Below are 115,343 nucleotides of genomic sequence, written 5' to 3'. Positions count from 1 at the left end.
TTTTTTTGGGAAATTGGGTTTGTATTAGATACCACTAAGGTATTGGCATCTGTCTCCAACAAACCCGGTTTCTTGTAACACCAGAGTGATTATTTCATAGTTTGATTCACCAACACCACAACATTTACCTTTGGAAAACGTAAAACTTATTGGATTGATCAACCCCTAGAGACTTAAACCCGACTTCAGTAAATGAATTAATCATTTCTATTTCATCGAAAACGACCAATTTTACAGATTGACGTGAAAGTATTTTTTCCTCATTGGAAAATGTATACCACTTTGTCATATAGTCACCTGAATAGTTGATTTCTTGAGAGTAAGTAATATCTTCTGATATTGCTTTTGAATAGTTCTTGTGTTCTCCCTGAATTGAAATAATTAGTAATCCATCGTCTTCTAAGAGATTGTAGAGTTTACGCAGTAGGCTAAGATGATCTAACTTATCATCGCAGTAACTATATAATCGATACTCTTGATTATCTTGGTGTGAAATACAGATAGTACCACCACTAGAAATGATAGATTGGAAGGACTCATTTTCTGGATAGTCTCTAATGTCTAAATTTAATAACTTGACATTGTAATCTGACAACCTACGCCGAGCTTTGACAAGCATTTCTTCAGAAAAGTCTACTCCTGTGATCTCGTAATTCTGAACTTGCAGCATTTGTTCAGTAAGTAAACCAGTTCCGATACCCACATCTAAGATTTTTGTTCTGCTTCCTAAGATAAGTGCCAATGAGTTAACAAAAGCTTGATGATCGTAATAACCTGCTTGCATCAATAAATCATAAAATTGAGCAAGTTCTATGTATTCATTCTGCTTTCTAATAGTAGCTGAAGAAGCTTGATCTATATTCGACATATTTTTGTTAGTTCCTATTCAGTAAATTGTACGTTGTGGTAGCGATAGTCTGGAAGTTCCAGATTCGAGGGGAGTAGTGGAATCGATAGGATAAGGGGTTCGTCACCCAGATATACAACTGCCTGAGAATACATGGTGTCGTTGTTAGGTGCGCCACCAAGCAAGTTGGTGGGATGAATCCTTCAGTTTCCGGAGGTAGATAAATTGGTTGACCGTACCCTCATTCAATATTAGGTGATGCTTGTAAGCTCTTGGCATATAGCTCTTGATTGATTGCATTTGAACTGGTAAGTCATGACAAAAAGTTTTTGATAATTTAGAATCAAAATTAACCCAAGATAGCAGACAATCAGGATATTTTCAATATTTATTAATATTTGTCTAACTTTGTTCAATTATTCGGCTTCAGTAGTTAGCCCCAAGAAAAGGCATAGATAAATGCCTGCACTCCGAGGGTATATGCGTATTCTTCTTCCTAATCAAAATCGGATTTTCTATTTACAAAAGGCATGGGGATAACCTCATAACAAAAGACGATCTATTGAAAAACATCAGTAATACCAATTTAATAAATGTTTGCTACAAATAGCTAGGGTACTTTTTAGGAGTCAGGAGTCAGGAGTCAGAATGAATTGCTTCAATACCATTTTTTAAGCCGTAAATCATCTTTTTTCTCAAAAGGACATCTCCTGTAAAATATTTTTATCGCCCTTACTATTCGTAACATTCTTTTTTCAAATTGGTATAAAACCTTGTGAAAAAGGCCAATACAAATTCAAGCTATGTCCCAAACCACAATCTAAAGTAGCCTTGGGATGAGCTTGTGTTATTGGGTAATTCAAAGACCTTAAGGTTAGTTTAGCGGTAAGCTATCTCTGTGAATAATCAAAAATTATAACTTTCTCAGCTATAGAAATTAAATAATTTATTTTCAAAACATATTAGTTTTAATTATTAAGTCACTTATTGCCAAAGATATTATCAGTAAATGTTCCTTGATTCTAAACTTTTGATAGATGGATTAATGACCAAAAAATAAGGTCTCAAGGCTTCCCTTTTAAGGGGATCAAAAAATAAACTTCAGTATTTCAAGGTTCTGATTTCAGCCGGAAGTACTGATAACTGATAACTGAAATGACTATTACTTATACATTTTGGGGAAAAGGTGGTACGGGTCGAACTACTATCGCATTTGCCACTGCTAAACGATACGCTAGCCAAGGTAAATGAGTCTTATATCATGTCCGGTTAAACAGTGATAAATAAATAACTACGGAGTCCTCAGGAGTCAGTCCTCAGGAGTCAGGAGGAAAGAGGTAATAAAGAAGAACAACAGGAGAAGAAGGAGAAAGTTTTTTTATAACTAATTATCCGGACATGATATTATTTGTAGGACAAGAACCTGCTTCGACATTATGAATTTTCCTGATGGTTATAACTCTATTATTGGCGAGCAAGGAGTGAAACTATCAGGAGGACAAAGACAAAGAATAGCGATCGCCCGAGTTTTGCTAAAAAATCCAAATTGTCATTTTAGATGAAGCAACTTCAGCTTTAGATTCTGAGTCAGAAAAATTAATTCAAGAGTCTGTAAAGAATCTTTTTCAAGGACGTACTAGCTTGGTTATTGCTCATCGACTTTCAACTATTTGTCATGTAGATTTAATTGGCAAACTTACTTTTAAACTACCGTATGTAGGAGCAAATGGCCATTCGCCCTGACTACTAGAAACAACCGTGCGTATTTGTAGCAAACATTTATCAAATTGGTATAAGAGGATAAAGTGAAAGATAAAAAAATTGAAAATACAAGAGAAATATTATCAGAAACAGAGCAAGATTTTATTAAAAAATCTCAATATATAAAGCCTAAAGTTAGCAAAAATAATAACTTCCGCTCTGTATCAAATATGTTGAGTAAAAAATTTCAATCTCCCTTACAAGCACCAAAAGTTGACAATCCAAACAAACAGGAAAAAATAGATAATATCTCTCAAGGTAGTAGCGGAAAAAACAACAGAAAAAGCACAAAGTTGGTTGTAGAAAAAATTGCCAGAACAGTTAATATAAAAAATATCAAAGAAATTTTAGGTCGTCGTAAATTTTGGTTAGGATTAGGTGGTGTCGGAATAGGTAGTATGATCATTTATGGTGGAATAACTTGGCTGAAATTAAAGCAAAGTTTACCAGATATTGCCGATATTTCTTCCTATAGTAGAGACGGCACTTTAACAATAAAAGCCGCCGATGGTAAAATTATCCAACAAACAGGACCTGCTACCAGAGAAAAAATTAAATTAGAAGATATTCCTGCTCCCTTAGTTCAAGCTTTTATTGCTATTGAAGATAGACGCTTTTATCAACATACAGGAGTTGATTATCAGGGAGTTATTCGAGCACTTGTTTCCAACTTAATTGCCAGAGATGTTGTGCAGGGAGGTAGTAGTATCACACAACAGTTAGCACGGATGGTTTTCCTAGATATGGAACAAACTATCTGGCGTAAACTCCGAGAAGCAATGCTAGCTTGGAAAATGGAGCGGGAGTTATCCAAAGAAGAAATTCTAGAATTATATCTGAATATAGTCTATCTCGGTTCTGGTGCTTATGGAGTGACTGATGCTGCCTGGGTCTACTTTAGTAAACCAGTTTCGGGACTAAGTTTAGCAGAAATGGCAACTTTAGCAGGTTTGCCACCAGCACCCAGTGAATATTCACCCTTAGTAAGTCCAGAAGCAGCTAAAAATCGTCGAAATATCGTGTTGGGGGTAATGCAAGAAGCAGGTTTGATTTCTCAACAGAGAGCTGAGATAGCGATCGCTAAACCAATAGAAGTACAACCCAGTGCGCCAAAACGTCTGATAGTTGAAGCTCCCTATTTTGCTAACTATATTCAGAAGGAGTTACCGAAATATGTTTCTCAAGAAGTCATAGAAGCAGGTGGTTTGACAATAGAAACTACATTGGATCGCAATTGGCAAGAAATAGGGGAACAGGTAATTCAAGATGCTGTTGATATTGATGGTGCTCGCCAAAGATTCGATCAAGCAGCATTAGTCGCTATTGATGCTACCACTGGAGAAGTTAAAGCGTTGGTAGGAGGTAGAGATTTTGCCGAGAGTGAATTTAACCGCGCTATTCAAGCACAACGTCAACCAGGTTCGACTTTTAAAAGTTTCGTTTACGCCGCTGCAGTTGCTGCTGGTTTTCCTCCCACTGATGGTTATCGAGATGTACCATTTACAGTAGATGGTTATAAGCCAAAAAATTATGGTAAAAAGTATGGTGGATGGCGATCGATGATTGATTCTTTGGCTTATTCTGTGAATGTGGTAGCGGTACAGGTATTGATGGATGTGGGATTTGAACCTGTGATGAAGTTAGCTGAGGATATGGGAATTAAATCTGAGGTCAAGGCTACATATTCTATGGCGTTGGGTACTTGGGAAGTAAATTTATTAGAGTTAACAAATGCTTATGCTACTTTGGCGGCAGAGGGTAAGTTTATTGGTGCTCACGGAATTAAAAGAATAATTAATCAAAATGGTCAAGTTGTTTATGAAGCTTATGCTCAACCAAAGCAGGTTTTAGACCGCGGCAGTGCTGCAATAGTTACCTGGATGTTAGAAAATGTAGTTAAATATGGTAGTGGTACGAATGCTTATTTGTACGACCGACCTGTAGCAGGCAAAACGGGTACAACTGAGGATGCACGAGACTTATGGTTTATTGGTTATATTCCCCAAGTGGCAACTGGAATATGGTTAGGGAATGATGATAATAAACCAACCTGGGGTGTCAGTAGTACAGCAGCTTTTAATTGGCGACAGTTTATGAAACAGGTAGTTGAGGATATACCTGTTAAAGATTTTCCTGACAAACCCAGTTTTTACGACCGCGAACCTACTATTGAAGCTAGACCTGTGGAACCAAAATGGATGAGGTACGGGAAGATTGGGCCTGATGGTAGGGATGTGAATGAGAAGAATGATTAGGCGTTGGTGAATGCGTAATGCTTTTGTCTCAAATATCTATGAAAAGACTATAATTGTACCGTTCATCAATATTTAAGGGCATTACCTAATCACCAACCCCAATGATTACGATAGAAATTATTAGATATCTTCAATAAAAGCGTAAGAGTTTTTTCTTCTGTAGTAGCGATCGTGAAGCGTTGGGTCAACAATATCGCCTTTCCGCAACTCTGTCGTTCAAAATTTCCCAAGCTTATCAATTGCCCTGACTTTATTTTTAAGTCTTCAGGATTACTGAGGGTTAAGTTTATTTTCAAACTCCTGGGAATGTCTCTACTTTATTTACAAAAATTAACTATATAAAGATTCAGTAAAGATTCTGATTTGCTATTGCTTTATGGGGGTGATTAGTACTACTTATTATTGTAAGTAAACAAAAGTTAGGGGTCACCCCATTTTTTAGGAAACAATGAGAATATCTAGATTAAAATTAAACCAATTAATAAAGATAAAAAGCTAGGAAAAATCTCCTAAAAACAACCAATAAAATACAACAATACCCCTTCATAAATTGCAGGGGTTTATTCTATTAGTTATCCCTAAATAATTAACCTTCATAACTATTAATTACTCCGTTCCGTATCGATTTTAGACTTCTAATTTCTCTAACATGGCCACATAAAATATCAACCTTTCCCCCTCTACCAATATCGCCCATAAATAATTATTTAAAACGGGAAAACTGAGATTATTAATATCAGAAGCATTCTCTAAATTCCCAAATACATATACTTCATATCTTCATCACAATAAAAATTATCTTTCTTCACCTTGATTATTAAAATCAACTCTTTCATAAAGGTCGCTAAATGTTATTTCAAAATCTAGAGCAGTTAACTTTAAACTTGACCCTTCAGATTCATAATATGTAACTTCCCATTTATCCTCAGAAGTTTTAACATACTGTTCGATATAAAACTGATATTGGTCAATCAAAATATACTCTTTAAACTCAGGAATTGACCGATAAAATTTAAACTTATCCCCTCGGTCATAATTTGCTGTTGATTTTGATAATACTTCAACAACTATTAAAGGGTTAGTAACTGTATCTGTACGACTTTGATGATAGATTGGTTGATCTTCAATTATCATAATATCGGGGTAAGTATATAAATTATAATCGGGTATCCATAAACGAACATCACCGATAAATACACGATAATTTTTGCCTTTTAAAGCAAACTTTAAGTAAGCACAAAAATTACTGGCAATTTCGTTATGATTAGTAGTTCCACCTGTCATTGATATTATTTCTCCATCTAGATATTCATGTTTATCTTCAGCATTTTCTTCTAATAATAGATATTCTTCTGGAGTATATACTTTCTTGCGTGTCTGAATTTGCATATTTTTTTCAAGAGTATTGTTATTTGGCATTGGTGAATTAGTGTATAATATTAATCTTAATTATTTAGGAGTCAACCCACCCCTCGCCCCTCCCCCTCCCAGGAGGGGGATGACCCAGTCAGAAGGAAAGAAAGAATAAGAAAGAGTAGTAGAGGGAGAAAGTTTTTTGTTTGTGCTCTTATCCGGACAAGATATCATACCTCTTTTTACCGAAAAATTGTGGGTATGCGCCTCCCCTTTTAAGGGGATAATAAGCGGTCGTTAGCGCAGCTTACCGTAGGGTGGGATGGCGATCTTCGGAGCGGGTCTGCAAGAACGGGTCTCCTCGCCATATCCAATCGACCAAGAGAAGAAAAATTTTCATTATTAGTCAATCCTCTTCTTTTCAAGGAGAGGTAATAATTAATAATTAATAATTAATAATTAATTATTAATTGTTGAACCACGCCTGTTATTTAATAAATATTAGGATTGAAGCAAAATAAAATGACTAAAAACACTAGAACTACTAAATTATACAGCAGTTTCCGAAGCTATGAGGTATAGTTGTTTTTATTCTTTTCTGTTCCCTGTTCCCTCTCTTGGTGCGCATTCCCTCTCTTGGTCAGCATTCCGCAAGCGAGCTGGCGTCGTCGCGGGGTCTGACCGCTTGCGTCTGACGCCGACGCGGGGTCGCACCGCTGTTCCCTGTTCCCTCAAACCTAAAATTTTGTACCTCATAACAACGGAAAACAGTGTATGTTTGATTGTATCATAGTTGGCTCCGGACCAGCAGGAGCAAGTGCCGCATATCATCTAGCAAAAAACGGACGTTCTGTATTAGTCTTAGAAAAAGAATCTTTACCTCGATATAAACCCTGTGGAGGTGGAGTTTCTCCCATTGTTCAACAGTGGTTTGATTTTGATTTTACACCAGCTATTTCTCTGAAAATAAATTCCATTCGTTATACTTGGAAAAAAGGCGATTTAGTAGAAGTTAACCTTAAAAATCAAGAACCAATTTGGATGGTACGTCGAGAAGTTTTTGATTATTTTATCGTTCAGCAAGCGAAAAAACAGGGAGCAGAAATTAGAGATAAAACTAAAGTTATAGGCATAGAATTTAAGAACAACAACTGGCAAGTTAATACCAATAATCAATCATTTATTGGTCGTTATTTAATTGCTGCGGATGGAGCTAAAGGTTCCATGGCAAAATGGTTGGGTTTTAACAATCGTAAACGCTTTTCAGGTGGTGCGATGGAAATAGAAGTACCAGTTGAAAATCAGCAAATTGATAGTGCTTATTTTGAGTTTGGAATGTTAAATAATGGCTATGTTTGGAATTTTCCTAAAGCTGATGGATACTCAATAGGAGTCGGTACATTTTGGCGAAAACATGGTCAAAATTTTGCAGCTTTATTAACAGAATATGCCACAATGTTTGAGGTAGATATTCAAAATATTCAGAAGTTTGGTCATCCTTTATGTTTATGGAATGGGAATCAAAAATTACATACACAAAATGCAGTTTTAGCAGGAGAAGCAGCTTGTATTGTTGACCCCTTTACTGCTGAAGGAATTCGCCCTTCTATATTTACAGGTATTAAAGCAGCAACAGCAATTCATAATTCTCTAAATGGGGATTTATTTGCTTTAGAAAAATACACTCAAATAATTAATGAAGAATGGGGTAAAGATATGGTCTGGGCACAACGTTTAGCCCAAGGATTTTCTCATTTTTCACATATTGGTTATCAAGTAGGGGTGAAGCGACCTCGTGCTACTACTATTATGACAAAAATTTTGTCTGGAGAATTACGTTATTCGGATGTAGTGGGTTCTGCTTTGCGACGACTTTGGCAAAGATAAAAATTTATTCTAAATGAAGGCAGAAGGCAAGAGGCAGAGGGCAGAAGGAAAAAAAGGAGAAAACTCAAGATAATTTTAGCATTTCTTCGGTACTGTCAGTTCTTAAATGTTATTTATAACTGACCCGTCCGTTAGCGTAGCTCCCCCGGAGGGGGAACATGATATTAAGATGTCGTAAAACTTTGGAGATTTAGTATTATACCAAGGGTGAAAAAAGAATGTTACAAATAATAAGCAGTATTAAAATAATTTGTAGGAAATATCTATAGCAGTCCTATTTTATTTGTGTATAAAAATCTTACCGCTTTTAGGGAACAGGGAACAGGGAACAGGGAACAGGGAACAGGTAGAAGTTTCAGTTTTTTTATCTACTTTTTGATTTGTCACAACTTATTTAGGATTGCTATATTGGACGAAAAAGATAAATTACTACATAAAAAATGGTATCAAACCTATTCCCATACGACTTTATCCTCCTGTATTTCCCTCCTGGGAGGGGGAGGGGCGAGGGGTGGGTTGACTCAATAGCAGTAACCTAAATATTTGTAGCAAAGATTTATCAAACTGGTATTATACCCCTCAATTTTAGCTGATAGCTGAATGGTAATAGCTAATTAGGGTTTGCTGATTAAATCTAAAAGCATTCACATATCAAGACAAGTGTCTTTTTGGGGTCGAAAAAAGTGCCTGGTTTTCAGCTCTTCACGCTCAAAAAGTTAGTATTTTAGGCTCATAGTTGGGCAGAAAAATCATTCTTACAATTCTTACTCCTACCTCCTCGCTCATTCCCATTTCTCCCCTCCTGGGAGGGGGAGGGGCGAGGGGTGGGTTGTCTCCTGATCTCCTGTCTCCTACCCTTACTAAAAGACTTTTTCAGCAAACCCTAATTAATCAATTAAATCATCTTTAATTAAAGCTTTAAAGTTAGGATTTGAGCTAATGTTAAAAAAATCAGCATCAGCTTCTGCCATTTCTCGATATGGTTGACCAGCACCTAAATTAATTGCTTGTTCTAAATTTTCAATAGCTAAATATAGCTTATCCTGTAAAGCATAACAACGAGCTTTATTATAGTAAGCCAAAGAATAATCTGACTGAATTTTTATGGCTTGGTCAAAACAAGCCATCGCCTCAACCCAATTTCCTAAATTAGATAAAGCTTGACCTAAATTATTCCAAGCTTCCTGATAGTCTACTTTTATATCTATTGCCTTCTCATAACTAATAATTTCTCTTTTAGTATTCCCCAAATAAAATAAAGTTTTTCCTTGAAAATTCCAAGCTATATAATGATTAGGCTTAAGCTTAATGACTTGTTCAAAAGAATTCAAGGCTTCCTGATACCTTCCTAATTCAAATAATGCCTTGCCTTGATTATGCCAAGCTTGGTATAAACTAGGTTTAAACTTTATTGCTTGTTTGTAATTTTCAATTGCTTCTCGATAATGTCCTAAACTACTCCAAGTATTTCCAACATTGTACCAAGCTTGATATAGATCTGGTTTGATTTTTATTGCTCTCTCAAAAGAAGTTATCGCTTCTCGATATTGTTCTAAATTATTGAGTAAATTACCTCGATTATACCAAACTAAATGAGAATTTGGTTGAATCTCTATTGCACGATTAAAGTTATTTAAAGCTGACTGGAATCTACCTATTAATTTCAAGGAATTACCTCGATTATTCCAGGCTTCATAGTAATCTGGTTTAATTTTTATTGCCTGATCGAAAGCAGTAATAGCCTGTTTATGCTTCCCCAATTTACTAAAATTTACTCCCATATTGTACCAGCTCTGATAATCATCTGGGGAAATTTTTATTCGTCCATCCATTTCATTTTTCAAGGAAGAAGAAATAAATAGCTTTAATCATTATGGTCTTGAGATTCAAAGATTTTTACTTATGTTTTAGGGAACAGGGAACAGGGAATAGGGAATAGAATAGAAATAATAAGATAAGTGTACCTCATTAGTTTGAGAAACGCTATATAAATTTGTATCAATTATTTCAAATCTAATAATCCGCTGGTTTTTAGCTTGGGGTTAAAACGAATATTTTCTTCTAAACCTCTAGTTTTTAATATTTCTAAAATATTAGCTTCAACTCGCCTAGATATATTTTTTAAGAGTTTTTCTTTAGCAACTTCATCAGTTAATGGGTCGTGATATTGTGTTGCTTCTGCTTCTGTCATTTCTTGTTTAGCATCTATTGGCTGATTCCACTTTGCTTCTGCGCCATCATTACCTATAGGTAAAGACCCATTTTCATTAATCCAAGCAGTTTTTATACCTTCTAATATAGTACGATTCGGACGTTCAATAGTTTGTACTTTTAGCCAATAGCAACTATGAGGTTGACGGACTAAGTGTTGTTTAATACTCTGATATATATCACGAGAATAACCTACAAATAGTAATTTTTTATCCCGATCAAAAATTCCATAAACACCAATTTTTCCTTGTAAAGAAATTGGTAATTTTCCTTGAGAATCAATATAAGGTAAATATTCTAATTCTGACAGTTCTGGTATTTGAATTTCGGTATTAGTCATTATTTGAGATTTTCCTGTTCAAGGGTAATGTTAATTAATTCGGAATTGATAAAAGTTGATTAATCTCTGGTGATTTTATAGATGGCGCAGAGACGGCTTGGTTGAAATATTTTAGCTTTAAACATGAAGTTGGGCGGAACGTTAATGATAATATAGTCACTGGATTCGTGATACTGCTCAAATTCTTTTGCCATTCCTTTAGGTGTTTCTTTACTATAGGGAATTGGTTGAAATATTAATTCAGTAAATTCTAATTTTTCATATGGTAATTGTGAAGTAATTTGTTGAATAAAATTTTCACTTGTTAATAATTTGAATAACATTTGTTGAGCATTTTGTTCTAACGTGAAACTACTTTCAAAGCTTTCAATAATTTTTATACCCACTTTTTTTTCCTTTTCCATCTTCATCAAATTGGGCTATGGCTGTTGAGATAGTATTGCTTCTTCCTATCAAACAGAAAATAGCCTTTACTTATATTACTATTTGTTTGATTCAACTCAACTACCTTAAAATAAATATAAAGATTTGTTAAAATAAAATTTTATCTAATAATTTATGATAAAATTTTTACCTAAATATTGTATTGTCTACTATTAGACTATAAAACCTAACATATTCAATGGGGATCTTGATTTATGGAAGACACAGAAACATCATCAATAGTTTCAAATAATTCCCAAAGTCAGCCTCATTGGCTACAAATAGCAGAATATACTGCTTTAGGGGCTTCAATTGTTGGTTCAGGTTTTGCATTAGTATGGGAAAAAATTTCGTTTGTTGCACCTCCAATAACATTGGCATTAATATTAAATTCAATTAATAGAAAAAGATTTGAAGAAAAAATACAAACACATATTAACAATGAGGTAGAAGAACTAAGAATAGATATTGATTCCGTCGATCGGTATTCAGAGAAAACACAAGAAAAAATTACTGAATTAACTCCAGAATATCCCATAAATTTTTCTCAAAATCAATCAGATTTTGAATTTAATACAATTACCAAAGAAGACTGGGACACAATAAATACTAAATTTTCAGATATTGATGAGGAATTACAATCATTAAAAGATTTAACTACAGATTTACACCAGGATTTAGGAGATAATTTACAATCAACAAATTATGCTTCTATGTCTAATAAAATTGAGGAACTACAAGGACAAGTAAATAAATTACAAGACTTAAACAGAGATATAGTTAGGCCATATTTTATTCGTCTAATTCGTGCAGTTAAACAACTACAGAAAATAATCAAGTCTTAGTTATTAGACTGTGCAGAAAGTAGACAGTTAAAAATCAGTTTTGATTTTCCTGGCTCTATAACTTTTCCCCCGTTATCTGGGCAGCAATCAAATTTATGTTTATGGCAAAATTATAATATCGAAAATTTGGGGTGGATCTAGATAAATTCCACTTCTAGAATTCTAGAAAAATTATTTTATTAATAGCTGATACTATTGTAAATCAGAAATTCACTTTTAACTAATGACTATTTTTGAAACTTTCTTGAAATTTCTATTAATAAGTTTAGCAACTATTTACACTGGTGCTTTTATGTTGCTAAGATTGCTGCAAAACCGATTGATATTTGAACCGGCACCATCGGTATTAGCAACTCCTGCTACTGTTAATCTTCCATATCAAGAAGTTTGGTTGTCAATTCCAAATTCTCACAAACAGACAGAAAAAATATCTGGTTGGTGGATTCCTCAAACTAATAGCAATTCTAGAGTTATTCTCTTTCTACACGGTGCTAAAGGTAACATGGCAGCTCGGAAAAATAGTTACAATCTCGAGCGGGTTGCTAAACTATATCAGTTGGGATTTTCGGTATTTATGATTGACTATCGGGGGTACGGTAAGAGTAAAGGACGGTTTCCCACAGAAGCTACTGTTTATGAAGATGCATTGGTAGCTTGGAATTATTTAACTCAAGAAAAAAATTTTTCACCAGAAGAAATTTTTATTTATGGATATTCTCTTGGAGGAGCGGTCGCTGCTAATCTTTGCCTTCAACAACCACAAGCAGCAGGATTAATTGCTGAAGGTTGTTTTACTTCCATTAAAGACATGGCTAAATACAGACGTCGAATCCAAATATTTCCCCTCAACTTACTGGTCACCCAAAAATTTGACTTCATTAACAAAGTAAAATTATTGGAAATGCCTGTTTTATTTATTCATGGAACAAAAGATGAAATCGTACCTGTAGATATGAGTCAAAAATTATTTGCAGCAGCAGCAGAACCGAAAAAATTACTCTTAATACCAAATGCGGCACATGACAATCTTGCTCAAGTAGATAGCGATAGCTACATAGCAACTCTACATGAATTCTTTGAGCGGGCAGTAAATCAGTATTCTAGTATTAGCCAAGAATTTATTCATTAGACATCTCTAGTAATAAAAAACAAAATCAATTATCGTACAGAAATTATCAATTATTTCTCCCTACTCCCTACTCCCTCTTTTCTGGAGATGTCTATTAGTTATTTATAGCAGAAGGAAGAAGGAAGAAGGAGAGAAGAAAAAATCTTACTTTTGGGTGGTCTCAGATTAAACCATAAAATATTCAACAAAAGGTAAAGATAAATGCTATTAATTGACCCACCTTATTTTTCTGGTTTTGAAGCTATACCATTAGAATATAAAAACAAATTATGGTCAGACGGTTTACCTTGGTATTATAAAAATGAACAAAATAAAGCAAATGCAGTAGTAATTTGTTTACATGGTTTTACTGCGACTCCTTATGAAGTTCGTCCTGTAGGAAGAGCGTGTTTAAAACTTGGTATTGATGTCGTAGCACCTCTTTTGCCCGGTCATGGTTATTCTCAGATGGCAGAACAAAAAAATGAGTTTCCTAAGATTACTAAAGACATGATGTTTGAGGCAGTACGTCAAGAAATTATTCAAGCTAGAAAACACTATGATTTTGTCGGAATTTTCGGACATTCTATGGGTGGAGCGATCGCTTTGACAATGGCAAGCGAAGGTTTAGTGGATGCTTGCACTGTGACAGCACCAGCAATTCAATTACCACTTAGAGCTGAAATTTTAATAGGTTTACTCAGTTGGGTAAATATTTCAATACCTAAAAATCCTGACAACTTTTATAATCCTAATTATCTATTTGAAAACTCTAAAGCAGCTCTGGTACTTCAGAGAATAGCTTTACATTCTCGCCAATATCTTGCTAAGATTACTTGCCCTACTTTAGTAGTTCATTCCCATAACGATCCTTTAGTTAATTCTATAGTCGTAAAATTGATTGAAGAACAAGTTAAGGGGAGTTTTGAAGCCATTTGGTTTGATGAATCTGGCCACGTTATGACACTTGATGTTAAAAGTAAAGAAGTTTCAGAAGCGATCGCTCAATTCTTAGCTAATAGGTGTTAACTAGCTATCAGCTATCAGCACTTTCCGTACCGGAATGCTCTGCAAACAGCACTTCAGCTTTTTGAGCTTGGGTTAACCCCGGCAACTATAGCGTCTCCTAGTTTAGCTATCCGTTATAAGTAACTCCTGAAAACCTTGTGGATAGGGTGGGAAGTGTGGGGAGTGTGGGGAGTGTGGGGGGCAAAAATCTTGTCTACAGTTCTCAAAAACAATGTATTTTTCAATATATTTTTCTCCTAAAAAAGATGCTCCAAGACCTACACAGAACTTGTCTATAAATGTCTACGTTTTATGTTAAGAAAGATGTTTATAAAGCATAGCTAGTTTAGGAGGGGTTGCTTACCTCCTGCTAAACGTAAAAAAAGTCCTAATGCTGAGTGCTGAGTGCTATTTAAATAAACTTTTCTTATATACAACCTACAACCTTCAGAACCTATGAATCAACAAAGTTTCACTCCAAATATTCCCCCCTATACCTGGAATCGTCCCATTGGTCTTGATTGGAACAACCCTTACACAGTGCGCTATAGCAGTAACCTCGATGACGGTCCTTGGCACGGAATGCCTCTCGGTGGTTTCGGTGCAGGTGCAATTGGTCGCTCTCCACGAGGGGATTTTAATCTCTGGCATCTCGACGGCGGCGAACACATTTATCAAAATTTACCTGCCTGTCAATTTAGCATATTTGAAGAAACAAAAGGCCACAAACAAGCTTATGCTCTATGTACCGAACCACCATCTGATGGCAGTCTCTCAACTTGGCAGTGGTATCCGAAACAAAAAGCAGGATTACATACTGGTACTTATCATGCTCTTTATCCCCGCAGTTGGTTTGTCTATGAAAATGTATTTACCGCACAATTAAGCTGCGAACAATTTTCCCCAATTTGGGCAGGTAATTATCAAGAAACCAGTTACCCTGTTGCCATCTTTGAATGGGTCGCTCACAACCCCACCGATGAACCCATCACTCTGAGTATTATGTTCACTTGGCAAAATACCATTGGTTGGTTTACCAATTCTGTGAAAATACCACAAGTGCAAGTTAGAGATGATGGTAGTCCAGTTTATGAATACAAACCACGGTGGGGAGAAAGTACGGACAACTTTAATCTATTAGTGGAAGACTTCCATCGTATCGGTTGCATAATGACTAAGTTGAGCATTGCTGATGACCCCGCAGAAGGGGAAGGTCAAATGGCGATCGGAACTTTTACTAATGCTGCTGTGGAAGTTAACTATCATACACGCTGGAATCCTGCGAGCAATGGGGAAGAAGTCTGGCGCTACTTTGCCATGGATGGCACACTCATAGATGAGTACAATGAACTACCCGCAACAGAGGGAGAACAAATTGCGGTAGCTATGTCTGTTCGTTTTACTCTCAGACCGGGGAAAACTCGGAAAATCCCTTTTTTCTTAGCTTGGGATTTACCTTTAACTGAGTTTAGCGCTGGAGTTTCATATTATCGCCGTTATACAGATTTTTATGGTCGCAATGGAAAAAATGCCTGGTCAATAATTCGCACTGCGATGAAACACTATCAGATTTGGCGCGAGAATATTGAGACTTGGCAAAACCCGATTTTGCAACGGGAAGATTTGCCTGGTTGGTTTAAGATGGCTTTGTTTAACGAACTTTACGACCTCACCAGTGGGGGGACTCTCTGGAGTGCTGCGGATGATCGCGATCCTAAAGGTCAGTTTGCTGTCCTGGAATGTTTGGATTATCGTTGGTATGAGAGTTTGGATGTGAGATTATATGGTTCTTTTGCTCTGTTGATGTTGTGGCCGGATTTGGAAAAATCCGTGTTGCTAGCTTTTGCACGGGCGATTTCAACTGCGGATGATACACCGAGAATTATTGGTTACAATCAAGCATCGGCAGTCAGAAAAAAAGCTGGAGCAACTCCCCACGATTTGGGGGCACCTAATGAGCATCCTTGGGAAAAGACTAATTATACCAGTTATCAGGACTGCAATCAATGGAAGGATTTGTCTAGTGATTTTGTGTTGCAGGTTTATCGGGATTTTCTGTTGACTGGTGCAGATGATTACGAGTTTCTCTGGGAATGTTGGTCTGCGGTGGTGGAGACAATAGCATATCTTAAGGATTTTGACAAGGATAATGATGGTATTCCTGAAAATGAGGGAGCGCCGGACCAAACCTTTGATGATTGGCAGTTGCGGGGGGTGAGTGCTTATTGTGGTGGGTTATGGTTAGCTGCTTTGGAGGCAGCGATCGCTATTGGGAAAGTTTTAATTGAGCATCCGAGAGAAATTCCTTATTATCCACCTCAAGGTTTTCAGTCTGAGGTCGATAAAAATTCTGTGGATGTTATTAATAATCAAATTTCTGTTTATCAAAGTTGGTTAGAAAAAGGATTAGTTGTTTATCAAGAAAAGTTATGGAATGGGGAATATTATCGTTTGGATAGTGATAGTAATTCGGAAGTAGTAATGGCGGATCAATTATGCGGTCAATTTTATGCTAGATTATTAAGTCTGCCGGATATTGTACCTAATGAATGTGCTTTATCTGCTTTGAATACTGTCTATAATTCTTGTTTTAAAAAGTTTCATAATGGCAAGTTTGGAGCAGTTAATGGAGTATTGTCTGATGGTTCTCCAGAAAATCCTAATGCTACCCATCCATTAGAAGTTTGGACTGGAATTAATTTTGGTTTAGCTGCTTTTATGGTGCAAATGGGAATGAAGGATAAAGCTTTGGAAATAACTGAAGCGGTGGTGCGACAAATTTATGAAAATGGTTTACAATTTCGCACCCCAGAAGCTATTACTGCTGACGGAACTTTTCGAGCTAGTCATTATCTCAGAGCAATGGCAATTTGGGCGATAGGTTTTTAAATCAGGAGTCAGGAGTCAGGAGTCAGGAGTCAGAATTTTCAATTCAAAAGTCAAAAGTTTGAATTTATAATTTAGGAGGTTTTGAAATTCAAAATTCAAAAGTTAAAAGTTAGAATTTATAATTTAGGAGGTTTTGAAATTCAAAATTCAAAAGTTAAAAGTTTGAATTTTCAATTCAAAAGTCAAAAGTTTGAATTTATAATTGAGGGGGTTTTGAAATTCAAAAGTCAAAAGTTAAAAGTTTGAATTTTAAAGTCAAAAGTCAAAAGTCATAATTTAGGAGTCAAAAGTTTAAATTTTAAAGTCAAAAGTTTGAATTTAGAATTTTAAAGTCAAAAGTTTGAATTTAGAATTTATAATTTAGGAGTCAGGAGGTATTTGAACTATTACATTTTTAAATTCATAATCCCTGTTCCCTGTTCTCTCTTTTCTGGATATTTCTAATAATTATAATTATGAAAAAGAATAGCATCCCTTAATATTTCTAACTTCCTTCTTCCTTCCCTCTTTCTTCCTTAATATTTCTAACTTCCTTCTTCTTGATTCTTCCCTCTTCCTTAATATTTCCAACTTCCTTCTTCTCTCTTCCTTCTTCTTTCTTCTCTCTTCCTTCTTCCTTCTTCCCTCTTCCTTCTTCCTTCTTCCTTCTGAAAATTATGAAAATAGTTACTTGGAACGTAAATTCAATTAGAACTCGTCAACAGCAAGTTATAGAATGGTTACAAACAAATCCTGTGGATGTTCTCTGCTTACAAGAAACCAAAGTTATTGACCAAGATTTTCCGCGATCGCCCTTTGAAGAATTAGGCTATCATACTTATATTTCTGGTCAAAAATCTTATAATGGTGTCGCAATTTTTAGTCTTTCCCCAATGCAAGATGTTAGTAGTGGGTTTGCACCTATTTTAGGTGAGGATAAAGTGGGAGATTTTGACATACAAAAACGGTTAATTACTGGGATAGTAAATGATGTCCGTATTCTAAATCTTTATGTTCCTAATGGTGCTAGTGTCGGCAGTGAAAAATATGATTATAAACTTCATTGGTTGAAACTTTTGCAAGAATATATCAAAATTGTTATTGACAAATCACCCAACTTGTGTATGTGTGGAGATTTTAATATTGTCCCAGAAGACCGAGATATTCACGATCCAGAAGGTTGTAAAAATTCTGTGGGATTATCGGATGCGGAACGCCAAACTTTACAAGAAATTCTCAAATTGGGATTAGTAGATGCTTTTCGCCAGTTTACCAGGGAAGGAGGTCACTACAGTTGGTGGGACTATAGAGCAGCAGGTTTTCGCCGTAACCGTGGTTGGCGTATTGACCATCATTATCTGAGTTTGCCCCTTTCTCAAAAAGCCACAAGTTGTATAATTGACAAGTCTCCAAGACAATTACCAAAACCTAGCGACCATACACCAGTTATTGTGGAATTTTAAAGGAAGGAAGAAGGAAGGAGGAAGAAGGAAGAAGGGAAGATTGAAGCAATAATTAGGTAATTATAGAAACCATTTCCTTTATAGCAATTTCCATAGTTATGAGGTACATTTACGATCCCCCTAAATCCGCCTTAGAAAGGGGGACTTTTTCCTTTATAGCAATTTCCACAATTATGAGGTACATTTACAATCCCCCTAAATGCCCCTTAGAAAGGGGGACTTTGAAAGTTCCCCCCTGATTAAGGGGGGTTAGGGGGGATCTAAAACTATACCTCAATTATTTATAGCTAATACTAAGTTTTTTATTTGGTAAATTTTTCAATTGAACTATTAATAACTAACAAAAAATAATTATGTTTTTAGTAACAGGAGCAACCGGAGACTTAGGGCGAAGAATAATCAGAATATTGAGAGAAAGAGAAATATTAGTCCGTGCTTTTGCCAGACTAAATTCTGCTTATTCTGAATTAGAAAATCGTGGAGCTGAAGTCTTCATAGGCGACTTAAAAATAGACAAGGATATTTACAAAGCTTGTCAAGGAATTGAATATATTATTAGCGCTCATGGTGGGGCGAGTGATGTTCAAGCAATTGACTACCGAGCTAATATTGAACTGATAGATTGTGCGGTGAAAGTTGGTGTTAAACATTTTGTATTTATCTCTGTCTTAGGAGCAGAAAGAGGATATGAAGATTCACCTACTTTTAAGGCAAAAAGAGAGGTAGAAAAATATCTCAAAACGAGTGGATTAAATTATACTATTTTGCAACCTTCTGGTTTTGCTTCTAATTTATTACCACTGGCAGAAAGATTTAAAGATACAGGAATTTATCTACTTATTGGAGATGACAAAAATCGCACTTCAATAGTTAGTACAGATGATTTGGCAAAAATTGCTGTGGATTCTGTTTCTGTACAAGCTGCTTGTAATCAAATTTTGCCTGTAGGTGGACCAGAAATTATTTCTAGAGGAGAAATTTCTCAGATATTTAGTAAAGTTTTTAACCGGGAACCGATAGTTATTAATCCACCTTTATTTGTATTTGATGGATTACGAAATACTGTAGGATTGTTTAATTCTGAGTTACAAAAAAGTCTAGGTACTTTAAGAGTATTATTGGCAAATGAATTTTTCTGCACTCCAGAAGAAATTGAGAATTTAGAGACAATATTTGAGATGAAAATGGAATCTGTAGAGAGTTTTATTCGCCGAAAAATGGGAGTGTGAATAAAGTAGGGACGTTACGAAGTATGTGCAAGCAAACGGCCGTTCGCCCTAGATATATTGGTTTTGCGTAAATTCTGAAAATCTTAAACAATAAAAAATAGGGATAGTGCTGCATTGTAATTATTTTTGTTAGGAAGCACGACAGTGGGAGCATCTTGCTCCCGTACTCGTGGACAGGATGTCCGTACTTTACAGCACTTTTCAGATTGATGACCTCACGTCACTACCAAAATCTTGTAAGGGCGTTAGCGGCAGCTTTGCGCTAGCAAATGGCCATTTGCTGGCGCATAACTATCGTTAACGCCCCTACTGTGGTCTACCGAAATGAAAACCGCTGCAAGCATTGGTTGTTCCTATCTAACATTACTATGCAGAACTATCAATAAAATGATTCAAGCGATCGCTAAAAACTGAAAACCATGCAAATTCAACAACAAAAAAACTATACCCCCACAGAATATTTAAACTTTGAAATTAACTCACAACAACGACACGAATATATCAATGCTGAAATTATTCCCATAACTGACGGTACTCCAAATCATAATCAGATATCTCTCAACTTCAGCACAGCTTTAAACTTTTCTCTCAAAAGTCAACCATATCGAGTTTTTGTCGCAAACCAAAGAAAATAACCAGGAATTGAAATTTTTAAACTTATTTCTAGCTCTCCAAGTAAAATCATTAATCCTAAAGGAAGAACAGACAAAAGTTCTTTGACTCGCAAAACTGCCAAATCAAAACCCTGAGTATCTCCTATTGCCACAACTTCTGCGGAAATATTATTTACCAATACATTTTCCTCTTCACCCACATCCTCAACAACATGAGCGCAAGTCAGCAAATAAGTGTAATTTTCTTCTTGATAAAAAGCAAATCTAGTACCAATAATATCTGCTTTGAGAGATTTATCACTAGCACTGTTAATTAAAACAATATATTTTTCTAACTGTCCGTTCATTCTTTTATTCTTTAGTAATATAAAGATTAGCTTTTCCCTGAAAATTAAAACCAAATTTTACCTCATTCTACTAGCTCGCCTAGCTTGAAAATGTGGTTAAATTTTAGAAAATATAGACCTCTCCCCCCTTGGAAAGGGGGGTTGGGGGGGATTTTAGCGTTGGGTTTTACTCACAATTTTAGTTTAGACGAGCTACTACCTTTAAATCTTACTACTAGACCGAAACAGTTAATTTGCTCAGTTATTATTGGTGCGGGGGCGAATTTATCTCATCATTTGTCACCCCCATTAATTTAACCTGGAACCAGACCCTAATACTAGACTGAAACAGTTAATTTGCTCAGTTATTATTGGTCGGGGGCTGGTTTATCTAATCATTTCTAACCCCATTAATTTAACGCGGAACCAGACCCTAATACTAGACCGAAACAGTTAATTTGCTCAGTTATTATTGGTCGGGGGCTGGTTTATCTAATCATTTCTAACCCCATTAATTTAACGCGGAACCAGACCCTAATACTAGACCGAAACAGTTAATTTGCTCAGTTATTATTGGTGCGGGGGCTGGTTTATCTAAATCATTTCTAACCCCATTAATTTAACGTGGAACCCGCCCCTACTTTTGTAACATTTTAGGTGGTCATGCCACTACTTTACTTCTGCTCTCTTCCTTCCTTCCTCTAAAGTGTGATATTCAACTAAAGATGATATAAGCAGCAACAAATTTTGATATTATTTAGATACCTCAAGTAGTTATTAAAAATTCAAAAAATGGAAAAACCTGCAAAAAATCAATATCCAATTAATGAGTTATTAAAACAACGTTGGAGTTCTTTAGCTTTTGCTGACAAAATGGTTTCCTCAGAAGTATTACTTTCACTTCTAGAAGCAGCAAGATGGTCTCCTTCTTGTTTCAATGAACAACCTTGGAGTTTCATAATTGCTACTAAGGAAAACCCCACTGAATATGACCATCTTTTTAGTTGTATTGTAGAAGGAAATCAACCTTGGGCAGGTCTTGCTCCTGTATTAATGTTATCCGTTGCGAAACTTTCTTTTGACAGAAATAATCAACCAAATAGACACGCTTTTCACGATGTAGGTTTAGCAGTTGCCAGCTTAACTTTTCAAGCAACAGAAATGGGTTTGAGAGTTCATCAAATGGGAGGTTTTGATGTTGATAAAGCACGGGAATTATATAAAATTTCAGCAGAATATGAACCAGTAGCAGCTATAGCTATTGGTTATCCAGGAGAACCCGATATTTTGCCTGAGTCTTTACGAGAGAGGGAACTTTCTCCCCGCAGTCGTAAACCGATAAATTCTTTTGTATTTACTGGAGAGTGGGGTCAAACTGCTTCATTTATCTAATTTTTAAAGAAGCGAATTGAATATTCGTCATTCCTGTAAGTTGGGTTGACGTAGGAAACCCAACAATAATAACGCCCGTGTTGGGTTTCTTTCCTCAACCCAACCTACTAACTAATAACTGACTATAGGGTAGGGCGATCGCCCTACCCAAAATTATATTTGAGTCGGGTACAATTTTCATAGCTCCCCTGTAATTATCCTCTAAAAAAATCAAGCAACGCCTGAGTTACTTCATCTGGCACTTCCTCCGCCATAAAATGACCGCATTTCAAACCTTGACCTTGCAACAAACCTTCTATCACTCTTTCTCGCCAGGTTTCCAAAACATCATAAAGTTTTCCCATGATATCAAATCCGTTTAATTCGGTATAAAAAAATGTTTCATCTTCAACCATTACCAAATATTTCTCGATCTCCCCATCTCCCCACATTCCCCTCCTGGGAGGGGTTAGGGGTGGGCAAAATCTCCCCATCCCCCAATCTAATTACACCGATGCTACCGGATTTGATATGACTCCCTTCTCTGCTCTATAAAACTGATACAAAGCGTCATATAACGTGACAACTTGAAGTTTACTTCTTGCTTTCCTGCGGAATGCTACGCAAACAACTGAGGCCGTCGGCGGTTACTCATCCACAGGCATTCACGACCGAGCCGACCGCATCTGTTAAATTTATACTTGCGTTTAAATCCCTATCTATTGACAAGCCACATTCTGGGCAATCATAAGTCCTCAGATGCAAGGGCATATCCTGAACATGACCACAGTTAGAACAAGTCTTTGATGATGGAAAGAATCTATCTACTACTACTACCTCAGAACCGTACCATTGGCACTTGTACTCAAGCTGTCTCCGAAATTCATAAAAACCTTGGTCGGCTATTGATTTAGCTAGCTTATGGTTAGCTAGCATACCGCGAACATTCAAATCTTCTATAACAACACTGCCGTGGTTTTTGGCTAGGTAAGTTGTCAATTTATGAAGTGCGTTTCTACGGATGTTAGCTACCTTTGTGTGTAGCTTGGCTATCTTTAACTGTGCCTTTTTGTAATTAGCAGAACCAATAATTTTATTCCGGTTTCGGTATTGACATCTAGAGAGTTTAGCTTCAAATGTCTGATAAGATCTCACACTGTCAAATACTTTTCCATCACTTAATGTAGCTAAGGTTTTTACACCTAAATCTACACCGATAACATCAGTTTTTTTAGCCGTGGTTATGTCATTAAATTCATAGCTACAACTGAGATACCAATCACCTGCCTGTCTACTAATGGTTATTCTTTTAGTTGTTGCTTCAATTGGTTCGTATGTTTTTACAACACCAATCAAAGGTAATTTATGATTCCATCCATTTAATTCTATTGGTTTTCCACAATTATCTATTGTGTTTGCGTAGCATTCCGAAGGAAAGGAATCATGTTTACCTTTCTTCTTAAATCTTGGATATTTACCCAACCCTTGGAAGAACCTCTTAAATGCTTCACCTAAGTTAATAAAAGCATACTGATAAACTTTAGATGACAAATTTTTCATCCAGGGATAAAGAGGTTTTGTGTGGTTGGTAAAAACCTCTCTAAGCTTACCATAATTGGGCTTATAACCATCTGTGTAAGCAGCATTCCATAAACTTAAACCCCAGTCATAACACCATCTGCTATAACCCGCGTGTTGAGCCATCAGGGTTTTCTGCTTGTTATTCAGTTTGAGCTTGGTTCTGATGGATTTCATGTATGCGTATTGGCAGTATCATGGTATGCTTTTTAACGTATTATATCGTTATTCTTTGATTAAGTCAATGCTCCCCACAATACCAATAACGGACACTGTATTTTCGTGTCAATATCTGCTTCATCATGCTCTAAGTCAATAGAGGCAGCAGCACGGTAGTCTTCACAAGAGGCATGAATACTGGTACAGATCAATTCCCTTGCTGATCTATGATTTGAAACATCGGCAAATTCCTCAATTCTCGTAATAATTCGTCACTGTGCAACGCCGAATCAATAGTTAAAAACACCATAGATTTATCCCTACTAAGTTAGTGCTAAAAGCAACATTAAGAGTTTCCATGGACTTCACTAACCACCAAACTTTACCAGTGGTAGCTCCTTGATAATGATTAAAAAGAATAGAAAATTTTTGTTCTAAATAAGGTTTAGCTTGGTGACAAAATAGTACAATCTTCAAGAACATACCAATCACCATTGTCGCTCCAAGATTATTAATCAGGTCATAAAAAACAAAATGTTTTGGTTGCTCAAGACTCTCAACAACTAGAAAATCTAACATTTTTTTGCAAGTACCTAAAATTAGAGAATCATTGGGTTTTTGAGTATTATTATCAGACCAAGTATTTTGTAATTTATCATATAATTTGCGATTAAATTGACATTTACTATAACCAGGATCGATTGTATCAGTTAAGTATTCATATAGCCCATCTTTAAAAGTACCATAAGAACAAGTAAAATCACAATAAGTTTGAAACTGTTGAGCTTGGTCTCGTAATGTTTGGCGACCATGAACTTTTTTGGTAAAATACTTAACTACTTCATTTAATTCTTCGTCTTTCATTAAAGTAGGATTTTCAATAGAATTGCTTTTCCTGGGCAACCTTTGATAAGTGATATATTTAGACAAATCTATTTCATATTTTTGCTGTTGTCTTCTTCTAATTATTTTAATTTCTTGTTGCTCTTCATCAGTACTCTTATCATTGAAAAAACAATGTTCATATAGATATGGATATCGATCAATTAATTTTTCTAACTTCCGATCTGCAATTTTTGTATTTTCTTGAGTTTCCCTGATAAACATCTTAGCTAAACGTTGTAAGGCAACATATTTTTCAGTCTCAGTAAAACTGCTAATTAAAGTGCGTACACGTTTAGAAGTCCAACAAGAGGGCAGGTTATTTGGTTTTACCTGGAATATACTTACTAATTCTGGAATTGATTTTTGCAGTTGTGGGTTTTGTAACCAACAGTTAATTAATATATAGCAACTTCTATTGAGAATATTATGAAATTCTTCTTCATCAGGATCGGCATGAATAATTGTTTCCATTACCTGCCATATTTCAGGGATAAAATATCCAGAAGCATCAATAAATAGAGCCCTAAAATTACCAATTAACTCTTCGGGGTCTTGTTGACGAGCTAAATCTTGTAAATGCTGATAAAGTCGCTGTTCTTGTTTGGCCGATTTATGATTATTATTAGTTGATAAAGAGTTTAAATTATAATTTAACATTCTTGAAAATCCCCTCTGATAATTAATTATAAGCTAATTTAACTTGCCCTTCAATAAAGTATATTTTTGTAAGAATTGATGATTATATCTGTCTTAGTAGAATAGATATTTCAATAAGAATTAAATTGCAATTTTGAACAGATTTGTTAGACCAATATTTTTGAGATTATGATAGTAAATTTAACTCATATAAAAATATGCTCAATGTCCGTATTTACCTAAAAATATGCGTTATGAATTAGGTTAAATCTGAAATACAGATTAAAGTTTGTAATACTCACTCTAGTTTATAACTTTTGCTTATTACAATCTTAGTCCTATCCATAACTAACCTTTATAAGCTAAATTAAGTATAAAAATTAGATTATACTCTAACTATTAATTTTACTCTGGAATTATTTGAATTTATGTAAAGATTTGATGAAGAATCTAAGAGTTCAGTAGATTTTTTGATGATAAGTTTACTGAAACCCTGTAAATGCAGAAGCTTTTAGTTAAGTGTGAATACGGATAATTCGTAATCAAATAATTACAACCAACACCATTTTTAAGAATAAGTAGTCTGGCAAAAGTACTAATATTGGTCGGTACAGAATTTTCATTTTTAGGAAGTAAATTATAGTTATCTAGTGCTCCCTACTGCCTCAAACAAACGAATTTTGTATCTCACTGTTTATGGGAATTGCTATATAGTATTCAGATTGATACTCCCCAGTCTAAAAATGCGGGGATTCTTGGTTCGCTGACGCAACGCTGCGCGAACACTGACTCAACATCACCTAGCAGGATTTCTCCAACTCAGCCAAAAGGCCAATCTCCCGGTAGGTTCCGGTGTGCCCCACCGTACATAGTGCTTTCTTGAGAATATTTTTGGCAGCGTTCACTTTCTTGCTCACTTGACACTGTAGGTGTTTTAAACACTTACTCATGGGTCTATAAGTTTTTGGATTTTTAAACACCTTACCGTTAGAGCAAACGGCTAATTCCTTAATTCCAATATCGACACCAATTGTAGGTCTTTGTGCTTCAATACTTGGTTTCTCAACTTCATATTTACAGCGCTTTTCATTTAAGTAGACTACAAAATTCTGTTGGTGCGCGGGAGTAGGGAGTATGGAGTAGGGAGTAGGAGAATGCTTTGGCCACTGTAGTCTATCTATTTGAAAACCGCTATAATAGCTATAAACCATTGATCGGCAGTACGAGAAATCACACAATTATGTATTGCTGTTACAGGTAATGGTTTGGCAAGACGCACCCAACCTATTGAAGGTAATGTAAGACGAAGGTTTTTCAATCAACAAAATTGGGATGGTTCAAACTGATAAATATACACCATCCGATACTATTTTGCTAACAATTGTTAACAATGCACAGCAAGATTAACCTGCTGAGGGGGTATCTCCCAATGCGGTTGAAAATTTCTCTACCACGCTTTTGATCAAGATTCCACGCGCTCCGTTTAAGTCGCGATCAAGGCGAAAACCATCGTTACCAGTCACAACTTTTTTGCCACCTAAATTGTTGAGGATTTCACCAGTCCAGCTAACGGTTTTGCTAGTGTAGGCTTCACTTACATCTACAACGACTTTGTTGTATTCAACAGCTTTATGCTTTAAGAAAAGCTCAAACCTATAGTGTGCCCAGTTCAACATTTGTCTCACTGATTTACTTCTGAGTTTTCTGCTTGATTTGGTTGTCATCTGAGAAACTTCAAAAGTTGGCAGCAGAATTACATCAAAGTTTTGAACCAAAAATAAAGCTGTTTTGTGGTGCAACTCATCTATCAAGTTTCTAATTTTTGACCTCATTCGATTAGCTGCTTTTTTCATACGCTGCTTGGTTTTAGATTTAGCTTGAGTCAGCCTAGAAATCAAATCATCTAAGTGATAACAAAGTCTCTGAATTTTGCCAATATCGCCAGAACCTATCCAACCAAAACTATTTTCTGAAAATAGCGTTAAGAAGTTTCTCACTCCAGGGTCTAATGCTACAACCCGGCCTTGATTTTCAGCCGGATGTTTTGGTGCATCAACTGGCAAGCAAAGGTAATATTGTCCTCGAGCAACAACTATTCTGCAATCTCCAAAAGTCTCAGGTAATAGCTCAGAAAATTTGAGTAACCCAAGCTTAGTGTGGTAAATACCTTTTGTTGATACTGCCGATTTAGGTATGTAGCAAGACTGAATAGGATTTTTACGAGATTTGAATTTTACCTGCTGTACCTGTCCTGTTTGAGAATACTTAACTTTTGCTTCTCTGACTGCTATACAAGCATCACGAACAGCAATAGATTTTATCTGGTAAGGAACAGGTTTAGACCACTCAGGTAAATTCTTCAAAATCCCACCCTTGATTGCTTTCCAATTAGCCTTGGTATCAGGTTGCTGAAGGTATTCAACGGTTCGGTTATAGGTAAACCTAGCCACACCTATCCATTGTCTGAGTAGTTGCTTTTGTTCACAATTTAGGTAAATCCGAATCTTCTTTGATTTTTTGTTTGTACTTTCTAAGTCCGTGGACTCTACAGGAGAATATGTGAATGATCGAGAGAACATCGGCGACCATTTCTGATTCTGGACAATATATAGTTTGCCCTTGAACCAGGATTTCCCCACCGTTTTGTTCGACCAAATACTGTATAAGCTCGAATCCAAATCTGGTAAGTCTGTCCCGACAGGTAACAATAATTGTGAGCTGATCGCCTCGCAATAGTCTGTCCAGTATGGCTCTAAGCCCTTTTCGCTTGAAGTTGAGTCCACTGCCAATGTCTTTGATGATTTTGGCCTTTGGGTACTGGCCTTGCAACTCAACAAGTCTATTGAGGTCATCTTTTTGTTTTGCTGATGAGACTCGGCAGTAGCAAATAAGGGAAGCTCTAGTTGCACCCCTGATGTAAGATTGTGCGTTATACAATCTTTGCCCTGCCTCGTTTTTGATGATTTCGATTTTGCCTTCATCTGCATATTTGCGTAATGTATTAGGATGCAAGCCAAGTATTTCTACAGCTTTCTGGGGTGGAACATAACCCATAATCCTATCTTGGCATACATATAGAAGCTTATGTGAATATATGTGAGCAAATAGATAATAGTTAGTCAACCCTTAAATTTAACTTTAGCGTGGCCTTGGTTGACCCCTTTCCATCATTTGCAAAGCATCTGGACTAGGATTAAATCGATAACCCCAAGAAGAGCGATCGCCATCATCCAATATTTGAGGTGTTAGTAGGACAATTGTCTCTGCTCGTTGATTGTCATTTTGGCTGCTGCGGAAGAGGGAACCAATGATGGGTAAATCTCCCAAAATAGGCACTTTATCTATGATTGTTCTTTCTTGCTCTTGAATAATGCCAGAAATAATCAGAGTTTGTCCATCCCGCAGGCGAATTCTACCGGATTCTACCCGACGCCTGGCAATTTCTGTACCAAATTCACTTTGATTATCAGCGTCTGTTGGCACCCTGTTTGAAATAAAGCTTACTTCTGGATTTACTGTTACAGTCACAAAACCATTATCGTCTATTCTCTCTACCTGTATAGCTAGGGTTAAACCTACATCTTCAAACCTAACAGTTCTAGTTTCTCGACTCGTACCTCCATCATCTGTAAAATTACTGTCAATACTTCTGACAATATTTTCTACAAGTCTGACACTAGCTATTTCTCCTTCTTGAACCACTAAAGTTGGATCGGTGAGAATCTTGGCATTACCAGTCCTCACAGTAGCCCTTAATTGACCGAGAAATCGCCTTGGATACAAAATTTGAGGGAATAAGCCAAATTCTGCCTCTCCTAATTCCACATCTATTACCCCATTATCATCAACATCTATTTCTGATGGTTCATAATCTGTAATCCCAACTCTTGTCGGTTCACCTGTGGTGGGAGCTATAGGTCTGAGGAAAGTTCCTCTACCCTGATTAAGGTTAGGGATACCAGTTCCTGGAACTTCAAATGTACGTTGGCTATCAAAGAATGGGTCTCCCAAAATTGGGTTACCAGTGACAGGGCGGGAAAGAGGGTTAGTAGCATTCTGTTGTGTAATACTAGCAGGTTGAAGACTACCAAAGTTTAGAGATGCTGCCCCATTATCGTTAATAAAGAAACTGTCATTAACCCCAAAGGAGAAACTACTATTAAGGTTTTCCTCTGCTGATAAGTTAATATCTATAACCTTTACGTTTACAGCTACTTGCCTTTGTCGCAAATCTAGCTGTACCAATTGGGCTGCAGCAATCTCTACTTGTTGTGGTGGACCTACTAAAGTAACACTATTAAGTCGGCTATCAGTTACTACCTGTAAACCTTTTAACAACGGAGGAGCATCTTGGGGGTCGTAGCGTAGAGGCTGAATAACTGTTCTTTCAATTGTTTCTGTATTTGTAATTGCCTGATTAGTTCCAGGAATATTAACTGTATTTACCTGAGTTACTGGCTGACTTGTCACAACTGCACTTTCAGCTCCCATACTAACTAAAAAACCCGCAGCAGCTTGGGCTGTAACTTGGTTTAAGCGGAAAGAACGGACTACAACATTTCTGGCTTCTGCTGGTAATTCTTGCCCCACAAATACTGTATTCCCTACTCGGTTGGCCTGCAACCCACTTAGACGTAGAACATAGTTAAAAACATCTTGAACAGACTCATTTTCAATATCTAGGGAAATACTAGGTCCAGTTTCTTCTTCCCCACCTGAACTGAAGGCTACATTCAACCCGGCAGCTCTAGCTAGTAAAGCTAAAACATCTCTGACTGGAGCATCTCGCAAAACTAAACGAGGTATTCTTTCTTGTGTGCCTAAATCTATAACTTCTACTGAGGGGTTAATATTGGATATTGCTATGTCACCTACTGGTGGTGCTATTGCTCGTGGTTGAAAAGGAGGAACTTCACTGGGGGATGGTTGTCCTGGTAAGGTGGGGAAACCGTCTCCTGTGAGTTCAGAATCAGGTAATAATACCTTTGATTCTTGGGAGCTGGTGGTTTCTCTTGGAGGTACTACAGTAGGTTCTGGTTGTACAGGTGGGGGGGCAGGTTCAGATGCTTCTGAGGGTGGGGGAAAGCTATTAGGTTTAGGTGTGGATGCCTGAGCTACTTCTCCTGACCCTGCAGCAGCGCTCAGAATAATTCCTCGCCCCCCCCCTTGAATTATTCTTCCTCTGGGAGGGCCTTTTGTTCCTTGGATGACTACCCGCACACTGTTGGCATCTACCTGCATTACTTCTACATATTTTATGCCAGGTGCTGGACTATCTTTCCGAAATTTGTTGCCTTCGGGAATCCTAAGTTGAGCATTAATTATGTCTGCAACGAAAGAGTTATCTCTATTAACTGAGAAAACTTCGGGGCGATCGCCATTGTTTGTCACTAGGACAATGTTCATGCCCCCTTCTGCTGAATTTAACTGGACTTGGGTAATTTGTGTAACTGCAAAAGCTGGTGTCTGGGCGATGATTACCGCAGCTACCCCTCCTAACAGTCCACTACTAAATTGAATTTGCTGTTTCACTGTCCTCACTCCACGCTAGGCCATGATTAGGAAAATGTTGGTTTGACATCTCCAGGGGTTGAAACACCCTGGATTCTGTGTAAAAAAACACCGCAAAAGGGACAAATCCACTTTTACTTCCAGCCTGTCAACAGACTTCTAGACTCCTCGGGGTAGACAAAAATCCACCTGTGAGCTTACTTTCAGAGCAGATTTTTACTTCGGGTTAAAACCCCCGTGTTGTTATTCAACCAGGGGATAAATCCGCCTAGCTAACTCTCTACAGTCGTTTTTTATGTATTTGGCTAGAGTATAGGGCTTTATCCACAGCTTTGGAACTGTCACCTTTCAAATTTTTCTTTTTTCTACTTTTCCCACCCTTCCAAGCACTAACTGTCAAATTTACATAAATATAACTAGATAGGATACCATAGTATTTGGCAAGTTATGTTAGCTTTTCTTTTTTTGCTTTTCTGGTTTGGCAGGTTCTGGTTTAGCCAATGATTCTTGTTTGCTTAAGGCCAACAGAGCGTGCATATCAAAGGATGTTCTGAGTCTACTTTCTGGTTGCCTGACTGGTATAAATCTATTTTGTCTCCATTCAACTTCGATAATCTGATTTCCTTGCTGTAGTTTAGTGTTTAAGTTTTTTACTACCAGTAATGTTTGCATTCTCTCCAAAGCAATCATAAAGGCTCTTGTTTGGGCATAAGTTCCTTCAAATTCTACTTTGAATTCTCGTCGCTTTAATTTACCATTTACCAGTGGTCCTAATGAATTATCGTTAACTATATAGTTGCCATCTTTTGACTCCACTGGTTCAAATTTAATCATTTTGGCTTGTCGGTCTTCATTACTAATTCCTGTATTAATTTGATCGATCAGTTTATTCATATCGTACAGCAGAGTTTTCATGGTTTTTTCACTGGCAAATAAGCTGGTTACGTCTTCTCTTTGTTTCTCAGCTTCTGCCCTTTCTGCTTCTGCTTTTGGTCGTTCTTTTATTTGTTTTTTCTGTTCTTTTATAGTGTTTTTTGCTGTCTCTATTTCTGTTCTTAATGTCGCACTTTTTTCAATTGCTGGTTTGAAATGACTATATCCTAAAAACCCTGCTGCTCCTAATCCGACAACGCCAATAACTGCTCCGATAAATCTGGGGTCTTTGAGTGAGATACCGAATATTTTCGGACTCCCTACTTCTTGTTCTTCTAATTCTGGATTCCATTCATTTGCTACTACCATTTTTAAAATACTCCTTTTTGTGTTAATATTTCTATCCTATCTACTAATCCAATTGCTCCTTGACTTTTTAATTGAGGCAATAATTCTGATGCGCCTAAGGGGCTGAGATTTGTTTCGATTTTATATTCAACTACTTGTGGTAATTCTGGTATATCCGGGGCTAAAGTTGACCTAGATTCTTGTAATTCTAGTCTGGTTGGATTAGGTTTTTTCGCAGCACTAATTAGTTTGGTTTTTTCTCCTTGGAAAAATGGGGAGTTTTGCAGTAGCAATAAAAAGTCATTAATTTGACCATAAGAATCTGCTGTCCCAGAAAATGATATAGTTGCTGTTGGTTTTGGGGGTGCTGCTGCCTGTTCTTTTTTATCCCCTTTTGGAGCTTTTTTACTTGCTGGAGGTGCTGCTGGAGCAACTATTTTTGGTTCTTTTTGTTCTATACTAGCTATTTTGACCCCGTTAGGTATGAGGGTGCCAAATTCTCCCAATAAAGCTGACCATGGTTTAATTTGGTCGAAAACTGTTGCTAAGGCTTTTGCCTCTGCTTTAAATGTCTTAGTTTTTTCTTTGATTGCTTCTATATCTTTAATTTGAGTGTTTAGTTTGCTCAATTCGGCATTTAATTTGTCTAGGTCTGCCTGTAATTTGGTGTTTACTCGATTGAGATAGAACCATCCACCTGCAACTAGACCATTAACTGCTACTGCTACTGCTGCCCCAATCAGAATTGGTCTGGGGTCTTCTAGTGATAGTCCACCACCACTTACTGGTTTGGGAATATCTTTTTTATATTCTGGGCGATCGTTAAGAAAATTTATATCTAAGCCATACATAATTAATTTAAACCTCTCTTAATCCTAAACCTAATACGACTCCTAGACTTGAACGTTGTTCTGGTGGAATTTCTTGTTCTATTTCTAGGGCTAAAGTTTCTATTGGATCGACTTTAGATGCGGGTAAACTTAAACGTTGCATAAAAAAGTCATCTATTTGTCCTATTGCTGCACCCGATCCTGTTAATAATAATTGTGCCACCTCCAAATCTTCAAATTGATTGAGATAGAAATCTATTGAGCGTCGCAGTTCATCCCCTAATTCTGCTAATACTTTTAGTAAGGCATTGGTTCCAGGGTTGGGTTCGTTGCCTGTGACTCCCATTGTATCTAATACTGGAACGGTCATTCCCAGTAGTTCGGTAGTATCTCTGGTCGGAGGTAAGTTCATTGCTTCGTTTAAGGAAGATTGCATTTGATAAGTACCAATGGGAATTGTCCGGTTAAATTGAGGTATTCCATCTACTACGATAGCAAGTTCAGTACTGTCAAATTCTAAATCTGCTATTACTGTTGCTTCTTGGGGTCCATATTGTTGAAGTATATCTTTTACTGTTCGGATTAAGGCAAAGTTACTTACTTCTAAAACGTCTATTGCTAATCCTGCTTGGGTGAATACTTCTATGTAGCTATCTGTTACTTCTTTTCTAGTTGCTACTAAGGCTACTTGTACTTTTTCTAAATCATCATTTGGGTCTACTATTATTCCTAATTTTTGGTAGTCTACATCTGCTTCTTCTCTGGGAAATGGTAAGTATAAACCTGCTTCTTGATTCATATAATCTTGCAATTCTTGGTCGTTTAATTCTGCTGGTACAGGTATTACACGAGTTACTGCTTCTCTGCCTGGAATTGCTGTTGCTACTCTTCTGGTTTTTATATTGTTTTCTTCTATAGCTGACTCTATTAGCTCTGATACTGTAGGGGGATCAACTATTTGACCTTCTAAAAATACATCTTCTGGTACTTCTGCTGTGGCAAGGGTTACTAACTTTAATTGCTCTCCTTGTTTACGGATTTCAGCAATATTAATTCTTTCTGGACCTATCTCTACTCCTATTCCTGGTTGCTTTTTTTTTAACAATTTTTTTAAGTAATTAACCATAGTTCTCCTGATTTTAATTTAATACAAATATGTTTTTCTAAATTTGCCATGACTAGACCTAGAAATTATGGCAGTTTTGAATCAGTTCGCCTCTTGCAGAGGAACTGCGAAATTCTGGTGTATGATGGGGATTTTGATTTACCAAAAATGTACACACTAATTTTTCAAATAAACGTGAGGGTTGGAAATACAATGTTAAAAACTATTGATAAATTGATGATGATAATCTTGGCAATACTATCTATAAGTTAATTAAGTATTAAGGTATAGTTAGTTGTGTTTATTATCAGATTTCTATTAAAATACTCATACTAACTACCAAAAGTCTTAACTATGATTTTTTGTTTTCCAAGAGTTAGTGTTTAGTATTTAATAACTTTTGTTATGCTGATTTTTTCCATTTTCCAAGAATAGCATTAATTTCTGAAAAATGCTTTGAATCAGTTATCAGTAATCGGTAAAAGTGTTTCGGCATTTCAACTGTATCTCCCAATTATGGCCAAGGGAAAACCAAATATAGTTAAAAAAAGTGAGCAGTTATCAGCGATTGGTAAAAGTGGTTCAGTATTGAAACTGTATTTGCCAATTCTGTGCTCAAAGAAGTCCGCGATACTCTTGATTCTAATCTACTCCAAACAATTAATATTAAATCCGTTTAATTAGCAAAAAAATTGTCTATTGGAGTGAGAAACAGTGAACTTATAACTCAATAGTGAAGAGTCAATGATGGACTTGTTAATAGACAATCAATATTTGTCTAATACCAATTTTATCTGAGGCGACACAGGATTAGGATTAGGTGTTCATTTTTGGGCGTTAGGTATAATACCAATTTTACGTGAGGCGACACAGAATTATGAAATTTATTAACTTTTCTGTCTCGCTCTACAGTCAGTTCTGATTAAAATATTATTCTATGCAACTTCAGTTTAATTTTGTATAAGCTATTTAGTCTACCATAAAATTATATAATTAATTTTGCTTATATTTTTCCGAATTAAAACTAGATTGCTTATATTTTATAGAGAGTTAAGTGATTTTAAAAAGTATCATTTTACAGCTTAAATTTAATGTAAAACAATGTTTTTTTACGAGCAAATTATTTAGATTCAGTTACTAAAAACTAATCTTATAATTTTTTACTATTCTCAATTTATAGCGGTGTTCACAAAGGTAGACTTGCATTGCTTCTGCCTTCTGCCCTCTGCCTTCTGCCTTTAAGCCAAAATCTCTGTATTCTATGTTAATGAAAACTGCTATAAGCTATTAACTGTTTTCCCCCAAAATTAATTCCTGAATCACCTTTCAAAGTTAAATTTTATATATTGATAAAACCTCTACTATAAATAGACAAAAATATAGTAATTTAGAATTATTATATAATTTTATTTTTCCTTGATAATGGAAGGTGCAAAAATTATCATAACTTCAATCAAATAACTATATTTCAGATACTTTTATAGATTTCATCAAATGTTTTACATTGTTAAATGGCAACGTTTTAGACTATTTGCTATCTTCGGACTAATCTTAACATTTTTGATTAGTTGCACCACTCTCTCTCCTAACTTAAATACTCAAGAAATTAAGTTTTGGACGATACAGCTTCAACCTCAATTTACAAATTATTTTAATCAGTTGATTGCTGATTTTGAAGCAGATAATCCAGGTTTATCGGTGCGATGGGTTGATGTACCTTGGTCGGAGATGGAAAGCAAAATTGAGAGTGCTATTTTGACAGAAACTCTTCCAGATGTTGTTAATCTTAATTCAAGTTTTGCACATTTATTGACTGAACCTAATACTTGGTTAAATTTGGATACTATTTTATCAGATTCGGTTAAGAATGAATATTTATCTAATCTTTGGCAAGCTAGTCAGATTAATGATAAAAGTTTTGGTATCCCCTGGTATGCCACAACAAATATAACTATTTATAATTCTCAGCTATTTCAACAAGCAGGACTAGAGCAACCTCCCAAAAATTATTCAGAGTTAGCAGAGGTGGCTAAACAGATTAAAGAAAAAACTGATAAGTACGCATTTTTTATTTCTTTTCTACCAGAAGAATTTTCAGAGGTATTAGAGTCTTTTGGCAAGATGGGAGTGACACTGATAGATGTTGATGGAAAGGCTGCTTTTAATACTCCAACTGGTCAGACAGTATTCAAGTATTGGGTTGATTTATATCAAGATGGGCTATTACCAAAGGAAGTATTGACAAAAGGGATTCAAGCTGGTATAGATTTATATCAAGCTGGAGAAATAGCTATGTTGTTTTCTGGTTCAGAAGCGATCGAGGCAATATCTGAAAATACACCGGATATTGGACAAGCATCAGAACCTGTATCTCAAATTACGGGTGAAACTGGTAAAAAGAGTATGATGTTAATGAATTTAGCTATTTCTAGTAATACTAAACTACCAGACCAAGCGCTGAAATTTGCTTTGTTTATCACTAATAATCAAAATCAAACTGCTTTTACTCAAGAAACTAATGTTCTACCTTCTATAACTCAGACTTTAGAGAATAATTATTTTCAAAATCTTCCTTCTAATGCTTCTACTCAAGATAAAGCTCGAATTATTAGTGCTAATCAAATGCTGAAAGCAGAAGTTTTACTTCCACAAGTTAAAAATTTGAATGAGTTGAAACAGATTATTTCTCAAAATTTACAGGCGGCTATGTTGGCAGAGAAAACTGTTGATCAGGCCATAGCTGATGCGGCGTCTGAGTGGGATAATTTATAGTTTTTCAGGTTTAAAATTGGGAATTCTTAAAGTAGTAATATTATGTCCGGTTAAACATTTATAAATAATTAGGGAGGAGTCAGGAGACAGGAGTCAGGAGACAGGAAAAAAGGGCATTGGTAATTAGCAAGATGATTTTCTACTAGGGGTAATACCCATCACTGACTCTGGTAAAATATTTAGGACTTGCTGATTAATTATCAAAGTATTTATATATAAAGGTTTTAGCCTTTTGAGGGTCGAAAAAAGTGCGCTTGTTTCAGTTGAAAACGCTCAAAAAGCTAGTATTTTGGGCTGACTATGGCAGAAAAATTAAGGGACAATTCTTACTCCTACCTCCTCGCTCATTCCCATTTCTCCTGACTCCTGACTCCTGACTCCTGACTCCTGACTCCTGACTCCTACCCTCGCTCACAGGACTTTTTCAGCAAACCCTATTTAAAGGTATCAGAAACAGATTACTCTTAAAGTTTCATCTCTTGATTTACCAACGCCCTTTTGTGAGACTACCGTTAGAACCAGCCATATTCCTTGAGAAAATCACGTACAGTGTCTGGGTCATCTTGAGTTAATAGACGATGCTTAACGGGGTAAACCCGATAATCTGCTCCTGACCTTTTTTTTCTCAAGACAGAAATTGTTTTTTTAACAGCATCAGAACCAATCTGAAGACCGGACTGATCGATAATCAACTCTAAAGGACTATTGGCATCTAGTAACATTTCTGCTTTCTCTTTCGACAGGTCTAAAACCCCAAAAACCTTAACTTTGTTATTCAAACCAGATTCTGTCACTGCTGTAAGTGCAGTCTCCGTTGCTAGATTTGACCCTCCCCAAAGTATCTGAACATTAGGATTATTTTTAAGTAGTTTTTTAACCTTTATAATATCCCTGGTAGAAGTAACGCTAACGGAGTCAACAATTTCAAACGAGACATTCGATTCATTTATCGCTTTTGATACCCCTTGAAGATAGGGGTAGTAGCGATCGTAGACAGCACCATCAACCAAGGCAATTTGAACCGATTGTCTTGAGGAGGAATTGGGCAGTAAATTCTTTTGAGTCCATTGTGCTATGTATTGGCCTGAATCATAGCCCATTTGGAAACTATTTGTATTAAAGCAAGCAATGGCTAAATCTTCTGCTTTGATAAAATCGAAGCAGAAATCTACAGTGATAATAGCCACTCCAGCATCGCTAGCCTTTTTCAGCGCAGGAAGTGAGTCAACGGGATCTTCAGGTGTTAAGATAATCCCATCCATACCATCATCGATCAACTGCTTAATTATTTTGGCTTCGTTCTCCACACCACTGGAATGAGGAATACCCCAAATTTCCACACGACGGTTAGCTGCACGACGCATCCCCAATTCATAGGCATCGGAAAGACTTTGAGAAGTTTCTGGTTTGAGCAAAGCTATCCGTAAACGAGGTAATCGTTCTTGTTCCATCTGCTCCCAATTAGGCATCTTAGTAGTTTCCTGCCAATTTTTAGCCCGTTTAATTTGAAATTTTGACCAAATTTTTGCTCCCCACAAATCGGCCCCTTTTAATTCGGTTTCTCGCAGATTAGTGGGTTTTAATTGCGCTCGTGTGGCGTTAGTCATGCTACTTAAATCGGCAAAACGCAAGGTGGCATTCTCTAGATTAGCTTTATAAAAATCAGCCCCCCTTAAATCTGCTCGATTAAAATTCGCTGATTGTAAGTTGGCTCGATGAAAAATAGCATCACGGGAATTAGCCCATAAGGCTCTAATCTTGACTAGACTAGCTTCGGAGAAATTGGCTGCCTGAAGGTTAGCTCCATACAAATTACTATTATCTAAATTACTATCTTGGAGTATGGCTTTCTTTAAGTTGGCTCGTGCTAAATTCGCACCCTGTAATTGGGCACCCGTTAGATCCGCACCTTTTAAATTAGCCTTGGCCAAATTTGCACCCTGGAGATTACTCCCTCGTAAATTAACTCCGACAAGACTTGCACCTGAGAGATCAGCTTCTTCTAAATTTGAATGGGAGAGATCCATTGAATATTTATTAACTTTCTGTGAACCCTGACTGAAAGATAAAGATTGGCAAGGATTAAGGGTAAGATTAGGCATTTTTGCTTTAGGTGCTTTTAGTCCTGGATTACCTTGGCAACTTTTATTATTTAAAACTTTCAGGGCAGCAATCCGTCCATCACTATATTCATGGCCAGATTCTTCACGCAGAACCTTTCGAGCTTCTTGTATCTCCTGTGTTTTTCGATTAGGTATGGTAATTACATAAGACACCACGGCAAACAACAGTGCGCTCTCACTTAAAATAACCGTTAACTTAAATAAAGACACATCTTGCAGCCATTCAACAAAATCAGAAATTTTTGTGTCTACAATAGAAATGGGCTTCAATAGTTTAGGTTCTTTTAATCTAGCCTTTTCAGGACTGCTTTTAGATTTTTCAGAATTGAGAGACTCAGGATTACTCATTTCTGCTAGTAAATTTTTTTCTTTTTTATCCATTAGTTATTTTTCCGATAAATAAACCAATAAGAATCAATAATTATTGAAATATATCCCTTAATTTATCTGGCTTTAAATGTTTAAATCCTTGAGGAGTCAAAACATTTATTAAAACTAGGTCAGAGGACTGAGTTCTGCCTTGAGTAAAATCAATTGAAACACCACCTAGATCAAATTGGGAAATAGTAACCTGCTTTAAAAAACTATCACGATTGATTTCTCCTGGTATTGTTTGGAGAATTTTTAAAGTCATTTTTCCTACAATATATCCTTCTAAAGATACACGATCAAACTCGTTTTTTAGCTGATATTTTGCTTCTTGAACAATAGGTAGATCGGAGTTTAATGAGGGAACAACTTCTGTGAGAATCACTTTGTCTTTGATACCGTATTCTTCTAAGTCGAACTGTAATTCTTCTGCATGAGCAAATGATAGGGAGGAAATAACCCAATCCTCTCTTTTCTCTTGAGCTAACTTAATAAATCGTGCGATATTAGTAGAAGTTCCTGCTGTAACGACTAATCTACAGTTTCTTCCTGTGTTTTTTTCCCACTTTTTTAATGAGTTATAACCTTCTTTTACATAGGGAGTATTACGGGGATAAAATCCTACGGGGCTAAGGAAAGGATTGTCTTCATTTCCCTTTTCTTTATACTCTAAAACTTGGTCATAGGGACGTAATATATTCTCTTCAACCTGTGCTTTTACTAAAGCGTGTCTGACTCCTTTTAATCCCGATATACCATAGCTGTCATCTTGAACATAAGCACAGATTTCATAGGGTTTTACCCCAGCATTTAAAGCCATTTTAACTACAGCTTCTATTTCCTGTGCATAACTCGCACGATAATTAATAATTAGTTGAGATGGCGATCGCAAAAGTTCAGAACCAGTATAAAAACCAATGGCAGGAATATTATTTTTCTTTAAAATTGGCAATGTTTGTTTTGCGGTCGGTGTACCAACATTTCCAATCATTAAAAAAATACCAGATTGAATTAACTGTTGTGTTTTTTTGTGAGCAACTGAAGGTTCATAATAATCATTTTCAAAGATTAACTTAATTTTTTTTGCCTGTACTAATTGGTTATCAAGTGCAGCTTTTAAACCAGATTTCATCCTATTGCCTAAAATCTCTTCTTGTCCTTCTAAAGCGAGGATAGAACCTAGTCTAATTGTTTGGTGAGTAATTCCTTCTTTGGGATCTGATAATGTTTGGCAAGCAGTAAGTCCTACTAAGCTAAGACTAAAGCCAACATGAAAAAAAAACTTAAAGGTCAAATAAATCTTAAAATTCATAAGAAGTTGTCAATTAAAACAATCTTAATTGAACAGTTGATGTCACTTTTTCTGAATATTAATGTCGTATTAAATCGAAGCATAGTCTACACAACTTCACTCTTCTGAGACGATTGGTACTTGATGTTCTCCATCAAGAGAAAATATAGCAATGTGCGCTCAGGTATTTACAATGTCCAGCTCAAAGTGCAGTCTAGAACAGGTCTACAAAAATAATGTGTAAATATGCCAGCGCACATTGCTATATTTAAACGCAGTCTTCGTCAAAAAATGAAGCAAGCTGCTATAAACAACAATTACATGATGACTATTATCAATACTTTATGTCAACCCTCTTTTAGATGAGCTTACCCTGGTTCTGCACAGGGGAAAAGATTAGCAACGGCTCAAGTTTCTCTTCTGAAGAAAACCATCATCAAAAACGATTATCTTCTGGTCAACAATTAATTTTTTCCTAAATTTCCTTAGTACCATAGCGATAATCTGAATAAAATTTTAATTAAGATTCAGTAAAATGACGGATGTTAATCTTTTTAGAAGTATAATCTTAAGAATATCGCCAATCAGGACTGCATTGATGGAGCATTAAAATGATTACTAAAACAAAACAAACTACAGCGATATTTTTTAAACATTTAATCCGTCTGATACCTAAACAATTTAGTGGTAAGTTAGAACTTCAGAATACAGAAGAACAACAGTGGCAATTATATTTTCATCGAGGATGTCTAACTTGGGCAACAGGTGGTAATAGCGCTTGACGAAGATAGCGTAGAAATTTAACTCAATTTTGCCCTTCTATTTCTCTGGAAACTCTAAGTTTCTATACCCATGATGTTTGTGAAAGCAGGCAATATTACATAGTTAATAATCTACTTAAACAAGAAAAAATATCACTTTCACAAGCTATAAATATAATTAACAACACTCTGATAGAAGTATTGTTTGATTTAATTCAGCAAGATAATTTAGATAATTTACAAATTACTTCTCTCACTTGTCATCTACAAGCGGAAATGAAACAACCAATTTTTCGTTTGAGTATCTATGAAGCTTTTGAAAAAGTTAAACCAATATGGCAAGGTTGGTGTGAGGCAAATTTACACAACTACTCTCCCAATTTATCACCTCTATTGAACAAACCTGAAACTCTAAAACAACACACATCTACTCTAATTTACCAAAAATTTCAGGCATTAATTAGTAAACAACTGACATTGCGAGATTTGGCTTTTTACTTAAAGCAGAATTTATTAAGTCTGACTAAAATCTTGATGAATTATGTGAGTCAAGAAATAATTCAATTGACTGATGTGCCTGATATACCTGCATTATATGTAGTGAAAATTGATGTAGTAAAGAGTCAAGCAAAAGAGATTCAAACACAAAATTCATTATTACCAGAAACTATTATAAAGAGCCAGAAAAAATTAGTAGTTTGTATTGATGATTGCCCCATAATTAGTCAAATTATGGGGAAAATTATTACAAAAAGAGGCTATAAATTTATAGGAATTCAAAAGTCTACATTAGCTGTGTCTAGTCTCATAGAAATACAACCAGATTTAGTATTTTTAGACATAGAAATGCCTATTGCTAATGGCTATGAAATTTGTAGCCAACTTCGTAGAGTGCCTCATTTAAAAAATACTCCTATAGTAATTTTCACTGGGAGAGATAGTATAATCGACCGGGTTCGTGCTCAGTTTGTAGGGTGTTCTGAATTTATGAATAAACCAATAAACCCAGAAAAAATTGAGGCAATTTTTCATAAATATCTGTCTTTAACAAACACAAAAACAGAAATTTCAGTAGTAGGGTCTTTAGTTCCGGCTAGTTGCTAGAAAGTGTCCTAATAAATACAGAGAACCACATAAAACAATCAGATTTTCACTTTCAGCCACAGCCTTTCCCATGGCAGTTGTTAAATTGGGGTAAGCTTGACAGAATGCTAATTTTGTGCAAATATTCTTAGCTATAGTAGTAAGCTGACCCGTATCAGCCGAACTATGGTCTGGCACAGGGACTAGGTACAAGCGATCGCCCGGTCTAATCAAAGCGCGAAAAATTTCTGAATGTTCTTTAGTTGAGAGCATACCCATAACCCAACTGATAGATTGGTAATTAAGTGTCCTGACATATCTACCCAATACTTGGGCAGCAGCAGTATTATGAGCACCATCAATCAATAATTTACTGTCTTGCCATTTTGTCCATTGCAAACGCCCAGGCCATTTAGTATTAGCTATTCCTTCTTTAATTGCTGCTGGAAAAATCTGCCAACCCTGTTTTTCCAGGATATGAATTGTCGCAATAGCGATCGCTGAATTTATTAACTGTACATCTCCAAGTAATGGGAGTGGATATTCAATACCTTGATAATTAGCTATTGGTAGAGAATCATTTTCCCTACTCCCCTCTAATAATTCAGCAGGTGTTACCCAAACTGCGGGACATTCCAAATCATTAATTCGCTTTTGTACTACTTTTTCTGCCTCTGGTGGTAATTTCCCAATTACAGCAGGACATCCTGGTTTGAGAATACCTGCTTTTTCACCAGCAATATCAGCCAAAGTTGGACCTAACCTTTGCCAATGTTCCCAACTAATTGAAGTAATCACAGTTACCATTGGTTGCTGACAAACATTTGTGGCATCTAGTCTTCCTCCCAACCCTACTTCTACAACTGCTACATCTACTTCTTGTTGAGCAAAATATAACCAAGCTGCTGCAGTAATAACTTCAAACAGAGTGGGTGAAGCTTCTTCTGGATTAATAGCTGCTTCTACTTCTTCCAATAACTCTTCTAGTTTAGTCGGAGAAATTTGTTGTTCGTTAAGGCAAATACGTTCTGTCCAGTCTACTAAATGGGGTGAAGTGTAACGTCCAACTTTATATCCCGCTGCTGTGAGGATCGAAGATAAGTAAGCACAGACAGAACCTTTACCATTTGTCCCCGCAACGTGAATAATGGGTACTTGTTGATGAGGGTTTCCTAAGTTATCCAAGAGTTGGTAGATGCGTTCCAGACCAAGCTCAACGCCAAAGTGTTCAAAGCGTTTCAGGAAAGAGTCTATTGAGTTCACAGTTTTTTATACCAAAAAGCGATCGCGTTCCTCATATAATGTAGATGTAATCTGATAATATTACAGTAAATTTCTAACTATGTCCATTTTTTTCTTCTGTAGTTTGCCCCTATCCTATCAAGGTCTCAATCATCGCCTCACATAGAGACCCCTTGACCACTTGATCGAACCTAACAAACATCGGTGAACTATTCAGTTCTAAAAATACAAGTTTCTTCGTTTTTGGATCTGTTTTGAAGTCAGCGGCTCCAAAATCCATCCTTAAATTTGCCATGAACTTTCGTAATAACTCCACTTCATCTGGCAGTGTTGCAAGAGGAATGATTTCCGCATCTGGTTGAACCCGATAATCTAGATGCTGACTACGAATTTCAAAAGCAAAGGCAAAATTTCCTACTATATATATCCGAATTTCTGGCGCGACTAATTTATTTTGTACAATAGCTGGCATTGCTGCACAACCATTCCGAAATTGGATAGAGGAATGCAATTGTTCTAGGGAATAACAAAAATCACCCCCTGCAACTGGCTTCGCAATTGCACTCCCCACAGGGTATTGGCCTAATTCCTCGGCTTCGTTTGTAATCAAAGTATCAGGGATGAGTAACCCTAACTCTTCGGCTAAAATTAGCATTGCTGGCTTATTGCCAACCGCAGGTAAATGGTTACGATTAAACAAACGGATCTTAGGTTGTGAGAGTAACCAACCATAGAGAGTTTGATACCAACCGGACGCCCGTTGTGATGCTCCAGATTTGGGAGTGCTCAAATTACCAAAAACGTCATACCGAATAAACGCTCCAGTTGCCGATACAACTAGGTCTTTTATTGTAGGTTGTCCCTGGGTAAGATGCCATGAAAACTCTGGACTATCTTCTTGCCCATGACATACCTCGCAAACAGGAACCTCTTGACTTTTAGCAATTTCAATTAGTCGAGTTAGATTCGGATCTAGCCTCCCACCTGCAACTAGCAAACACCCATCATCTCCTGATTTAATCATTAGTACCGACCAAAAGGACCACTCTCTTCACCAACTGCCATTGTCGTTGGTCCCTCTTCCCCTACAGCCTTTGTTGTTGGTTGAGAACCTTCTTCTCCATATGCCAATGTCGTTGCTTGAGGAGGTTGTTCTTCTCCTACTGCCAATGTAGTTGCTTGAGATTCTTCTTCTCCATATGCATATGTTGTTGGTTGAGGAGGTTGTTCCTCTCCTACTGCTAATGTCGTGGCTTGAGATTCTTCTTCTCCATATGCATATGTTGTTGGTTGAGGAGGTTGTTCCTCTCCTACTGCTAATGTCGTGGCTTGAGATTCTTCTTCTCCATATGCATATGTTGTTGGTTGAGAACCTTCTTCTCCATATGCATATGTTGTTGGTTGAGGGCCTTCCTCTCCGTATGCTCGTGTACTTGGTTGTTCCTCTCCTACTGCCAATGTGGTGGCTTGAGGCTCTTCTTCTCCATACGCCAATGTTGTAGGTTGAGAGCTTATCTGGCCAGGTGTGATAAACTCACCAGCATGAACAGTAATGGAATTAATACGGGCTGAAACAATTACTGCATCTGCACCATTAGTCGGTGTAAAATCCACAGTAGCCATAATTGGCGTTAAGCGTGGAAGACTAACATCTGATGGTTTATCAGCGTCAAAACTAAATTCTAGGACAGAATCATCTGGATTAGGATCGGCTGAGTTATCTAAACGAGGATTTGTCCATCCGGAAGTTGCACTCAGTCCCTCTGCTTGAATACAGAGCTTCAGCGGAGACTCGGTAATCTTAATTACAGAAACCTGCAGTACCTTGAAAACTTTCATGTTTGAGTGTATTTTTTTTTGGTAAACTTGAGGTTGAACTCAAGTTATACAATCTTACCTTGTTTTCGATATTGACTTCCTATTTTTTTTTGATCTTCTTAATATTTAATGCTGATAACTAGGGCTTGCTGATTAAATCTAAAAGCATTGACATATAAAAAACAAGTGCCTTTTTGGGGTCGAATTGCAGTGCCTGGTATCACGTCTAAAACGCTCAAAAAGTTAGTATTTTAGGCAAGGTTGGGCATAAAAATAATTCTTACAATTCTTACTCCTGCCTCCTGTCTCCTGCCTCCTGCCTCCTGTCTCCTGCCTCTACTAAAAGACTTTTAGTGCAAACCCTAACTATATTTTTAGAGCTATTTGATAAATTTGGCGACGGGATAGGTTTGTTTTTTGGGCCAGTTGACGACTAGCTTGCGATCGCGAAATTCCTTGTTCTAAAAGTTTTTGTAATTCTACTTTAATAGTATCTTCTGATATTACTGGTGTATCTGGTTCAGCTCCTGCAATAATCAGGGTAAATTCTCCCCTTGGTTTATTAGTTTGATAATGAATAATTGCTTGTCCAATTGTACCACGCCAAAATTCTTCATAGAGTTTTGTTAATTCTCTAGCTAAGACTATTTTTCTCTGTTTACCTAATACTTTAGCTAAATCTTCCAAGGTTTGTTTTAGCTTATGAGGAGATTCATATAAAATTATGGTTTCTTGTAAATTTGGTAAAATTTCTAAGTCTTGTTGACGTTGTTTACTTTTGCTTGGTAAAAAACCGATAAATATAAATTTATTGGTAGGTAGTCCAGAAGCACTTAATGCTGTAATACTTGCACTTACTCCTGGTATTGGTACTACGGATATATTTGCTCCAACACAAGCTTTTACTATTTCATATCCAGGGTCAGATATTCCTGGCATTCCTGCATCAGTTACTAGAGCAATTGTTTTTCCTTGATGTAATTTTTCGATTAATTCAGGTATACGACTTTGTTGGTTATGTTGATGGTAACTTAATTGTGGAGTTTGGATATCAAAATGTTGTAATAATTTGTTGGTGTGGCGAGTGTCTTCTGCTGCTATTAAGTCTACTGTTTGTAGGGTTTTAATTGCTCGAAATGTTATATCTTCTAGATTGCCTATTGGTGTGCCAACAATGTAAAGAGTCCCTGAATTTACTTCACTCATAACTTGACTATCCTACTTCCTCGATCTTTCATTTAGGAGTAAAGTCTCTTTAGTTTTTCAATGCTTAGAAAGTAACTCTGAATGGTCAAAATAATCTGATTTCTAAATAGTTCCAATTTACAACTAAATTAATCGTAAAATTTTGATTCTAATAAATTTATTACTTCGGTTTAGTTCAAATTACTATTATCTGATTCCCAGTCTGGACAAGTTTCTCCCTCTACACCATAAGGGTGCATACCACAAACTAATAAATTTCCGCCATAAACTTGACCATGATAATTCTTACATCCCCTACAAGCTGGATGTTCTTCTACTGTTGGTTCTACACGATCAACAAAATAGTCTATATCTTCCCCTCCCACATCAAAATCTAAGTCCAGGTATACTTCGATAATAGGATCTATTAAATCATTTAGATACTCATCTATCTCTACAATAAAGTTAGTACGTATTTCTTCAGTAATCTCTTCCGAGAACTTTCCCCACTCATCAAATACTTCAGAAATTTCTTCTGACATTTCATTGAAGAAATTTTCTACCTCTAATGCAGCAGTTTCAATTACTTCAAACAAGTTTTTTGACCAGTCTTCCATGATTATCTGTTTGAGCTTTTCTCTTTAAACCTAGGGTGTCTAAACTCTTGGAGCAGAGCTTAATTTTGGCCTAAGATTTAATCTTTTTGTAGCCGATGCAATTCATCCTGTAGCTTATGCACTTCTTGGCGCATTTTATCTACTTCTTGGTTTGACTCTGATGAACTGTCATCCTCAGAAAGAATTTCTATACGACGTGGTTCCCTTGGTCCTGTTTCTGGAGATGATTCTACCGTTGGCTTTTGCATAGCTTTATTCATCATATCTTCGACAAATTTACGACCCTCTTCCGTAGTCATTTCACCACGCTTAACCATCTCATCTGCCAGTTTTTGGGTCTCTGTTCTTAATTCATTCAATTTCTGGTTAGCTTTCTCTCCTGCATAAGAGGCTAATCCCACTCCTAGATAAACCGCCCTTTGAATAATTCCTCCGAAATTATCCATAATATATCCTGGCTCCTGTTAAGTGACGTTATCTCCCGCTAAATCTCGCTATTATAGCGGAAGTTTCTCCTCCTCACGGATGGATATTCCTGCTTCCCTGGCTGACTAATGTCTAAGCCTCCACAGGCAGCAACGATGAGACCCACCGCTGTCTTGTACTAAAAGTTCTGTACTCACCTGGTTTCCGATACGATTTTGCTAACAAATGTTAACAATGCACAGCAAGATAGCCTGCTGAGGGGGTATCTCCCAAAGTCTACAAGAAAACCTGTAGACGCTTTTTAAACACTTACATCGTCTTGGTTATCGACGTTCGCAGAAGTTTTAATTACTTGACCATGCTAGGGGTAACTTATCAGGATAGCGGTTACATAGTGGCCTGGTGCGTGCACCATAAACTACTCTGTCTGCACATGATTATAGCACAATCTATGCAACTATATCGGTATAACTATATCAACGTATATGAATTTATGTGAATAAATATTAGCAAATCAACAATAGTTAATCAACCTTCAGGGAATTTTACCTCAAATACGGAATTACCAGGACTTCACCAGTTGAACCCCATATTTTTGGTCGTCTAGATTCAGCAGTCAGGTGCGTATTGCCGCTACTCCTAACTTGTCTGAACTTAGAATGCTTAAGCTACCTTGTCAACTAAAGAACGCTACTCGTTTTTTTGCGGGTTGTTATTCCCCTCTCGTTATGGTTAACGGGTATAACGGGAGACCCCTCGTGACATTTAGTTGGGTGACCCGGAGTCAACGCCTACTACAAGCATCCCGTGTTGCTGCTACCTTCCGGTCCTGACAAGGTTTAGGCGTTCTAGTCGCGCTGGTCCGAATCGTTTTCTACTATAACACAAATTTTTATTCTGCAACTATACACCACTGATAAATTTCATAAGTGACACAATTATTTTTGATGAGGGGGTCTTCGGCCACTATTTTTTGGTCTTCTGCCATAGATTTGGCCTCGAATAGTAACATTCCTCCTTGATGGTTTTTCCAGTAACCAGTCTTAGCTTTATGTCCTTTAGCAATTAATTCTTGGACATAAGCTTTATGAGCTGGTACATACTGGTCAAATATGGTTTTTTCGACTATACCTTTTTCTATTTTGGCAAACCAAGGCATTTTATTTTTTAAATTTTGAATTTTATGGGCCTATCAAAACGTTTATTATTTGTGGCTCTTGTGCCACCGGAAAATATTCAAAACCAAGTAACTGAAATTAAGGAATATTTTGCTAGAGAATATAATAGCAGTCATGCTTTAAAGTCTGTGCCTCATATTACTTTACAGCCTCCTTTTAAATGGCCGACTGAAAATTTAGCTCTTTTGCAGGAGTCTTTAGAGACTTTTGTTCAAAATTGCTCTGCTTTTCCCATTACTTTATCTGGATTTGCTGCTTTTCCACCTCGTGTTATCTATATTAATGTTGTCAAAACTCCAGAACTTTTAAAAATACAAAAAGACTTAATTGGATTTACAGAAACTACTTTAGGAATTGTGCATCCCGCTTCTAAAACTCGACCTTTTTCTCCTCATGTTACTGTAGCTTTTCGAGACTTAACTAAACAGAATTTTAGAGCAGCTTGGTTAGAATTTCGGGAGCGATCGCTTGACTTTGAATTTACAGCTTCTCAGTTAACTTTATTAATTCATAATGGTAAGCGGTGGGATATTTGTAATGAGTTTCCTTTTTTCAGCAAAAATTGAGATAATCCGTAAGTATTCAGCACTCAGCTATCAGTTATTAATTTATTGCTTTTTGAGGAGGAATTAGTATTAATAGATTTAAGGAGAATTCAAAGTATTGGAAAAAACTGACCTTGACAAGGGAGAGTGTATATTCATTATTTATGAAACAGCTAAAAGCTGAGTGCTAATAAGCGTTCTTCTTTTTTCCGAAATTCAATAATTCCTATTTCCCTCATCAAAGAAACAAACTCTTCAAAATTTTCTAGAATTTTCTCGAACTTTCTCTGGCAAATTCTGCCATATTTCTTGTAATTCTTCTTTGATTAAAAAAGCTGGTTTTCCCTGAAGGGAATCAAAAAAATTAATTAGATAGGGATATTCCTCTAGAATTTTTTCACATCACTTTTCTGATGCTTTTCTGAATCCAGATTATAGAGATTTTATTTTTTCATTTTCTCAGCACAAATTGAGATAATTCACTAATAAGACTTAGGCAAATTTGGCAGATAGAAATTTCTATACTGTACCTTGGCGAATTATTTCAAAGCCATAAACATATATATCTGCAAATTTATAGCGTTTTTCTTTTTCCCAAAATTCAATAATTCCTATTTCCCCCATCAAAGAAATAAACTCTTCAAAATTTTCTAGAATTTTCTCTGGTAAGTTCTGCCATATTTCTTGTAATTCTTCTTTTGTTAAAAAAGCTAATTTTCCCTTAAGAGAATCAAAGAAATTAATTAGATAGGGATATTCCTCTTTAATTTCTTGACATCGCTTTTTTGATGCTTCTTTTAACCCAAATTCTAGAGATTTTCCTTGCAGTAGACGCTCTGTACGGATTTGAGTTAATGATTTTCCTCTGAAAGTTAATTCTTGTTCTTTTGCTCCTTCAAGTAATAGACTTAAACTTCGAGGAAAAGTCGTGCCACTTGAGTCTGTTAAGCGTTCATAAACCCATCGAGATACTTTTCCTCTTCGACGACGACTTCCCCATAGTAATTCTAATGCTTTATCAAGCTCTTCTTCATTCGCTATATCTATACTTTCAACAGCAACAGGAGAAACTTGGTCAACTAAATTTTTGAAATCTTGAGATTGTATTGCTTGACGAAGCGCTAAACGTAAAAAGTCTATTTGATTCCACTGTAAAATAATATCCCTTCCAGTAAAATGACTTTTATTATCAAAACTTAAACGATTCCAAATATCTTCTCTCAAGAAAATTTTAAATCTAATTTCTGTTAGTCTACTTGCATCACAAGACTGAACTAATTGAAATAATCCAGTTAATGCTTGTTGTCTTAATTCTCCTGCTTCCGAAAAATCTTCATCTAAATCATCGTAAAGAAACCATAATTTTTGAGACTTTTCTTTTGCCTCTTGATTAAGAATAATATTTACTGCATCTTTAACTGTAAGTATGAGTTGAGAGTTAGTAGATAATTCTAATAAAGCTTTAGTTGATTCAGACTGCCATATATCTTTTGGTAAATTATTAATTATTTTTTTCAGCTCGCTAAACTTTACTCCTTTACCTTTATTACCTCTGGGAAATTTTAGTAATTCTTCCTGATAACATCTAAATAGTAGATAAGCTCTCCAAAAAGCTTCCCATGTTCCATTCTTTTCCTGCAAATTTATATGAATAATTTGAAATTCTTCACGGGTAGGGCGACTTTCTTGAAATCTACCGTGTCCTGATAAAAATAAGGTATTATCTAAGCGTCCACGAGCTAATTTTTGAGCCACTTCTTGATGTTTTAAAAATAACCAATATAAGGCAGTTTTACCTGTTCCTTTTTTTCCTCTAATTAGGCAGGTTGTATCATCTAAAAATTTGTCAAAATCGGTAGTGCGCTGAAATAATAAGCTTAAATCTTGCTTTGGATCGGCGGCATTTACTTCAGGAAAATCTAGACTTTCAATAATTTCCCATCTTTGTTCAACAATATTTAAAACACTACTGCGTTGAATTTCATCATTTTTTTCATCAATTAGATTAGCAATTTTACTATAGTAATCTTGCATTTCTGGTATTGGATAGCTATCAGCAAAGGCAACTGGTACAAGGTAAGGAACTACTAATAATCCATCATTTTCTGGTTGATCGTTACTTGTCTTTGAATCCTCTTCATCAGTATCATAGTTTTCATCTGTTCCATTTTTTATCTTTTCAATCAATAGCTTCCAAATTTCTTTGACTTTATCTAAACTACCCTTTGTTACATCAGGTACAGGAGAAAAAACAAAATTAATGGATAAATTTTTCAGACTTTGAAGAGATTCTAGTAGTAGCTCTATTCCCTGTTTATTTTGTTCATTAGGAAAAAGAAAAATAATTGCTTTATCAGCAGCTTGAATTAATGATAAAGCACCCCATTGATTAATGCCAGTTCTTGAGTCAATTAAGAGAATATCTGGTTTTAATTGTTCTTGAATTTCCTGCTTAAAAATAGACCAAAGATTTTTGTCTCCATCTATAACAGTTGTGGCATGAAGATCGTCAACTTTAGACACATAATCAAGACTAAGATATCCAGCAGGAACAACAAATAATCTCCCTTTAGCGTTAGGTATTCTTACTTCACTAAATATGTCTGTAATTAAAATATTGGGTTCTACTCCTTCTGGTAAATAAGAACGTTCATAGAAATAATCAACAATTCCATATTTTGGCTGCTCTTTAAGGTTAAATGCTGTACTTAACCCAGGTGCTTCTAAATCTAAATCAACAGCTACAACTTTACGGCCTCGCATTGCTAAAATTGAGGCTACATGAGTTAATGCAGTAGTCCTACCTACTCCTCCTTTAAAAGAATAAAATGTCACTGTTCTGGGTATACTGGGTTCTTTCTGGGGTAGTTGAGGTTGATTTTGTGGGTTTGCTGCTTGGATAGCTAAATCTTGCCAAGTTACTAATGAGAATGTCTCAGAAATTTGTGGAGGTGAAATATTTAGTGATTCAGCTTCTTTAGGTGTATATAAGGAAAGAAACCCAGGAGATAAATGAGGCACTTGAGATTTTAATAAGTTAGAAATTTGTTCTTTCCGATGAGGGATGGATAAACCAAAAAAGCGATCGCTAACTAAAGTTAAATTGAGCAAACCTGATGTGGAAATATTTACATCAACCCATTCTTGAGAGTTTTGAACGTATTGGTTTTTAATATTTTGCTTTAGTAATACTTGCCAATTTTCTTGCATTTTTAGTTCCTTTAATTTATTAAAGTGTAGTAGCTTGTTTTTGTAGCCATCCTATAAGCTTTTGATATGTGTTGAAGCAGTTTTTATAATTTACATTATTAGCTTCAATAGCAAAATAACGTATATCTATAAAATGTTGACACATTGGGTTTTCAATTTCATCCAACCACTTTCGTACTTGAGGAAATTTATCAATTCTAGATTTAAGTTTATTGTGTCGTTTTAATGCTTCTGTGTAGCTATGTCCTGGATTAGTAAAAGTATGTCCTGGATTATTGTTATCTGTTTTCCATTCTCTAGTTGCACTGTTTGGTAAAGTAGCAAAAATCATTGCTTTTAATAAACACTCAATAGTGACACCTCCAAAGTGCATAGCTCCAATTTTTATTCCTGATTTATCTAATATTTCTGTATCAGAATAGCGTTCTAAAAAAGCTGCTTGGTAATCTTCCATAAATAAAAAAATATAGCTTTGATCATGAAAAATATCATGATTTTAACATTATATTTCCTACGCATCCGTAGAGACATATTTGGAGAAAGCTAGTTTCTGGTTTCTCGTTATTGCTAATGATACAATCATATAATACCTCTATCTCCCAAAACATGATTGCTAACCAAAACACAAATTATATTCCTCCTGAAGAATATCTAACAGGAGAAGAACTCAGCTCTATCAAACACGAATATATTGATGGACAAGTATACGCAATGGCAGGTGCTAGTGATGCTCATGTCACCATTGCTGGAAACTTATTTGCACTGTTGAGAAATTATCTGCGAGGCAGTGGTTGTCGTGTTTATATGTCGGACATGAAAGCTCTTATAGAAACTACCAATACATTCTTCTATACTGATGTTATGGTGACTTGCGACACCAGAGATAAAGCTTTACCAAATCATAAAAAATATCCTTGTTTAATAGTGGAAGTTTTATCGGAAAGCACTGAAGCATTCGATCGCGGTGACAAATTTGCCAACTATCAGCAATTACCAACTTTGCAAGAATACGTTTTGATTAACCAAAAACGCCAACGTTTAGAATGCTTTCGTCGCAATGCTGAAGGTCTTTGGGTATTGCACACTTACACTCAAGGCAGTGAAATTCATCTGGCAAGTATTGACTTTCGGACTAGCATTAATAGTTTGTATGAAGATGTCACTTTTGGAGAAACTCTGTAGTGCATTATATCCTTGGGGGCGGGATCATCAGATAATTTATAACACCATTAATTTAACGCGGAACCTGCCCCTACTTTTGCAACGTTGAGATCGCTTTTACGTTTACTGCTAATATCTACTTTTTTTCATTTTCTAGTAGATTTCCTATTGTATCATTTTATATGAAACAGTCTACTACAGTCCACTACTACTAACTCACGGTCGAATAACTTACAAAATTAGTTAAAATTCCTAAAATTTTCGGTAAATTCTTAACAGAATATTCTTCCAAATCAACCGTCATAGTTTGAGATTCTAACTCTAAAAACTGCCAAGTAGTTCCAGTAGTAACAACCCCATAAATTAGAGGAATTTCATTATTTTCTCTTTGATTAAAAACTTGGGCGGCGACCATTTATGCCATACATTGAGCCAAACCCGACTTGATATTATCGTTTTTAGCTTCCACCACAGCAACAACTGGCGCTTCAATCAAAAGTTGCAAAGTGGAACAGCTAATAATAAAGTCACAAAAACCATTCAATCCCTGTTCGATATCAATATTAAATTCTACACCCGAAAAAATGCTTATTTGATTGTCTAACTGTTTTTTGATTGCAAATAAAATCGGCGCAATAATTAACTCGGAACGCGCTTTTTCTGTACCAATAGCGACTGCTAACGGTAAGTAATATTGCAGTGCTTCTTGTAAGAATTGACTGGGTGGAATTTCTGGCAAGTCATTAAACTTTCCCACGGTTTCAACTATTGTTAAATTAAAGGTTTTTTGCAACTCTTCTATAGTGAATTTACTGTAAGACATTGGTTTTAATTTTTTGGGGAGTGTCTCCTAATCTTTGTTTTGATTGCTATATTTAGGGTTTGCTGAAAAAGTCGGGTGATGGTAGGCAACAGGGAACAGGGAACAGGCAACAGTCTAGTAGTCTGGTAGGGTGTGTTAGCGAAGCGTAACGCACCGAACATAATCAGGACTTACGCAAATTCATCTTTAAAACGCCATATGTAGGGGCGTTAACGATAGTTATGCGAAGCAAATGGCATTGGCGTTCCGCCAAGCTCCGAATTGCGCCCTCACTGGATTTAGTGTCCGTGTGTAAGTCCTGATTATGAAAGAGGCGGTGCGTTACGACGGATTGCTAAATCTCTTTCAGAGTCTAAATTTACGCCGTCTAACGCACCCTACAAATTTGGCTGATAGCTGATAGCTGACCGCTGACCGCTTTTAACTATAAGCTTCTATCGGCAAACAGGAACACACAAAATTACGATCGCCAAAAGCATTATCAACCCTTCCCACAGCAGGCCAAAACTTATGCTCCCGCGTCCAAGGTGCGGGATAAGCGGCACGTTGTCGAGAATAACCATGTTTCCACTCATCCACCATCAAACTCTCTGCGGTATGAGGTGCATTTTTCAACAAATTATCCTGTTTATCTGCTTTCCCAGTTTCAATTTCTTCTATTTCCTGGCGAATCAAAATCATTGCATCACAAAAACGGTCTAACTCTTCCTTCGACTCACTCTCTGTCGGTTCCACCATAATTGTTCCCGCCACAGGCCAAGAAACAGTCGGCGCGTGAAAACCATAATCCATCAAACGTTTGGCAATATCTTCCACTTCAATACCAGCCAACTTTTTCAACGGACGCAAATCCAAAATGCACTCGTGAGCAATAAACCCATGCTTACCCTTATACAAAACTGGATAATAATTCTCCAACCGTTGAGCAATATAATTAGCATTCAAAATTGCTACTTTGGTTGCTTCAGTCAAACCATCTGCACCCATCATGGCAATATACATCCAAGAAATTGGCAGAATACTGGCACTACCCCAAGGTGCAGCAGATACCGCTCCACTAGAATTTTCTCCACCAATATTAATCACAGAATGACCTGGTAAAAACTGTGCTAAATGAGATTGAACGCCTATGGGACCCATTCCCGGACCACCGCCACCGTGAGGAATACAAAAAGTCTTGTGCAAATTCAAATGACAAACATCTGCTCCTATTTCTGCGGGGCGACATAAACCTACCTGAGCATTCATATTCGCTCCATCCATATAAACTTGACCGCCGTTACTGTGGATAATTTCGCATATTTCAGAAATTTCTTCCTCAAATACACCGTGAGTTGAGGGATAAGTAACCATAATGGCAGCTAAGTTATCTTTGTTTTTTTCTGTCTTCGCCTTTAGATCTGCAATATCTATATTTCCTTGTTTATCGCATTTGACGACTACAACTTTCAACCCACTCATCACTGCCGAAGCAGGGTTTGTACCGTGAGCAGACTCAGGAATCAAACAAATATTGCGATGTGCTTCTCCTCGGTGAGCGTGATATTCGCGAATTACTAATAAACCTGTATATTCTCCCTGGGAACCTGCATTTGGTTGTAGAGAGATGGCGCTAAAACCTGTGATTTCTGCTAACCATTCCTCTAGTTGTTCAAACATTATTTGATAACCTTTGGTTTGGGAAGTGGGGGCGAAAGGATGAATTTTGGCGAATTCCGGCCAGGTTACAGGTATCATCTCTGCTGTAGAGTTGAGTTTCATTGTACAGGAACCCAACGGTATCATTGATGTTGTCAGGGATAAGTCTTTTGCCTGTAAACGTTGGAGGTAACGTAATAGTTCGGTTTCTGAGTGGTAGCGGTTAAATACTGGGTGAGTTAAATAACTGCTGGTGCGGGAATGCGATCCCCCCTGACCCCCCTTTGTAAGGGGGGGAGTGTTTTCGTCTGGTAATGCTTTCCCACCAGCAAAAATTTCCCACAAATTTTGCACATCTATATTAGTTGTGGTTTCATCTAGGGAAATGCTGAAAGTTTGATCGTCGAGACTCCGGAGATTAATACCTGCTGAAACAGCAGCATCAATAATTTCTTTTGCACTTTTCAGAGGAGATTCAGCACCCACTGTTATCCGAATAGTATCAAAAAATGATTCTGCACCAACTTGATAACCAAGCTGTTTTAAACCTGTTGCCAACTTAACAGTCAAACTGTGAATATTTTCCGCAATCTCCTTTAAACCATCAGGACCGTGATAAACCGCATACATACCTGCCATCACCGCTAGCAAAACTTGAGCAGTACAAATATTACTCGTTGCCTTCTCCCTGCGAATATGTTGTTCCCGTGTTTGCAATGCCAACCTTAGCGCTGGTTTGCCGTTAGAATCTTGAGAAACTCCGACAATACGTCCTGGAGTTTGTCGTTTATAAGCTTCTTTCGTCGCAAAATAAGCAGCATGAGGACCGCCGTATCCCAGAGAAACGCCAAAACGTTGAGTGTTACCCACAGCAACATCAGCACCAAATTCTCCAGGAGGTGTCAGCAAGGTTAAACTGAGTAGGTCAGCAGCAACAGTTACTAAACCTCCGATTTCGTGAACTCTTGCCACAAAGTTGCGGTAGTCATATATTGCGCCGTCGGTGGCAGGATATTGGAGGAGTGCGCCGAATATTGGTTTGTCAAAGGTGAAGGTGCGAAAGTCGCCAACGATAACTTCTATTCCCAATGGTTGTGCCCTAGTTTTCACAACTTCAATATTCTGAGGATGACAGTTAGAGTCAACAAAGAAAGCTTCTGCTTTAGTTTTGCACAGACCGTAACTCATGCTCATTGCTTCTGCTGCTGCTGTAGCTTCGTCGAGTAGGGAAGCGTTAGCTATTTCTAAACCTGTTAAGTCTGTAATCATGGTTTGAAAATTCAGCAATGCTTCCATTCGTCCTTGAGCTATTTCTGCTTGATAGGGAGTGTAAGCAGTGTACCAACCAGGGTTTTCTAGGATATTGCGGAGGATAACTGGTGGGGTGATGCAGTCGTAATAACCCATTCCTATGAAGGAACGAAAGACTTGGTTTTTGGAGGCTATTTCTTTGATTTGGGCAAGAGCAGCAGTCTCGCTCAGAGATTTTGGTAGATTTAGGGGTTTTTGGTATCGAATTACTTGTGGAACTGTTTTGTCAATTAGGTCATCTAGGGAGGAAACACTTAATACTGTCAACATTTTTTGAATTGCGTCAGAAGCAGGGCCAATATGCCTTGGGCAAAAGTTAGTAGATTTCTGGCCATTATTCTGGTGTTGTAGTTGAGCGGTTGACTTTGTATTAGATTTGTGTATTACTACCACTTTTATATTCCTTGGAGTTAACTTCTGATTAAGTTTTAACAAAAATTCATAACTTCATGGGAGATAAAATAATTTTTTTTGTTTAGAGGCCAAATTTTGGGATTGTCAATTCAGTTATCAATTATCAGTAGGCATCTCCGGAAAAGAGGGAGTAGGGAGTAGGGGTTAGGCAGTAGGGGGAAAGAATTGATAATTTCTGTGGGATAATTGATTTGATTTTTTATTATTGGAACTGAAATAATACGGAATCGAAACTTTTCAGTATGAAGATATTTTCAACAATTAATTATTAATTATTACCTCTTCTTTTTAAGGAGAGGATTGACGCGGTAGGGAAAATTTTTTCTTCTCTTGGTCGATTGGATATGGCGAGGAGACCTTGCCATCCCACCCTACGGGAAGCTGCGCTTTTTCCTAGGTCATGCTACGCAACATATTTGCGGAGCAAAACGACCGCTTTTTTCTCCTTTAAAGAAGAGGCTTTAAACCTTAATTATTCGGTAAAAGTTTATACTATTGCTGTAATATAGCAATCCTAAATTGGTTGTGAAAAATCAAAAAGTAGATAAAAAAACTGAAACTCTTACCTGTTCCCTGTTCCCTGTTCCCTGTTCCCTGTTTCCTAAAAATAGTAAGATTTTTATACACAAATAAAATAGGATTACTATAGTATTTTTTTGACTATGAAAATAAAATTTATTGCTGCTGGCTTAGGAATTTTGAGTATTTTATCAGTATCATTTAGTGTAGTTAAGTTACGCCAGAATCAAGTACTCGATCGTACTGTTAATTATGCTCAAATTGAAACTTGGCAGCATGACTCAAGAGAAAATTTTTTTAATTGGGAATCTATTTTAGAACAAATTAATAGTTTGCCTTTGTTCAGATATACTATAGGAATTACTTTCATATTTTTCTTTATTTTTGTCTTTGCAATCTATCGGGAAAAAGAGTTAAACCCGATTACAATGAAGCCAGAAAGAGTTCATCCAGTTATCTACTTGAATAACCTCTTATCCTCTATAGCTAAGAAAGAACCTTGGGAAGTTTTTGAGAAAATATTTTTGCCTGTTTTTATCGGTTTAATTGCCAGTTTTATTACTTACGATTTAGAACAAATTCAAGAACAAATTGCTGATAAACGCCTCCACGAACAAATATGGGAAAACTACCTGAAAGAAATACGAGAAATTTTGGTAGACCGACCAAATATTAATAATACTGATACGGATAAATTTGATTATTTAGATTTAATTAGGGCTAATACATTAGCTTTATCAATTCGTTTAGAAGATAATAAAATACTCAAAGGATTATTATTACAATTTTTGTATGATACAGAATTAATTCGATGCCGACAATTAGATGTAGATTGCAATCGAATAGTTTCTCTAGATCGAGTTAATCTAGAAAATGCTCAATTAATGAATGCTAATTTAGAAAAAGCTAAGTTGATTGGTATTAACTTTACTAATGTAAAATTGACAAATTCTACTCTGATAGAAGCTGATTTAAGTTATGCAAAATTAGTGGGAGCTGAACTTAGGAATGCTAACTTAAATCAAGCAAATCTCAGTTTTGCTACATTAAATAATGCTGATTTGCGAGGTGCAGATTTAAGTCAAGCTAACTTAACTAATGCAAATCTTAGTGGTGCAAAAATAGATCAAAAAACAACGTTGTTATTTGCTACTTTGTGTCAAACAATTATGCCAGATGGAAAAATTTCTAATCAACAATGTCCTTAGCGATCGCTCTGGGTGATATAGCAGTAAATTCTTTGGCGTTTGACAATAAATTTGAGTGGTTTGCACAGAATTCGGTTAGAAAAAGGGAGTAGAAAATAAAAGAATGTCCGCGACCTATTTGCATAGTGCGTAAGCATTTCCTGTGGAATGCTGCGCAAACAGCTATTAGCTTGTCAGCTATCAGCAACAAGACTCTCTCATATAGGATAGTGTTTAAATTAATATAGACTTTAAGGGCAAGGGAGCCAACTTTTGTAGTAATAGAATTAATCAAGCTTTTATCTAAAATTAAAAGTAATAACTGATGGCTGAATGCTTACCATAGTGCTGAGAAGAAAGTTTTTTTGTCATGCTCTTATCCAGTTGCTGTAGTCTAATAAAATTTACAAAGATTTTAATATTTTAAAATACAGGATTTTCATTAACAGTTTGCCAGATTTGTTTACAATACTCTGGATTCAGTTTTTGGTCAAAATACTTTCCCTCTGTCTCTGATTTTTTTAAAATTTTCAGGCTTTCATTACTATCTATATCTCCATTAATAATAGCCTTCTCAAGTGCTATAGTTCCAGCACGTCTAGCAGATTGATAAATAGATGCTTCCGAAGGATTTTTAGCAGCATTATTTGTACACCAACTCATAGCACCAATCATCTGAGAAATTTTTTCCCCATTCCATGTTTCTGCTTTTACAGATATAGGTATTAAGCCGATTATGACAGTTAAACTAAACCATATATATTTTTTCATTGTACTACCCCGACTATATTTTTTTTATATATTCCTATTATATCAGATCACCTTCAAATTATCATAATCCGGGAATTAAGATAGCCAAATTAACTAAAAAAAATATCAGCCATGCTTGACCAGATAAATTCACAAAAAACAATTTATGATGAGGAATAAAATAACATTAATACCACTAACTTCAGCAAAGAAAATAAGGCAGAAAGGTTAATAAAGACAGATAAGGTCATTTCAGTTATCAGTTATCAGAAAAAATCTACACCCTGCTGAAAAATTTTCATCATTTAAGGCTGATATAATTTCCGTTTAATAGCGTGATCAAAAACTTTCTTATCCTTCTTCTCCTAATTCCTGATTTTTTCCTCCTGACTCCTGAGTTATCACTCCTCCGTAGTTAGAGAAAATAAGGCAGAAAAATTAATAAACGCAGATAAGGTAAATAATCTGAAAAATACTTATTTAATATCAAATCTGGTTAAACAGTTATAGAATGGTTAAGTATTTAGGAGTCAGGAGTTCAGGAGTAGAGAGAATCACTTTGATGAGCATAGTTATGACGATTGGAAATTTTTTTTATGTCCAATAAAACGGATTTGATATAACTAGATACTATTTCAAATAACTTAGCCAGAAAAAGTCTACCCCTGCTGAAAAATTTTCATCATTTAAGGCTGATATAATTTCCGTTTAATAGCGTGAAAAAAAACTTTCTTCTCCTCTTCCTGATTTTTTCTGATAACTGATAACTGATAACTGAAATGACTCCTCCATCATTTTCAAGCAACCTTTGTAGAGACATTCCATGGAACATCTCTACATTATTGTTCGGAGGTGTATAATGAACTTAGTCAAGCTATTGTTGTAGATTTGAGAATATTTTTGGTTACTACCTACTCTCCTTCTACCATTTCACGATACTCCTCAGCAGAATAAATATCATCTCCTTCTAGTTCATCAGGGTCTTTAACGCGCACCTTCATCAGCCAACCCTCTATGTATGGGTCTTCTTCTGATAACCGCTCTGGACTTTCTAATATTTCTTCATTGCGGTCTATTACTGTACCAGTAATAGGAGCATTCAAGTCTTCAACTGCTTTGACAGACTCAACACTGCCACACGATCCTTCTTTTTCTATTTGATCTCCCACCTCTGGAAGCTCCAGAAATACAATATCTCCCAACTGCTCAATAGCATAGGCACTAATACCAATAGTGGCAATTTCACCATCCATTCTTACATACTCGTGGGTTTCGAGATACTTGAGGTCATCTGGAAATTCTAATTGCATTTATATTCCTCGCAATAGTACAAATAATGCTAGCCAGCTCAACACTAGAGCTGCGTTACAAATTATTCCGTATAGAATAATATAGGTAAATATCCAGTTCTTTCTTATGGATAAGAAAAATATTATAGGACTACTTATAGGGAAATTTTCTGTTCTGAGGATAATCAGATCTACCCTAATTATCTATGTCCTTGTTGGTTTGTGGGCTTTCTTTTTCTCAGATCGGCTGATTTTTTTACCTCGTCCATCTAGCTATCAAGAAAACCAGGAATTTGTCAAGCTTCAGTCTAGTGATACAGTCCAAATTACAGGTGTTTATTTAGCATTACCCAAAGCAAAGTATACAATTCTCTACAGTCATGGTAATGCTGAAGACCTAGGAGAAATTTTGCCCAGGTTGCGAGATTTGCGAGATATTGGGTTTAGTATATTCTCCTATGATTATCAGGGTTATGGGACAAGTCAGGGAAATCCTTCAGTTAAAAATGCTTACCAAGATATTAATGCAGCTTACCAATACTTGACCCAGCAGTTGGGCATACCTGCAAACCAAATTATTGTTTATGGACGTTCAGTTGGTGGAGGGCCTTCAGTAGATTTGGCATCTCGGCAGTCTGTTGCTGGTTTAGTAGTTGAAAGTTCATTTACAACTGCGTTTCGGGTTGTGACGCGCATCCCTATTTATCCCTTTGACAGGTTTCGCAATATTGATAAGATAAAAAATGTTAATTGCCCAGTTTTGGTAATCCACGGAAATGTTGACCGAGTGATTCCTTTTTCCCAGGGGAAACAGCTTTTTAACACAGCTAATGAGCCTAAACTTTCCTTTTGGGTTGATGGTGCTGGTCATATTGATTTATTAGAAGTGGCGGGTGAAAAGTATGAAAAAGTGATGATTGAGTTTGCTAATTTGGTGCAACAAAATCAATAATAGGAATTAAGTTTGATTCAAGAATAATTTTAAGTTTCTTGATACTTATATCATGTCCAATTAAATACTTATAAATAATAACCGAGGAGTCAAGAGTCAGGAGGGAAGAATCAGGAAGAAGAGAAGAAAGTTTTTCATCACGCTATTAAACGGACATAATATTACCTAAAATCTGATAGAGCCAATCATCTATAAATTTGTATTTCATCCAGTTTCTAACTGCTATACATACTTCTTTTTTTCCCTTGCTAATTGTGCTTTTGCATTTTGCCACATTTGTTCAAACTCCGCCAAAGTATACTCAGAAAGAGGACGGTTGCACATTGTTTCTACTAAAGCAAACCGTTGCAAAAATCGATGATTAGTTCCTTGTAAAGCTTGTTCTGGATTCAAATCATACCACCTGGCCAATTGCACCAAAACAAATAAAATATCTCCCATTTCTGCTTGTTGATGTTCCTGATCTTCAGATTGTAAAGCTTCTTCAAACTCCCCAACTTCTTCGTGAAATTTTCTCCAAACTCCTTCAATATTTTCCCATTCAAAACCAAGAGCAGCAGCTTTTTTAGAAATTTTCATTGCTGCCATAAGTGGAGGTAACTGTCGAGCGTATCGACTGAGTTTTGTACTAAATAAATCATTAGTTTCTCCTTTTTCTGCTGCTTTGATTTGTTCCCAATTTTGCTTAACTTCTTCTGTACTATTTACTTTCACATCTCCAAATACATGAGGATGTCTTCTAATCATTTTTTGATTAATATTTTGAGCGACTTCAGCTAAGGTAAAATCATTTGCTTCACTAGCTATTTGTGCTTGCAAAACCACCTGTAATAATAAATCTCCTAATTCATCAACTACTGCTTCTTTCTCTCCGCTTTTTATTGCATCAACTGCTTCATAAGCTTCTTCAATAATGTAAGGAGTTAAAGTTTCTGAAGTTTGAGCTAAATCCCAGGGACACCCCCCATCTGGAGAACGTAATTTTGCTACTATTTCTATTAGTTCTTGTAACGCAGTCAATGTTGAATCCATATTAGATAACAAAATAGTTTAATTTTAATATTAAATAAGTAAAATCCTTGCTAATGTTTAGCCTATTGTCTATAGAGCAGACTTCCAAACTCATTACTAGAATATTTTTGTCCTACAGTAATTTTGCTGTTATTTAAGTTTAAGGAAAAAAACAGTATTTATAGCTAATTAAGAGGATTTTATCTAGCAGCCATCTTTGATGATTATATAAAAAATATTCTGGAAAAAGACAGCGTGGATAAAGATGTTAAAACTGTTTATCTAGAAAGTTTAGGATTTATGACAACTCTTACGGGTGAGTACTTGTATTTATACTTAAGTAAGTAGGTAAGCTTAGTGAATCAATATATCTTAACTATAATCATACGCATATTTACATATATTCAATTTATTAAATTTTGATCCCAATTTATTAAAAAATAACTGGTATCGTTACAGAATTATATATTATAGTTATACCAAATTAATATGAAGTTGCATAGAATAATGTTTTAATCAGAGTTGATTGTAGATCAAGATATACAAGTTAATAAATTTCATAATTCTGTGCCACCGCGCCACCCAATACCTAACACGTAATTCTGTGCAACCTCACATAAAATTGGTATTAGTTATAGATAAAAATATTGAGTACTTTGCTCAATTTACTTACTTAAATTTTATAAGAATAATTACTGATTTATCTACATTTACAGTCATAAATTTATCATAGTATCTAACTATATAGATTATTATCTATCAAGTAGTGTACAATGAAATAATTGGCGTTGCACAGTGACGAATGATTAAGGTAATTGAGGGATTTGCTGATGTTTCAAATAATAGATCAGCAAGCGAACTGATTTGCACAACATATCAATGGACTTGGAGTAGCATAAAGTTTTGCGATGTAACCTAGCGTGCGTAGTGTCTTAAACGGCAATTTTCTCCTTCTACTCTCGTCATTGCTGTTTTGCTGACCAGCTGATCACAATCCTCGATTAAGCTTGGATTTACCTTGTACCCGTCAGTAATATAAAGAAAACAAGCCCAACCTTGAATCATCTGCCATAATATTGTGAAGGTAACGGCGGAGCTATCGCCCCCGTACAAACTTGAGAATTCCTGGCATTTGGCTATTTACGACTGTCCAGACCCAAATTTGGTTTTTTTTGAGCCAACAAAAGTTTGCAGTTCATCAAGCGTGAGCTGTTTCAGGAATTTCATAGTTCTCCAAAGCGAATATGTGCTTGGTGCAAGCCGTACCCAGTTAAGCACAGTATTGTGGGAAATACCAGTCACTCTCTCAATGGCTCCCAATCCCATGCCGTTAAGGGACATTTTGATACAAAGCTCTTTAATATCAGAACTATAGCCGTTAGGACAGGGGTTTGATCGAAATTGACGGCCACAGTCACGGCACAGATAACTCTGTTTTCCCTGACGATGACCATTTTTCACTACTTTATGGCTTTGACAATCAGGACAATCCATCTCTCAATAAAATTCTAGAATATCATTATCTATTGTGCAACACCAAATAATTAAACCTTTTTTTATTTGTGACCAAGATATAGGCCACATAATCTATACATATTAGATAAAACAAACAAATCTATTAAGAAATAAAATTAAGCAATTTTTATCAGCTCTGATGATCTTCTGAGGATTGTGCTAGAAAAGTTAAAGATAGCCATGATAATATATTCCAGATGTGCAAGCAAACTATCAGGAATATTTTGATAAATAGTATCTATTGATACAAAAATACTAGGAATTCCCTTAATATGTTTGCTTTGTATGAGTCATATTCAGATTCATTTATTGTGCCTAATTTAGAGGTTAAAAGTCAATTTTTATCTTTAGAGTCAACTATACAGGAACTACCTCTGCAAGACTTTCAAATTGCATCTAGCTACCTTGGGAAAGATATTGCAACTGTGTTTGAAGCCAACCCTTTGCTGCCTGGTGTGATTTTGAGAGATCGGCAAGATAAATTAGTTGGTATGATTTCCCGAAGATTATTTTTTGAAAAAATGGGAAGTCGCTATGGTATAGAGATGTTTTACAAGCGACCTATAGAAGCTTTATATCATGTCTCCAAAACAGATATATCTATTCTTCCTGGTAATACGTTGATAGTAGAAGCAGCACAAACATCTTTGCACAGACAGCCTGAGTTATTATATGACCCAATAGTTGTAGAAATAGAAGCTAATGTTTATAGACTTTTGGATGTGCATCAGTTATTAGTCGCTCAGTCAAATATTCACGAACTTACGAATCATCTACTACAAAAACAAACTCAGGCAAAAGCTATTCAAACGGAGAAAATGGCAAGCTTGGGAAGAATGGTTGCCGGGGTTGCCCATGAAATTAGAAATCCTGTTAACTGTATTTGGAATAATTTAATATTTCTAACTTCTTATTTAGAAGAAATTACTAAGCTTTTATCTGCTTATGATCAAATATCAGAGCCATCTCCAATTATCAATCGAATTAAAGAACAAATAGATTATGATTCTTTACAGGAAGAATTAGCTGAGACGACTCAAGGTATTAAATTGGGTTCGGAACAACTTCTGAAAATTGTGAATAGTCTTCGCAATTTTTCTCACATGGATGAGTCTCAAAAGAAACAAGCATATATCCATGAATGTATAGATAGTAGTTTACTTATTTTAAATAATCGTCTTAAAAATGGTATCAAAATTATTAAGAATTATTGTACAAATTTACCAATGATTAGTTGCTATTCTGGTCAACTTAGCCAAGTATTTATGAATCTAATTAGTAATAGTATTGATGCACTTAATGAAAAATTAGCTGAATTGGACTTGTGTGATTGGCAACCTCAAATTGAAATAAGCACAGAAGTCATAGTTAGGAAAGAGTCTGATTGGCTGACTATTAGAATAACTGATAATGGGCAAGGTATTCCTCTAGAAATACAAGATCGAATCTTTGAAAATTTTTTTACCACTAAACCTGTAGGTAAAGGAACAGGTATGGGTCTAGCTATTTGTTACCAAATTATTACTGAAAAACATGGTGGAAAGCTTAAACTAAATTCCTTACCAGGCAAGGGTACTGAATTTGAAATTATTATACCAATAGTTTAATTGAATACTGTTCACGCTCTAGAAAAGAAAAAATATAAATCAGACACTCCTTACTGAAAAAAAAAGAGCAGAGGATCTTTACCAAGAGAATTTATTAAAAGCCTGAAGCGGAAATTATAGACGTATTATTTATAGATATATTATTTCCAATAGACATCTCCAGAAATTAGATTTTAACCTATACAGGATAAGGGTTTCAGATTCTTTTTCAGATATATGTAATAGTAGTATACTGCAAATTATAAAATTTTTAGGGTAAAAACAGAAGCTCAAATCCTACCTAAATATACTCTTTCCCTACTTTTTTTCAAATTTTTTAGTGGTAAATGGCAAAACTTCTGTTATACTTGAATTACTAGGTGGAGTTCCCAGGGATTTTAAACCTGTGGAGAAAATAAGTTACAGACTGGGGTCAGTGGTCTTCAGTGTTTGCGCAGCATTGCGTCAGCACGCGCAGGAAGGTAGCTCCAAAGCTCAAAATACCGTTTTGGATAAGTTTGGGTAAACAATTTCAAGCTATAAACTGTAAATTATCAATACCATTACAGACATCCTTAAAACTTTAAGGTTTAGCGATCGCCTAATTTATGAAAAATACAGCTCATACAGTTACTTTTATATTACATTGCAAATATCTATGTAACATGTAAAGATGCCAGCGCTCATTGCTATATAAGTCATAGTAGTAATAGTTACCATACTACTTTAAGTAAACGGATGAAAAGCTTGCTTTTAATTTGGCGTTGCTGAAATGTAATGGTAAGTAGCTGAAGGTAAAATTGAAAAACTTATGTTTTGCGTTGATACTTAATCTAAAAATCATTACCATTCAGCAACGCCAATAAGTTAATCTGGCAAATTTGCCGTTAACAGGGGAGCGGATTGGAGACGTTCTACAGCTCAAATCAGAAGATGCAGGAGAGTAAGGCAAAACTAAAATTACAGCAAGGATTGTTAAGGGACGATAATCCTAAGGAACTACCTAATTTTGAGGTTTGGAGGTACAGTAGTAGCGATCGCCTTGACTAACCCTACGGCAATCATCCTAGATATTTGTTAGGCACGGCTCAACTTGTAGCTGTGCAGACTTCTGCCATTAAGGCATTGCATGATGAGCTGTCGTTGTGACTGGATTTTGGTCATTCCCTTGAAGAGTGGTTTGAAGAATGGGAAACAGGTTATCCGTCGTTCACTCTTGCAGGGATAAATGACACCGGACAACAAACCACATCTTAATTATCAACTCGACAATACTACAAAAAAAGGACAAGAAGTGGAAGTATGCCGTTTGGGCGACAGTCTATAGCGACTCCTGATGCGGGCACAGGAACTGCTACAACAGCAATAGGTGATAGAATTATAAAGATTGTTTGAAAGCTATACTGGCGATCGCTACTCCAAATTAAAAACTTTATTGGCCATCAAGAAAATATTTTAATTTGTAAAGCAATTGAGCTATTTAAGCGATCGCCTAAATCATTGGTGGCCAAAATTCCCTAGCTAGAATTTGTTCCGAACTTTCTAGGGAATTACTCTAGAAAATACTTCCGATAAAAATGTTTGATGCCACCCATGAAATTTTGAATGATGGTCGTGTTCATAAATACACAGTGACTCAAAATGGGCAACCAATACCATATAGTGAGGTTTTAAACTTATGGCAGTATGAGTCAAACTTTCGCTCTTTCTTCATTTCACTTTTATCTAAGTCTCCCTTTTCTGCCTATCGATGGGAAACACCATCCATTACAAAAGATACCTCAAAGCGTCAATTTGAATTTGTGTTGCTGAACTCTCCAGGGTTAGCACGCAACCCAGACAAAAGGACATTTAGTGATTATTTCAGAACCGACAATCTTAACAATGGAATTGTTGTATTTGAAAATTTAGGCAAAGATGCAATACTTGTAGCTCCATCTCCTAGGGATTCAGAACCCTCCTGGGGAGGAACTGCGTTTTCAGCTTATTCCCATCTAGCAGCCTTCATTCGCGGTGCGTCGGATGGTCAAAAACAGTCATTGTGGCGAATTGTGGGACAAACTGTGCAACAACAGATTTCAGACCGCCCGCTTTGGGTAAGTACGGCGGGTGGTGGAGTCGCTTGGCTTCATGTTAGATTAGATTCTCGACCAAAATATTACGGATACAAAATGTACAGTTTATCAGATCGAGTCTAGATTTGATAGTTGCTGAATGTTAGAACAACAAAAATAGGAATCATATCATGTCCGGTTGAATACTTATAAATAACCATGAAGGAGTCAGGAAAACCGAGTCAGGAGTCAGGAGGGAAGAAGAAAGTTTTTATCACGCTATTAAACGGACATGATATCATAGAAAAATAATAGCTCTTCCTATTGCCAATTTGAGACTTAAGATGCTATTGTTAATATCAGTATGAGGGCGCGTAGCTCAGTGGATAGAGCACCAGATTCCGGTTCTGGGTGTCGGGGGTTCGAATCCCTCCGTGCTCGTTTTGAACTATATATATATATATAGTATTTGAGCTATTTTATGGTATGGCTATATTCAATTCAAAAGCTTTTTTAGTCAGCCTTTTAGGTTCTATTATTTTCCGATCAAATATTGTTCAACAATTAAACTATTTGGTCTAGCTCTGACATTTTTTACTTAATTTTCACCCAGACCCAGAAATTAAAGAAATCAAATGAAAATGCACTGAGTTTACATGAGCATTTTTTATAGGTATATAGTTTTTTGATAATAAAAAATTTTCTCTTGTTTTGAAAAGAGGGCCGAATATTACCTAGAGGTAGAAATATTTTTGTTGATCAGCGGTTTTCATTTGGCTAGACCACAGTAGGGACGTTCCATGGAACGTCCCTACAAAGTTTTGTTTGTGAAGATGTGGTTCATCAATTTGAAAAGCGCTGTATTTTATATCATGTGCCCCCTTCAGGGGAGCTACGCTTACGGTATAATAGTTATAATAGGGCTTCGTAGTTTTGCTCTATCCCTAATACATAAGTATTGTAAGAGCTAAAGCCCAACTACAAACAAAAACTTTATTATAAGTATAGCAATGTACGCTGGCATATTTACAAATTACAAGAACTGTCCAATAGCTAAAAGCCTTATATTATCGGTTTTTTATTCCCCCTTCCGGAGCTGTTGCCAGATGAGCTGTTGCCTGCGCACAGCGCTATAATTATCCTAAAATTATATTATGGCGGTTTTCAGAAAGATAGAACACACTCCTAAGAATAAAAACCCTTGTAGGGAGTTCCATGGAACTCCCTACTCTGGTCTACTAAGGGTGAAAACTGCTATAAGATTACTATATCCTTATTCTATTGGTGCTGTTTCAGCTTCTGGTGGCATCACTTCAATAGGTATACCTTCCTCCTCTTGCCCATCCTGATTTGGTAATGTTTCTCCAACAGATGTATTTTCCGCTTCTGTTTCTGTTGACTTTGCTGTACTACAGTTAGAACTATCAAAATTAAATTCATATTGATAAAGTTTTGAGCGATCGCTACTGGAAAATGATTGATTATTAACTGCATCTATAGCTGCTTCATCTAGCACTGAATGACCACTTTCTAGTAATAACTTTGGTCCATTAGTAATACTGCCATCTGGACTAACTAATACTCCCACAGTAGCTTTACCTTCTAACTTTTGCTCGCAAGCTGCTTCTGGATAAGCATCAGCAATAGTTGTAGGTTCAGTTAAATTATCTTCTTCTAATTCCAATTCTATTGCCCACTGCAGATAAGCACCCACAGCACCTAAAGCGATATCCGTTGATTGTGATTCTTCAGTGACAGCAGCATATTCTTGCTTTTGTTGCTGTAGTTTTGCTAACAGTGAACCTTGAAATTCTGCTTGTTGCTGTACTGTTGGAGATTGTTCAGGTTCCTGCTGTACTGGTGGGGATGGTTCAACAGCAGGTGTTATTACAGGTGTTGGTGGTTTTGTTTCTTCGACAGTAGCAGCAGCTACATTTTCTTCAGGTGTTGGAGATGATTGAGGGACGGGAGTAGTCGCAGTAACTTTTTGTTGCTTTTGTTGTTCAAATTGTTCTAATAATGAACCTTTAAACTCTTTTGGTGTGGGAGATGGTTTAGGAGTTGGAGCAAAAGCAGGAGTTTCCTGAACCTCAATTTCTAGTTGAGATTTATTAGTTTCAGTTGGTGGGGGAGTAACAACAGCTACCTTTTGTTGTTGTTTTGTTTCTTCTGCTATATCCTGAATAGTCTTTCCTTCTCGTAATTGCCTAACTATTGGTGCTTCTAGCAGTCTGCCTTTTTTTGTAGGGTCTGGTGTTGGAGGAGTTTGAGAAGTTACCGTTGCTATAGGTTGTTTCTCTGTTTGAGTTTGAGTATCGGTATCATTTTTATTTGGAGCAATAGCAATTTGATTTTCAACTTTATCTTGGTAACGTCGTGGAGGCAATTTTAAATTAGCTGAGTATGAATCCCCAGTTGAGTTTTCAACTATAGAAGTTTGCTCTTGAGGGTCGATCTCTAGAGTTGGACGACGTGATAAACCTGAGTCATAGACTTTATCTGTCAAGTTCAAATTTTTTCTGAGTTGATATTCATCTATTTGATTTTGATTTGATTGTTGTTGTGGGTCAACTCGAAATATCTCTGCTGGTTGACTATTTGTACTAGGTAGTGGGGGTGGAGATATTGGTGTTGTTGGTAATGACGACCTACCTGGTATAATAGATGGATAATTGTAGGAAAATTCGCTTGGGGATGGATTTCTGGGCAACCTAGAGACGGAAGGAGTGGATCTTGAGCGGGTAGAAGAGGATGAGGTAGTAGAATCTTCTGGTGGTAATTCTGGTAAGTTGTAATCTGAAGGGTCTACAGGTATTGTTGGTAATTCTGAGGATGATGATTTGGGGACAACAGGTAGTTCACTGGGAGATGGTGGTGAAATAGGGGAAAGGTTGGATGGTGTTGGTATGGTTGAGAATGTAATTTCTGGTTCTTCTGGTTGAGGGAGGAGTTCAAGTTGTTCTGGTGTTAATTCTACTAATCCTACTGTTGGTGGTAATTTGGCTTTCTCAGAGAATAGGGATAATTTTGGTAGGTTAATTCCTAATATAGCATGGATGCCCACAGAGGTGAAGAGTGCTATCCATATTGGTTGACGGAGGGTGTCTATGATGGAAGGTTGTTCTATAGGTTGATTTAGGTCTAGGGAAGAAAAGTCAGACATATCAGGAAACTCCTATAACGATCGATAAAATAAATAATATCGTTGCAATTTGCATTTTAACATTCAGCCATTTTTCGACCATAAAATCTTTAAGTCCCATTATTGAAATATTGAAAAAGAATATAGAGACTTTCTATGGAAGGTATCTACAAAGGTTACTGGAAAAAGTATTATAGCAATGTGCGCTGGCATATTTACAAATTGCAGGAATTTTCCAATAGCTAAAAGTCTTATATTATAAGCTTTTTATTCCCCCTATTGCCTTCCGGAGCTGTTGCCTGTTGCCTGCACGCAGCGCTATAATTTTTGGAGATATCTAATGTCTGACTCTTACCAAAGAGCGATCGCTAATTTCTGATTGAGAAATCTTCTGCTTCTAACAATGGACTACCTGTTAAAGTTGCAAATTGAACACCACTACTGAAACCTGTTGCACTACCATTAGAGGATTATAGAATAAGTTACCATTGTTACTGTTGTAGACAATGACTCACCTGGTATGCTGAAACCTTTTCCTGAGTCACTGTTGATAGCGGTAAAATTATCGCGGTCTAGAAGAATTATGTCTCCTGGTGTTTGGGAAAAATCAGTAATTTCGTCTATACCAAAATCCTGTGGTTGAAATGCTTCCAGGACTTACGAAAATATCAATTTATACGCCACCTGTAGGGGCGCTTTCCTCCGGAATGCTTTCCTTGCGGAAAGTGCCCCTACTAGATATGGTGGTTCTGCGTAAGTCATGATCAAGTTAGAGTTTAGTGAACTAAAGGAAATACATGTATGCAGAAATTAGAAAACATCAGAGTATTAATTACTGGTGCAGGGATTAAACCTGTAAGGCATATTTTTCGTGATATTGTAACCAACGAACCTTCCCATACTCCAGTTATACATAATGGTGATGAGTATAAAGCAAATCTAGGTGCCAGTACGGCTTTTTCATGTGCCGAAGCTGGAGCTATAGTACATTTAGTGGCTAGATCCGGAAAAAATTTGAAAATTGTCAAAGATTGGATTACGAGAAGTATTCCGAGATCTAAAGTCGAAATATCTACTATTGATCTTTTAGACAAACAAGAAACTGAAATCAAACTTGCAAGTGTTTCAAATGACATTCCTCTTTATTGGGTACAGTCCCTTGGTTTAGGTGCTGGTACAGTTAAAATCAGGGACAATAATCCATATTTAAAAATTGATGAAGTTTCGGAAGAGTTTATTGATGCTGAATTATCTGTATTGAAAAGCACATACATGACGCTTCAAGCGTTATTGCCAAGATTTCGTAAGCAAGCTGAAACCCGTATTTGTATTGTCTCTTCAATGAGCGGAATAAGATCGTTTGTATCAGGTTCAGTCCATAATTCTGCAAAAGGTGCAATAAGTAGATTTGCCAATGCAATTTCTTTAGAACTTGCTCCTGAAAAAATCTATGTATCAAATATCCGCCCTGGTGGGTGTGATACGGGTTTATATGATGAGAATATAGTAAAGAGTCGGATCGCTAAAATAAGAGAGTCGTTTGGTTTTGGGAGCGATCCTGATGATATTCGTTTAATGCCTCCTTCTAGTGTTGGAAAAGCAATCGTCAATATTTTGTCTTCAGATGGGCATATCACTTCCGTCAATATTGTAGCTCGTGGACAAATGCCACATGAGGGATCATAACGGTACTTAGACATTTTTTAGTCAACGCCATCATCATTTGGCAAGGACTTCAAATCGCCATCTCTTCGTTTCTGATTAGACCTCTCCCGAAATTGGCGCAATGATAGAGGAGGTGTCAGGAAGTGCCAACTGAAGTGATAAAGTTCCGATTTTGGTTTTGGATATAGAATTTATCTATTTTCAGCAAGTTTAGATGCCTTTTTAGCATCAAAATCCAGCGAAATTTCAGTAAAAGTTCCGACACCGTTAGAAAGAGGAACTGTGTTACAGTGGTTTTCATTTGGATAGACCACAGTAAGGACGTTCCATGGAAGGTCTCTACAAGGTTTTGCTTGTGAAGATGTGGTTCATCAATTTGAAAAGCGCTGTAAGTTTTGATACTGATTCTGTTCAGGAATCTAGAAGCTATTCAACTTCAAAACCTGATTGATTTTTGATTAATAAATTTGATAGGTATTCTGCTGACATTGAAATACCAATATCTGATAAAAATTCTCGAAGTTTACCTGAGGTCATGTTTCCTCCATTGTACAGGCTCATAACCAATGGTTTTATTCCTGGACAAAATTATCCTTTATGTGTCAGAATTATTATATATTTATGTTATGAATATATGCAAAAAATATTTCATTATCTGACAGATGAAAGAATTTTATACCTGGAAAAAATACCGCTGTGTTTACGAATTTTATCCTCAGAAAGAAGGAAACTGTTCTACTATACCTTTACTATTACTGCATCCTATTGGAGTAGGTTTATCTAAAAATTTCTGGCATCGATTTTGTTCTTTATGGCAGGAGCAAAGTTTACTAAATCCTATCTATAGTCCAGATTTATTAGGGTGTGGTGAAAGTGATATGCCATCTGTGGCTTACTATCCTATGGACTGGGCTGAACAATTACAATATTTTTTAGAGAAGGTTGTACAAAGACCAGTAATTTTAGTTGTACAAGGTGCTTTGTTTCCTGTGGCTGTATCTCTGGTCAAACTACAGCAAGAATCAAGTTTAATTGATGGTTTAATATTATCGGGTCCGCCTCAGTTGGAATTGATGACAAAAGCTGATTCATTTGTGAGTCAAAAATTAAGATGGAATCTTTTTTATTCACCTATTGGTAAAGTTTTTTATCGCTATGCACGCAGTCGAAAATTTTTAGATTTTTTTTCTAAAAAACAATTATTTGCTGATGAATATCTAGTAGATAAAGAATGGTTAGATACTTTAGAAAAAGGAGCAAAAAATCTCCAAAGTCAATATGCTGTTTTTTCTTTTTTAGCAGGGTTTTGGAGACAGGACTTTAGTCAAGATATTTCTCGGATTAATCAACGTACTTTAGTATTAGTAGGAAAGCAAGCATCAACTATTAGTAAAACCGAGCAAATTGAAGGGCCAGAGCAAAGAATTAATAGCTATTTAAAGTTGTTGCCTCAAGGAGAGGGTTGTCAAATATCAGGGCGAAATGTTTTACCTTATGAGTCAACAAAAGAGTTTATTAAAGCTGTTAGTAATTTTGTACAAAAGATTAGTTAATGTGTAAGCATTCCGCAGGAAATGCTTACGTTAATATAGGAATCAGGAGTTAGATGCAAGAATTGAGGTGTTTCTTTAAAGTATAGAATATAGCAGTTATCTTATTCACATATACAGGACTTACGCATGCTTGACCTTGAAAACGCCATATGTAGGGGCGTTAACGATAGTTATGCGAAGCAAATGGCATTTGCGTTCCGCAAAGCTCCGAATGGCGCCCTCACTCGATAAGCGTGTCCGTGCGTAAGTCCTGATATATTCGTTTTTTCTTCTTCCCTATCTCCTGTTCCCTGTCTCCTTTTCCCTAAAAGTCTCCAACATCTCACAACTAAAATCATATTGCTATAGTTTGATAATTTAATCAAATTAATCGCCAAATTTATCAAATGCAAAATAGGTATAAATAAAATGGATCAAGTCGCTAATTGTATTGATTATCGGGAGAAAAATACTACTATTTTAATTGTGGATGATAATCCAATCGATTTGAAATTAGCAATTACTGTTCTGGAGAGCTATAACTTTAAGGTATTAGTATCTGTTGATGGTGAAAATTGTTTTAAACAAGCAAGATAAAGTAGTCCATATATTATTTTGTTAAATGTTTTAATGCCTATAATTGATGGCTTTGACATCTGTAAACGCTTAAAATAAAATGTAGAAACTAGAGATATTCCTGTGAGATTCATGACTGCTTTATCAGATATAGAAGATAAAATTAAAGGGTTTGAGTTAGGAGCTGTAGATTATGTTACTAAGCCAATCATAATAGATGAGGTTTTAGCAATAGTAAAAGTACATATACAACTGCGACAACTAACTGAAAAATTAAAGAATAAAAATTTACTCCTGGTAGAATAAATTAGACAAAGAAAAGCAGCAGAAGCAAAACTTAAAGAAACATTGCGACAGTTGCAAACAGCTCAAAAGCAGATTATTGCTAAAGAAAAACTTGCGTACTTAGGTACTTTAACTTCAGGTATTGCTCACGAACTTTGTAATCCTCTTAATTTTATTCAAAATTTTGCTCAACTTTCCACAGATTTAGTTGATGAACTTATGGAGGAATTAGCTTTAGAAAGTAATAAAATGGGGCCAGAAAAAGTTGAATAATTTCAAGAAATTATTAATGATATTAAACAAAATTCAGATAGTATTTACCAATATGTTAAAAGGGCAGAAAAAATTATTAAAGGTATGGTAAGACACGCACAAATTGACCATAATAGCTGGCAATATAGCGATCTTCATAATATGCTAAATGAGTCATTGCAGTTGGCTTGTAAGAAGCTGTGGGAAAAAAAGAATGTTCCAATGACAATTAAGACTAATTACGATGAGTCAATTAGTAAAATTAAGTTATCATTTTCTGATATATTTCAAGCTTTTATGAACATAATTGATAATTCTTGCTATGCTCTCAAAACTAAATTAGAACTACAGGAAGCTGCTAATCAAGATTTTAATCCCACCTTATCTATACAAACCTACAATTTAGGAGGAAAAGTAGAAATCCATATCTATGACAATGGTATAGGAATAAACTCAAAAATTAAAGATAAAATTTTCAACCCTTTTTTCATTACTAAACCTTCTGGAGAAGGAGTAGGTTTGGGTTTATCTCTAGTTAATAAAATTATTGTTGGACAACATCATGGCAGTATTAAAGTTGAAACTCAAGCGGGAAAATATACTGAATTTATTATTGAAATTCCTATGGCTAATTCTACAAATTTTCTACCAGAGCGAGATGAAAGTTAAGTATGTCTGAAAATTCATTTGAAAAAGATAGTTTAGGTTGGCAATTCCAAAAGTTACAACAAAAATTTGGCGAATGGTGGGAAGTTCAAACTTCTCAAACAGCAGCTAAATTACCAGGGGTAGATTTGCCTTCTTGGTGGGATAATCCCATAATATTAATGATTGCTAAAGCGATGGCTTGGCTATTTTTTGCTTTTCTGTTGAGCTGGGTAGCTATACAAATAATTAGACTGTTAAATTCTTATATTTATGGTATCCGTAATAAAATCAACTTAACAACAGAAATTAGAGCAGAATCTCAACTAGAATTATCAGTAACAGCTTGGTTAAATAAATCACAAAAATGCCAAGAAATAGGCAATTATCGAGAGGCTTGTCGTTGTTTATATATGGCAATGTTACAAGGATTAAATGACCGGGGTATTATTTCCGATCTACCTAGTCGCACTGATGGAGAATATTTAGAATTAATTCAGCAGTTATCTCTACCTAAACCATATCAAAAATTATTCATTACTCATCAGCAGTTATTATTTGGTAACTTAGAAGTTTCTGCTGCTGTATTTGCAGAATGCCAGGAAGCTTATCAACAAATCAGAGATGAAAAAAACTAATAAATTTTGGGTATTTGGAGCGATCACTCTAATTTCAATTATGATAATGACTGTTTTTTTTGCCCCAGTAAATAATCAATTAAATAGCGGTTCTACTTATAGTCGTGCCCCAGATGGATATGGTGCTTGGTACAAGTTTATGTTAGAAAAAGGCGCGGATATTCAACGCTGGGAAAAACCATTTATAGATTTAGAAAATACTCAAGATATCAACTCATCAGTCACTCTATTACAGGTTAATAGTCAACTAGAAAATCGAGTAATTAATGCTCAGATAAAAAATTGGGTAAAATCTGGGAATATTTTGGTAATTTTAGGCATTAAAAAACAGGTAACAAAGGCAGATTTTACTACTATCCATGATACGGAAGTAGGAAAAGTTGAAATAGAAACAAGTCGCAGGGCAATAAAAATTGAGCAACAAAAAGAAGAGAAGTTATTAGGCGATCGCTACGGTGCTATAGTTTGGCAAAAACAGTTTGGTAAAGGAAAAATTATCTTAGCTACTACTCAATATTTAGCTGCGAATGCTTATCAAGATATACCTGGAAATTATGAATTTTTAGCTCAACTTGTTACTCAAGGTCAACAACGAATTTTAGTAGATGAATATATTCATGGTTATAAAGACCAAGAAGTAATTAAGGAGGAGTTGGGAGAAAGTTTAGTGAATTATTTGGTTGAAACTCCTTTATTTCCAATTTTTATTCAGGGTTTAATTATTTTAGTTATCCTAATTTTTGCTCAAAATCGTCGTTTTGCTAAACCGATAAAATTATCAGCACCAATAATTGATAATAGTCAAGCTTATATTCAAGCTTTAGCAGGAGTATTACAAAAAGCAGAAAGTCGGGAATTTATTTTAGAAACTACAGGGAAAGAGCAAAAAATTCAACTGCAAAAGAAATTAGGACTAGGAGAAAATATAGTTGAAGATAAATCTTTGATAGATGCTTGGATACAGCAAACTGGAGAGCGATCAATAGAATTAGAAAAAGTCCTAAAAATTCAATCTCAAAAACGAAAAATTACTGAATCAGAGTTATTAAATTGGTTAGATAAGTGGGAGAAAATATTTCAAGTTGAAAACAAAGCAAAAAGGAATTTTTGACCGATTTTTTTTGGTCTCAAGCATTCTCTTTTAATGGTATAAAAAGCGGTCGATCTTCTGTTGATGGTTAATGGGAGTAGGGATTGATATCAAATCCAGTAGTATCAGTGTAATTAGGTGGGGAGGTGGGGAGATGGGACCCACCCTTGACCCCTCCCAGGAGGGGAATGTGGGGGGATGGGGAGATCGAGAAATATTTGGTAATGGTTGAAGATGGAACATTTTTTTATACCGAATTAAACGGATTTGAGATCATTAATTGATAATGGATAATTACCTCTGGTTAAAACTGAGAGGATTGAACCTAGCGCGGAAATCTTATTTCTTTTTATCCTTAAAAGGAGAGACTTTCAACCTAAAGCGCGATTCATTATCAATTATCAATTATCCATTGCTAAATGGTAATTTACCCCTACAAATTATTGATACAAAAATTGATTTATATAGCAACAGTCTTGATAATTAGAACTGATGAAGTAACTGTTTGTGTAGCACTCAGCAGCAGAAACAACGAAAGATAAACCATAAAACTTCTTCCTTGTTCCTTCTACAATAAGATTACTTTTGGCAAATGGTTTAAAATCAGATAAATACGGAAGATAAATAATAAAACTTATTTCCTCTTCCAGCTTCGGTTATTCCTTGTTCCTTCTAGGATAAGATTACTTTTGGCAAATGGTTTAAAATCAGATAAATATGGAAGATAAGCCATAAAACTTCTTGCTTCTTCCTTCTTACTTATTCCTTCTGCAATAACATTACTTTTGGCAAATGGTTTAAAATCAGATAAATACAGAAGATAAATAATAAAACTTCTTTCTTATGCAATAAGATTACTTTTGGCAAATGGTTTAAAATCAGATAAATAATAAAACTTCTTTCTTCTTTCTTCTTTCTTCTTAGTTATTCCTTCTGCAATAACATTACTTTTGGCAAATGGTACAAGATCAGATGAATTTGGAACTACCTATCATTATATATATACTAATAACTGAATTAATATGAAACAAACTAACTCAATATTTACTCAACTATATCAGACTCTCAATCAAATAATTGTCGGTCAAAATATACCTATTCAACAATTATTAATCGCCCTGTTGACTGGAGGTCATGTAATAATTGAAGGAGTTCCAGGCACAGGAAAAACTCTCACAGTCAAAGCATTAGCTAGATTAATTCAAGCCGAATTTAGCAGAGTTCAACTAACACCAGATATTCTACCATCAGATATCTTAGGAACTAATGTATTTGACCTCAATAGTCGCAACTTTACCCTAAAAAAAGGTCCAATTTTTACAGAAATATTATTAGCAGATGAAATTAATCGTACTCCACCAAAAACCCAAGCAGCTTTACTCGAAGCTATGGCAGAACAACAGGTAACATTAGATGGAGAAACTTTGCCATTACCAAATTTATTTTGGGTAATTGCTACTCAAAATTCCCTAGAATTTGAAGGTACATATCCATTACCAGAAGCACAATTAGATAGATTTTTATTCAAGATTATTATTGATTACCCAGACATAGCAGCAGAAAAACAAATGTTGCTCAATGTTCAACAAGGTTTTGCTGCAAAAAGTATTCAATTAAATCAAATTCAACCTATAGCAACGGTCGAACAAATAATTCTTACTCGTCAAGAAATAGAAGCAATTAACGTTCAAGAAAAAATATTAGATTATTTATTAGGGTTAGTTCAGCAAACCAGAAAACATCCGGATGTAGCTTTAGGTGCTTCTCCACGAGCGACAGTAGCATGGTTACAAACCAGTAAAACACAAGCTTGGTTAAATAATAGAAATTATGTAACTCCAGATGATATTAAAACAGTGGCATTACCTCTATTACGTCATCGGTTAATTTTGAAACCTGAAGCGCAGTTAGATGGAATAATAATTGATAGTATAATTAATTCTATATTGAAACAAGTTTCAGTACCAAGGTAATAAGTAAGGAAGAGGGAAAAAGGAAGAGGGAAGAAGGAGTAAATTTTGAAAAAAAAGGGGAAAATGATAGAGATAGCTGTCTAATAATGAATTAGAGCAGCTCTTTTTTAGCATTCTTTTTTATATCATGTCCGGTTGAAAAGTTATAAATAAATGACAAAGGAGTCAGGAGTCAGGAGGGAAAAAAGAAGAAGAAAGAGAAAGTTTTTTGTTTGCTGGCGCACAACTGCGTTAATGTGTAAGCGGAACGGAGTTCTATCGCGCTCTTATCCGGACATGATATTACCCTTGGTATTAGAAGCTTAGAAGTGATAATTTTAAATTAAGTTGATTGGCGATCGCCATGAATTTCAAAGTTATATTTCAATATTAATTAAACCGAATAATTAAGACCAAAAATATCTCCCTAGCTACACCATAGGATGTTGTCCTACAAACATAATTTTCCCTTTTATTCAATCCTCTAATTATTAATTATTGAACAAAAAAAATATACTATCATAGTTTTGATATTCCATCGAAAAAACTGATAATTAAAATTTTAATCTTAAGATATAGCAGTCGAAGGAAAGCTTAAGACAGATTGCCAGCTTAAAACTCAGATCATGTAATATTTTTTCTTCTTCCCTCTTTCTTCTCTTTCTTCTACTATATTGACTAATAATTTATAGATCAAAACTTACCATTTACCAATTATTAATAATAAAAAAATATTACTTTTTTCCGGAACTATACCTAATACTCTTGTTCAACTATATATGTATCCAATTCAATTAGTAAAGCAGTGTAGGAATTAATAATTTTGATGGAAAACCAAACTTCTATCAACTTGTCCTACATTGTGTTACAATTAATTAAAAATTTATTGATATTTTATATTATTGTATATTAAAATACGAAAGGGTGGAAAAAAGAGTGATTGTAAAAAATAACTATAACTATAATTATAAATCTCGTCAATCAGGAATACTTAAATTTATTATATTTAGCATAATCGCGCTCATCCTCAGTAGCTTAATGATATTTACTCCAGGAGCAGCATTAGTAGAATTTAAAAATTCTACAGCTCCAGTAGTTTTAGATGGGCGACCAATACTCAAAATTAGCAGTGCAGGGGAATATACTGCCCAGAAAAGAGCCGAATTAATTGAACAAAAGTTATCAACTGTAGTTTCATCATCAAAACCTATACATTTAAAAGTTAAAACAGATGAAAAACTACCAACAATTTGGTTAAACGATGCCTATCTATTAACTGTTACTCAAAAAGATGTTTTTCCAGGAAGTAATCTCAAAGAGCAAACAGACATTTGGGCAGAAAAAATTGAGGATTCAGTAAAAATAGCTCAAAAAGAACGCTCTTTAAAATTTATGGGAAACACATTAATTAAAGTAGGATTAATTATTAATGGAGCTATAGCAATAAACTGGCTATTAAAGTTAGTATGGCGAAAATATTTATATCAAGTTATATTGTTTTTTTTGGGAAATCATGGCATTGCTCATCCTGAAGAGAGCAAAAGTTTATCTATATTAATTAGTTTAAGTTTGCTAGTTACGAGAATAGCTTTATGGATAGGAACAATTCTGTATATTACTAATAAGTTTCCCCTAACTCGACAGTTTAGTTATCAGTTTACCGATACCTTAATTTCCACCTTTACTTCTCCGGTAATTCATTTGGGAAATCAAACATATTCTGTACCCGATCTATTAATTTTAGTAGGTTTAGTCTGGGCATTAATAATTGGTGTTGGTGGAATAACTAATATTTTAAGATCGCGCATTTTACGAGTAACCGGAATTAACCGAGGCGCTCAAGAAGCGATCGCCACTATGACCAAATACAGTTTAATCACTATTGGTGTGATGGTATTATTGCAAGTATGGGGTTTAGATTTGAGTTCTATTACCTTGTTAGCAAGTGCGTTTGGCGTTGGTATTGGTTTAGGTTTCCAGGATATTGCTAAAAATTTTGGCAGTGGTTTGGTATTATTGTTTGAGCGACCGATACAGGTGGGCGACTTTGTAGAAATTGGAGAATATCAAGGAACTGTTGAACGCATTGGCGCCCGCAGTACAATGATTAAAACTTTCGACCATGTGTCTATTATTGTACCTAACTCCCGGTTTTTGGAGGCGGAGCTAATAAATTGGGATCATGACCACCCAGTTTCGGCGTTGCGGTTACCAGTAGGAGTTGCTTACGGATCTAATGTAGAGGGGGTACGTAAAGCTTTATTAGATGCAGCAGCAGCATCTTACCCCGATGTATTATCAATGCCAGAACCCCAGGTGTTGTTTATTGAGTTCGGAGATAGTTCTCTAAATTTCGAGTTACGGGTATGGACAGCAGAACCGAGCAAACAGGAAATTATTAGGAGTGATTTGTATTTTAAGATTGAGGCAACATTGCGGGAGCGTCAAATAGAGATTCCGTTTCCGCAACAGGATTTGCATTTGCGGTCTGGGAATTTACCAATTGATTTATCCCCACGAATGGAAGCGATGTTGATGCAGTTTTTCCAGCAGGAAAGCAATGGGAAAAAAGTTAATTTGAATGGAAAGGAGGGGCGGAATTAATATAGCGCGTAGCGCTAGGCAACAGGCAACAGGCAACAGGCAACAGTGAATATTTCTCTTAATAACTAACAATTAATAATTTACCTACCACCTATAACTGATTAAATATTACTGACACTATATGAGCTATTCCATGAGCTAGTATTGCAGACTCTAAACCTTTTTGCCAATACAGATATCCGAGAATTAAACCAAATAATGAATTAATCGTAATAATATAGGAAATAAATATCGCATTTACCTTAGTTTGAAATCAAAAAGCTATTGGTAAATGTCCGACCCCAAATAATAAAGATGACAACAAAATTGCCATAACAAAGTATCGCCCTTGGGGTTTACCTTTTCCTCTTTGAAAAATTTTCCATCCTATCCAAACTAGGAGTATCATTAACCCCCATCTAATTAATAATTCTTCGGTAATACCTCCAAATAAAATGCGAGTTATAAATGGTAAATTGTTGGATATTTCCGAACTTTTAGTTACAAAGTCTGAAGGTAAAAACGGTTGCCATAATAAAGCAATGAAGACTAAAGCTAAATCCCCGATGAAATCTCCAATCATACCTGGTAATATTTGCGGTTTAATTACTGGCATAAGTGGATTTTTCTTAGCGATCGCTTCTGCTAAAGGTGCTGATAATTTAACTTTTTCAGCTAAAGCAACTTTAATAATTACTGCTATAGATAACAACACAGTTTGCTGGAATAAAGTCAACAGTTTAATTATCCATAAAGGAGGTAATTTATTATCTTCTGGTAGAGGTATATCGAGCAACAATAAAGATAATATTCCGATCATACCTATTACCCACAAAACCCAAAATAATTTATTTTTGTAGCTCATAAATCTGTGATTTTTGATGAGTCTAATATTATCTTTTTTCTGATGAGTTTAATACCTCACTGTCTACAGAGTGAATTCGTTGAACTTTGTAGAGGTGGAGCAACTTTTTTCAGTATCCCCATAAACTTTTTACAACTTCAGTCCTTCCTTCTTCAATCAATTCCATTTAACTATATTAAATTCAGTTATAACTATATTCGATAATTAATAATTAATACCAAATTCATTTCTAACTTGCATAGAATAATATTTTAATCGGAGTTGACTGTAGCTCTAGATAGAAAAGTTAATAAGTTTCATAATTCTATGTAATCTCAGATAAAATTGCTATGAGACCTAAGACCTACGACCTACGACCTAAAACCTAACACCTAATTTTGTGCAGCCTCACATAAAATTAGTATAACAATTAATAATTACCTCTCCTGAAAATTATCGGATTGGCGAAAAGAATTTTTTGTCTTTCTTTATTCTTCAAAGAAGAGGATTTAAACCTTAATTATTCGGTAATTATCTTTTTCTTTATCATTTTCTTTGTGGGTTTAATACCCCACAGTCAACGGGGGTGTTCAAAATTACTTGGGGGAGCGTAGACGCGGAGCGGCCCTTCGTTGACTATCCCCATGTAATTTTCCTCCTGTCTCCTGTCTCCTGTCTCCTGTCTCCTTCTTCAAGGGTTTAATACCCCACCGTCTACAATTGTCTGGGGATAGTCAACGACCTGCCACTTCCTGTCTACAAACCCCATCCACTTTTTTCTTATTCCTTCTTCAAAATTATTTTTCAACACAGCCGATAGCTTGATTTTATAACTGATAATTAATACCTATAGCCAATAGTAAACTTGCTAAAAAACTACCTAAAAAACCTATTCCCAAATTAGTCATATTTGACTGACTAGCTGATGCCATTGCTGTGTTTAAATCTGGTGAAGTTAAACGCTCATAATTTTTCACAGCTACAATTGTTTCTGGTAAAGATGATATTAAACTTCCCAAAAAATAATGCAATCCTGCAAAGATTGAATCACCAAACAATTTAGTCAGTAAATCATCATAAATTTCAGTCCAAGCTATAAATAATGTATTTAAAATATAACATAATAATATCAATAAAGCCGTGCCTACAATAAACTTCCACCAACTTGCTTCATAATCATCTGCATTAATATCTTCAAATAATTCAGGTCTTTTTTGCTTAAACTGTTTTTCATAAAGAAAAAAGACAAATATACCTGCTAAACAAGTTATACCACCAACAATTACCCAAGGTAAAGTTCGGGAATCTATGACTTCTGGCAAAGGTGCAAATTCCGATTCACCAGTAATAAACCAATAAGCTGTAGTAGCAAAGGCAAACATTGATAATGACATGGAAAAATGCCATAAAAATAGCATTTTTTCTTTATTAAGAATTTCGATAAAATTTTTGATATTAGATATTTTTCCTAAAAATACCCATTTACCTATAACAATTATTGGTGCCACAATAAACATTAGATAAATATTGGCAAAATTTGAACCTAGAGGAGTTGCTATACCTCCTAACCTACCGAGACTCAATGATAGCAACATCAAAAATAATTCAGGATTATTTGTACTAGAATTGATTACTATTGTGCGTTGATTTTTACCTAAATATTTTTCAGCTAAACCTGCTGCAGAATTTACCATAGTATCTGTAGCAATAGGGATAAACCAAAAGCAAAAAATTATTGCTGCCAAGGCACTAATTGCCAAAAAAGTGATTTCATTAGTAGAGCGGTGTAATTGTATAATCCAAGTATCCATAGCTTCAGATAAGATTCAATATATAGCAGTCCTCGACAGGGTTATGTAGAAAATATTTTGGAATTAGAAAGTAGGTAACAGTAGTAATAGTTTCAGACTTTATTATCTGTATTTTAGTTTTTTTCCTATGTACTCGCACTACCTACACAAAATTCAATAGGAAATTAGCTACAATAAATAAAGACTATCCTGCTGTCATAGTCTTTACTCATTGTAGCTATTCTCAATCAAAATTCCATTCGATTTGTTTTTAATTGTCAACAATAGATAAATTCAATATTTTTTACAGAGATTCAATTGTGCTTATTTTAACAATAGCATATTGAATGAAAATGTTCACTTATTACTTTTTCAATTTTCACTATTAAAATCTCACTAATTTTGGGATTGTTTTTACAGAATATATAGTTTCCTAATTAATTGTGATAGTTTTATGTGTTCTGGTTATTGATTTTTTATAATTATCTAATCATTCAGGTTTAAAGCCTCTTATTATTTGCATAAATAAATCAAAAAAAATATTCACCAATCTTATTTTATACAGGTAATTATTAATGATTGAATACCTAAAATCTAATATTTAATCCAAACTAGCTACTCAAATCATGCTTCCATAGTACCGTCCACTATCTATATTTTTTAATACTAACCAAAATTGTAACTCTTGGTCATACTATAGTCTTATGGACGGCTTAAAATAGAATTATGTAGATATTTAATTAGTCAAAATTCATCTACCTATTAGGCAATCTTGGTACAGTTATTCCTTCTACTCGTTGGCGGTATTCTTCAACACCTGGATTAAAATCTATTGGTAAAACAGCCACAATATTATCATGAGGGCGAGGAATAATTACCCAAGATTCCAAGGTTGCACCATAGACTTTTTCGACTGCAGCAATTCCTGCATCCATAGCAGTTTTTACTTCCGAAACATCACCTCGAATTTGAACAGTAAACCGAGCGCTACCAACCCTAATATAACCCACTAAAGTGACTCGACCTGCTTTTACCATTGCATCTGAGGCAGCTAAAATACCTGGAAAACCCTTAGTTTCCAGTGCTCCAACAGCTTGTTGTGCCATTATATTTCTCCTAAATTTAAGTTAAGAATTAATCTCTGCAATTAATTGTAAAAATTTTAGATGTCTATCATAACTAAACTATATATTCAGCCAAATTATCAATAATATTAATTTGAGCTATCAATAAGTTTAGGACAATATTCATCTAAATTGTTCACTAATTTCTGTATAACTTAGTGGTAATACAGATTCTACATTCTCCGGGGGATTAGGAACAATATAGTGACTGTCCACAATACCACCATAGACTTTTTCTGCTGCTTCAATGCCAGCTTGGACTGAAGGATAAACTTCAGAAGTTGGTCCCCGAACTACCACGACAAAGTGGCCTCTTTCAGCTATACCGTAGTAAACTAAGGTAACTCGCGCAGCTTTGACCATAGCATCTGCAGCAGCTAATATACTGGGAAAACCAATAGTTTCTATGAGACCTACTGCTTCTGGCATAGAAATACTCCTGTACTCTGCAAAAATAAATCAATATAATTGTAATCCTAATGGCTGATGCTGTATATATAAATTGATAAAAAAGCAATCAATTATACTGGACTATAAGGATTTTTATCTATATTCGATCTCTTTTAAATTTTCCTGAAAAATGTAGAATATAGTGTCATTTCAGTTATCAGTTAGCCTCCTCCGGAGGAACTGCGTTAACAGTTATCAGTACCTCTGCAATAAGGAGCCTTGAAATCTGGAATATTCTCTTTTTTCCCTTAAAAAGGGAGGCTATTGAACATAAATTTTCAGCCACTAACTTAATTTAAAGTTGTCAGATATTATTGCTTTTAAGGTTGTTGTTATTTAATTAATTTATGCACAATATAATCAAATATCAATTCATCAAAAATTTTCAGAATAATATGAGAGTGATTGCGGGTAAAAACCATAGTAAAATTCATTCAGCAGTCAAATTTATTCTGGTTACCCTATTAACTTTTGGCATAACAATTACTTGGTCATCTGTAGCTTGGGCACAAATACCATTCCTGCCAAATATAGAACAAACGGATAATCAAGGACCAATTTTTGATTGGTTTAATCGACCATATCAATGTGGTAATTTAATGTGTAGTAAAGTCTGGTTTAATGGCAGACCTTTAATTACTGTCGCTGCACCATCAGCTAATACAGAAGAGAATCAAAGTGCTATTTCTACTGCCAAGCAAAGAGCAAAAACTGTAGAAATTAATCTTCAACAAGTTTTAAAGATAGTACTACAGTCAAAAGAACGTAAAATACCAAACCCATCACCTCCAAATTCAACCCCTACATCTAATAATCAATTACCAGAAAAACCATCTGATTTTGACCAACCATTGCTTGCAAAACCGACATTAACTCCCAAGGTAAAAGAACTTCAGACAAGAATCCAAAATATCACACCAAATATTGATATTATCCGCAAAGATAATATTAATAGTCAAGGCACAAATCAAAGCCTAAATCTTCATCCTCAAACACCCAAAATTGAAGTAGGAACTCTGAATAATTTAACAGTTATTTATGCGCCAGAACAACCAGGATTAACAAAAAAAACTATACTCACAGTTACAAAATATGACGTAGTTGCCAACTTTGCTAATAGTGAATTGCAGCTAGCAAAGATCTGGCAAAATCGCATTATTCAAGAATTGAGTAATGCTTTAAAAGAAAGAGAATACTACAACAAAAAACTATATATTATCATCGCTCAAGTTTCTATAATTATTGCTAGTATGATAATTATTAGCTCGGTATTAAAGTGGATACAAAAACGCTTGAAAGCTAAAATTGAATTGCTCAAACAAAAAATCAAAGAATTAGAGCAATCTCTACAAGTAAATCCCGAAGAAAAATCTATAGAAAATTATCAATCTACTGCAAATACAGCCAATACTCAAGCAGCAGAATCATCAATTAATTTCAACAAAGAATCTTTACTACATTCAAACCTAGAAATTACATCTCTCAGTATATTACTAGCAATGGTTGAAAATGCACCTTTAGCATTTTTGAATCAGTTAGAATACATCTGGTCAGCATTGCCAAAAGTTTCTCTAAAACGACAGTTTCTTTTAAAGAAACAAAAAAATATTACTGTTTTACTAGAACAAATTTTAATGTGGGCACAAGTATTTATCTGGGTGGGAGGAATTAGTTTAATTGTTGCGATGTTCCCACAAACTCGGGCTTTATATTCTTTTCTCTTAACACAATATGTACAATTTTTACTAATATGGGTAATTGCCAGCATTACAGATAAAGCTACTTACTTCTTAATCGACTTTTGGTTAGATAAGTGGGCAACACAAGCACAACAAGGTTCCCTAGTACCTGAAAGATATACCAAGCGAGTCAATACTTATTCAGGCGCACTCAAACAAGCGACAAGTGTTGTTATATACTCAATTGCCATTTTATATACTATACAAGCAATAGGTGTTTCCCTTGCCGGAATAGGAATTCTTGGCATAGCATTAACTTACGTTTTCAAAGCTAAAGTAGATAATATGATTAACGGTTGCTTGATTTTATGGACGGATCAGTATGCTGTTGGAGACGTAGTTCAAATAGGCGATGTAACAGGTATTGTAGAACATATAAATCTTTATTTAACTCAACTGAGGGGAGCAGAAGGGCGACTCATTACTATTCCTAATGGTAGTTTTGAGGTTGTGCAAAACTTGACAAAAGATTGGTCTCGGGTAGACTTTCGAGTTGAAATTGCCTACAGTGCAGATGCTAGGAAAGCACTAAATATGATGGCAGAAGTGTTAGAGCAAATGCGGAGTGAACCTGAATGGCAAGATAAAATTCTCGAACCTGCAATAATTCTCGGAGTTGATAATATCTCGCACACGGGTATTTTAATTCAAATTTGGATTAAGACTGCACCAATACAACAGTTTGCTGTGGGACGTGAATTCCGCCTCAGAATTAAACAAGCATTTGACCAAGAAGGTATTGCTATTGGTGTACCGCAACATTCTGTAAATTTTCAAAATTATCCTAAGAATGGTAGTGGCGATCGCAACAAAGGAGACAATTCATATCTTTCCGCTCTAGGAGTAGGGGAGTAAGGGAGTAGGGGAGTAAGGGAGTGGGGGAGTAGGGGAGTGGGGGAGTGGGGGAGTAGGGGAGTAGGGGAGTAGGGGAGTGGGGGGAAATAATTGATATCAAATCCGCTCGGGTTCGGTATCAATAAATGTTCAATCTGAGCGCCATTGCCAAATCTTTCTTTATAGCAGGGAACAGGGAACAGGGAATAGGGAACAGTGGGAAAAGTATTTCTCTGTCTTACGGTTCATCATCAACATAAGTCAAACAGCAACTCGTTCCTTGCTATATCTCCCCATCTCCCCACACTCCCCAGACTCCCCTCAATTCTAAATTCTGAATTCTAAATTCTGAATTCTGAATTCTAAATAAGTCAAACAGCAACTCGTTCCTTGCTATATCTCCCCATCTCCCCACACTCCCCATACTCCCCTGAATTCTGAATTCTAAATTCTGAATTCTAAATTCTAAATTCTGAATTCTGAATTCTAAATTCTGAATTCTAAATTCTAAATTCTGAATTCTGAATTCTAAATTCTGACCATACTCCCCTGAATTCTGAATTCTAAATTCTGAATTCTAAATTCTAAATTCTGAATTCTGAATTCTAAATTCTGAATTCTAAATTCTGAATTCTGAATTCTAAATTCTGAATTCTAAATTCTAAATTCTGAATTCTAAATTCTAAATTCTGAATTCTAAATTCTAAATTCTGAATTCTGAATTCTAAATTCTGACCATACTCCCCTGAATTCTGAATTCTAAATTCTGAATTCTAAATTCTAAATTCTAAATTCTGACTTGCGCTATACCACTTCCACCGCTCGATCGCTCTTTTGCGGATGTATTTTCTTCACATCACTTTGCAAAGCTGCATACAAACGATTTAAAGCATTTATATAAGCTTGAGCTGATGCCACAATAATATCAGTATTAGCAGCATGACCAGAATACACCCGTCCTTCATGACGCAAACGAATAGTCACCTCCCCAATAGCATCAATACCAGCAGTTACCGACTGCACAGAAAACTCAATTAAATCATTAGGCACATTCACCACTCGGTTAATTGCCTTGTATACAGCATCCACAGGTCCAGTACCAATGGCAGCATCAGTCAATTCCTCCCCATTAGGAGTCCGGATACTAACTGTGGCGGTGGGACGAGAGCGATCGCCACAGGAAACCTGTACCAACTCTATACGGAAGAGTTCTGGTGGTTGTTGAATCTCGCTGTTAACAATAGATTCCAAATCCCAATCTGTAATTTCTTTCTTTTTGTCTGCCAAATCTTTAAATCTGAGGAAAGCTTTATTCACCTCTTCATCAGAAATATCAAACCCAAGTTCTTTGAGACGAGTTTGGAAAGCATGACGACCGGAAAGTTTACCCAAAACTATTTGGTTATCTGTCAAACCGATAGACTCAGCATCCATGATTTCATAAGTAAGCTTATTCTTGAGTACCCCATCTTGATGAATACCTGACTCATGAGCAAAAGCATTAGCGCCGACAATAGCTTTGTTTGGTTGCACAAACATTCCTGTCAAGTTAGAAACCAGACGAGATGTTTTATAAATATGACGAGTATCAATATTAGTAAGTGGTGCTTCTGACTCTGGTGCGCGACCAAGGAAGGGATTAAAATATTGTCGCCGAACGTGCAATGCCATAACTAACTCTTCCAAAGCAGCATTACCAGCTCGCTCACCGATACCGTTAATGGTGCATTCCAGTTGACGGGCGCCGTTTTTCACAGCTTCGAGGAAGTTGGCGACTGCTAAACCGAGGTCGTTGTGACCATGAACAGAAATAATAGCTTGGTCAATATTGGGAACGTTTTCCTTAATACCTCGGATGAGCGCTCCAAATTCAGCAGGTGTCGTATAACCAACAGTATCGGGAATATTAACCGTAGTCGCTCCAGCAGCGATCGTCGCCTCCAATACTTGATAGAGAAATTCTGGGTCAGAGCGACCTGCATCTTCAGGAGAAAATTCTACATCATCTACGAAGGTTTTAGCATAGGCCACCATTTCTGGAGCGATCGCCAATACTTCTTCTCTAGTTTTCTTAAGTTTATAAGCTAAGTGAATATCGGAAGTAGCAATAAAAGTATGAATACGAGCATTAGCTGCGGGTTTAAGAGCTTTACCTGCTGCTTCAATATCTGCACGAGTCGTTCTTGCCAAACCACAGATTGTTGGGCCTCCTTCTACACCCACTGTCTCAGCAATTTTCTGTACTGCTTCAAAATCTCCAGGACTAGAGTAGGGAAAACCAGCTTCAATCACATCTACTCCCAGGCGAGATAGTTGCCGAGCAATAGTCAATTTTTCATCTATATTGAGAGCTGCTCCAGGAGATTGTTCCCCATCCCGGAGAGTCGTATCAAAAATAATAATTCGGTCTTGATTACTTGTCATTATTTTTCCCTTATAGTTTAATATTTTACAGCAATTAGCCTTGAGCTTTTTTCGATCTTACCTTGTCTTACAAACTAGTGAATATAGTTTAAATTAACTAGCTATCAGCATTTTCCGTACCGGAATGCTCTGCAAACAGCACTCAGCTTTCAGCGTACTAAAAGCTTTGGTTTAAATCCCCGACTTCTAGGTTGTCATTTCATTTTAGTAGGGGTCGCGTATCCCCTGATCAAAAGCTAACTGCTAAAGGCTGAAATACTATTTGCGGAGCATTCCGGACCGAAACGTTTTTTAATTAAATTAAACGTAAATTTAGTCTAATTTTTGTGAGTTTTCTAGGAAGATATTTAAGTCTTCAAGCATAGATTTTTTCTTTGATGCTTCCTGCCTTCTGACTTGGTGCATTCTCAAAGAAATTGAGATTTTTTTCCTTCTTCTTTCTTCCTTCTTCCCTCTTCCTTCTTAATTAATATTCTGCCTTTTCTATTTGGTCGCGAATATCATTTAAATCTACATATTGATCTGTGGCATTTCGCAATTCTCTAGCAATCATTCCTTCTGTTGATACAACTGTTATATGAGTATTTTTAGAACGCAGTAGCTCAATAGCTCTTTCAAAATCCCCATCTCCACTAAATAAAACTACTTGGTCATATTGGTCTACTGTATTAAACATATCTACTACAATTTCAATATCTAAGTTAGCTTTTTGAGAATAGCGACCCGAAACATCATCATAATATTCTTTAAGAATTTTAGTGCGTACTGTATAACCCAAACTAATTAAAGCATCTCGGAATCCCCTTTGATCTTGTGGGTCTTTTAAGCCTGTGTACCAAAAAGCATTTATTAGTTTTACTTCTGGTTTGTTGAAATGTTCTAATACTCTTCTAGGGTCAAAAAACCAACCATTTTTTTGTTGAGCGTAGAACATATTATTCCCGTCAACAAATATAGAAAGACGGTTATTGGAATTATTCATAGAAACTTAAGTTTAATATTAATTTTAGATAATTCAGTCTAAATCTATTATTTTAGTAATATTCCTATCATCAATGCAATTATTTTTAATTTAGATAAACTAATATTATTACTTGTATTTTTCAGATTTAAACTGCAAAAAATCACCCTTATATCATAAACCGATAATATTTTTCTCTACTAATAATTTTAATAATTTTAGTAGTTATATACTATCTATTTTAGTCTTTTTTATGTAAAAAAATACTTTTTATGCTTATTAAATTAATTGATCCCCTTCCAGATCTTCAATATAAGACAATAATTTTTCATTAAGGCCATATTTTGAAGATTTGATTCGTCCAATATTCTAATAATTCAGTCAAATCAAAAACAATTGACTTAATAAAAACTATGTATAGCAGAAGGAAGAAGTAATCAGGAAAAATCTGGCGTTGTCTGAGTTTTAAACTTTTGATATGTCCGCGCCCTTTCCTTCGACTGCTATATATAAAATTCGCAATATAGAAAAACTGGGGCAGTACAAAATTACAGCCCTCAAATATACAAATTACATCAAGATAAAGACTTACACCCCGATAAATTCCTGGGTGATTATACCTAAGCCTTTTTACTTTCTATCGCCCAACGAGCTAATTCTGTCCGATTGTGTAGACCAGTTTTACCAAGCATATTGCTTACATGACTCTCAATCGTTCTTTGACTAACTTCCATCAATTGTGCAATGTCACGATTTGCCATCCCCTGGGCTACAAGTTGGACTACCTTTAACTCTGTGGGAGTTAATTCTACGTTTCTGCGCACCTTGATTTTTGGCCCATTACTAACCATGGCAGAATTTTGATGTTTAATTAGGCGAGAAGCTTGCTTCAGGGAAGATTCTACTTGAGCTACGAGTTCTTCTGGCTCAAATGGTTTGACAATGTAGACATCAGCTCCAGTATTTAAACCTTTGACTCGGTCTTGACTTTGACCTTTGGCAGATAGAAATAGAACTGGAACCCATTCTGTAGCTGGGTTTTCTCTGATGTGTTGCACAAGGGTATAGCCATCCATTTCTGGCATCATCACATCACATATAATTAGCTCAGGTATTTCATTTTCCAGCTTTTCTAGTGCTTCTCGGCCATTTTCTGCCGTTGTTACCTGATACCCACGAAATTCTAAATAATCCTTGACTAATAAAATTAAATTAGGGTCATCATCAACCAACATTAACCGTCTTTGGTCTGTAGTATTAATTTCCTTCATAATGAAGAACTCACTTTCTTTAATTCCCGCAAACATTAACTTCAAAGACAGGTATAAACCACATCTTTCATAAAAGATTAAGGAAGTAGGGCGAGTTTGCTACTTTCTTTTAAATTAATATATATCCTTAGCCACAGGGCTTGGACTGCACCTAATGATCTAAAGAAATTATGCCCCGTATTATTGATTATAGATTTTAGACTCAATCAATAGTTCTACAATATTAGATATATATAACTAGATAATAGTTTTGTATTTGTGAAAAATAACTTCCACTACTTTTAATAATATATGAAAATTTGACAGTATTGACTACTAATATTATCATAATTTATATTGATAAATATTAGTTACTAATTGTTAACTTTGAACTTTTGAGTTTGGCAGTCAAGTAAATGTCCATTATTTATGAGTATTAGCGAATGAATCAACTAAGGCTATTTGATCAAATAATCATTGATTCGGGCAAAGGATGAGTTAGAAAAACATATTCCTCTACAAGTTTATCGCCCATTATATGCTCTTGAATAATTCTTTCAATTACAGGAGGAGTTGCGGAATGATACCATACTCCTTCAGGATAAACAACCATGATTGGACCTTGACAACAAACTCGTAAACAGTTAGCTTTAGTGCGAAATATATAGCCAGGTAAATCAGTGTTAACCCGATCAAGTTTTAACTCTTTGAGCCGTTTTTTGAGATAATTCCACGCCTCTAAACCAGTCTCTGTTGAACAACATTTAGGCTTTGTTTGGTCAGCACAAATAAAAATATGTCGCTGAATTTTACTTAGTCCCAGAGATTGGATACAAACACCAAGGGATTCCTGACAAATATCTTGGTCAATATCGTCCAGTTGATAATTTTCCTGGCATTCAGCTATCTGGAAGTTAGTCCCATCAGATTTATCGGTTTTTTGAGATGATATATTATCTGTCATAAAATTTTCGACACACCTTCCAACGAACTTCTTGGGATATTGTCTTTTTGGTCAAATGTCCTATTTTAAATAATAAATGACTTTGACGGTGAAATTCTCGATTTACTCAGATAATTTTAGTCTACTGTCCTAATTTAAAAAGCTCAATTCAATTGAGAGGAATGTTGTTTTGTCGATTTAATTTAGACTTTTGACAAAAAAACCGATAGTCGTGCATGGTAATTGTAGAATACATATTTTTTAATTTCTCCCACACTCCTCATCTCCCATTCCCCCACACTCCCGGTGCTTCCTTTACCATTACTATGCACCACCACCAAAAACCAAATCCCTCAGTTCGGGAACCCGTACAGTTTCATCAGTTGCAATGGCAACTCCTATTCAGCTAAATTAGCACTCAGGTAGTGAGAGTGCTAAAAAAGAAAACGAAGCGGGTAATTTAGCTTCAGATTCTAGCCTCTCAGGAAAAATCAAATTTATCTGGAGGGAAAACAATGGCAGCCGTAACATTGAGTGTTTCTACTGTTAAGCCTTTAGGCGATCGCGTATTTGTCAAAGTTAGTGCAGCTGAAGAAAAAACAGCAGGTGGTATTCTTCTACCTGACAATGCAAAAGAAAAACCCCAAGTAGGAGAAGTTGCTGCTGCTGGTCCTGGTAAGCGCAATGACGATGGTTCCCGCGCAGAAATGGAAGTTAAAGTCGGAGACAAAGTGCTGTACTCCAAATACGCCGGAACAGATATCAAACTCGGTGGCGATGAGTATGTGCTACTTGCAGAAAAAGATATTCTCGCAATTGTTAACTAAGAATTATCAAGTTGTTCCATAGCACTAGCAAACTTCTTCGACCTATTTGATGTTTGCCAAAGTGCTAAAACAACTAATTATCAACAAAATAACAAATAGAGCAGTGAGAAGATTGCTCCAATACCTTGAGTGAAACCACTCTCAAAGCAAGCTCACAGATAGATTTTTGTCTATCCCGAGGAGTCTAGAAGTCTGTTGACAGGCTGGAAGCAAAAGTGGATTTATCCCTTTTGTGGTGTTTTTTTACACAGAATTCAGGGTGTTTCACCCCCTGGAGATGTCAAATCCACAATTACTAATCAATAAGAATTACAACTATGGCTAAACGTATAATCTACAACGAAAATGCTCGTCGCGCTCTCGAAAGAGGTATGGATATTCTGGCTGAGTCCGTAGCAGTAACACTCGGTCCAAAAGGTAGGAACGTAGTTCTAGAGAAAAAATTTGGCGCTCCTCAAATCGTTAACGATGGTGTGACAATCGCTAAAGAAATCGAACTAGAAGACCATATTGAAAATACAGGAGTTGCTCTAATTCGTCAAGCAGCTTCCAAAACCAATGACGCAGCAGGTGACGGTACTACTACAGCCACCGTTTTAGCTCACGCAATTGTAAAAGAGGGTCTAAGGAACGTAGCTGCAGGTGCTAACCCCATTGCCATCAAGCGCGGTGTTGATAAAGCAGCAGGTTTCTTGGTAGAAAAAATTGCATCTCACGCTAGTCAAATTGAAGATTCTAAGGCGATCGCTCAAGTTGGTTCCATCTCTGCTGGTAACGATGAAGAAGTGGGTAATATGATTGCCCAAGCAATGGATAAAGTGGGCAAGGAAGGCGTAATTTCCCTAGAAGAAGGGAAGTCAATGCAGACCGAACTAGAAATTACTGAAGGTATGCGCTTCGACAAAGGCTACATCTCTCCCTACTTTGCAACAGATATGGAGCGGATGGAAGCGGTACTCGAAGAACCAATGATTCTAATTACTGATAAGAAAATTGCTTTAGTACAAGATTTAGTACCAGTGTTAGAACAAGTAGCTCGTTCTGGCAAACCTTTATTAATCTTAGCTGAAGATATTGAGAAAGAAGCTTTAGCTACTCTGGTTGTTAACCGTCTGCGGGGTGTGTTGAATGTTGCTGCTGTGAAAGCTCCTGGTTTTGGCGATCGCCGTAAAGCGATGCTAGAAGATATTGCTGTATTAACTGGCGGTCAAGTTATTACTGAAGATGCTGGTTTGAAACTAGAAAGCACCAAACTAGATATGCTTGGTAAAGCTCGTCGCATCAACATCACTAAGGACAACACTACCATCGTTGCTGAAGGTAACGAAAAAGAAGTTAAATCTCGTTGCGACCAAATTCGCCGTCAGATGGAAGAAACTGAATCTTCCTACGACAAAGAGAAGTTACAAGAGCGTTTAGCTAAGTTAGCTGGTGGGGTAGCTGTAATCAAAGTTGGTGCTGCTACTGAAACAGAAATGAAAGACCGCAAATTACGCTTGGAAGACGCTATCAACGCAACTAAAGCTGCTGTAGAAGAAGGTATTGTCCCTGGTGGCGGTACAACTCTAGCTCACCTAGCTCCCGAACTAGAAAAATGGGCAAATGAGAACTTGCAAGCTGAAGAGTTAACTGGTGCTTTAATTGTTAGTCGTGCTTTGTTAGCTCCACTGAAGCGCATTGCTGAAAATGCAGGTCAGAACGGTGCTGTGATTGGCGAACGCGTGAAAGAGAAGGATTTCAATACTGGTTACAATGCTGCTACTAACGAGTTTATGGACTTGTTTGAAGCTGGTATTGTTGACCCTGCTAAGGTAACTCGTTCTGCTCTACAAAACGCTGCTTCCATTGCTGGTATGGTGTTGACAACTGAGTGTATTGTTGTTGACAAACCTGAACCCAAGGAAGGTGCTCCTGCTGGCGCTGGTATGGGCGGTGGAGATTTCGATTACTAGGTTTGAAGAAGGAAGAAGGAAGAAGGAAGAAGGAAAATATTGTGTTGTCTTAGTTTTCAGCTCTCGATCTATCTGCCTCCTTTCCTTTGACTGCTGTAAATAGTGTGTATTGTGTTTGGGCCACCTCCATTGATTGGGGGTGGTTTTGTTATAGCAGAAGGAAGAAGGAAGAAGGAAGAAGGAAGAAGGAAGAAGGAAAAATATTACGTTGTCTTAGTTTTACAGCGGTTTTCCTGCACGGTAGACCACAGTAGGGACTTTCCATGGAACGTCTTACGGAAGTCAGAAGTCAGAAGTAAAAAAAGTGAATTGGTCTCAAAATTATTGGTTATAAAGGACTTCAATTTTATTAATGTCATAACACTTTTTTGTAGCCATATAAAACCACAAAATTTTAATAAATAATGATTATGTCTAACTATAAAATTACTCTCCAACCTGTTTATTCAGAAACAGTATCGATACCGAAAGAAGTAAAATCACCTCCTAATTTATCTATATATATCAAGCAGAAACTATTAAAGCATTACGCGATCCTAATATTGATGTTATTTTTATTGGTAATTTAGTATTTAAAGCAGTTAAATACTATGAACCAAATTATCAAGTTGACGGTTTTTCAAGAATTGTCTATCATAATAAGGTGTGAGGAAAGTCTCAATAGAGTAGCGATCGCAAGTGAGTTCACGAACACGTAATCCTAACCCTACTCTGGAATTACTAAGTTAGTAGCTAAAGGTATTGGTTTGGTCGCTGTACGGCTGATGCGAAGAGCTTTACATAAACCTCAATATTTAATGCAAGAGCTTTCCCTGCTACTTAATCAATGAGGAATAAACATGAACGGTTGCCCTATGCTCGCTTTATTGCTGAAATTCGAGAGTCACCTGCCTACTGGACTGACTATACCTATATCAAACTATTTGGCAAACTTGCATCTGAAATGCGCCTAGAATGGGAGACAATAGATGGTACTCCACGCATTGCTCGTAATCATATTCCTGAAGCTTTGGGACTTGAAGCTGTAGGTTTTGTTGAGCGTATGACAACTGAGCTTTATACAGGTAATTTGTCTGAAGCGCACGACATCTCTATCAATGCTGCTAAACGCAAATACGAATTACCTGAGCCAGAAGATGTAAATATTGATCGGTTGTTTGAGTCAAAAACTCGAAAACTTAACCCACAGCAAATCAAAAAAATTCAAAATGATTATGCTATGGGAGTATCTCTTAAAGAACTGGCCAAACGTTTTGAGGTAACAGTACAAGCAATTAGTTATCACTGTAAAAATGTGAAGCGGGCAATCTAAATTAGTATCAAGATATAGATAATTAATCCATACTAGGGTTCTTAAGGGCTTTGTTGCTTTGTGCAAGAACCTGTAGAACCATTTTTGTCAAAATTTGCAATTTCTCAGAACATATTAAAGATGAAAACACAATCATTTTCCGACTTAAAAAAACTCTCTCCCCAACTACCCAAAAAATCCCTTACCTGAAAATATTGGTATTATTTGTGTCTCGCGTTAGAGGGGATACTCACGCCAAAAGTGACTGGGATTTTGCTGCACCATATGATGATGAATAAATTTGCAAAAATATGATGAGAGATAATACTTTTGCTTGGTTTGAAGTTCCGATAGGATTGGGAAATATTTTTCAAATTAACAGCGATATTATTGATGTGGTATAACTCAACAAATGTTCTCCACCATTAGGTTTTTATGTGGCACGAGATGGGAAAATTATTTATGAAAAAAACTTTTGCTAAACGGGACATTTATAGCATTTGACTACTTGATTTTTTTTAGGATACTACTACTTGTACACCAGTACCTAAAATCTTACTTTTAACTTTTGACTTTTAACTTTTGACTTTTAATTTCCCATGCCCTATAGTCTCGTCCTCAACCTAACCCCTAAATCTCCCATTCCTACCAAATATCTAACAGGCAGACATCTCCATGCTTTGTTCTTAACTTTAGTTAGTTCCGTCGATAGAAATTTAGGCGATCGCCTCCATGAATCTACTGGTAATAAACCTTTTACTGTTAGTCATTTACAAACTCAAAAACGCTCCTCAAAAAGTCGCGACCATACTCTCTAATGGCAACATAAAAAATTTATTCCACCAGGTACTAATTGTTGGTGGCGTGTATCTCTTTTAGATGACAATTTATTCAGCGAATTAACTCAACTTTGGTTGAATATTAATCCTGAAAAACCTTGGCATTTAGGTCTGGCAAATTTAAACATTATTAATATTCTTAGTACGCCGAAACCCGATTGACCTTGGGTAGGCTCTTTTTCTTATCAATAAATCTATGAAAATGCTTCTGATTCTCAGAGAATTATTACCCTAAATTTTGCTACTCCTACTTGTTTTCGACAAGGGAGTTATGATACGCCGATGCCTACTAAAGATTGTGTGTTTAATTCTTTATTGAATTGTTGGGATCAATATAGTGGGATGGAATTTTTTTAAATTCCGCTTGACTCGATATATCCTAGTTATTTCGATATTAATACAGAAATTGTTGCTGATTCTCGAAGTAAGTTTATTGGAGTTGTTGGTGAGGTTACTTATCGATTTTTTGGAGATGTTGAACCAGATCAAATTAAACAAATAAATGCTTTTAAAGTTAAACTTACCCAAATCCCTATTAAATTGATTTAATATCAGCATTCCGCTCAATTTTATCAATAACTTCTTTAACCCTTTCATACTCTAAATTTTTCTCTTCTTCTACAAACAATTCAGCAGCTTTCTGTAAATCTTCCAGAGCTTTTGGCAAATTTCCTAACTGCTCATATACAATTCCACGACTTTCATAAGCATTAGCAAAATTAGGCTGCAATTCAATGGCTCGATTAAGGTCTGCTAAAGCCGCTTCATAATCTCCTAATTCTAAATAAGCAGCACCCCGATTATGATAAGTCAAAAATAGTTCTGGATTAAGTTTTAAAGCCCGGTCGTAATTAGAAATTGCCTCCCGATAATTTCCCAAAGAACTATAAGCATTCCCTCGATTATTGTAAGCATCTGGTAAATTTGATTCAATTCCTAACGCCCGGTTGTAATCAATAATTGCTCCCCACTCGTCTCCCAATAAACGGCGGATATTACCCCGATTATTATAAGCATCTGCCAACTCAGGATTTGATTTAATTGCTTGAGAAAAATCTGCTATTGCTTGCTGATAATTCCCCAGATTTTGCCAAATATTACCTCGATTTAGATAAGTTTTAGCATAATTGGGGTTAAGTTTAATTGCCCAATTATAATCCTCTATTGCCCCCTGTTTATCTCCAAATTCAGTCCTAGCAACTCCCAGATTAAAATAAGTTTGAGCATCATTAGGTTTCAGTTCAATTACTTTAGAATAATCAGCAATAGCTCCTGGATAATCTCCTAATTTCCGCCGAATAATTCCCCGATTATTATAAGCATCCACAGCATTTTACTCTAATTATATTACTTTATAAAAATCGGCAATTGCACCTTGTGCGTCTCCTATTCCAGAACGAGCAACACCACGATTACTATAGACATAAAATAAGTTTTGCTCTAATTCAATTACTTTATTTAAATCCGCAATTGCTACTTGATAATTACCAATAATACTATTAATATTTCCTCGATTATAATAAGCTTCAATGCGACTAGGATCGAGATTAATTACATTAGTAAAATCCTCAATTACTCCTTGATCTTCTGCTAATTCAATTCGTAAAATACCACGATTATAATAAGCTTCAATAAAATCCGGTATCAGCTCAATAGCTTTACTAAAATCATTCAAAGCTCCGGGAAAATTTCCATCATTATATTTATCGACACCCCGATTAAAATAAATAGACATCTCCGAAAAATAAATAAATTGTGATAAAGTAATAAAAAATGTAATTTTTGCTAGGCAAATTATGACTAATATACTCGATTATATTCACAATCACCCACAAGAATCAGAACGTTTATTAGGTATCAAGTATGAACAGGCACGAAAAGTTATTAAAACAAGCAGAAAAACTCCACAATAATAAGCGAGAAATAGCTACAGCTAAAAAAGTGAGAATAATGGCTTCTGGTGGTGGTAGGCTACCTAAATTATCTATCTCATAAAAAAAAAATTTAACATTAACTTATTTAAGACATTTAACAACATTTCAATTACTAGGAATTCAATTTGGAGTGAGTGAAACTACTGCCAATGATACATTTAATTATTGGTGCCCAATAATTGGAGAATTGTTACCACCAAGTCTACTAGAACAGGTAAAAAAAACTCAAGTGACAAAGAAATTGTTAAAGAAATTTTAACAGAGTATGAGTTAATTATAGATAGCTATGAACAGGGTATAGAAAGGCCAGAAGAATATGCAAAACAAAAAGAATATTACTCAGGAAAGAAAAAAAGTCATACTAGAAAAAGTCAGGTGATTGTGTTACCATTAGGTAAAGATATTGTCGATGTAGAAGCTGGAAAACCAGGAAAAAAAAGTGACATAAGTTTTTTTCGTGAAACACAAGAAAAATTCGCTCAAGAACAAAAATTTGCTGGTGATAAAGCTTACATTGGAGAATCAGCAATAAGAACACCGAAAAAAAAGCCAAAGAATCAAGAATTAACCAGTCAGCAAAAGTCTCAAAATCAAGAACTGGCTGCTGAAAGAATCTTTATAGAACATATAATTAGATTGGTAAAAATATTTCGAGTAGCCCAGGAAAGATTCAGGCTAAATTCTGATAAATATACGCAAATAATAATGACTATTTGTGGACTTGTAATACTGGGAATAGGGACGGTTATTTTGTATTAATAAATTAGCCGAAAATATCTTAAAAAGTTCTTGACTTAAGATACTATAATTAGGGCTATATATTAATACTAACTATCTCTAATACCTATGAGACTGTAAAAATTAACTATCTTGGTAAAATAGCGATCGCTCCTTAAAAGATAGTTACAGTATTGGTTTGACTATTTTCGGAGAAGTCTAATAGAAGCATCTTGATTTTCCGAGTCATTATTAATAATTTTATCCTCACTCAAAGCAGCATAATATTCTGTAGTGGTTTGAGCTAAAACATAATGATGAGGGAAAATTATTGCAATTAAAGCAAAGATATAAGCCAGACGTATTTTAACCGCATAAGTGTTCCGGAACAGTATTGCTCCTAAATATTTTTGTCTGATTAAGCTTTTGAACATTTTTCCTCCTAATAATAAGCTATCAGTATTTCAGCATTTGAGCTTTTCAGCTTTTTAATGAATGAAGCAAGCATTCGTTATAAGTGTTCCGGAACAGTATTGCTCCTAAATATTTTTGTCTGATTAAGCTTTTGAACATTTTTCCTCCTAATAATAAGCTATCAGTATTTCAGCATTTGAGCTTTTCAGCTTTTTAATGAATGAAGCAAGCATTCGTTATAAGTGTTCCGGAACAGTATTGCTCCTAAATATTTTTGTCTGATTAAGCTTTTGAACATTTTTCCTCCTATAATTATGGTTTACATTTAAAGAGTAGTAGGGACGTTGCATAAGGGCGTCCGTACAGAGAAGTAAATATAAGGATAATTAACAATAACTGGCGTGCTAATTATCAAAAAAGTTATTTACTTAGCATCTTAATTACTTGATAATTGAAGTTTCACTTAAGTTAAGTATTCAGGACTTACGCACGGACACTAAATCGAATGAGGGCGAATGCCATTTGCGTTCCGCAAAGCTCCGAATGGCGCCCCTACAGATGGTGTTTTAAAAGTCAATTTGGGTAAGTTCTGTATTCTTTTTTCACGCTTGGTATAATATGATTCTGAATATAAACAATTAAAGTGGTAGTGCATTGTAATTATATTTGTTACGAGACACGGTAGTGGGAGCATCTTGCTCCCGTATTCGCTTGCCCCTTTCCTTCTTCCTTCTTCCTTCTTCCCTCTTCCTTATTCAATATGCAAAATAATTTCCCCCTTTCACCAAAGCAGCAAAACTTACCTAACCAAAGGTGGTTAATATATCCAGAGCAACCAGAAATAACTAAACAACTAGCCAAAACTCTAGAAATATCACCCCTAATTGCCCAGACATTAATTAACCGGGATATTTCTACTATAGACCAAGCACAAGCTTTTTTGGACCCTGAGTCAATAAAACTACCTCTACCAATACAAGAATTTCCCGACTTAGATATTAGTCTCAACTTATTACAAACTACAATTTCTCAAGAACAAAAAATTGCTATTTGTGGTGACTATGATGCAGATGGAATGACTAGCACTGCTTTATTGTTGCGCGCTCTCAAATATCTAGGGGCAAAAGTTGACTATGCTATTCCTAGTCGAATGCAGGAAGGTTATGGCATTAACCAACGTATTGTTAAGGAGTTTCATCAGGAAGGAGTAAGTCTCATCCTCACTGTAGACAATGGTATTGCTGCTTATGAACCTATTGCTAGGGCAAGGGAATTAGGTGTAAATGTCATTATTACAGACCACCACGACATTCCACCAAAACTACCACCAGCTCACGCTATCCTCAACCCCAAGCTTATTTCAGAAACTTCTCCTTATCGGGGTGTGGCAGGAGTGGGGGTTGCTTACATTTTGGCAGTATCTCTAGCGCAACGTTTGGGAAAACACCAAGGTTTAATTAAGCCACTTTTAGAATTATTCACCTTGGGTACTATTGCTGACTTGGCGCCTCTAACTGGAGTAAACCGTCGCTTGGTGAAACGGGGGTTACAATATTTGCCTCACTCCCAGTTAGCAGGAGTGCAAGCATTAATTCAGGTATCTGGTGTTCAAGCTAAGGAAGAAGGAAGAAGGAAGAAGGAAGAGGGAAGAGGGAAGGAGGAAGAGGGAACTTGTCAAGAAGGAAGAGGGAAGAAGGAAGAGGGAAGAGGGTATCCCCCCTTGCCCCCCTTTGAAAGGGGTGAGGAAGAGGGAACTCAAACGCCAAAAAATTTTCAACAGTCTGTAGATAGCGGGGTATTAAACCCAAAATCAAAAGATAATCAAAAATCTCTTAAACCTGATGATATTGGTTTTCGCCTGGGCCCGCGCATCAATGCAGTTGGGCGTATTGCTGACCCACAAATTGTGATTGAGCTTTTGACTACTGATGATATGGGAATAGCTTTGGAAAGGGCGATGCAATGTGAAGAAATTAACCAGCAACGACAACAGTTATGTGAGGAAATTGAACAAGAGGCGATCGCTTGGTGTGAGTCGAGTCAGATAAATTTACGGGAGGAAAGGGTTTTAGTGGTGGTGCAACCGGGATGGCATCATGGTGTTATTGGTATTGTTGCTTCTCGGTTGGTGGAACGTTATGGTGTGCCTGTTTTTATTGGCACTTATGAGGAGGAGGGGGAAGAAATAATTCGTGGTTCTGCTCGTGGCATTCCTGAGTTTGATGTTTTTGAGGCGTTACAATTTTGTGATGAGCTATTAGGAAAGTATGGAGGTCATAGAGCGGCTGGTGGTTTTTCTTTTTCGGCAGAAAATTTGGATAAATTTCGTTCTCGTCTGAGTGAGTTTGCTCATCAATGTTTAGAAATTAAGCATCTAAAACCGTTAGTTAGTATTGATGCTGAGGCAGAAATTCAGGAATTAAATTTTGATTTATATCGTCAAATAGATTTACTTCATCCCTGCGGAATTGAAAATAAGGACCCTGTGTTTTGGAGTCGAAATGTGAGAATTTCTGAACAAAGAATTGTGGGTAAGGGTCATATTAAATTAACTTTAATGAAAGGGGAAATAATTCAGGCGATCGCTTGGCGTTGGGGCGATTATTTTCCTTTACCTTCGGTGGTAGATATTGCTTATAAAATGCGAGAAAATACTTGGAATGGTCAGAGTAATATTGAGTTGGAATTATTAGGAGTACGTTTACCGATGGAAATTTCTAGGAATTCACAGACTTCGCCTCAAAATTTTCCTCAAAAAGCAGAATTTTATTACAGTAGTCGCCCTTACACTTGCAGTCTTTATCAAATAGGAGATGTGAAGGAATTAAGAATTAGAAATTCCCGTGGAGAAGTATTAGCAATTCAACAGGGACAAAAAATAGGTTTGTTAGGTAAAACTCGTAATAATGCTAAACAAGTAGATGTTTCAGATGCCCGTTTTTTTAATTTAATTAAAGCAGCTATGAGTGCTTTAAAGTTATAAAAGAAGGAAGACGGAAGAGGGAAGAAGGAAGAAGGAAGAAACTAGATACAGCAAATTCCAAGTATATGAAATACAAATATGAAAAATTAAATTTTCCCAGTGCGAGCATCTTGCTCGCTTCGGGTTGTACCTCACCAAGGTGGAACTCGAACCCGCTGTAATTTCCACTATCATTCTTCCTTTCTCCTGACTCCTGATATATAATCCGGTTATATAGTATATGTTTATAACTATACTTTAAGCCTTAAATCTCCCCTACTCCCCTACTCCCCTACTCCCCTACTCCCCCGAACTATATAATAAGTGTTCAACAGAATTTGATATGACTCCTGACTCCTGAAATTTTACAACTATTTAATCAAATGAATAATCAACTATTGAAAGAAAAATTACAAGCAACAATCAAAAATATTCAAACTAAGAATGATGGTTCTCCTGTAACGAACTTGAAGTTAGATAAAACTTTAGTTGCAGAAATTGAACAGTTAACAATAAACTTAGAAAATCTTAATCCTCATCCTCAACCTCTCCGAAATGCTACTAATTTATTAGATGGAACTTGGCAATTGCAATACTCTACAGCTAGAGAAATTCGTTCTTTAGATTCCCTACCATTGGGTTTACAAGTAGGTAAAGTTTATCAAGTAATTGATGTTACTAATAAAGTATTTTTTAATCAAGCTGAAGTACAACATCCTCTGAAGTTAATCTCAGGAAATGTAAAAGTAACTGCTAGTTTTGAACTAGCTATAGATAAATCTGGTTTAGCAGATAAACGCATCAATGTTTATTTTGATAAACGTTATTTGGCAATTGAGAAAATTGTGGGTATTAATACTCCCAAACTAAATCCTTTTAAAGTTGTAGCAGCTAATAATCCTCAAGGTAGAGTTGCTACATTAGATATTACTTATTTAGACGAAACTTTAAGAATTGGACGTGGAGGGGATGAAAGTTTATTTATTCTGAATAAAGTTGTATAGCGGAAGGAAGAAGGAAGAAGGAAGAGGGAAGGAGGAAGAGGGAAGGGGTAAGAAGGAAGAAGTTGTTTAGTTATCTTGGACGGAAGGAAAAATCTGGTTTTGTCTGAGTTTTAAACTTGATGATATTTCCTAACAGTAATGGCAACTGCTATACTACCTAAAACCTACGACCTACCATTTTAATCAAAAATCATGGAAGAGATATTAAAAAATTTACTATCACATAAAAATGTCAAAATTAATAAAATAATTTCACCCCCTAATTTCGTCAGTAAAGAATTTATTCAAGATGAAGATGAATGGGTAACATTGCTTGAAGGTTCCGCCATATTAGAAATCAATCAAAAAACAACAAAATTAGTCAAAGATAGTCATATTTTTATACCAGCTAAAACCCCACATAAAATTATTTCAACCGATCCAAAGATAGAAACAATTTGGCTTGCTATTCATATTTATTAGCAGAAGGAAGAAGGAAGAAGAATCGAAATAAGGAAAAATTTTCGTTGTCTGAGTTTTAAGCTTTTGATATGTCTTAACCTTTCCTTGGACTGCTATATTTCTAATATTATCTCTGATAAATAAGGGAGTAGAGAGAATAGGGGATTTTGCTCTGGATAAGTTTTTTGTTTGCAGAGTGCGGAACTTAGTTATATCGCTAATTATCCGGACAGAATATAATACCTATTCTCAAAAAAATGCTATGTTTAATTAAACTCTAAAAAAAATATTTTTCACGGTTTACTCGGAAGTAATGGAGGAGCTATTTGTACTTCATAATTGAATAATTGAGTTATTCTGTATTTTTTCTGTCTGATAGCAATTCCTCAAAATAATGCGATACTTATCGAACATTTCAGTTATTAAGTAATCAGCAAGGTTCAGGAATATTTTTAGCAATTTATTTCCATTAAATAAAGATATTTTATACCAAGCGTGAAAAAAGAATGCTTTTGTTAGGTGGAGCTTCAATGATTAAGTAATTAATATAGGTGGAATAACATTTTTGATAATTAGCACGCCAGTAGCGTATTAATTATTCTTATGTTGAATTCTCCCCCACTCCCCCACTCCCCACTCCTTACTCCCTACTCCCTGTTCCCTTCTTTTGACTACAATAAATACATAAAAACAAAAATAATCCCATTCCAACAATATACTTAAAAATATCGGGCACTAACGGACTCGGTGAGAAAAACCCCTCAATAATTCCAGCAATAACTAACAACACTACAACACCAAAAACCAACTGTGCAGCTTGAAAACCATAAAATTTTAAAGCATCAACTCGACCATATTTACCCGAAAATAAAATAGCTCTTGCTATTAATAAACCAGCTCCACCAGCCAAAAATATTGCAGGTAACTCCAAAGCACCATGAGGAAATACAAAAGCCCAAAAAGGAACAGCCAAATTATGCTGACCAACTAGAGCACCTATTGCCCCAATTAATAATCCATTAAATACCAACAAATAAACTGTATAAATACCCCCACTAATACCACCAGCTACTGCAGAAAAAGAAACCCGTAAATTATTAATCATAATATTAGTAGAAGCCATAGGTTCAACTCCCACTATTGACCCCATCCATAACTCTTGACGGTCTCGTACCTGAGAAATCAAAGATTCTGGCACTATCAACGACATAAACACTGGGTCTTGCCAACTATACCACCAGGCCACCAACCCACCAACCAAAAAAAACACCGTCGCCACTGCCGTATAAACCCAAGTTTCTTGCACCACTGCTGGAAACCCCCAATGAAAGAACTCCCAGACTGCTTGCCATTCCTGCTTCTGGTTTCCCTGATAAATTTGAGTGTAACCACGAGTAGTCAACCTCTGCAAATCTTGCTCCAGAATATTGCCCACTTGATGAGTTTTAGCACGGGCCAAATCTGCCGACACAGAACGATACAAACTGGCCATTTCCCTAATTTGAGCTGCTGGCAATGATTTTAATCCCTTTTTTTCTACTTGCCTTAATAAAGAGTCTAAATGCTGCCAATTTTTTTCTCTACGTTTAATCCAACGGTTAATATTCATTAAGTTTTCCTAACAGCTACCTTTGACTAGCTTAAGATAAATATAAAATTTTCACTTCAAGTAATTAGAATAAATTTAGTTATGTCTGAAAATTCAACAACGCCAATTGAACTTCTGACTGTTGGGAATATTGTTAGTGCTGGTATGAGAATTTATCGAGACCATTTCCAGCCTTATTTTGGTGTAGCTATTCGAGCAACTTTATGGTCTTTTTTGCCATTTTTGGCTCTAATTCCTATACCTTTAATTTTAATTTATAGTCAAGCCAATAGTTCAAGTTTTTTATTATTAATTCCTGTCTGGTTATTATTGTTGATTTATTGTTCGGCAAAGTCAATTTTTAATAGTGCCATAATTGCTAGATTAGTATTCGGAGAATTAGCTAATCAACCAGAAACTGTTCGCGAAGCTAGGCGTATTTTAAAACCTAAAATGTGGACTTTTTTACTAGCATCTTTTCTATTGTTTTTAATTGCAATTGGAATTTGGTTTATTCTTTCTATGGTAATTGGGATTTTGGCTGGTATTATTGCTGGAATGGCAAATGCTGGTCAGCAAAATGTGGGAACTATAGTAGCTTTAGTTTTAATTGGAATTGTTATTTTTATTATTGCCTTAATTTTTATCATTCGATTATTGACTCGTTTTTTTGTTTTCGATCTGCCTTTAGCTGTGGAAGAAAATATCACAGCAACTCAAACTTTAGGACGTAGTTGGGAATTGACAAAAGGATATGTAGGGCGAATTTTTGTGGTATTGTTCATCGCAACTTTAGTGACAATACCAATTGGGATAGTTGTACAAATTATTGCTGGAATACTCGAAAATGTTCTGAAAGCAACTATTCCTGTTAGCCCAACAGATGCCAGCTTTCAATTACTATTATTTCTCATGGGATATAGTATTGGATTATTAAGTAATGTCTTCTTATTACCATTCTGGCAAGCTATAAAAGCTGTAGTTTATTATGACCTTAGAACTCGTCGAGAAGGTATGGGTTTACAGTTAAGAAAACAAGATATTTAATTTTGTAGCAAGCTAAATTTAACCATGTCTCAAAATTCAATAACAGTAATTAAACTTCTCAAAGTAAACTTAAGTATTTCAATCCCAATACTTCAGCAGTTGATACTGTTAACTGATAACTGATAACTGATAACTGAAAAGACCTTAGAACTCGTCGAGAAGGTATGGGTTTACAGTGAAGAAAACAAGATATTTAATTTTGTAGCAAGCTAAATTTAACCATGTCTCAAAATCCAATAACACTAACTAAACTTTTAAGCGTGGGGAATATTGTTAGTGCTAGTATCCGAATTTATCGAGATAATTTTAAGTCTTATTTTGGTATAGCTATTAGAGCAACTTTATGGTTTTTATTGCCATTTTTAGCTTTAATTCCCGTACCTTTAATTTTGGCTTATGCTCAATAAAATATATCAAATTCAAGTCTTTTATTATTAATTATTGTTTGGTTATTATTGTTTATTTTTTGTACAGCAAAATCAATTGTTAATAGTGCCATAATTAGTAGGTTAGTATTCCGAATATTAGCCAATAAACCAGAAACTGTACTTGAAACTAGGCGGATATTGGCATCAAAAATGTGGAGCTTCTTCTTAGGATTTTTTCTATTATTTTTAACTGCAATTGGAATTGTGATAGGTGTTTATTTAGGATTTGTAATTGTTGGTGTTATTGTTGTAGCGATTATCGGAATTATCGCTACTATAGCAAATATAAATCTAAATATTCAGGAAAATGTTTTGCTAAATAATCCAGCTACGGTAATAGTATTTGGGTTACTAATGATCGTGTTAACGGTAAGTTTTTATTACTTGATAATTCGATTATTGATTCGTTTTTTTATTCTTGAGCTTCCTTTGGCAGTTGAAGAAGATATTACTGCAGCTAAAACTTTAGGACGTAGTTGGGAATTAACAAAAGGGTATGTTGGACGGATTTTTATGATATTAATAGTAGCGGGTTTGATAACTATTCCTGTTGGGATAATCATACAATTTTTTGCTGGATTTATCCAAAGTATTCTCACAGTAACTATTCCTACTGAATCAATTGAGCTAAATTTTCAATTACTATTATTTCTCATGGGACATATTATTAGTTTATTAGGTAATGTATTCTGGTTACCATTCTGGCAAACAATCAAAGCTGTCGTCTACTATGACCTCCGAACTCGTAGAGAAGGTATGGATTTACAGTTAAGAAAACAAAACATTTAATTTTCTTAGCAGCAAAGAAGTAAGCATAAAATCTCATCAATAATTAACAATGAAATTTTTTAATCAAATCTCTCTACAAACTCCAGAAAGTGTGGAATTAGATTTTAATTTAGCTGGAGTAGGCAACCGTGCTTATGCTTTGTTAATTGATTACATTATCTGGAGTATAATTTTACTTTTTGCCCTAATCTTTGGCATCTTTTTTTATATTCAATTTTTAGATATATGGCAAAATTTTGGAGGTGATGATGAGCAGGCGTCGTTGTGGATAATTTCAATTCAGTTATTAATTTTATTTGTTATTTATGTCGGATATTTTGTAATTTTTGAAACTATCTGGCAAGGGCAAACACCGGGAAAACGTTATGTAAAAATTAGGGTTATTCGTGATGATGGTAGACCAGTTAGATTACAACAAACAACTCTGAGAGCCTTATTCCGTCCGGTAGATGATACTTTATTTATTGGAATGTTATTAATTTTATTTAGCAAAAAAGAAAAACGTTTAGGAGACTGGGTGGCAGGTACAATTGTTATTCAAGAAGTTAAGGAAGTTGCCGATATAATTTCGACTTCCGAAACAGCAAAAAAATTAGCAAATTATTTACTAGAAGAAGCAGATATTTCTCAATTATTGCCTGAATATTTTGCTGTAATTAGAGAATATTTACAACGTTCTAAATTAATGACTAAACAAGCAAAAATAGAGTTGAGTAAAAAATTAGCATCTCAAGCAAAAGAAATTATTGGATTGACACAAACTCCACAAAAAGTTTCTGCTACAGAATTTTTAGAAGCTGTTTATTTAGCTTATCAGCAAAAATGAAGCAGGTTTTAGGTTTTAGGTGATAGTTTTTAGGTGGTAGCTTTTAGATTTTAGGTAAAATCTTATTGGGGTTTAATTAATAAAAGTTGCCGGAAGCAAATATTAAAAAATTAAGTTAACTATTTCCCTCTTTTATGGAGATGCCGATTGAGCGATCGCTATTTTTATTTCGATATTAAAAAAAGTAAAATAAGAAAGTGCTAGATAGTAGATAAAATCTTATTGGGTTGAAATTAATAGATATCTCCAAAAAATAAACTTGCTCTTTATTTAACATAAGCTAGAATTGTAACAGTCACTGAAAAAATAATTTTTCGTATCTTTGTGAAAATCTACTCCCTGTTCCCTATTTCCTGTTCCCTAATATGAGCAAAAAGTCTCTTTTTCACACCTATGTCTAATAGACATCTCTAAAAATAAAAAATAGAATCAATCATGGCGCAGAAATAATCAATTATTTCCCCCTTATTCCCTATTCCCTATTTCCCTCTTCCCTCTTTTGGAGGAGATGTCTAATAAATAAAAGTTGCCTGAAGCAAATGTTAAAAAATTAAGTTAACTACTGAGCGATCGCTATTTTTTTTCCTATATTAGAGTTGTTGGGAAATAACTTTAAAAAGCAAGTTAAAGCCACAGAAATCATCTAACTTTCTTACTGCTTTTTCTCTGTGAATTTTTCCTGAGAACTAAATAGATGTATCTTTTCCCTTATGGGTTTAATACCCCACCCTCAACGGGAGTGCTTAAAATTGTTTGGGGTTATCCCCATACGATTTTCCCTTCTGCCTCCTGCCTTCTGCCTTCTGCCTTCTTCAAAACCGAAATTATTAGGAGTATTTAAGATGCTTATTTCAACAGAAAAACCGGATATTAAGTTAATGAATTTAGAGGAGTTTTGGGACTGGTATCCTGATGGTTATGGTCGATTTGAACTACATAATGGAGAGATTGTTGAAGTGCAACCTACTGGAACTCATGAAAAAGTCGCTGGTTTTCTAGCTTTGGAATTAGGTGTGGAAATTAAACGCCTGAATTTACCTTTTTTTATCCCTCGACAGGGACTAATTAAAGCCATAGATTCGGATAAATCTGCTTATATTCCTGATGTAATGGTATTAGATGATAATGCTATGGAAAACGAACCAATGTGGAAAAAACGATCGACTATTACTCAAGGTAAAAGTGTTAAATTAGCCATAGAAGTAGTAAGTACCAATTGGCAAGATGATTATTTAATAAAACTTGCAGAATATGAAAGATTAGGGATAAACGAATATTGGATAGTTGACTATTTAGGTTTAGGAGGTCGCCGATATATTGGAGACCCCAAACAACCAACTATTTCGGTTTGTAATTTAGTGGAAAGTGAATATGCGATTAATTTATTTAGAGGTCAAGATGTACTTGGTTCCCCGACTTTTCCAGAACTCAATTTGACCGCAGAACAAATATTTGGAAGTTAAAAATTAAAATTAAAAAGTCAAAAGTCAAAAGTCAAACGTAAGATTTTATCCGCTCAAAACTTTAAAAGTAAAAAGGCAAAAGCAAAAAGGCAAAAGTAAGATTTTATCCGCTCAAAATTTTAAAGTTTTAAAAGTCAAAAGGCAAAAGTAAAAAGTAAGATTTTATCCGCTCAAAACTTTCTATTCTTCTTTCTTCCCTCCTGACTCCTTATTCAATAGTTTAATTAATTAGTAGAGAAAATTTTATGCAAGTTGCCTCCAAACCAGAAACAACAAATATCGATCGCTCCCCAGTAGAAACCATCACCCTTGATGTTAGTGGGATGAAATGCGCCGGATGTGTCAAAGCAGTGGAACGCCAACTCACCCAACAAACAGGTGTTATCTCCGCTCTAGTCAACCTCGCAACCGAAGTAGCAACGGTCCAATGCGAAACAGGGGCGATCGATCCAAACACTCTCGCTGAAAAACTTACAAATAACGGTTTCCCTACTCAACCACGTCTCGATACCTCCGAAATAGACGCAACCAAAAAACAAACCGAGCGCCATAACCAAGAAATTAAACAACAAATTAGACGGATAGCGATCGCTGCTTTCCTCATTATTCTCTCAGGTATGGGACATCTGGGTCACTTCATTGGTCTAGAAATTCCCATTTTGGGCAATATTTGGTTTCATGCAGCATTAGCAACCTTAGCTTTATTACTACCAGGACGTGAAATTATCATCGACGGTATTCAAAGTCTTTGGCGAAACGCTCCCAACATGAACACCTTAGTTGGTCTCGGCGCCATGACCGCTTACATTGCCAGTGTTGTTGCTCTACTATTTCCCGAATTAGGTTGGGAATGCTTTTTTGACGAACCAGTAATGATCCTTGGTTTCATCCTTCTTGGCAAAACCCTCGAACAACAAGCAAGATATCGAGCAGCATCTACTCTCCAGTCATTAATAGCACTCCAACCTGCCACCGCACATTTAGTCCCACCACCAAACGGGGAGAATAATTTTGAGTCTGTAGAAATTCCAGCTTCACGAGTCAAAGTCGGAGAATATCTCCAAGTATTGCCTGGGGAAAAAATTCCTGTGGATGGAGAAATATGTAATGGCAGAACAACAATAGATGAGTCGATGCTGACTGGGGAGTCTATACCTGTAACAAAAGAATGTGGTGCTAAAGTTACTGCCGGAACTATTAATAACTCAGGCGCTATAGTTATTCAGGCAACTCACACAGGTTCGGAAACTACATTAGCTCAAATAGTTAAATTAGTCGAAACCGCTCAAACCCGCAAAGCACCCATTCAAAATTTGGCAGATACCGTGGCAGGTTATTTTACCTACGGCGTAATGACCATCGCTTCCGCAACCTTCCTCTTTTGGTATTTAGCAGGTACTAATATCTGGCCGAATGTGTTGCAGATGACCGACCATGA

97 protein-coding genes, 1 tRNA gene, 1 other RNA gene and 4 pseudogenes (1 of these 103 cut by a window edge) are annotated in these 115,343 nt (G+C 35.8%); 52 read left to right on the top strand and 51 right to left on the bottom strand.

Features of this window, described 5'->3' with window-relative positions; genetic code table 11:
- Positions 1 to 124: 124 nt before the first annotated feature.
- The gene (locus F6K27_RS02110) at positions 125 to 868 is read right to left on the bottom strand and encodes a bifunctional 2-polyprenyl-6-hydroxyphenol methylase/3-demethylubiquinol 3-O-methyltransferase UbiG (protein ID WP_287275312.1); all 744 of its coding nucleotides are present in this window, start codon (positions 866 to 868) and stop codon (positions 125 to 127) included.
- A 14-nt stretch (positions 869 to 882) separates the two neighbouring features.
- On the bottom strand, positions 883 to 1,032 hold the full coding sequence (locus F6K27_RS33450; protein ID WP_124145758.1) for a DUF1254 domain-containing protein: 150 nt from the start codon (positions 1,030 to 1,032) through the stop codon (positions 883 to 885).
- 1,248 nt (positions 1,033 to 2,280) lie between these two features.
- On the opposite strand from F6K27_RS33450, the pseudogene F6K27_RS02105 reads away from it, so the two are divergent.
- Positions 2,281 to 2,536: pseudogene (locus F6K27_RS02105) on the top strand (ATP-binding cassette domain-containing protein); the annotation flags it as partial.
- Between the two features lie 470 nt (positions 2,537 to 3,006).
- Positions 3,007 to 4,863, top strand: coding sequence for a transglycosylase domain-containing protein (locus F6K27_RS02100; protein ID WP_287275433.1), 1,857 nt, complete (start codon positions 3,007 to 3,009; stop codon positions 4,861 to 4,863).
- An 89-nt stretch (positions 4,864 to 4,952) separates the two neighbouring features.
- Here the strand turns inward: F6K27_RS02100 and F6K27_RS02095 are convergent, their stop codons facing one another.
- A complete protein-coding gene (locus tag F6K27_RS02095) occupies positions 4,953 to 5,159 on the bottom strand; it encodes a hypothetical protein (protein ID WP_287275314.1) in 207 nt (68 codons plus the stop codon).
- Between the two features lie 499 nt (positions 5,160 to 5,658).
- Entirely contained in the window at positions 5,659 to 6,282 is a 624-nt protein-coding gene (locus F6K27_RS02090; RefSeq protein WP_353735917.1) for a Uma2 family endonuclease, read from the bottom strand.
- Between the two features lie 708 nt (positions 6,283 to 6,990).
- On the opposite strand from F6K27_RS02090, the gene F6K27_RS02085 reads away from it, so the two are divergent.
- Positions 6,991 to 8,103 carry a geranylgeranyl reductase family protein gene (locus F6K27_RS02085; protein WP_124146815.1) on the top strand — a complete coding sequence of 371 codons (1,113 nt, stop codon included), beginning with the start codon at positions 6,991 to 6,993 and terminating at the stop codon, positions 8,101 to 8,103.
- 887 nt (positions 8,104 to 8,990) lie between these two features.
- Here F6K27_RS02085 and F6K27_RS02080 read toward each other — a convergent pair.
- The 3 genes from F6K27_RS02080 to F6K27_RS02070 all read right to left on the bottom strand — a co-directional run bounded on the left by F6K27_RS02080 (position 8,991) and on the right by F6K27_RS02070 (position 11,058).
- Positions 8,991 to 9,935, bottom strand: coding sequence for a tetratricopeptide repeat protein (locus F6K27_RS02080; RefSeq protein WP_287275316.1), 945 nt, complete (start codon positions 9,933 to 9,935; stop codon positions 8,991 to 8,993).
- A 170-nt stretch (positions 9,936 to 10,105) separates the two neighbouring features.
- Positions 10,106 to 10,654, bottom strand: coding sequence for a GIY-YIG nuclease family protein (locus F6K27_RS02075; RefSeq protein ID WP_124146817.1), 549 nt, complete (start codon positions 10,652 to 10,654; stop codon positions 10,106 to 10,108).
- A gap of 59 nt (positions 10,655 to 10,713) precedes the next feature.
- Positions 10,714 to 11,058 carry a hypothetical protein gene (locus F6K27_RS02070; RefSeq protein WP_375339663.1) on the bottom strand — a complete coding sequence of 115 codons (345 nt, stop codon included), beginning with the start codon at positions 11,056 to 11,058 and terminating at the stop codon, positions 10,714 to 10,716.
- Positions 11,059 to 11,292: 234 nt separating this feature from the next.
- Between F6K27_RS02070 and F6K27_RS02065 the strand changes: the two genes are divergently transcribed.
- From F6K27_RS02065 to F6K27_RS02035, 7 genes are all read left to right on the top strand, one after another.
- Entirely contained in the window at positions 11,293 to 11,922 is a 630-nt protein-coding gene (locus tag F6K27_RS02065; protein ID WP_287275318.1) for a hypothetical protein, read from the top strand.
- 223 nt (positions 11,923 to 12,145) lie between these two features.
- Positions 12,146 to 13,051 (top strand): alpha/beta hydrolase, encoded by a 906-nt coding sequence (locus F6K27_RS02060; protein WP_287275319.1) that lies wholly within the window; start codon positions 12,146 to 12,148, stop codon positions 13,049 to 13,051.
- A 201-nt stretch (positions 13,052 to 13,252) separates the two neighbouring features.
- Positions 13,253 to 14,059, top strand: coding sequence for a carboxylesterase (locus tag F6K27_RS02055; RefSeq protein WP_287275320.1), 807 nt, complete (start codon positions 13,253 to 13,255; stop codon positions 14,057 to 14,059).
- Positions 14,060 to 14,494: 435 nt separating this feature from the next.
- A complete protein-coding gene (locus tag F6K27_RS02050) occupies positions 14,495 to 16,927 on the top strand; it encodes a GH116 family glycosyl hydrolase (RefSeq protein WP_287275322.1) in 2,433 nt (810 codons plus the stop codon).
- A gap of 656 nt (positions 16,928 to 17,583) precedes the next feature.
- Positions 17,584 to 18,369: an exodeoxyribonuclease III gene (gene xth, locus F6K27_RS02045; RefSeq protein ID WP_287275324.1), complete on the top strand. Its 786-nt coding sequence runs from the start codon at positions 17,584 to 17,586 to the stop codon at positions 18,367 to 18,369.
- Positions 18,370 to 18,722: 353 nt separating this feature from the next.
- The gene (locus tag F6K27_RS02040) at positions 18,723 to 19,598 is read left to right on the top strand and encodes an SDR family oxidoreductase (protein WP_287275326.1); all 876 of its coding nucleotides are present in this window, start codon (positions 18,723 to 18,725) and stop codon (positions 19,596 to 19,598) included.
- 419 nt (positions 19,599 to 20,017) lie between these two features.
- Positions 20,018 to 20,233: a Uma2 family endonuclease gene (locus F6K27_RS02035; protein ID WP_287275328.1), complete on the top strand. Its 216-nt coding sequence runs from the start codon at positions 20,018 to 20,020 to the stop codon at positions 20,231 to 20,233.
- On the opposite strand, the gene F6K27_RS02030 is transcribed toward F6K27_RS02035, so the two are convergent.
- Positions 20,194 to 20,559: a hypothetical protein gene (locus tag F6K27_RS02030; protein ID WP_287275330.1), complete on the bottom strand. Its 366-nt coding sequence runs from the start codon at positions 20,557 to 20,559 to the stop codon at positions 20,194 to 20,196. The two genes, F6K27_RS02035 and F6K27_RS02030, sit on opposite strands and share 40 nt — an antisense overlap.
- Before the next feature lie 771 nt (positions 20,560 to 21,330).
- On the opposite strand from F6K27_RS02030, the gene F6K27_RS02025 reads away from it, so the two are divergent.
- Complete coding sequence (locus tag F6K27_RS02025) at positions 21,331 to 21,930, top strand: nitroreductase family protein (protein WP_287275332.1); 600 nt, start codon at positions 21,331 to 21,333, stop codon at positions 21,928 to 21,930.
- A gap of 194 nt (positions 21,931 to 22,124) precedes the next feature.
- Here F6K27_RS02025 and F6K27_RS02020 read toward each other — a convergent pair whose 3' ends face one another.
- The 11 genes from F6K27_RS02020 to pilM all read right to left on the bottom strand — a co-directional run bounded on the left by F6K27_RS02020 (position 22,125) and on the right by pilM (position 33,855).
- Positions 22,125 to 22,403 (bottom strand): alpha/beta fold hydrolase, encoded by a 279-nt coding sequence (locus tag F6K27_RS02020; protein WP_287275334.1) that lies wholly within the window; start codon positions 22,401 to 22,403, stop codon positions 22,125 to 22,127.
- A gap of 157 nt (positions 22,404 to 22,560) precedes the next feature.
- The gene (locus F6K27_RS02015; RefSeq protein ID WP_287275336.1) at positions 22,561 to 23,664 is read right to left on the bottom strand and encodes an RNA-guided endonuclease TnpB family protein; all 1,104 of its coding nucleotides are present in this window, start codon (positions 23,662 to 23,664) and stop codon (positions 22,561 to 22,563) included.
- A gap of 59 nt (positions 23,665 to 23,723) precedes the next feature.
- Positions 23,724 to 23,858, bottom strand: coding sequence for a hypothetical protein (locus F6K27_RS02010; RefSeq protein ID WP_287275337.1), 135 nt, complete (start codon positions 23,856 to 23,858; stop codon positions 23,724 to 23,726).
- Positions 23,859 to 23,943: 85 nt separating this feature from the next.
- Positions 23,944 to 25,188: a hypothetical protein gene (locus F6K27_RS02005; RefSeq protein ID WP_287275338.1), complete on the bottom strand. Its 1,245-nt coding sequence runs from the start codon at positions 25,186 to 25,188 to the stop codon at positions 23,944 to 23,946.
- A gap of 779 nt (positions 25,189 to 25,967) precedes the next feature.
- Complete coding sequence (locus tag F6K27_RS02000) at positions 25,968 to 26,378, bottom strand: hypothetical protein (protein WP_287242252.1); 411 nt, start codon at positions 26,376 to 26,378, stop codon at positions 25,968 to 25,970.
- A 192-nt stretch (positions 26,379 to 26,570) separates the two neighbouring features.
- Positions 26,571 to 27,746: a transposase gene (locus F6K27_RS01995; protein WP_287300827.1), complete on the bottom strand. Its 1,176-nt coding sequence runs from the start codon at positions 27,744 to 27,746 to the stop codon at positions 26,571 to 26,573.
- A complete protein-coding gene (locus F6K27_RS01990; RefSeq protein WP_287275341.1) occupies positions 27,649 to 28,221 on the bottom strand; it encodes an IS607 family transposase in 573 nt (190 codons plus the stop codon). Before F6K27_RS01990 ends, F6K27_RS01995 begins: the two co-directional genes overlap by 98 nt.
- Positions 28,222 to 28,305: 84 nt before the next feature.
- Positions 28,306 to 30,699, bottom strand: coding sequence for a type IV pilus secretin family protein (locus tag F6K27_RS01985; RefSeq protein WP_287275343.1), 2,394 nt, complete (start codon positions 30,697 to 30,699; stop codon positions 28,306 to 28,308).
- Between the two features lie 429 nt (positions 30,700 to 31,128).
- The gene (locus tag F6K27_RS01980; protein WP_287275345.1) at positions 31,129 to 31,920 is read right to left on the bottom strand and encodes a pilus assembly protein PilO; all 792 of its coding nucleotides are present in this window, start codon (positions 31,918 to 31,920) and stop codon (positions 31,129 to 31,131) included.
- 2 nt (positions 31,921 to 31,922) lie between these two features.
- A complete protein-coding gene (locus F6K27_RS01975; protein ID WP_287275347.1) occupies positions 31,923 to 32,750 on the bottom strand; it encodes a PilN domain-containing protein in 828 nt (275 codons plus the stop codon).
- 7 nt (positions 32,751 to 32,757) lie between these two features.
- Entirely contained in the window at positions 32,758 to 33,855 is a 1,098-nt protein-coding gene (pilM, locus tag F6K27_RS01970; protein ID WP_287275349.1) for a type IV pilus assembly protein PilM, read from the bottom strand.
- Positions 33,856 to 35,328: 1,473 nt separating this feature from the next.
- Here pilM and F6K27_RS01965 point away from each other — a divergent pair.
- Positions 35,329 to 36,606, top strand: a complete 1,278-nt coding sequence (locus tag F6K27_RS01965; RefSeq protein WP_287275350.1) for a sugar ABC transporter substrate-binding protein — start codon at positions 35,329 to 35,331, stop codon at positions 36,604 to 36,606.
- A 512-nt stretch (positions 36,607 to 37,118) separates the two neighbouring features.
- Here F6K27_RS01965 and F6K27_RS01960 read toward each other — a convergent pair.
- Positions 37,119 to 39,110 carry a pentapeptide repeat-containing protein gene (locus F6K27_RS01960; protein ID WP_287275351.1) on the bottom strand — a complete coding sequence of 664 codons (1,992 nt, stop codon included), beginning with the start codon at positions 39,108 to 39,110 and terminating at the stop codon, positions 37,119 to 37,121.
- A gap of 40 nt (positions 39,111 to 39,150) precedes the next feature.
- Entirely contained in the window at positions 39,151 to 40,410 is a 1,260-nt protein-coding gene (locus tag F6K27_RS01955) for an ABC transporter substrate-binding protein (protein ID WP_287275353.1), read from the bottom strand.
- A gap of 32 nt (positions 40,411 to 40,442) precedes the next feature.
- Here F6K27_RS01955 and F6K27_RS34275 point away from each other — a divergent pair.
- From F6K27_RS34275 to F6K27_RS01940, 3 genes and pseudogenes are all read left to right on the top strand, one after another.
- Positions 40,443 to 40,755: pseudogene (locus tag F6K27_RS34275) on the top strand (hypothetical protein); the annotation flags it as partial.
- Between the two features lie 245 nt (positions 40,756 to 41,000).
- Entirely contained in the window at positions 41,001 to 41,171 is a 171-nt protein-coding gene (locus F6K27_RS01945) for a hypothetical protein (protein ID WP_287275355.1), read from the top strand.
- 180 nt (positions 41,172 to 41,351) lie between these two features.
- Complete coding sequence (locus tag F6K27_RS01940; RefSeq protein ID WP_287275357.1) at positions 41,352 to 42,254, top strand: response regulator; 903 nt, start codon at positions 41,352 to 41,354, stop codon at positions 42,252 to 42,254.
- On the opposite strand, the gene F6K27_RS01935 is transcribed toward F6K27_RS01940, so the two are convergent.
- From F6K27_RS01935 to F6K27_RS01900, 8 genes are all read right to left on the bottom strand, one after another.
- Positions 42,234 to 43,496, bottom strand: coding sequence for a folylpolyglutamate synthase/dihydrofolate synthase family protein (locus tag F6K27_RS01935; RefSeq protein ID WP_287275359.1), 1,263 nt, complete (start codon positions 43,494 to 43,496; stop codon positions 42,234 to 42,236). The genes F6K27_RS01940 and F6K27_RS01935 overlap by 21 nt on opposite strands.
- 109 nt (positions 43,497 to 43,605) lie before the next feature.
- Positions 43,606 to 44,499 (bottom strand): RimK family alpha-L-glutamate ligase, encoded by an 894-nt coding sequence (locus F6K27_RS01930; protein ID WP_287275361.1) that lies wholly within the window; start codon positions 44,497 to 44,499, stop codon positions 43,606 to 43,608.
- Positions 44,499 to 45,314 (bottom strand): hypothetical protein, encoded by an 816-nt coding sequence (locus F6K27_RS01925; protein WP_287284184.1) that lies wholly within the window; start codon positions 45,312 to 45,314, stop codon positions 44,499 to 44,501. The genes F6K27_RS01930 and F6K27_RS01925 overlap by 1 nt, the downstream gene beginning before the upstream one ends.
- Positions 45,315 to 45,659: 345 nt before the next feature.
- Positions 45,660 to 46,499 (bottom strand): 16S rRNA (cytidine(1402)-2'-O)-methyltransferase, encoded by an 840-nt coding sequence (gene rsmI / locus F6K27_RS01920; RefSeq protein ID WP_287275365.1) that lies wholly within the window; start codon positions 46,497 to 46,499, stop codon positions 45,660 to 45,662.
- Between the two features lie 170 nt (positions 46,500 to 46,669).
- Positions 46,670 to 47,095, bottom strand: a complete 426-nt coding sequence (locus F6K27_RS01915) for a hypothetical protein (RefSeq protein WP_287275366.1) — start codon at positions 47,093 to 47,095, stop codon at positions 46,670 to 46,672.
- A 77-nt stretch (positions 47,096 to 47,172) separates the two neighbouring features.
- Positions 47,173 to 47,541 carry a phasin family protein gene (locus F6K27_RS01910; protein ID WP_287275368.1) on the bottom strand — a complete coding sequence of 123 codons (369 nt, stop codon included), beginning with the start codon at positions 47,539 to 47,541 and terminating at the stop codon, positions 47,173 to 47,175.
- A 752-nt stretch (positions 47,542 to 48,293) separates the two neighbouring features.
- Positions 48,294 to 48,390, bottom strand: an RNA gene (ffs, locus tag F6K27_RS01905) — signal recognition particle sRNA small type.
- A 23-nt stretch (positions 48,391 to 48,413) separates the two neighbouring features.
- Positions 48,414 to 48,680 carry a YciI family protein gene (locus F6K27_RS01900; RefSeq protein ID WP_287275370.1) on the bottom strand — a complete coding sequence of 89 codons (267 nt, stop codon included), beginning with the start codon at positions 48,678 to 48,680 and terminating at the stop codon, positions 48,414 to 48,416.
- 24 nt (positions 48,681 to 48,704) lie between these two features.
- On the opposite strand from F6K27_RS01900, the gene F6K27_RS01895 reads away from it, so the two are divergent.
- Complete coding sequence (locus F6K27_RS01895) at positions 48,705 to 49,265, top strand: 2'-5' RNA ligase family protein (protein ID WP_124143011.1); 561 nt, start codon at positions 48,705 to 48,707, stop codon at positions 49,263 to 49,265.
- A gap of 498 nt (positions 49,266 to 49,763) precedes the next feature.
- Here F6K27_RS01895 and F6K27_RS01890 read toward each other — a convergent pair whose 3' ends face one another.
- Together F6K27_RS01890 and F6K27_RS01885 are read right to left on the bottom strand one after the other, a co-directional pair.
- Positions 49,764 to 52,454, bottom strand: coding sequence for a P-loop ATPase, Sll1717 family (locus tag F6K27_RS01890; RefSeq protein WP_287275372.1), 2,691 nt, complete (start codon positions 52,452 to 52,454; stop codon positions 49,764 to 49,766).
- Between the two features lie 19 nt (positions 52,455 to 52,473).
- The gene (locus F6K27_RS01885; protein WP_124143013.1) at positions 52,474 to 52,908 is read right to left on the bottom strand and encodes a hypothetical protein; all 435 of its coding nucleotides are present in this window, start codon (positions 52,906 to 52,908) and stop codon (positions 52,474 to 52,476) included.
- A gap of 152 nt (positions 52,909 to 53,060) precedes the next feature.
- Here F6K27_RS01885 and F6K27_RS01880 point away from each other — a divergent pair, with 152 nt between their 5' ends.
- Positions 53,061 to 53,636: a Uma2 family endonuclease gene (locus F6K27_RS01880; protein WP_287275374.1), complete on the top strand. Its 576-nt coding sequence runs from the start codon at positions 53,061 to 53,063 to the stop codon at positions 53,634 to 53,636.
- Positions 53,637 to 53,826: 190 nt separating this feature from the next.
- Here the strand turns inward: F6K27_RS01880 and F6K27_RS33445 are convergent, their stop codons facing one another.
- From F6K27_RS33445 to gcvP, 3 genes are all read right to left on the bottom strand, one after another.
- Positions 53,827 to 54,030 (bottom strand): hypothetical protein, encoded by a 204-nt coding sequence (locus F6K27_RS33445; RefSeq protein ID WP_353735916.1) that lies wholly within the window; start codon positions 54,028 to 54,030, stop codon positions 53,827 to 53,829.
- Positions 54,031 to 54,438 carry a hypothetical protein gene (locus tag F6K27_RS01875; RefSeq protein WP_353735915.1) on the bottom strand — a complete coding sequence of 136 codons (408 nt, stop codon included), beginning with the start codon at positions 54,436 to 54,438 and terminating at the stop codon, positions 54,031 to 54,033.
- Between the two features lie 420 nt (positions 54,439 to 54,858).
- Positions 54,859 to 57,780, bottom strand: a complete 2,922-nt coding sequence (gene gcvP, locus F6K27_RS01870; protein ID WP_287275376.1) for an aminomethyl-transferring glycine dehydrogenase — start codon at positions 57,778 to 57,780, stop codon at positions 54,859 to 54,861.
- A gap of 683 nt (positions 57,781 to 58,463) precedes the next feature.
- On the opposite strand from gcvP, the gene F6K27_RS01865 reads away from it, so the two are divergent.
- Complete coding sequence (locus tag F6K27_RS01865; protein WP_287275378.1) at positions 58,464 to 59,528, top strand: pentapeptide repeat-containing protein; 1,065 nt, start codon at positions 58,464 to 58,466, stop codon at positions 59,526 to 59,528.
- A 402-nt stretch (positions 59,529 to 59,930) separates the two neighbouring features.
- Here F6K27_RS01865 and F6K27_RS01860 read toward each other — a convergent pair whose 3' ends face one another.
- Both F6K27_RS01860 and gcvH read right to left on the bottom strand, forming a co-directional pair.
- On the bottom strand, positions 59,931 to 60,278 hold the full coding sequence (locus F6K27_RS01860) for a hypothetical protein (RefSeq protein ID WP_287275380.1): 348 nt from the start codon (positions 60,276 to 60,278) through the stop codon (positions 59,931 to 59,933).
- A gap of 890 nt (positions 60,279 to 61,168) precedes the next feature.
- Complete coding sequence (gene gcvH, locus F6K27_RS01855; protein WP_124143017.1) at positions 61,169 to 61,567, bottom strand: glycine cleavage system protein GcvH; 399 nt, start codon at positions 61,565 to 61,567, stop codon at positions 61,169 to 61,171.
- Between the two features lie 106 nt (positions 61,568 to 61,673).
- On the opposite strand from gcvH, the gene F6K27_RS01850 reads away from it, so the two are divergent.
- A complete protein-coding gene (locus F6K27_RS01850) occupies positions 61,674 to 62,498 on the top strand; it encodes an alpha/beta hydrolase (protein WP_287275381.1) in 825 nt (274 codons plus the stop codon).
- Between the two features lie 222 nt (positions 62,499 to 62,720).
- On the opposite strand, the gene mazG is transcribed toward F6K27_RS01850, so the two are convergent.
- Together mazG and F6K27_RS01840 are read right to left on the bottom strand one after the other, a co-directional pair.
- Positions 62,721 to 63,530, bottom strand: coding sequence for a nucleoside triphosphate pyrophosphohydrolase (gene mazG, locus F6K27_RS01845; RefSeq protein ID WP_124143019.1), 810 nt, complete (start codon positions 63,528 to 63,530; stop codon positions 62,721 to 62,723).
- Positions 63,531 to 64,315: 785 nt separating this feature from the next.
- Positions 64,316 to 65,003 (bottom strand): annotated as a pseudogene (locus F6K27_RS01840) (IS1 family transposase).
- A 293-nt stretch (positions 65,004 to 65,296) separates the two neighbouring features.
- Between F6K27_RS01840 and F6K27_RS01835 the strand changes: the two are divergent.
- The 3 genes from F6K27_RS01835 (at position 65,297) to F6K27_RS01825 (ending at position 69,105) form a co-directional block, all read left to right on the top strand.
- Positions 65,297 to 66,631, top strand: a complete 1,335-nt coding sequence (locus F6K27_RS01835; protein WP_287275382.1) for a sensor histidine kinase — start codon at positions 65,297 to 65,299, stop codon at positions 66,629 to 66,631.
- Positions 66,632 to 68,187: 1,556 nt separating this feature from the next.
- Positions 68,188 to 68,808 (top strand): DUF6940 family protein, encoded by a 621-nt coding sequence (locus F6K27_RS01830; protein WP_287274709.1) that lies wholly within the window; start codon positions 68,188 to 68,190, stop codon positions 68,806 to 68,808.
- Positions 68,809 to 69,032: 224 nt separating this feature from the next.
- Positions 69,033 to 69,105, top strand: a tRNA-Arg gene (locus tag F6K27_RS01825).
- A gap of 832 nt (positions 69,106 to 69,937) precedes the next feature.
- Here the strand turns inward: F6K27_RS01825 and F6K27_RS01820 are convergent.
- Positions 69,938 to 71,827 carry an energy transducer TonB gene (locus F6K27_RS01820; RefSeq protein ID WP_287274707.1) on the bottom strand — a complete coding sequence of 630 codons (1,890 nt, stop codon included), beginning with the start codon at positions 71,825 to 71,827 and terminating at the stop codon, positions 69,938 to 69,940.
- A 780-nt stretch (positions 71,828 to 72,607) separates the two neighbouring features.
- Here F6K27_RS01820 and F6K27_RS01815 point away from each other — a divergent pair.
- The 11 genes from F6K27_RS01815 (at position 72,608) to F6K27_RS01765 (ending at position 83,045) form a co-directional block, all read left to right on the top strand.
- The gene (locus F6K27_RS01815) at positions 72,608 to 73,492 is read left to right on the top strand and encodes an SDR family NAD(P)-dependent oxidoreductase (RefSeq protein WP_287274705.1); all 885 of its coding nucleotides are present in this window, start codon (positions 72,608 to 72,610) and stop codon (positions 73,490 to 73,492) included.
- Positions 73,493 to 74,133: 641 nt separating this feature from the next.
- On the top strand, positions 74,134 to 75,024 hold the full coding sequence (locus F6K27_RS01810) for an alpha/beta fold hydrolase (RefSeq protein ID WP_287274703.1): 891 nt from the start codon (positions 74,134 to 74,136) through the stop codon (positions 75,022 to 75,024).
- A 408-nt stretch (positions 75,025 to 75,432) separates the two neighbouring features.
- On the top strand, positions 75,433 to 75,600 hold the full coding sequence (locus F6K27_RS01805) for a response regulator (RefSeq protein WP_124143543.1): 168 nt from the start codon (positions 75,433 to 75,435) through the stop codon (positions 75,598 to 75,600).
- A gap of 111 nt (positions 75,601 to 75,711) precedes the next feature.
- Positions 75,712 to 75,885, top strand: coding sequence for a hypothetical protein (locus F6K27_RS01800; RefSeq protein ID WP_287274701.1), 174 nt, complete (start codon positions 75,712 to 75,714; stop codon positions 75,883 to 75,885).
- Positions 75,886 to 75,927: 42 nt separating this feature from the next.
- Positions 75,928 to 76,137: a histidine kinase dimerization/phospho-acceptor domain-containing protein gene (locus tag F6K27_RS01795; RefSeq protein ID WP_287274699.1), complete on the top strand. Its 210-nt coding sequence runs from the start codon at positions 75,928 to 75,930 to the stop codon at positions 76,135 to 76,137.
- Positions 76,138 to 76,221: 84 nt separating this feature from the next.
- On the top strand, positions 76,222 to 76,785 hold the full coding sequence (locus F6K27_RS01790; RefSeq protein WP_287274697.1) for a sensor histidine kinase: 564 nt from the start codon (positions 76,222 to 76,224) through the stop codon (positions 76,783 to 76,785).
- Positions 76,786 to 76,787: 2 nt separating this feature from the next.
- Entirely contained in the window at positions 76,788 to 77,399 is a 612-nt protein-coding gene (locus tag F6K27_RS01785) for a DUF4129 domain-containing protein (RefSeq protein WP_287274695.1), read from the top strand.
- Positions 77,386 to 78,510 (top strand): DUF4350 domain-containing protein, encoded by a 1,125-nt coding sequence (locus F6K27_RS01780; protein WP_287274693.1) that lies wholly within the window; start codon positions 77,386 to 77,388, stop codon positions 78,508 to 78,510. Before F6K27_RS01785 ends, F6K27_RS01780 begins: the two co-directional genes overlap by 14 nt.
- A gap of 70 nt (positions 78,511 to 78,580) precedes the next feature.
- Positions 78,581 to 78,721, top strand: a complete 141-nt coding sequence (locus tag F6K27_RS01775; RefSeq protein ID WP_287274692.1) for a hypothetical protein — start codon at positions 78,581 to 78,583, stop codon at positions 78,719 to 78,721.
- Between the two features lie 790 nt (positions 78,722 to 79,511).
- A complete protein-coding gene (locus tag F6K27_RS01770) occupies positions 79,512 to 80,462 on the top strand; it encodes a MoxR family ATPase (protein ID WP_287274690.1) in 951 nt (316 codons plus the stop codon).
- 915 nt (positions 80,463 to 81,377) lie between these two features.
- A complete protein-coding gene (locus F6K27_RS01765; RefSeq protein ID WP_287284654.1) occupies positions 81,378 to 83,045 on the top strand; it encodes a mechanosensitive ion channel family protein in 1,668 nt (555 codons plus the stop codon).
- A 253-nt stretch (positions 83,046 to 83,298) separates the two neighbouring features.
- On the opposite strand, the gene F6K27_RS33440 is transcribed toward F6K27_RS01765, so the two are convergent.
- The 4 genes from F6K27_RS33440 to F6K27_RS01745 all read right to left on the bottom strand — a co-directional run bounded on the left by F6K27_RS33440 (position 83,299) and on the right by F6K27_RS01745 (position 87,211).
- The gene (locus F6K27_RS33440; RefSeq protein WP_353735913.1) at positions 83,299 to 83,889 is read right to left on the bottom strand and encodes a type II CAAX prenyl endopeptidase Rce1 family protein; all 591 of its coding nucleotides are present in this window, start codon (positions 83,887 to 83,889) and stop codon (positions 83,299 to 83,301) included.
- A gap of 806 nt (positions 83,890 to 84,695) precedes the next feature.
- The gene (locus F6K27_RS01755) at positions 84,696 to 85,679 is read right to left on the bottom strand and encodes a hypothetical protein (protein ID WP_287274686.1); all 984 of its coding nucleotides are present in this window, start codon (positions 85,677 to 85,679) and stop codon (positions 84,696 to 84,698) included.
- 734 nt (positions 85,680 to 86,413) lie between these two features.
- Positions 86,414 to 86,764, bottom strand: coding sequence for a carbon dioxide-concentrating mechanism protein CcmK (locus tag F6K27_RS01750; RefSeq protein WP_287274684.1), 351 nt, complete (start codon positions 86,762 to 86,764; stop codon positions 86,414 to 86,416).
- 141 nt (positions 86,765 to 86,905) lie between these two features.
- Positions 86,906 to 87,211, bottom strand: coding sequence for a BMC domain-containing protein (locus F6K27_RS01745; protein ID WP_124143536.1), 306 nt, complete (start codon positions 87,209 to 87,211; stop codon positions 86,906 to 86,908).
- Positions 87,212 to 87,579: 368 nt separating this feature from the next.
- Between F6K27_RS01745 and F6K27_RS01740 the strand changes: the two genes are divergently transcribed.
- Positions 87,580 to 89,826, top strand: a complete 2,247-nt coding sequence (locus F6K27_RS01740; protein WP_287274682.1) for a mechanosensitive ion channel family protein — start codon at positions 87,580 to 87,582, stop codon at positions 89,824 to 89,826.
- A 783-nt stretch (positions 89,827 to 90,609) separates the two neighbouring features.
- On the opposite strand, the gene F6K27_RS01735 is transcribed toward F6K27_RS01740, so the two are convergent.
- The 4 genes from F6K27_RS01735 to F6K27_RS01720 form a co-directional block, all read right to left on the bottom strand.
- The gene (locus tag F6K27_RS01735; RefSeq protein WP_287274680.1) at positions 90,610 to 92,229 is read right to left on the bottom strand and encodes a 2-isopropylmalate synthase; all 1,620 of its coding nucleotides are present in this window, start codon (positions 92,227 to 92,229) and stop codon (positions 90,610 to 90,612) included.
- A gap of 466 nt (positions 92,230 to 92,695) precedes the next feature.
- The gene (locus F6K27_RS01730) at positions 92,696 to 93,211 is read right to left on the bottom strand and encodes an NYN domain-containing protein (RefSeq protein ID WP_124147411.1); all 516 of its coding nucleotides are present in this window, start codon (positions 93,209 to 93,211) and stop codon (positions 92,696 to 92,698) included.
- A gap of 599 nt (positions 93,212 to 93,810) precedes the next feature.
- Positions 93,811 to 94,461 carry a response regulator transcription factor gene (locus F6K27_RS01725; protein ID WP_287274678.1) on the bottom strand — a complete coding sequence of 217 codons (651 nt, stop codon included), beginning with the start codon at positions 94,459 to 94,461 and terminating at the stop codon, positions 93,811 to 93,813.
- 445 nt (positions 94,462 to 94,906) lie between these two features.
- Complete coding sequence (locus F6K27_RS01720; RefSeq protein WP_124147413.1) at positions 94,907 to 95,404, bottom strand: ferredoxin; 498 nt, start codon at positions 95,402 to 95,404, stop codon at positions 94,907 to 94,909.
- Positions 95,405 to 95,898: 494 nt separating this feature from the next.
- Between F6K27_RS01720 and groES the strand changes: the two genes are divergently transcribed.
- The 7 genes and pseudogenes from groES to cas6 all read left to right on the top strand — a co-directional run bounded on the left by groES (position 95,899) and on the right by cas6 (position 100,649).
- Positions 95,899 to 96,210: a co-chaperone GroES gene (gene groES / locus F6K27_RS01715; protein WP_124147414.1), complete on the top strand. Its 312-nt coding sequence runs from the start codon at positions 95,899 to 95,901 to the stop codon at positions 96,208 to 96,210.
- 317 nt (positions 96,211 to 96,527) lie between these two features.
- Positions 96,528 to 98,162, top strand: a complete 1,635-nt coding sequence (gene groL / locus F6K27_RS01710; RefSeq protein WP_287274677.1) for a chaperonin GroEL — start codon at positions 96,528 to 96,530, stop codon at positions 98,160 to 98,162.
- 104 nt (positions 98,163 to 98,266) lie between these two features.
- Entirely contained in the window at positions 98,267 to 98,416 is a 150-nt protein-coding gene (locus F6K27_RS01705; protein WP_287274675.1) for a hypothetical protein, read from the top strand.
- Positions 98,417 to 98,572: 156 nt separating this feature from the next.
- Entirely contained in the window at positions 98,573 to 98,731 is a 159-nt protein-coding gene (locus F6K27_RS01700) for a hypothetical protein (protein WP_287274673.1), read from the top strand.
- A gap of 257 nt (positions 98,732 to 98,988) precedes the next feature.
- The gene (locus tag F6K27_RS01695; RefSeq protein ID WP_287274672.1) at positions 98,989 to 99,474 is read left to right on the top strand and encodes an IS630 transposase-related protein; all 486 of its coding nucleotides are present in this window, start codon (positions 98,989 to 98,991) and stop codon (positions 99,472 to 99,474) included.
- Between the two features lie 578 nt (positions 99,475 to 100,052).
- A pseudogene (locus tag F6K27_RS01690) lies at positions 100,053 to 100,454 on the top strand (hypothetical protein).
- A 30-nt stretch (positions 100,455 to 100,484) separates the two neighbouring features.
- Positions 100,485 to 100,649 (top strand): CRISPR system precrRNA processing endoribonuclease RAMP protein Cas6, encoded by a 165-nt coding sequence (cas6, locus tag F6K27_RS01685; RefSeq protein WP_353735918.1) that lies wholly within the window; start codon positions 100,485 to 100,487, stop codon positions 100,647 to 100,649.
- 178 nt (positions 100,650 to 100,827) lie between these two features.
- Here cas6 and F6K27_RS01680 read toward each other — a convergent pair whose 3' ends face one another.
- Both F6K27_RS01680 and F6K27_RS01675 read right to left on the bottom strand, forming a co-directional pair.
- Entirely contained in the window at positions 100,828 to 101,619 is a 792-nt protein-coding gene (locus tag F6K27_RS01680) for a tetratricopeptide repeat protein (RefSeq protein ID WP_287274671.1), read from the bottom strand.
- A gap of 15 nt (positions 101,620 to 101,634) precedes the next feature.
- Complete coding sequence (locus F6K27_RS01675) at positions 101,635 to 102,027, bottom strand: tetratricopeptide repeat protein (RefSeq protein ID WP_287274669.1); 393 nt, start codon at positions 102,025 to 102,027, stop codon at positions 101,635 to 101,637.
- Positions 102,028 to 102,155: 128 nt separating this feature from the next.
- Between F6K27_RS01675 and F6K27_RS01670 the strand changes: the two genes are divergently transcribed.
- A complete protein-coding gene (locus F6K27_RS01670; RefSeq protein WP_287274668.1) occupies positions 102,156 to 102,287 on the top strand; it encodes a hypothetical protein in 132 nt (43 codons plus the stop codon).
- 107 nt (positions 102,288 to 102,394) lie between these two features.
- A complete protein-coding gene (locus F6K27_RS01665) occupies positions 102,395 to 102,985 on the top strand; it encodes a transposase family protein (RefSeq protein ID WP_240039184.1) in 591 nt (196 codons plus the stop codon).
- 161 nt (positions 102,986 to 103,146) lie between these two features.
- Here the strand turns inward: F6K27_RS01665 and F6K27_RS01660 are convergent, their stop codons facing one another.
- Positions 103,147 to 103,377, bottom strand: a complete 231-nt coding sequence (locus F6K27_RS01660) for a hypothetical protein (protein WP_124147420.1) — start codon at positions 103,375 to 103,377, stop codon at positions 103,147 to 103,149.
- Positions 103,378 to 104,117: 740 nt separating this feature from the next.
- On the opposite strand from F6K27_RS01660, the gene F6K27_RS01655 reads away from it, so the two are divergent.
- The 3 genes from F6K27_RS01655 (at position 104,118) to F6K27_RS01645 (ending at position 107,785) form a co-directional block, all read left to right on the top strand.
- Positions 104,118 to 106,340, top strand: coding sequence for a DHH family phosphoesterase (locus F6K27_RS01655; RefSeq protein ID WP_287274666.1), 2,223 nt, complete (start codon positions 104,118 to 104,120; stop codon positions 106,338 to 106,340).
- Between the two features lie 362 nt (positions 106,341 to 106,702).
- Complete coding sequence (locus tag F6K27_RS01650) at positions 106,703 to 107,323, top strand: PAP/fibrillin family protein (RefSeq protein WP_124146139.1); 621 nt, start codon at positions 106,703 to 106,705, stop codon at positions 107,321 to 107,323.
- A 192-nt stretch (positions 107,324 to 107,515) separates the two neighbouring features.
- Complete coding sequence (locus F6K27_RS01645; RefSeq protein ID WP_124146138.1) at positions 107,516 to 107,785, top strand: cupin domain-containing protein; 270 nt, start codon at positions 107,516 to 107,518, stop codon at positions 107,783 to 107,785.
- Between the two features lie 619 nt (positions 107,786 to 108,404).
- Here F6K27_RS01645 and F6K27_RS01640 read toward each other — a convergent pair.
- Positions 108,405 to 109,373, bottom strand: coding sequence for a stage II sporulation protein M (locus tag F6K27_RS01640; protein ID WP_287274664.1), 969 nt, complete (start codon positions 109,371 to 109,373; stop codon positions 108,405 to 108,407).
- 81 nt (positions 109,374 to 109,454) lie between these two features.
- Here F6K27_RS01640 and F6K27_RS01635 point away from each other — a divergent pair, with 81 nt between their 5' ends.
- From F6K27_RS01635 to F6K27_RS01610, 6 genes are all read left to right on the top strand, one after another.
- Entirely contained in the window at positions 109,455 to 110,399 is a 945-nt protein-coding gene (locus F6K27_RS01635; RefSeq protein ID WP_287274662.1) for a hypothetical protein, read from the top strand.
- Between the two features lie 221 nt (positions 110,400 to 110,620).
- A complete protein-coding gene (locus tag F6K27_RS01630; protein ID WP_287274660.1) occupies positions 110,621 to 110,806 on the top strand; it encodes a hypothetical protein in 186 nt (61 codons plus the stop codon).
- Positions 110,807 to 110,854: 48 nt separating this feature from the next.
- On the top strand, positions 110,855 to 111,616 hold the full coding sequence (locus F6K27_RS01625; protein WP_287274658.1) for a hypothetical protein: 762 nt from the start codon (positions 110,855 to 110,857) through the stop codon (positions 111,614 to 111,616).
- Between the two features lie 49 nt (positions 111,617 to 111,665).
- Positions 111,666 to 112,442 (top strand): RDD family protein, encoded by a 777-nt coding sequence (locus tag F6K27_RS01620; protein WP_287274656.1) that lies wholly within the window; start codon positions 111,666 to 111,668, stop codon positions 112,440 to 112,442.
- An 842-nt stretch (positions 112,443 to 113,284) separates the two neighbouring features.
- Positions 113,285 to 113,905 carry a Uma2 family endonuclease gene (locus F6K27_RS01615; protein WP_287274654.1) on the top strand — a complete coding sequence of 207 codons (621 nt, stop codon included), beginning with the start codon at positions 113,285 to 113,287 and terminating at the stop codon, positions 113,903 to 113,905.
- Positions 113,906 to 114,150: 245 nt separating this feature from the next.
- A protein-coding gene (locus tag F6K27_RS01610; protein WP_124146134.1) for a cation-translocating P-type ATPase crosses the window boundary here: on the top strand, positions 114,151 to 115,343 show its 5' portion. The gene runs 1,138 nt beyond the window's last position; 1,193 of the gene's 2,331 nt are visible here — the first part of the coding sequence; it begins with the start codon at positions 114,151 to 114,153; the stop codon falls past the right edge of the window.

The organism is Okeania sp. SIO2F5, assembly GCF_010692685.1.
GTDB classification, from domain to species: domain Bacteria; phylum Cyanobacteriota; class Cyanobacteriia; order Cyanobacteriales; family Microcoleaceae; genus Okeania; species Okeania hirsuta.
Note: the sequence above shows the minus strand (reverse complement) of the source record. Positions and strands in the feature narration are given on the sequence as shown.

What these genes read in the sequence shown, in the direction of transcription:
- F6K27_RS02110 (WP_287275312.1), bottom strand. Translation starts at nt 868, where the DNA reads ATGTCGAATATAGATCAAGCTTCTTCAGCTACTATTAGAAAGCAGAAT.
- F6K27_RS02100 (WP_287275433.1), top strand. Translation starts at nt 3,007, where the DNA reads ATGATCATTTATGGTGGAATAACTTGGCTGAAATTAAAGCAAAGTTTA.
- F6K27_RS02090 (WP_353735917.1), bottom strand. Translation starts at nt 6,282, where the DNA reads ATGCCAAATAACAATACTCTTGAAAAAAATATGCAAATTCAGACACGC.
- F6K27_RS02085 (WP_124146815.1), top strand. Translation starts at nt 6,991, where the DNA reads ATGTTTGATTGTATCATAGTTGGCTCCGGACCAGCAGGAGCAAGTGCC.
- F6K27_RS02080 (WP_287275316.1), bottom strand. Translation starts at nt 9,935, where the DNA reads ATGGATGGACGAATAAAAATTTCCCCAGATGATTATCAGAGCTGGTAC.
- F6K27_RS02075 (WP_124146817.1), bottom strand. Translation starts at nt 10,654, where the DNA reads ATGACTAATACCGAAATTCAAATACCAGAACTGTCAGAATTAGAATAT.
- F6K27_RS02070 (WP_375339663.1), bottom strand. Translation starts at nt 11,058, where the DNA reads ATGGAAAAGGAAAAAAAAGTGGGTATAAAAATTATTGAAAGCTTTGAA.
- F6K27_RS02065 (WP_287275318.1), top strand. Translation starts at nt 11,293, where the DNA reads ATGGAAGACACAGAAACATCATCAATAGTTTCAAATAATTCCCAAAGT.
- F6K27_RS02060 (WP_287275319.1), top strand. Translation starts at nt 12,146, where the DNA reads ATGACTATTTTTGAAACTTTCTTGAAATTTCTATTAATAAGTTTAGCA.
- F6K27_RS02055 (WP_287275320.1), top strand. Translation starts at nt 13,253, where the DNA reads ATGCTATTAATTGACCCACCTTATTTTTCTGGTTTTGAAGCTATACCA.
- F6K27_RS02050 (WP_287275322.1), top strand. Translation starts at nt 14,495, where the DNA reads ATGAATCAACAAAGTTTCACTCCAAATATTCCCCCCTATACCTGGAAT.
- xth (WP_287275324.1), top strand. Translation starts at nt 17,584, where the DNA reads ATGAAAATAGTTACTTGGAACGTAAATTCAATTAGAACTCGTCAACAG.
- F6K27_RS02040 (WP_287275326.1), top strand. Translation starts at nt 18,723, where the DNA reads ATGTTTTTAGTAACAGGAGCAACCGGAGACTTAGGGCGAAGAATAATC.
- F6K27_RS02035 (WP_287275328.1), top strand. Translation starts at nt 20,018, where the DNA reads ATGCAAATTCAACAACAAAAAAACTATACCCCCACAGAATATTTAAAC.
- F6K27_RS02030 (WP_287275330.1), bottom strand. Translation starts at nt 20,559, where the DNA reads ATGAACGGACAGTTAGAAAAATATATTGTTTTAATTAACAGTGCTAGT.
- F6K27_RS02025 (WP_287275332.1), top strand. Translation starts at nt 21,331, where the DNA reads ATGGAAAAACCTGCAAAAAATCAATATCCAATTAATGAGTTATTAAAA.
- F6K27_RS02020 (WP_287275334.1), bottom strand. Translation starts at nt 22,403, where the DNA reads ATGGGGAGATTTTGCCCACCCCTAACCCCTCCCAGGAGGGGAATGTGG.
- F6K27_RS02015 (WP_287275336.1), bottom strand. Translation starts at nt 23,664, where the DNA reads ATGAAATCCATCAGAACCAAGCTCAAACTGAATAACAAGCAGAAAACC.
- F6K27_RS02005 (WP_287275338.1), bottom strand. Translation starts at nt 25,188, where the DNA reads ATGTTAAATTATAATTTAAACTCTTTATCAACTAATAATAATCATAAA.
- F6K27_RS02000 (WP_287242252.1), bottom strand. Translation starts at nt 26,378, where the DNA reads ATGGTTTATAGCTATTATAGCGGTTTTCAAATAGATAGACTACAGTGG.
- F6K27_RS01995 (WP_287300827.1), bottom strand. Translation starts at nt 27,746, where the DNA reads ATGTTCTCTCGATCATTCACATATTCTCCTGTAGAGTCCACGGACTTA.
- F6K27_RS01990 (WP_287275341.1), bottom strand. Translation starts at nt 28,221, where the DNA reads ATGGGTTATGTTCCACCCCAGAAAGCTGTAGAAATACTTGGCTTGCAT.
- F6K27_RS01980 (WP_287275345.1), bottom strand. Translation starts at nt 31,920, where the DNA reads ATGGTAGTAGCAAATGAATGGAATCCAGAATTAGAAGAACAAGAAGTA.
- F6K27_RS01975 (WP_287275347.1), bottom strand. Translation starts at nt 32,750, where the DNA reads ATGTATGGCTTAGATATAAATTTTCTTAACGATCGCCCAGAATATAAA.
- pilM (WP_287275349.1), bottom strand. Translation starts at nt 33,855, where the DNA reads ATGGTTAATTACTTAAAAAAATTGTTAAAAAAAAAGCAACCAGGAATA.
- F6K27_RS01965 (WP_287275350.1), top strand. Translation starts at nt 35,329, where the DNA reads ATGTTTTACATTGTTAAATGGCAACGTTTTAGACTATTTGCTATCTTC.
- F6K27_RS01960 (WP_287275351.1), bottom strand. Translation starts at nt 39,110, where the DNA reads ATGGATAAAAAAGAAAAAAATTTACTAGCAGAAATGAGTAATCCTGAG.
- F6K27_RS01955 (WP_287275353.1), bottom strand. Translation starts at nt 40,410, where the DNA reads ATGAATTTTAAGATTTATTTGACCTTTAAGTTTTTTTTTCATGTTGGC.
- F6K27_RS01945 (WP_287275355.1), top strand. Translation starts at nt 41,001, where the DNA reads ATGATTACTAAAACAAAACAAACTACAGCGATATTTTTTAAACATTTA.
- F6K27_RS01930 (WP_287275361.1), bottom strand. Translation starts at nt 44,499, where the DNA reads ATGATTAAATCAGGAGATGATGGGTGTTTGCTAGTTGCAGGTGGGAGG.
- F6K27_RS01925 (WP_287284184.1), bottom strand. Translation starts at nt 45,314, where the DNA reads ATGAAAGTTTTCAAGGTACTGCAGGTTTCTGTAATTAAGATTACCGAG.
- rsmI (WP_287275365.1), bottom strand. Translation starts at nt 46,499, where the DNA reads ATGAGTGAAGTAAATTCAGGGACTCTTTACATTGTTGGCACACCAATA.
- F6K27_RS01915 (WP_287275366.1), bottom strand. Translation starts at nt 47,095, where the DNA reads ATGGAAGACTGGTCAAAAAACTTGTTTGAAGTAATTGAAACTGCTGCA.
- F6K27_RS01910 (WP_287275368.1), bottom strand. Translation starts at nt 47,541, where the DNA reads ATGGATAATTTCGGAGGAATTATTCAAAGGGCGGTTTATCTAGGAGTG.
- F6K27_RS01900 (WP_287275370.1), bottom strand. Translation starts at nt 48,680, where the DNA reads ATGCCTTGGTTTGCCAAAATAGAAAAAGGTATAGTCGAAAAAACCATA.
- F6K27_RS01895 (WP_124143011.1), top strand. Translation starts at nt 48,705, where the DNA reads ATGGGCCTATCAAAACGTTTATTATTTGTGGCTCTTGTGCCACCGGAA.
- F6K27_RS01890 (WP_287275372.1), bottom strand. Translation starts at nt 52,454, where the DNA reads ATGCAAGAAAATTGGCAAGTATTACTAAAGCAAAATATTAAAAACCAA.
- F6K27_RS01885 (WP_124143013.1), bottom strand. Translation starts at nt 52,908, where the DNA reads ATGGAAGATTACCAAGCAGCTTTTTTAGAACGCTATTCTGATACAGAA.
- F6K27_RS01880 (WP_287275374.1), top strand. Translation starts at nt 53,061, where the DNA reads ATGATTGCTAACCAAAACACAAATTATATTCCTCCTGAAGAATATCTA.
- F6K27_RS33445 (WP_353735916.1), bottom strand. Translation starts at nt 54,030, where the DNA reads ATGGTCGCCGCCCAAGTTTTTAATCAAAGAGAAAATAATGAAATTCCT.
- F6K27_RS01875 (WP_353735915.1), bottom strand. Translation starts at nt 54,438, where the DNA reads ATGTCTTACAGTAAATTCACTATAGAAGAGTTGCAAAAAACCTTTAAT.
- F6K27_RS01865 (WP_287275378.1), top strand. Translation starts at nt 58,464, where the DNA reads ATGAAAATAAAATTTATTGCTGCTGGCTTAGGAATTTTGAGTATTTTA.
- F6K27_RS01860 (WP_287275380.1), bottom strand. Translation starts at nt 60,278, where the DNA reads ATGAAAAAATATATATGGTTTAGTTTAACTGTCATAATCGGCTTAATA.
- gcvH (WP_124143017.1), bottom strand. Translation starts at nt 61,567, where the DNA reads ATGCAATTAGAATTTCCAGATGACCTCAAGTATCTCGAAACCCACGAG.
- F6K27_RS01850 (WP_287275381.1), top strand. Translation starts at nt 61,674, where the DNA reads ATGGATAAGAAAAATATTATAGGACTACTTATAGGGAAATTTTCTGTT.
- mazG (WP_124143019.1), bottom strand. Translation starts at nt 63,530, where the DNA reads ATGGATTCAACATTGACTGCGTTACAAGAACTAATAGAAATAGTAGCA.
- F6K27_RS01835 (WP_287275382.1), top strand. Translation starts at nt 65,297, where the DNA reads ATGTTTGCTTTGTATGAGTCATATTCAGATTCATTTATTGTGCCTAAT.
- F6K27_RS01830 (WP_287274709.1), top strand. Translation starts at nt 68,188, where the DNA reads ATGTTTGATGCCACCCATGAAATTTTGAATGATGGTCGTGTTCATAAA.
- F6K27_RS01820 (WP_287274707.1), bottom strand. Translation starts at nt 71,827, where the DNA reads ATGTCTGACTTTTCTTCCCTAGACCTAAATCAACCTATAGAACAACCT.
- F6K27_RS01815 (WP_287274705.1), top strand. Translation starts at nt 72,608, where the DNA reads ATGCAGAAATTAGAAAACATCAGAGTATTAATTACTGGTGCAGGGATT.
- F6K27_RS01810 (WP_287274703.1), top strand. Translation starts at nt 74,134, where the DNA reads ATGAAAGAATTTTATACCTGGAAAAAATACCGCTGTGTTTACGAATTT.
- F6K27_RS01805 (WP_124143543.1), top strand. Translation starts at nt 75,433, where the DNA reads ATGGATCAAGTCGCTAATTGTATTGATTATCGGGAGAAAAATACTACT.
- F6K27_RS01800 (WP_287274701.1), top strand. Translation starts at nt 75,712, where the DNA reads ATGACTGCTTTATCAGATATAGAAGATAAAATTAAAGGGTTTGAGTTA.
- F6K27_RS01790 (WP_287274697.1), top strand. Translation starts at nt 76,222, where the DNA reads ATGGTAAGACACGCACAAATTGACCATAATAGCTGGCAATATAGCGAT.
- F6K27_RS01785 (WP_287274695.1), top strand. Translation starts at nt 76,788, where the DNA reads ATGTCTGAAAATTCATTTGAAAAAGATAGTTTAGGTTGGCAATTCCAA.
- F6K27_RS01780 (WP_287274693.1), top strand. Translation starts at nt 77,386, where the DNA reads ATGAAAAAAACTAATAAATTTTGGGTATTTGGAGCGATCACTCTAATT.
- F6K27_RS01775 (WP_287274692.1), top strand. Translation starts at nt 78,581, where the DNA reads ATGGGAGTAGGGATTGATATCAAATCCAGTAGTATCAGTGTAATTAGG.
- F6K27_RS01770 (WP_287274690.1), top strand. Translation starts at nt 79,512, where the DNA reads ATGAAACAAACTAACTCAATATTTACTCAACTATATCAGACTCTCAAT.
- F6K27_RS33440 (WP_353735913.1), bottom strand. Translation starts at nt 83,889, where the DNA reads ATGAGCTACAAAAATAAATTATTTTGGGTTTTGTGGGTAATAGGTATG.
- F6K27_RS01755 (WP_287274686.1), bottom strand. Translation starts at nt 85,679, where the DNA reads ATGGATACTTGGATTATACAATTACACCGCTCTACTAATGAAATCACT.
- F6K27_RS01750 (WP_287274684.1), bottom strand. Translation starts at nt 86,764, where the DNA reads ATGGCACAACAAGCTGTTGGAGCACTGGAAACTAAGGGTTTTCCAGGT.
- F6K27_RS01745 (WP_124143536.1), bottom strand. Translation starts at nt 87,211, where the DNA reads ATGCCAGAAGCAGTAGGTCTCATAGAAACTATTGGTTTTCCCAGTATA.
- F6K27_RS01740 (WP_287274682.1), top strand. Translation starts at nt 87,580, where the DNA reads ATGCACAATATAATCAAATATCAATTCATCAAAAATTTTCAGAATAAT.
- F6K27_RS01735 (WP_287274680.1), bottom strand. Translation starts at nt 92,229, where the DNA reads ATGACAAGTAATCAAGACCGAATTATTATTTTTGATACGACTCTCCGG.
- F6K27_RS01730 (WP_124147411.1), bottom strand. Translation starts at nt 93,211, where the DNA reads ATGAATAATTCCAATAACCGTCTTTCTATATTTGTTGACGGGAATAAT.
- F6K27_RS01725 (WP_287274678.1), bottom strand. Translation starts at nt 94,461, where the DNA reads ATGAAGGAAATTAATACTACAGACCAAAGACGGTTAATGTTGGTTGAT.
- F6K27_RS01720 (WP_124147413.1), bottom strand. Translation starts at nt 95,404, where the DNA reads ATGACAGATAATATATCATCTCAAAAAACCGATAAATCTGATGGGACT.
- groES (WP_124147414.1), top strand. Translation starts at nt 95,899, where the DNA reads ATGGCAGCCGTAACATTGAGTGTTTCTACTGTTAAGCCTTTAGGCGAT.
- groL (WP_287274677.1), top strand. Translation starts at nt 96,528, where the DNA reads ATGGCTAAACGTATAATCTACAACGAAAATGCTCGTCGCGCTCTCGAA.
- F6K27_RS01700 (WP_287274673.1), top strand. Translation starts at nt 98,573, where the DNA reads ATGTCTAACTATAAAATTACTCTCCAACCTGTTTATTCAGAAACAGTA.
- F6K27_RS01695 (WP_287274672.1), top strand. Translation starts at nt 98,989, where the DNA reads ATGAGGAATAAACATGAACGGTTGCCCTATGCTCGCTTTATTGCTGAA.
- F6K27_RS01675 (WP_287274669.1), bottom strand. Translation starts at nt 102,027, where the DNA reads ATGTCTATTTATTTTAATCGGGGTGTCGATAAATATAATGATGGAAAT.
- F6K27_RS01670 (WP_287274668.1), top strand. Translation starts at nt 102,156, where the DNA reads ATGAACAGGCACGAAAAGTTATTAAAACAAGCAGAAAAACTCCACAAT.
- F6K27_RS01660 (WP_124147420.1), bottom strand. Translation starts at nt 103,377, where the DNA reads ATGTTCAAAAGCTTAATCAGACAAAAATATTTAGGAGCAATACTGTTC.
- F6K27_RS01655 (WP_287274666.1), top strand. Translation starts at nt 104,118, where the DNA reads ATGCAAAATAATTTCCCCCTTTCACCAAAGCAGCAAAACTTACCTAAC.
- F6K27_RS01650 (WP_124146139.1), top strand. Translation starts at nt 106,703, where the DNA reads ATGAATAATCAACTATTGAAAGAAAAATTACAAGCAACAATCAAAAAT.
- F6K27_RS01645 (WP_124146138.1), top strand. Translation starts at nt 107,516, where the DNA reads ATGGAAGAGATATTAAAAAATTTACTATCACATAAAAATGTCAAAATT.
- F6K27_RS01640 (WP_287274664.1), bottom strand. Translation starts at nt 109,373, where the DNA reads ATGAATATTAACCGTTGGATTAAACGTAGAGAAAAAAATTGGCAGCAT.
- F6K27_RS01635 (WP_287274662.1), top strand. Translation starts at nt 109,455, where the DNA reads ATGTCTGAAAATTCAACAACGCCAATTGAACTTCTGACTGTTGGGAAT.
- F6K27_RS01630 (WP_287274660.1), top strand. Translation starts at nt 110,621, where the DNA reads ATGTCTCAAAATCCAATAACACTAACTAAACTTTTAAGCGTGGGGAAT.
- F6K27_RS01620 (WP_287274656.1), top strand. Translation starts at nt 111,666, where the DNA reads ATGAAATTTTTTAATCAAATCTCTCTACAAACTCCAGAAAGTGTGGAA.
- F6K27_RS01615 (WP_287274654.1), top strand. Translation starts at nt 113,285, where the DNA reads ATGCTTATTTCAACAGAAAAACCGGATATTAAGTTAATGAATTTAGAG.